Genomic DNA, 115,343 nt, shown 5'->3' with positions numbered 1-115,343 from the left:
TCGTTGTTTAGTTTCTAATAAAATATATTTCAACAACAACTTAAAATCCGAAGTTTTATAAGCCAGAATCATTTCAAAATGTATTCTTTTCAAAATCGCTTTATGTTCTTCTTTTGTTTGGTTTAACCGAATTGCTTTTTTGATAATCAAATAAGTAGAATAATTTATTTTTCTCGATCTTTCATCGTTTTTAAGAAAAAAATGAGTTCCTAAAGAAGTTGTTGAAATTCTTTTTTTAATCAAAATTTCATCAATAAAATCAAATTCATATTTGCGGGAAACGCGAATCCAAAGGTCTAAATCTTCATACGCCAGATTTTCGTCGTAACCATTCAAATCATCAAAAACCGATTTTTTAACCATCGAAGAAACGGAGCAAACACTGTTTCCGCCTGAAATTACGCTTAAATAAATATCTCCGGTTTTTCGATTTTCAATCACTTTTTTACTTGAATCAACCGGAAAATAATAAGAGTCAAATGCTCCGTTTTCAGTAATCAATTCGGCATTTCCATAAACTACGCCCAAGTTTTTAAATTTACTTTCTGCAAAAGCTTTTAGTTGTAATGAAACGCAATTTGGAAGTAAAATATCATCGCAGGCCAAATCAATTATAAAATCGCCTTTGGCTAATTTCAATGCTTTATTGAAGGATTTGGTACTTCCTAGATTTATTTCATTTTCAATAAACTGAATTTGAGGATAATCAACAAGGAAGTTTTTAATGACATCTCTGGAATTGTCCGTACTAAAATCATCAACAATAATTATTTCAATGGCAGAATAATCTTGATTTAGAGCAGACAATAAACTCTCTACAACAAATTTTTCGTGGTTGTAGCACAAGCAAATAATGGTCACTAATGAATTCTCCTTCATGTTTTTTCTTTTACCATTAAGATATTAAGGAAATTAAGTTAAACATAAGCTTAATTCTCTTTTCTCCGTTAAGAAAATTAAGCCAAAAGCTTTATGCAACTTAATGCCTTAATGGTTCTAAATCTTATTTTATTTTAAAGAGTTATATTTGATACGAAAATAAGAAAACACGAATGATATTGTCTCACAAAAAAAAGAAAATTGCTTTAATTGGCTACCGTCTGAGCGGAGGCGGAAGTGATAAAGTAATGGCAAATTTGTCTCTTTTTTTTGAAAAACAAGGATTTGAAGTTGATATAATTATTGTTTTAGACGAAGTTAGTTTTCCTTATTCGGGAAAATTGGTGAATCTCGGATTACTGAAAAATGAGAGTAACGGAATTTTTAATAAAGTCAAACGCTTAAAGGCTTTGAGAGCTTATTTGAACCAAAATAAATTTGATTTTATTATTGATTTTCGTTTCAGAACCAAGATTATTCAGGAACTTATACTCGCCCGATTTATTTATAATGCCAAAACTATTTTTACCGTTCATAGTTTTTTGATCGATCATTATATGCCCAATAATTCCTGGCTGACAAGATTAATGTATAATCATTGTTTTGCAAATGTGGCAATTACAAATGAAATGAAAACGCTGATTGAGAGCAAACATAAATTACAAAACATTGTAACGATTCATAATCCGGTAAACTTTGAAGAAATTAAAGAAAAGCAAAACGAAAAAATTGATTTGAAGTTTGACTTTATAATTGCTGTTGGACAATATGAAAACGAAATAAAACAGTTTGATAAATTGATTTCCAGTTACGCTAAATCTGATTTAAAAGAAAAACAAATCCATTTGGTGATTCTTGGAAACGGCGACGAATCAAAACTTCAAAAAACAATTTCAGATCATAAAATTCAGAATTTTGTTCATCTTTTAGGATATCAAAATAATCCGTTTAAATATCTGAGCAAGGCTAAATTTTTAGTTCTAAGTAGTAAAAATGAAGGTTTCCCGAATGTGATTTTAGAAGCTTTGGCATGCGAAATTCCGGTTGTTTCTTTTGATTGCGATTTTGGTCCAAGAGATATGATTACGACTTTTGAAAATGGTATTTTGGTCGAAAACCAGAATTGGGAAAAATTGACAGAAGCATTAAATCTTTTAATTTCAGATGAAGATTTGTATCAAAAAAGCAAACAAAATACACTGAAAAGCATCGAACCTTTTTTATTGGAAAAAATTGGAAATCAATGGTTAAATTTGTTGCAACGAGACTAAAAATATGACAACAATTCAAGATATAGATTTACTAAAAATTCCTGTAATTGAAAATTTAAGCGGAAATTTAGCCTTTATTCAAGATGGCGTTTTACCATTTGAATTCAAAAGAGTTTACTATCTTTTTGATGTGCCGAGTAGTGCTTTTCGAGGTGGTCATTCGCATATTGATCAGCATGAGGTTTTGATTGCTTTAAGCGGAAGTTTTGAAGTTACAGTAAATGATGGAAGTCAGAAAAAAAGCTATTTGCTGAACAAACCAAACGTTGGACTTCATCTGCCAAAAGGAATTTGGCGTGAGTTAGAAAACTTTTCATCAGGAGCAATTTGTTTGGTTTTGGCTTCCGATATTTTTGAAGAATCCGATTATATTCGGGATTATGAAACTTTTTTGAATTCCAAAAAATGAAACTTCTTTATATTGTTCCCAAAATAAAAAATGCCGGCGGAGTTGCGCGTGTCTTGTCTATTAAGGCAAATTATTTTGTAGAGCATTTTAATTATGAAGTTCATATTTTATCTCAAAATGAAGAAAATGATTTGCCTTTTTATGACTTCAATTCTGAGATTATTTTTCATAATATGATTTTAAACGGAAACGCTTTTCAGTTTTTAAAATCCTATCAAAAACAAATAAATCAAACCATTCAGGAGATCAAACCAGACGTAATTTTAGTTGCTGACAATGGTTTGAAAGCCTTTGCTTTTCCGTTTATTGTCAAAATAAAAAGTCCGATTGTTTTTGAAGTTCATGGTTCAAAATTTATTGAAGAAAAAGCTCAAAAAACAGATTTCATTTCAAAATCAATTCAGAAAATAAAATACAGGTTTAAAGATTTTAGTGTTCGAAAATTCACGAAAATTGTAGCACTTTCAGAAGAAAGCCAAAACGAATGGAAAGCGAAAAATGCAATCGTAATTCCGAATCCTTCTTGGATTAAAACAGAAAAAACTTCCGATTTAAAAAATAAAAAAGTAATCGCGATTGCCCGGAATTCATATGAAAAAGGCTTAGATCGATTAATAGTAATTTGGGAAAAAGTGAGCGAAAAACATCCTGATTGGATTCTGGATATTTATACAGATGAAATTGAATCTTTAGAAAAAAGACCCAATATAAATTATTTGCCTTTCGTCAAAAATATAGAAGAAAAATATTCAGAATCTTCTATTTACGTGATGACTTCAAGATCAGAAGGCTTTCCGATGGTTTTACTCGAAGCAATGGCTGTAGGCTTGCCTTGTATCGCTTTTGATTGTCCAATTGGGCCAAAAACAATTATTAAAAATGGCGAAAATGGTTTTTTAATTCCGGTTAATGATTTTAAAATGTACGCCGAAAAACTTTCTTTTTTGATTGAAAATGAAGAAGTACGATTAGAATTTGGAAGAAATACCAAACTAACTTCTGAAAATTATTCGGTTGAAAAGATTATGGCAAATTGGAAAGTATTTTTCGAAGAATTATCGATTGTTTAAAATACAAAAATGCCCTAATTTATAAAGATCGAATAAAAGTAAAGACGGTTTTTCAGAAAGCAAATTTCTTTCGATTTTAGTTTGATTCCTTTTGAAAATAGAAACCGCAAAACGAATCAATTTTATTTTTTTAAGAAGTTCAAAAGCTTTAATAATTTTACTTTCTTCTGAAGAAATTTTCTTCGAATTATAAAGAAAAACCAAATTTTCTAAAGCCGTTTTTGTTTTGGCTAAAAATAATTCTGAAGTTTCCAGATTTAAATGAAAAGTGGGATTTTCAATATGATTTACCTTAAAATTGTTTTTCTTCAAAACAGCGAAAAAAAGCAAATCTTCATAGCCATATTTTGTTATTGATTCATCAAATGGAAACTGAAGAAAAACATCTTTTTTGATTAATAAGTTTGAGCTTAAAACAGCTGAAGTTTCTCTTTTCCTACCATAAATCCAACGCAAAAGCTGTCCTTTTTCAGGTTTTTTATCTTCATAAATAATTCCGCCAAAATGAATGTTTTCAGAATCTGTAATTGTTGAAATATAGTTTTGAATAAAATTATTTTCTGCCGGAAAAGTGTCGCAGTCTAAAATTAAAAGCCAATTATATTTTGCTTTTTGGGCTAAAGAATTGATGTTTTTTCCTCTTCCTAAATTGGTTTCATTTATAAAAAAGGAACAATTCGGAAAAGAATTAATTTCTTGGTTTTGAATGTTTTCTGTTGAATTGGATGCGTCGTCCTGACAAAGAATTTCAAAAGTAATTCCGCACGAATTGCATTGTTTTACGAGTTCGTTAACGAGCGGTAAAACATTGTAATTAAAAATCGGAATTAAAATGGAAAGCATTACACGCTTCTTTGCACTACTTCGAAGATTCTTTCATCTTCGCATTTCAATGTTTTTGATGGGAATTTCATCAATAAAGCATAATCGTGCGTTGCCATGATAACGGTTTTACCATTAGCATTGATGTTTTTCAATACTTCTAAAACCTCAGAACTTGTTTGCGGATCAAGGTTTCCTGTTGGTTCATCGGCAAGAATAAACTCTGGATCGTTCAGCAAAGCTCTAGCAATCGCAACACGCTGTTGTTCACCTCCGGAAAGCTGGTGAGGCATTTTGTTTAAGAAGTCTTTCATTCCAACTTTATTCAAAACCTCGTCGATTTTGTGCTCCATTGCTTCTTTTTCTGTCCATCCGGTTGCTTTCAAAACAAAAATCATATTGTCTTTTACAGAACGGTCTGGAAGCAATTTGAAATCCTGAAACACAATCCCAATTTTACGTCTCAAATACGGAATGTCATTTTCTTTTAAAGTTGCCAAATCAAATTCTACAATGTGACCTTCACCTTCAGTTAAAGGCAAATCTGCATATAAAGTTTTTAAGAAACTACTTTTTCCAGAACCTGTTTTTCCAATGATGTAAATAAATTCACCATGCTGAACATCTAAATTAATATGAGATATAATTTTTCTTCCTTCTTGATATATAGTGACTTCTTTAAGAGATAGTACGGTTTGTGACATAATAAAATTGATTTGATTGGTAAAAGTAATAAGATAACGATTGGATTCAAAATAAATTTCAATCATTTCTTAAGAAAAATTCTAGAAAATGAAATGAAAATTTGCACCATATAAGAATTGTAAGTTCATTTTAGTTAATCTGCGAAAACATCCTAGTTTATAATTACTTATATTACTTATAGGATTAAAAATCGTTTTTTATTGTGTTCTAAAATATCCTCTGTTGAAGATTTTTTTATAATAAAAGCCGGAAACGTTTCGTTATAAACGGTATAAAATGATAAATTTGAATACTAAATAAAACTAAAATGCGTAGACTTTCCTGGTTCTTTTTACTCCAAATTATTCTTATTTCGACCACAGTTTCGGCACAAAAATCAGCTATATATACTTACGAATTAAAGGATTTTGATAAAGCAGTGGCTTTATACAATGACAAACAATATGCATCGGCACAACATATTTTTGAATATGTAAAAAATAATACGGCACCAACTGAAGAAGTAAAATCAGATTGCGCTTATTATATCGCAAACTGTGCTATCAGAACCAATCAGCCAAATGCGGATGCGTTAATGGAAAAATTTGTGGATGATTATCCAACTAGCACCAAACAAAATCAGGCGTATATTGAAGTAGCACAATATTTTTTCGAACAAGGAAATTATCCAAAAGCATTGCAATGGTTTGATAAAGTGGATGAAAGCTATATGAGCAAATCAGATTCTGATAAGTTTAATTTTCAGAAAGGTTACAGTTATTTCAATGCCAAAAAGAAAAAAGAAGCAACAACTTATTTCAATAAAGTAGTGAATTCTCCTGAATTTGGTTCTCAGGCAAAATATTATTTAGGATTTATGGCTTATGAAGGCGACGATTATAAAGAAGCAACCAAATATTTTGATGAAGTTTCGGGCGAAGAAAAGTACAAAGAAAAGCTTTCGTACTATCAGGCTGATATGAATTTCAAATTAGGAAATTTCCAAAAAGCAATCGATTTGGGCCAAAAAGCAATGGCTAAATCAAATGAAATGGAAAAATCAGAATTGAATAAAATCATTGGAGAAAGTTATTTCAATTTAAAACAATACGACAAAGCGATTCCATATTTAGAGCTTTACGCAGGAAAAAAAGGAAAATGGAATAATACCGATTTTTATCAATTAGGTTACGCATATTACGAAAAGAAAGACTACGAAAAAGCGATTTCTCAATTCAACAAAATTATTGAAGGAAAAGATTTCGTTGCGCAAAATGCATATTATCATTTAGGTTTGAGTTATTTGAATACAGGCAAAAAACAAGAAGCTTTAAATGCTTTCAAAAATGCCTCAGAAATGGAGTTTAATGCTCAAATTCAGGAAGATGCTGCGCTGAATTATGCGAAATTAAGTTATGATATCGGAAATGCTTATCAAACTGTTCCTGGAATTTTGCTTGATTTCTTAAAAAAATATCCAAACAATTCTAGTAGATCTGAAGTTGAAAAATTATTAGTTGACTCTTATATTTCTACAAAAAATTATAAAGAAGCTTTAACTTTATTAGAGAAAAACAGAACTTCAGAAAATAAAGCGGCTTATCAAAAAGTGTTGTTTTACAGAGGATTAGAATTGTACAATGAATCTAATTATGCTGAAGCTGGAAAAATGTTCAAAAGTGCCGTCAGCGAGCAAAAAACACCTGAATTTACAGCGCGTGCTACTTTCTGGAAAGCAGAAACGGAATATCTTGCAGATGATTTTCAGAACGCTTTGTTGACTTACAAACAGTTTGCCGGACAAGCTGCCGCAAAATCGACAGAAGAATACAAAAACATCAATTACAACATTGGCTACACTTATTTCAAACTGAAAGACTATGACCAGGCTGCAACTTCATTTCAGGCGCAGATTGATAATTCTCCTTCTGATAAATCACGTTTGAATGATTCGTATTTGCGTTTGGGAGATTCCCGTTTTGTGAATTCTAAATATTCGCAAGCAATGGAAGCTTACGGAAAAGCAATTGACGCAAAAGGAGTTGATGCGGATTATGCACAATTTCAAAAAGCATTATCGTATGGTTTTATGTCAAAAAACGATCAAAAAATCAACGAGCTGAACAACTTCTTAAAAATGTATAAAAAATCAGAATATCGCGATGATGTTTTGTTTGAATTAGGAAATACTTATGTAACTGACAAGAAAAATGATTTGGCCATTAAAACATATGATCAGTTGATTTCGGAATATAAAGATGGTTCGTTTACGTCAAAATCAATTTTGAAACAAGGTTTGATTTATTACAATTCTGACCGCGACGAATTGGCTTTGGCCAAATTCAAAAAAGTAACTGCAGAATTCCCAAAAACGCCTGAAGCTTTAGAAGCTGTTGCTACAGCAAGATTGATTTATGTTGATTCAGGAAAAGTGGATGAATACGCAACTTGGGTTAAAACATTAGATTTTGTTTCGGTTACAGATGCCGAATTGGATAATGACACATATGACGCTGCTTTTAAACAATATACTCAAAATAATAGCAAAGCGGCAGTTACAGGTTTTGCAGGTTATGTAAACAAATTCCCTTCAGGTTTACATGCTTTAGAAGCTAATTTTTACTTGGCGCAATTGTATTATGCTGATGGTTTAGAAATGAAATCAGTTGCAAATTATCAATATGTAATCGACCAGCCAAGAAATGAATTTACAGAACAGGCTTTGAATAGATTGGCTCAGATTTACCTAAAAGCTAAGGATTGTGATAAAGCAATTCCGGTTTTGGTACGTTTGGAAAATGGTGCTGATTATCCTCAGAATAAAAACTTCGCCCAAGCTAATTTGATGAAATGTTATTATGACAAAAAAGATTATGATAATTCAGTTGTTTCGGCTGAGAAAGTTTTAGAAAATCCAAAAGCTGATCCAGGTGTAAAAGCCGATGCGCAAATTATTGTTGCCCGCGCTGCAATGCAAACAGGAAATGAAGACAAGGCAAAAGTGGCGTATGGAAAACTTTTAACAACATCAAAAGGAGAATTAGCAGCTGAAGCATTGTATTATGATGCTTATTTTAAAACCAAAGAAGGAAAATTTGACGCATCAAATATTGCTGTTCAAAAACTGGCAAAAAGTTATTCGGCTTACAAATATTATGGTGCGAAAGGCTTGGTTTTAATGGCGAAAAATTTCTACGGATTAAAAGACAGCTATCAGGCAACTTACATTTTAGATAACGTAATCAATAATTTTACAGATTATCCGGATGTTGTTGAAGAAGCAAAAAGAGAATTGAGCGCGATTAAATTAGAAGAATCAAAAACGAATTCTTCAATTACTAAATAAGAATAGAAAAGAAGAAAGAGACAAGAAGCAAGATTGAAAAAGTCTTTTTTCTTTCCTCTTGATTCTATTTTCTAAAAGAAAAAAAGAAAGACATGAGTTTACCTTTTTATATAGTTGATGTTTTTGCTGATAAAAAATATGCCGGAAATCAATTGGCGGTTTTTTTAGATGCAGGAAATTTAAGTTCAGGAGAAATGCAACAAATGGCACGCGAAATCAATTTTGCCGAAAGCACATTTGTAACCAAATTAGACAGAGAAAATAATAAAGCTGAGATTAGAATATTTACTCCGGCTCATGAAATGCAGTTTGCGGGTCATCCAATAATTGGAACTTCTTGGGTTTTGATGAATAAGGTTTTTGATAGTTCGCCTGACGAAATTAAATTAGAAGTTCCAATTGGGCCAATTGCGATTCATAAATCAGATGAGTTGATTTGGTTGAAAGCAGCTCAGCCGAAATTCTGGGATATTTTTTCAAAAGAAGATTTAACGTCATTCAGCAATCTGCAAATAAGTGATTTCGAAAATCAATTTCCAATTCAGGAAGTGACAACCGGAAGTGCATTTGTAATGGTCGGATTAAGCAGTAAAAGAGCGCTTGAAAATTTGGTTTTAGATAAAGATAAAACCGATAAATGGCTTAAAAATAATTGCAAAACTGATCACAGAGGCTTGTATTTTTATTATTTAGAAGGCTCAAAATTATTCAGCAGAATGTTATGTGTCGAGCATAATCAATTGGTAGAAGATGCCGCTACAGGAAGTGCAAGTACTTGTCTTCAGGCTTTTCTGTTGAAATACCACAAACCTGAATTTGAGTTAATCAATTATCAGGGAGATTATATTGGACGTCCGTCTCAAATATATTTCAAAGGAAAGTTGACTGATGATCAGTTCGATATAAAAATTGGAGGAAAAGCGCAATTTGTTGCTAAAGGCGAGTGGGAAGCTTAGATTGAGAAAATAGAAAATAGAAAATAGAAAATAGAAAATAGAAGAAAGAGTAAAGAGCCAAGATATTAGAAATAAGAATAAAAAAGATAGAGAAAAAATAGAAATAGGGAAAAAAGTCTTTCTTCTTTATTCTAGATTCTTTTCTCTAAAAAAGAAAGAAATATGAAAATTAACTGCCGAAATAAAATTGTCGTTTTACTAGTGTTGCTTGTTTGCCAGCTTTCGTTTTCGCAGAAGAAAAATGAAAATATCGGATCTGAAACGGTTAATGTGGTAAAACCTTATTCACCAACTATATCTGATGCGTTCAAAGTAAAAGAAACGCCTTCGCTTGACGATACAGGAAATCAGCCGAAAGAAACTATAAAATATAGTATTCTTTCAGTTCCGGTTGCTTCGACTTTTACGCCTTCAAAAGGAAATGCGCAAGCTGTGGACAAATCTAAAAAAGAAAGATTGTTTAATAATTATGTAACTGCTGGAGTTGGAAATTACGGGACTTTAAATGCTGAATTGTTTGTTACCCAAGATTTGGGAAATAATGATTACGTGGCTGGAATGCTTCGTCATCATTCATCACAAGGCGGTATTAAAGATGTGAATCTGAATGATGAATTTTATGATACAGTCTTAAATGTTGGTTATGGAGTTATCAATCGTGATATGTCTTGGGGTGTTGATTTAGGATATCAAAATCAATTATACAACTGGTACGGACTTCCAACAGATTTCGGAATGACTTTGCCGCCACAAACACAGGAAGATTTGATTAGAGGAATTAACCCAAATCATTCCTATAATACAATTTCACTTGGCGGAAATGCTGAATTTACAAAAGGAATTTTCAGTAAAATCGCAACTCGATTTACACATTTTTCAGATAGTTTTTCTTCTTCAGAAAATCGTTTTTATCTAAAACCAACTTTCAAAGTTGATGTAATGGATCAGGCCATAACTACAAATGTTATTGTTGACCATGTTAGCGGTTCTTTCGAACATAATTATGCGGGAGATAATACGGAACCTTTAAAATACAGTTTGACTAATTTTGGAATTGAACCAAGTTTTGTAATTCATGAAAACGAATGGACTTTAGAATTAGGAGCTGGATTGTTTTATGGTTTAGATTCGGAAAACAGCGGAAACAAATTTTTTATCTATCCAAAAGTAAATGCTTCTTATAAATTGGTAGGTGATTTAATGATTTTCTATACCGGAGTAAACGGAAGTTTAAATCAAAACTCATATGCTGATTTTGTAACGGAAAATCCATTTTTGTCACCAACTTTAAATATGAGACCAACAAGTAATCAATATACAGTTTTTGCTGGTTTAAAAGGGAAATTGGCCAACAATGTTAGTTATAATTTGACAGGTTCATATTTGAATGAAAAAGACAAAGCGTTGTTTAAAAGCCAGGATTATACAGAAGATTTTTCAAACCAAAATTATGCTTTCGGAAACTCTTTTAATGTAGTTTATGATGATGTGAGAACTTTCCGTTTCTACGGAGAATTAAAAGCTGATTTTTCTAAAAACGTTTCTTTTGGAATCAACGGGACTTTCAATAGTTATAAAACTGACGGTTTAGAAGCTTGGAATTTGCCATCAATGAAAATTAGTTCGAATCTTGATGTTACTATTACCAAACAATGGTACGCAGGTTTGAATGTGTTTTTTGTTGGAGACCGAAAAGATATGCAAACGAATCTGGATTTTGGAGTTGATCCATCTGTAATAACTTTAAAAAGCTATTTTGATGCTAATGCTCATTTAGGATATAAATACAATGAACGTTTGACTTTCTTCTTAAAACTAAATAATATTGGAAATCAGGCTTATGAAAAATGGCTGAATTATCCTGTTCAGGGATTCCAGGTTTTAGTTGGAGGAAATTACAAATTTGATTTTTAGGAAGATTTTGCCGTAAAGGCACTTAGGCGCAAATCTACTTTAAAATTGCGTCTTTTTTAGCCATGATTTCATGAGTTTTTTGGAGTAAATTCGTGATTTCATGGCTAATTTTTTATATTTTTATTTTATGGAAATTAAGCTAAGACAAGAAAATAAAGATGATTTTGAAAGTGTTTTTCGATTAATAGAGAAAGCTTTTGAAAAGGAAGAATTTAGCGATCATAAAGAACAGTTTTTGGTAGAAAGATTAAGAAAATCGGATGCCTTTATTTCAGAATTGTCAATTGTTGCTGAAATTGAAAACAAAATTGTCGGGCATATTTTATTTACCAAATTAGAGGTAAAAAACGAATCTCAAATTTTTCATTCCTTAGCATTGGCTCCAGTTTCTATTTTGCCAGAATTTCAGGGAAAAGGAATTGGGGGTAAACTTATTTTGCACGGACATGAAACAGCGAAAAGTTTAGGATATAAATCGGTTATTTTATTGGGACATCAGGATTATTATCCAAGATTTGGATATGAACTTTGTGAAAAATACAATATCAAAATGCCATTTGATGTTCCGTCCGAAAACTGTATGGTCATTGCACTTGAAAAAGATGCACTAAAAGAGGTAAGTGGAGAAGTAGTTTATCCAAAAGCTTTTTTCGAATAAAAATTTAAATATAGAAAAAACCTTAGCATCTTTGCAACTTAGAATCTTAGTAGCTTAAAAAAATGACTTTTAAAGAAAAAATATATTCCCATTATCTGCAAATGGTTCAGGACCGAATTGATGTTTTTAAAGACATGATTTCGGGCTTGACCGAAGATTCAAAAAACGATGCCAAAGGTTCTGCTGGCGATAAGCATGAAACGGCTTTGTCGATGATGCACATCGAACAGGAAAAATTGACCAACAAACTGAAAGAAGCTATTGCTCAAAAAGCGATTTTAGATAAAATTGATTCTTCAAAAACTACAGAAAATATTATTTCGGGCAGTTTGGTAAAAGCAAACGGAATCTATTTATACGTAAGTGTGGCACTTCCAAAAATTGCAATTGACGGAATTAATGTTATTGCACTTTCTCCGCAATCTCCATTAGGTAATCATTTAATGGGAAATAAAGTTGGATTTCAGTTTGAGATTAATAAGACGCATTATACTATTGAGAGTGTTGAGTAATTGATATATAGTCCCTGTGGGGCAAATTAATTCATGCATTTATTTTTTTCTACCAATATTTAATCTCTCCGAGATATTCTCATTTGGTAGCTTGATGTTTACTTTTTCTACTAAACTATTTAATTTCTCCGAGATTTACTCCGCTAGGAGTTTGATCTTGGTAGAGAAAACATATTCATAAGTCAATTGTCCTGTAGGGACTAAATACCACAAAGTTTACCGTTCCTTAAAATGACAAACTGTATGTTAATATTCAATTAGATATTAAAAATAGAATAATTTCGGAACAGCTTTCTCTATTCTGTTTGTGAATTTCTTATTGATATTTAAATATCTTAAAATTAAATCCAAAGATTTCTCAAAAAACCTTAAATTTTACTTGTGTTTTGTCCTCAAAATTAAAATTTTCAAGTTCAAACCATTTTTTAGTGTTAAAATTTTACATTTTGTATGTAAAATTTAATTTTTGGTTTAAAATTATAACTGAAATAACTATTTGTGTTTTTCAATTATAACCATTACCGCATCTTTGCCTTATCAAATTAAAATTTACAAAATAAAAATATAGAATTATGTGCGGAATTGTATGTGCCTTTGATCTAAAACAAAAAGCCGAAACTTTAAGACCTCAAGTATTAGAAATGTCTAAAATCATTCGTCACCGTGGACCAGACTGGAGCGGAATTTACAGTAATGATAAAGCAATTCTTTCGCATGAGCGTTTGGCGATTGTAGATCCAGCTTCAGGAAAACAACCTTTATTTACAGAAGATAAAAAATTGGTTTTGGCTGCAAATGGTGAAATTTACAATCACAGAGATCTTCGTAAGCAATTTGAAGGAAAATACAACTTTCAAACAGAAAGCGATTGCGAAGTTATCTTAGCACTTTATAAAGAAAAAGGACCTCATTTTGTTGATGAAATGAACGGAATCTTCGGATTTGCAATTTATGATGTTGATAAAGACGAGTATTTTGTTGCTCGTGACCACATGGGAATTATTCCATTATATATTGGTTGGGATCAGCACGGAACTTTTTATGTTGCTTCAGAATTAAAAGCTTTAGAAGGATATTGTACAAAAATTGAATTGTTTCCTCCAGGACATTATTTATCAAGCAAAGACGGTGAATTTGTACAATGGTACAAAAGAGACTGGACAGAATATGATGCAGTAAAAGACAACGAAACAAGTATTCCTGAAATCAAAAAAGCGCTAGAAGCAGCGGTTCACAGACAATTAATGAGTGACGTTCCTTACGGAGTTTTACTTTCTGGAGGTTTAGATTCGTCTATTACTTCGGCTGTTGCCAAAAAATATGCAAAAAACAGAATCGAGTCTGATGATACAACAGAAGCTTGGTATCCGCAATTGCACTCGTTTTCAGTTGGATTGGAAGGTTCTCCTGATTTAGCTGCTGCAAGAAAAGTGGCAGATCACATTGGAACCATTCACCACGAAATTAAATTCACGATTCAAGAAGGTTTAGATGCTGTTCGAGATGTGATTTACAACCTTGAAACATACGATGTAACTACGGTTAGAGCTTCAACTCCAATGTGGTTAATGGCTAGAGTTATAAAGTCGATGGGAATTAAAATGGTTCTTTCTGGAGAAGGAGCAGATGAGTTATTCGGAGGATATTTATATTTCCATAAAGCACCAAACGCGAGAGAATTCCACGAAGAAAACGTTCGTAAATTGAGCAAACTTCACATGTACGACTGTTTACGTGCAAACAAAAGTTTGGCTGCATGGGGAATCGAAGGCCGTGTACCTTTCTTAGACAAAGAATTTATGGATGTTGCGATGCGCATCAACCCACAAGATAAAATGATTAACAAAGAACATCCAATGGAAAAATGGGTTGTTCGTAAAGCTTTTGAAGAAATGCTTCCGGAAAGTGTTGCATGGAGACAAAAAGAACAGTTTTCTGATGGAGTAGGATACAGCTGGATTGATACTTTGAAAGAAGTTGTAGGCAGAGAAGTTTCGGATGAGCAATTAGCAAATGCGAAATACAAATTTCCGTTGCAGACACCAACTTCAAAAGAAGAATATTACTATCGTTCAATTTTTACAGAACATTTTCCAAGCGATGCTGCTGCGTTATGTGTGCCTCAGGAAGCAAGCGTTGCGTGTAGTACAAAAATCGCTTTAGAGTGGGATGAAGCTTTCAAAAACATGAACGATCCTTCTGGAAGAGCTGTAGCAAGTGTTCATGACGACGCTTATGTTAAAGCATAAACAAGTATAATTTTAGAATTAGTATATATATTGCAGAAAAACGTTCTCTTAATTGAGGACGTTTTTCTTGTCTTAAGTTATTTAGATTGTATGTTTTCAGATAGTTAAAAATAATTTCGACAATAATTTGACTTTCTTTTTTATATTTGACATTCGTCGAAATAAAGTTAAATGCCTGATATTATAATAGGATTATAAAGGAAAAGCAGAAAATAATATTTAGTTTTGCTGCAGATTATAAAGTATAATCGTTTTTGCAGCTAATTGGCTTCATATAGTGAGTTTGAAGAAAATAATAAGTAAAAAAAATTAGAATATGTCTGGATTATTAGCCGTAATAGGCAAAGGAAAAGACCCAAAACTTGTACAAGAGCTTTCAGCAAGAATGTCTCATCGCGGACCAGATGAGAGTGATTTGCATATTATGGATAATGGAAGCGTGCTTTGTCACGAAAGTTTATCAATTGTTGACTTAAATACAGGCAAACAGCCTATTCAGGGAACAAATAGAGCCTGGATGATTCATGATGGTGAGATTTACAATTATCAAGAATTAAAAAACACGATTTTAAAAGATCATACTTTCAGAACCAATTCAGATTCAGAAGTTATTGTGCATTTGTATGAAGAATTTGGCTATAATTTCTGTAATAAATTGGATGGAGATTTTGCTTTCGTTATAATCGATGGAGATGATTATATCGCAGGTAGAGATCCAATCGGAGTAAAACCGTTGTATTATGGTTTGGATGAAAGAGGAAGAATTTATTTTTCTTCTGAAATGAAATCAATTGCAGATCAATGTAAATCGTTTTCAACTTTCCCCCCAGGACATTATTATACAGCAAAAACTGGTTTTGTAAAATATTACCAGCCAGATTGCGAGGATCATAAAAAAGCAATTGAAAGTTTAGATTTAGGCTTAATCCGTGAGAGTTTGATTGAGGCTACACGTAAACGTTTATTAAGCAATGTTCCTTTAGGAGCTGTCATGTCAGGAGGTTTGGATACTTCTTTGATTTCTTCAATAGCGTCACGATTATTAAAAGAAAATGGACAAAAATTGCATTCGTTTTCTATTGGTTTAAATGCTGATGCTCCTGATAATATCGCAGCTAGAAAAGCAGCTGAGTTTTTAGGAACAGAGCATCATGAAATTCATTTTTCGGTTGAAGAAGGCGTTAAAGTATTGGAACAAGTAATTTATCATATTGAAACGTATGATATTATTTCAGTAAGATCTGGAGTTCCAATGTACATTTTATCAAAAGCAATTGCTGATGCCGGAATAAAAGTTCTTCTTTCTGGTGAAGGTGCCGATGAAATTTTTGGTGGACATTTATATTTTAGAAATGCTCCTTCTACAGAAGCATTTCAGGATGAAACTATAGAAAGAGTTCAAAAGCTTTTTACCGCCGATTTATTACGTGTTGATAAAACTACAATGGCGCATGGTTTGGAGGCAAGAGTTCCATTCCTGGATACTGCATTTTTAGATGTTGCCATCCGAATAAAACCAGAAGAGAAACAGCCAAAAACATATGATGGCATTGAAAAATATATTTTAAGAAAAGCATTTGATACTCCAGAAGATCCTTATTTGCCGGCAGAAGTTTTATGGCGTCAGAAAGAGCAGTTTTCAGATGGAGTAGGTTATAAATGGGTTGATGAATTGATTGAATATTGTGCTTCACAAGTAACAGACGAGCAATTAGCCGGTGCAACTGCAGAATTCCCATACAATTCTCCAACAACAAAAGAAGCTTATTTATACAGAAGTATTTTTCATAAATACTATCCTCAGGTAAGCGCTGCACATACGGTTCGTAAATGGATTCCGAAATGGCAGGATAATCTTGATCCAAGTGGAAGAGCAAATGCTGCGCACGTAAAAGTGCCAGGTGTGGAGCTTTTGAAATCTTAAATTTCATTTTAAAAGAAAGTTTTTAAGAATTATAAATTATTTAAAACCGAAACTACATTTCAAATGTCGTTTCGGTTTTTTTTATTTTCAATTATACTATTTTACGGAATGCCGTAAAATATTAAAAGTAAGTTAATAAGGATTTTCTGTTTAAGAAAAATATTATATTTGATTACCAGGAATAATATAAATTCAAACCATTTAACAACCTATGAGAAACCTATTACTAAGCGGAATTCTATGCTGCTCATTAATTTCCTTGAGCTCAGTTTATGCACAAAAATCGGTGGCGACTAAAGAGACGCCAAAATTTATTACAAATGTCGAAGGTGTCAAAGAATATTCTTTAAAAAACGGATTAAAGGTTCTTTTGATTCCTGATGCTTCTCAAAGCAATATGGTGGTTAATATTGTTTACAATGTAGGTTCTAGAAATGAGGGTTATGGCGAGAAAGGAATGGCTCACTTGCTAGAACATATGCTTTTTAAAAGCACAAAAAATCTGGGAGATATAAAAAAAATGCTTTCAGACAAAGGAGGAAATGCCAACGGAACAACTTGGCTTGACCGAACAAATTATTATGAAGTTTTCCCATCAAATGATGAAAATCTGAAATGGAGTATTCAAATGGAAGCAGACAGGATGATTAATGCGACGATTCTGCAAACTGATCTTGATAAGGAATTTTCAGTTGTAAGAAACGAGTTTGAAATAGGTGAAAATAATCCGGATCGTGTTTTACAGGAAAGAATCGTTTCGACTGCTTATTTATGGCATAACTACGGAAATAGTACTATTGGAAGCAAAGAAGATATCGAACGTGTAAAAGCAAATACGCTTAGGGTTTTTTATGAGAAATACTATCAGCCGGATAATGCCACATTGATTGTTGCAGGTAAATTCGATGAGCAAAAAACATTACAATATGTAGGTCAGTATTTTGGAGCTGTTCCAAGACCTAAAAGAGTTTTAGATAAAACCTATACAATTGAACCTGCACAAGACGGTGAAAAATTTGTAGAGTTAAAAAGAGCGGGAGAAAGCAAAAATATGGGTGCGCTGTATCATACCGTTTCTTATGCTGATAAAGATTATGCTGCGCTAGATGCTTTGGGCGAAATCTTAACGGCAGATCCATCAGGATATTTATATAAATCATTGGTTGAAACTCAAAAAGTTTCCAGTTTGTATTTTTGGCAGCCAACAGTGAGAGATGCAAGTTATATGTATTTTGGATTTGCTATACCTAATGACAAAGACATTAAAGCAACACAGGATATTGTTAGGGCGGAGTTAGATAAAATCATCACTACAAAATACACAGATCAGGACGTGAGCAGAGCTCAAGCAAAAATCATTAAACAAATTGATGCAATAAAAAATAATACGATTTCATTTGCAATCAATTTGACAGAAATTATAGGTTCTGGAGATTATAGATTGGGGTATTTGTATCGCGATGCCGTTGAAAAACTAACGAAAGAGGATATTCAGCGTGTTGCTGAAAAGTATTTTAGAAGCAATAACAGAACAGTAGGTATTTTTATTCCTTCAAAAGATGAACAAAGATTAAAACCTGTAGAATATACAGACGACCAAATCGTTGCATTGACTAAAGATTATAAAGGAAAGGCTTTAGAAAAAGAAGTTGCAGCTTTTGAAGCGTCAATCAAAAATTTAAAACAAAATTTGACAGAAGGCAAACTGACAAATGGTGCAAAATACGGCTTGATTAAGAAAGAAATTAAAGGCGGAAAAGTTCAGGCTAATTTTAGTTTCCCTGTAAGTAATGAGAAAGATTTGAATGGGAAATCTGATGTTGGCGGTATTATGGCGCAACTATTGAAAACAGGAACAACTACGAGAAGTAAGGAACAAATTCAGGATCGTTTAGATCAATTGAAATCAAGTATTTATTTCAATTTTGATCATCAAACTTTGTCTGTTTATGTGAATACTTATAAAGAAAGTTTCAAAGAGGTTATGGGGATTTTAGAAGATTTGCTTCTTAATTCAACTTTTCCACAAAATGAATTAACTAAAACAATAGCAGAATATAATACTTATTTGGAAGGAAACTTAAATGATCCGCAGTCTATTGCTTTTACAGAGATTGCAAGACAAACGACAAAATATCCAAAAGGTAGTATTTTTTACACGTCGACTACACAGGAAGAAATAGATGCTTTTAAAAATATAAAACAATCTGAAATTGTAGATTTTTACAAAAACATCCTAGGTGGAAACAACGGTTTTGGAAGTGTAGTTGGAGATTTAGATGCAAAATCAACGGGAGAAATTCTAGAAAAAACATTCGGAAAATGGAATTCTAAATCGAAATATGAACGTGCTATTCCAACATATTTTGAAACACAAAAACTAGATAAAGATATTATTACTCCAGACAAAGAAAATGCAGTTGCTGTAGGAAGAGTTAGCTTTAAAATGGATAGAAAAAATGCAGATTATCCTGCATTTGTCATGGCAAATGAAATATTAGGAAGCGGCGGTTTTTTAAGTGCCAGAATCCCTATGAGATTAAGAGAAAAAGATGGTATAAGCTATGGAGCAGGCTCTTTTATTGATATTCCAGTTTCAAATGACGTAGCGTCATGGAGTTACTATGCCTTTTTAAATCCAACGAAAAAAAATGCAGTTGAATCAGCAGCGAAAGAAGAAATTGCAAAAGCATTAAAAGATGGATTTACGGCAGAAGAGTTAAAATCAAATTTGGTAAGCTGGCAGAATGAAAGAAAAACCAGTTTAGGTAATGATAATACATTGATGAGACTTGTAAATACCTATTTGCAGTACGGAATTCCACTTGAAGATTATGATGATTTAGAAAATAAAGTTAAAGGGCTTAAAGTTGAAGAAGTTAATACTGTTTTGAGAAAGTATTTGAGCTTAGATAAAATGACATCAATTTACGCTGGAGATTTCAATAAGAAATAAGAAATAAGAAAAAAAGGAAAATTTCAAATTCCAATTTAAGGAGTTTTAAAATTATAAAAACCGAAATGCATCTTACAAATGTATTTCGGTTTTTTTTATGTGTTGATAAAATTTGAAACTTGGATTTTTTACATTTTTGGCATTTCAAATTTATAATCACAATCTGAATTTTTATGCGATTATTATTTTTGGAATTTGGAATTTATGAATTTGGAATTTAAAATTGACTTTTTGGGCTGTTTTTTTGATTTTTTAGACAATAGTGTTAATAACTTAAGTGCTTTAAATGGGATTTTAACGGATATATAATTTGCGTTTTTATATATTTGCGTGTTAGACAATAATTACATTTTTTAGAATAAATTATATGAGCGAAGAAATCAAGAAGAACAATTATTCAGCAGATAGTATTCAGGCATTAGAGGGAATGGAGCACGTAAGAATGCGTCCGTCGATGTATATTGGAGATGTAGGGGTTCGAGGGCTGCATCATTTGGTTTATGAAGTTGTTGATAACTCTATTGATGAGGCGATGGGCGGACATTGTGATACTATTGGTGTTGCAATTAATGAAGACGGTTCTGTTACAGTTGAAGATAACGGACGTGGTATTCCAGTTGATTTACATAAAAAAGAAGGAGTTTCAGCACTTGAGGTTGTAATGACTAAAATTGGTGCCGGAGGTAAATTTGATAAAGATTCGTATAAAGTTTCCGGAGGACTTCACGGTGTTGGGGTTTCTGTAGTAAATGCGCTTTCTGTTCATATGAAATCTACGGTTTTCAGAGATGGAAAAATTTACGAACAAGAATACGAAAGAGGAAAGTCGTTATATCCGGTAAAACAAATCGGAGAAACAGATAAAAGAGGTACACGTCAGACTTTCTATCCTGACAATACAATCTTTACACAAACTACAGAGTTTTCTTATGATACTTTGTCTGCTCGTATGCGTGAGCTTTCTTTCTTGAATAAAGGAATCACAATTACATTTACAGATAAAAGAGAAGTTGATGATAAAGGAGAATTCAAAAGTGAAGTTTTCCATTCAGATGAAGGTCTTAAAGAATACATCCGTTATTTAGATGGAAACCGTGAGCCAATTATTTCTCACGTAATCAGTATGGATCACGAAAAAGGTGAAATTCCTGTTGAAGTTGCCTTGATTTATAACACGAGTTATACAGAGAATATTTTTTCTTATGTAAATAATATCAACACACACGAAGGAGGTACGCATTTACAAGGTTTTAGAAGTGGTTTGACAAGAACACTTAAAAAATATGCTGATGCTTCTGGAATGTTGGATAAATTGAAGTTTGAAATTTCCGGAGACGATTTCCGTGAAGGTTTGACTGCAATTATTTCTGTAAAAGTTGCTGAGCCTCAATTTGAAGGACAAACAAAAACTAAACTAGGAAACAGAGAGGTAGTTTCTCCGGTTTCTCAAGCGGTTGGAGAAATGCTTGAAAATTATTTGGAAGAAAATCCAAATGATGCAAAAATAATTATCCAGAAAGTAATTTTAGCAGCTCAGGCACGTCACGCGGCGAAAAAAGCGCGTGAAATGGTACAGCGTAAAACCGTTATGGGCGGTGGTGGATTACCAGGAAAATTATCTGATTGTTCAGAACAAGATCCTGCAAGATGTGAGGTTTACCTTGTCGAGGGAGATTCGGCTGGTGGAACAGCAAAACAAGGACGTGACCGTAACTTTCAAGCAATTTTACCTTTACGTGGTAAAATCTTGAACGTTGAAAAAGCAATGCACCACAAAGTATTTGAAAATGAAGAGATCAGAAATATCTTTACGGCTTTAGGAGTAACAGTTGGTACTGCAGAAGATAGTAAAGCATTAAATCTTGAAAAACTTAGATATCACAAGGTAATCATCATGTGTGATGCCGATGTCGATGGTAGCCACATTTCTACCTTAATATTAACATTCTTCTTCCGTTTCATGAAAGAGCTTATCGAAGAAGGACACGTTTACATTGCGGCTCCACCTTTATATTTAGTTAAGAAAGGAAATAAAAAAGAATATGCTTGGAATGATGTTCAGCGTGATCAGGCAAACGAAAGAATGGGTGGAAGTGCTAATATTCAACGTTATAAAGGTCTTGGAGAGATGAACGCGGAGCAATTATGGGAAACTACAATGGATCCGAATTTCAGAACTTTACGTCAGGTAAATATTGATAGTCTTGCTGAAGCTGATCAGGTTTTCTCTATGTTAATGGGTGACGAGGTACCGCCACGTCGAGAGTTTATCGAGAAAAATGCAGTTTATGCAAATATTGACGCATAAAATAAAAAATTAATAATTTCAATTCGTTTAATTGTTTAAATTTACTAGACAATTAAACGAATTGTCTTTTTAAGGAATAGACAAATAATTAATAACCGATAAAGTAAAAAATATGAAAGTTACCATTGTAGGAGCAGGAAATGTTGGAGCTACATGTGCAGATGTTATTTCTTATAGAGGAATTGCGAGCGAAGTAGTATTGTTGGATATTAAAGAAGGTTTTGCCGAAGGTAAAGCGTTGGATATTATGCAATGTGCTACAAACACAGGTTTTAATACCAAAGTTTCTGGTGTTACCAACGATTATTCTAAAACTGCTGGGAGTGATGTAGTCGTAATTACATCAGGAATTCCAAGAAAACCAGGAATGACAAGAGAAGAATTAATAGGAATTAATGCCGGAATTGTAAAAACAGTTGCTGAAAATGTATTAAAATATTCCCCTAACACTATAATTGTTGTTGTTTCTAATCCAATGGATACAATGACGTATTTGGCTTTAAAAGCTACAGGATTGCCAAAAAATAGAATAATTGGTATGGGGGGAGCTTTAGATAGTTCTCGTTTTAGAACTTATCTTTCTTTAGCTTTGGATAAACCTGCGAACGATATTTCAGCAATGGTAATTGGAGGACATGGTGATACTACTATGATTCCGTTAACGCGTTTGGCATCTTATAATGGAATACCGGTTTCTCAATTTCTTTCAGAAGAAGTACTTCAGAAAGTTGCAGCTGATACAATGGTGGGTGGTGCAACGCTGACAGGTTTGTTAGGAACCTCTGCCTGGTATGCTCCTGGAGCTTCTGTTGCCTATTTAGTAGATAGTATTTTAAATGATCAGAAAAAAATGATTGCTTGTTCTGTTTTTGTAGAAGGCGAGTATGGACAGAATGACATCTGTATTGGAGTGCCGTGTATAATTGGTAAAAACGGGATTGAGGAAATTGTAGATATTAATTTAAATGATCAGGAAAAGGCGTTATTTGCGAAAAGTGCAGATGCAGTTCGTAACATGAATGACGCTTTAAAGTCGATTTTAGTATAATAAAAACATTAAAAAAAAGAAAAGGCTGCACTTTTGCAGTCTTTTTTTTGAGATTAATTAATAAATAAATTGCTTAATCATTTCGAGAATTATATATTTGCTCGGTTTAAAAAAAATGTTGTAATTCGTGATCTCGATTTTTTAGTTTTAAAATCTCATGTCAGGGCTTATTTTTAGGGAATTTAGAACCAAAAACAAACAATAAAACATAATTAATTTTTAGTAATAATGCAGAATAAAGGACTTATTAAATTTTTCGCAATTCTATTTGCATTGGTAAGTATTTACCAACTTTCATTCACTTTTGTGGCAAATAATGTCAAAGGTGAGGCTAAAGCTTTTGCAGGAGATAATCCTGATAAAGAGCTAAAATATTTAGATTCTATTGGTAAAGAGAAGGTGTTTGATCTTGGTTTTACGGATTTTACTTACAATGAAGTGAAAAACAAGCAGCTAAATAAAGGTCTTGACTTAGAAGGAGGAATCAACGTGATTCTTCAGATTTCTATTAAAGACGTTTTAAAAGGTTTGTCAAACAACTCTAAAAACCCAGTTTTTAATAAATCATTAGCTGATGCAACTGCAAATTTAGAAGGAAATAAAACTTATTTAAGTAAATTCTTTGAAGCTTTTGAAGCAAATTCAAACGGAACAGTGAAATTGGCTTCGCCAGATATTTTTGCAAACAGAAGTTTACAAGGAGAAGGTGGAATTGATTTTCAAATGACCGATGCACAAGCTCAAAAAGTTATTAAAAGAAAAGTTGATGAGTCTGTAGAAAGTGCTTATAAAGTATTAAGAGAGCGTATCGACAAATTTGGTGTTACACAACCAAATATCCAAAAATTAGGAGAAACAGGAAGAATCTTAGTTGAGCTTCCAGGTGCTAAGGATGTTGATAGAATCAAAAAATTATTAGGAGGAAAAGCTCAGTTAGAGTTTTGGGAAACTTTCAAAATTGAAGAAATCGGTAACTTCTTAGTAGCTTCTAACGAGGCTTTGAAAAAAACTGAAATCAAAAAAACAGAAACTAAAGCTGTTGTTAAAGATTCATTGAATGCTTTATTAACTGATGCTAAAGATTCTGTTGATACTAAAAAAGGAAACAATCCATTATTTGACAAAATGATTGGTCAAGGTGGTGGTCCAGTTTTAGGATATTTTGCTCCAAAAGATACAGCTACAGTTAATGCTTACTTCAAAAGAGCAGATATCAGAGTTTTATTGGGTGCTGACCAACACAATGCAAAATTTGTTTGGAGTAAACCAACTACTTTAAAAGATGCTAAAGGAAAAGAAGTTGAAGCAGTTGAATTATATGCTTTAAAAGGTAACAGAGATAATGTTCCTGCAATGAGCGGTGGTGTTGTAACTGATGCTAAAGATACTTTTGATCAATTAGGGAAACCAGCTGTTTCTATGCAAATGAACAGCCAGGGTGCTAAAGTTTGGGAAGAATTGACTGGAAGAGCTTTCTCTCAAAAAGGTTATATCGCTATTGTTTTAGATGATATCGTTTATTCTGCTCCAGGAGTTACAAGCGGACCAATCGCTGGTGGAAGATCTGAAATTACAGGTTCTTTTGATGTTGCTGAAACTAAAGATTTAGCTAACGTATTAAACGCAGGTAAATTACCAGCTTCTGCAGATATTATTCAATCAACTGTTGTAGGACCATCTTTAGGTCAGGCTGCAATTGATGCTGGAACTATTTCATCTGTTGTTGGATTTTTATTAGTTTGTTTATGGATGGTATTCTATTATGGTAAAGCTGGATGGTACGCTAACCTTGCTTTATTATTAAACTTACTGTTCTTGTTCGGAATTATGGCAAGTTTTGGTTTTGTATTAACATTGCCAGGTATTGCAGGTATCGTGTTAACATTGGGTACGGCTGTAGATGCGAACATTATTATATTTGAAAGAGCAAAAGAGGAATTGCGTGAAGGTAAATCATTATCTGAGGCTGTTGTAACTTCTTACGGATGGCATGGTGCAATGCGTTCTATTATTGATGCAAACGTTACTCACGTTTTAACTGGAGCGATTTTATTTATCTTCGGAACTGGACCAATCAAAGGTTTCGCATTGACATTATTAATTGGTATCGTAACTTCATTGTTTACATCTATCTTTATTGCTAGAATTTTCATTGATAGAAATATTGCTGGAAAAGGTGATTTAACTTTCTCTACTAATATTACTAAAAACTGGTTCACTAATTTCCATTTTGACTTTATTAAAATCAAAAAATTCACTTATATCTTCTCTTCAATTGTAGTTGTTGTGAGTTTGATTTCTATCTTCTTCGTTAACGGATTAGATGAGGGTGTTGATTTTGTTGGAGGAAGAACTTTCCAAGTGAAATTTGAGAAACCAATCGATGCAACTGTAGTTTCAGATGAGTTATCTGCAGCTTTCGGAACGCCAGTTGAAGCTAAGGTTTTAGGTGATGATGATCAATTGAAAATCACTACTAAATATAAAATTAAAGAAGATGGTGTTGCTGTCGATGAGGAAGTAAACCAAAAATTATATCAGGCTTTACAGAAATATTACCCAAATACAACTTACGATAAATTCATCAACTCTTTTGATGGAAAAAGAGTAGGAGTATTGCAGGCTTCTAAAGTTGGAGCTTCTATTTCTGAGGATATTAAAACTAACTCTTACTGGGCGGTTCTTGGTGCAATGGCAGTTATTTTCTTATACTTAATGGTTTCTTTCCGTAAATGGCAATATTCATTAGGTGCGATTGCAGCTGTTGCGCATGACGTGATCTTTGTATTAGGAATCTACTCTTTATGTTATAAATTCATGCCTTTCCACATGGAAATGGACCAGCACTTTATTGCTGCGATTCTTACTGTAATTGGTTACTCTATGAATGATACTGTAATTGTATTTGATAGAATTAGAGAGTTTATCATCGGAAACCGTAAAGGAAGTTTTGAAGATATCGTAAATGCGTCTATTAACACTACATTGTCTAGAACGTTGAATACTTCATTAATGATGATCATTGTATTATTGACAATGTTTATCTTCGGAGGAGAGTCAATTAGAGGATTTATCTTCGCTATGTTGATTGGTATTGTTGTAGGAACTTACTCTTCATTATTTATTGCTACACCGGTATTGGTTGATACAATTTCTAGTGATGATAAGCACACAATTGAAGACAAACATAACAAGGCATAATTATAACCCTTGTTTTAAAATAGAAAAAGATCCAGTGAAAGCTGGATCTTTTTTTGTTCCTAATAATAGTTGTTTTTTAGTTTTGAATGAAACAAAGTTGAAGTGCGAACTTTTGTTTAAGCCGAAGTTTTAATGACAAATTTGAATTAGAATTATTATATCCGGTTAATGCTTAAGTGTAATTCGGGTAAAATCTTTTGAAAACAAAAACTTCTAATCTAGCCCCGATGGAAGCGGTATCCTTTTTCCTGCTTCTTTAGCAGGGAAAAGATATAGCGTACAGCGGGACAACTGATCTCTTGAACGATAAGTTTCTGCTTTAAATAATTAATAGTGACGAAAATCTAAAATGAATTTATATATTTAGATTCTAATTGTGCTGGGAAATTTTTGTTTCTAGAGCAAAAAAAATCCCAATAATATCATTATTGGGATTTTGTATTTTTTAAGATCTTCATTAAGATGTCGCTAATGGATTTCTTTGCGCTCTAATGACAAAGAAAAGACCAATTATGATAAAAGGTATGCTTAGCCATTGTCCTGTCGAGAAATAGCCTAATTCGCTTTCAAAACCGCCTTGGCTTTCTTTTACAAACTCAACGATAAAACGAACAACAAATAAAAGAACTAAAAACAATCCGAATAAGTATCCTGATTTAAGTCTTGCATTTGTTTTCCAGTATAAGAAATATAAAGCTGCAAATACAAAAATGTAACAGAAAGCTTCATATAATTGCGTTGGGTGTTTTGCAGGGACCTGAGCTAGTAAATCAGCAAATTTTGGATCATGTGCAATTGCATTATAAGCTTCTTTAGGATTGGCAATTTGAGTCGCGTTAACAGCTTCTGCCTTGCTGAATTTGTCATGTAAAAAGCGAATACCGAAAGCAGATGTTGTTTCGTGTCCGATAATTTCAGAATTGAAAAAGTTTCCTAAACGAACAAAAATCGCACCGCTGGCAACTGGAATAACAACACGGTCTAAAATCCATAATAATGGACGTTTTAGAATCATTTTGCTGTAAAAATACATGGCAACGATGATTGAAATCGCTGCTCCATGACTTGCTAGTCCTTGAAATCCTGTGAACTCAAATTTTGGTTCAAAACGGAATGGCAAAAAGATTTCAAGCAAATGGTTTCTAAAATATTCCCAGTCATAAAAGAAAACATGTCCTAGACGCGCGCCGGCTAAAGTGGCAAGAACAGTCCAAACAAATAAAGAATCCAGTTTGTCAAGTGATTCATTTTCGCGTTCGAAAATCTTTTTCATCAGGTACCATCCTAAACCAAAAGCAATTACGAACATCAAACTGTAATAACGAATCATAAAAAATCCTAAATCGATTCCTTCTGAAGGATTCCAAACCATATTTAAGGCGTGTGTCATGTAGTATTTTGTTTTTTATTAATTGTAAAAATAAATATTTAATGCAGAGTTCCTCTTTATAAAAAGTTAATGTTTATGTGAACATTTCTTTTCCGGGACTGGGTCATACCCGGTTCTTCCCCAGGGATGACAGCTTAAAATACGTTTCATTCCGAGATAACCGCCATAAAATAATCCATGTTTTTGAAGTGCTTCAATCATGTAACTTGAACATGTTGGTTCAAATCGGCATGACGCCGGTGTAAAGGGCGAAATGGCGGTTTGATAAAAGCGCACTAATAAAACAAATGGAGTGATTGCTTTCATGGGTTTATGAAATGACTTTTTTAGATCGAAAAGCTGGTTCCTTCTTTTCCGTCCTTCAACTGGATTCCTAAAGCGATAAGCTGATCACGAATTTGGTCAGAAAGAGCGAAATTTTTATCTGCTCTGGCTTGATTTCTCATTCCGATAAGCATATTTACAACGCCTTCTAATTTATCGTTATTGCTGTCAGAACCTTTTTCGTCGCTTAAGCCTAAAACGTCAAAAACAAAAGCATTGATTGCTGTTGAGAATGTTTTTAGATCTTCAGCAGAAATGGTTTCTTTTCCGTCTTTTAATAAATTAATGTAACGAACACCTTCAAACAATTGCGCGATTAAAATTGGCGTGTTGAAGTCGTCGTTCATTGCGTCGTAGCATAGCTGTTTCCATGCTCCAAAATCAATAGAACTTGAATTGCTTGCTGTAATAGTTGGCAAAGCGTCAATTGCTTCCATTAATCTTTTGTACCCTTTTTCAGCTGCAGTAATAGCATCATCAGAAAAATCTAAAATGCTTCTGTAATGCGCCTGTAACATGAAAAAACGAGTTACTGAAGCAGAAAATGCTTTACTCAGAATGGTATTATCTCCGCTTAAAATTTCTCCTGGTAAAATATTATTTCCAGTTGATTTTGCCATTTTCTTTCCGTTTAAGGTAAGCATATTGGCATGCATCCAGTAATTTACCGGAGATTGTCCTGTGCAGGCTTCATTTTGTGCGATTTCGCATTCGTGGTGAGGGAATTTTAAATCCATTCCGCCTCCATGAATATCAAAATGATTTCCTAAGTATTTTGTGCTCATTGCAGTACATTCAAGATGCCAGCCCGGAAAACCGTCGCTCCAAGGTGAAGGCCATCTCATGATATGTTCTGGTTCTGCTTTTTTCCAAAGTGCAAAATCCTGTGGGTTTCTTTTGTCAGATTGTCCATCAAGATCGCGGGTATTGGCAAGCATATCTTCAATATTGCGGCCACTTAAAATTCCGTAATTATTGGTTTCATTGTATTTTACAACATCAAAATAAACTGATCCATTGGCAACATAGCCAATTCCTTTATCGATAATTTTTTTGATGATTTCGATTTGCTCAATAATATGGCCAGTTGCAGTTGGCTCGATACTTGGCGGTAAAAAGTTGAAAGCTTTTAGAATATCATGAAAATCTACAGTGTATCGTTGTACAACCTCCATTGGTTCTAATTGTTCCAAACGAGCTTTTTTGGCAATTTTATCTTCACCTTCATCAACGTCATCCACAATATGTCCAACATCTGTAATATTACGCACATAACGTACTTTGTAATCCAGATGTAAAAAATACCTGAAAATCACGTCAAATGACATAAAAGTCCTTACGTTTCCTAAGTGAACATTACTATATACGGTAGGTCCACAAACATACATTCCAACACTTCCTTCATGGATTGGTTTGAAATCTTCTTTTTCACCCGAAAGTGAATTGTATATTTTTAGCGGTTGTGTTGTATATAATGGCATATTTTGCTGTTTTTTTAGGAGCTAATCCTGCTATCTGCTGTATCTTTTATCTCGTAATGACGAGACCATAAAAGGATGCCGCTACTATCAGGGCTAGACCATAAATATAATAGAAATTTCGAAAAAAATTAGAACTGAGTATCTAATTTGATATAGTCCAAAAATTCCCTTTTCGTTTGAGCGTCTTTGAATTTTCCACCGAATTCAGATGTTACTGTGCTGCTTTCAATGTCTTTAATTCCTCTAGAATTTACGCAAAGGTGTTTTGCGTCGATAACGCAGGCAACATCTTCTGTTCCAAGTGCTTTTTGTAATTCCTGAACAATCTGCATTGTTAAACGTTCCTGAACCTGAGGTCTTTTTGCATAATATTCAACAATACGGTTCATTTTAGAAAGTCCAATAACTCTTCCGCTTGAAATATAAGCAACGTGAGCGCGTCCAATAATTGGTAGTAAATGGTGCTCACAAGTAGAATAAACGGTAATGTTTTTCTCTACTAACATTTCACCGTATTTGTAATTATTGTCAAAAGTAGAAGCTTTTGGTTGTTTTGAAGGATTTAAACCACCAAAAATTTCTTTTACAAACATTTTAGCAACTCGGTTTGGAGTTCCTTTGATGCTGTCGTCTGTCAAATCCATTCCAAGTGTCTGTAGAATGCTTTCAACATCTTTTTTTATTTTTTCTATTTTTTCTTCATCAGTTATGTCAAAAGCGTCCGCTCTTAAAGGGTTTTTTGCATTACTGCTGAAGTGACTGTCACCAATTTCGTCTAAAAAATCTTCGTTATTTATCATTAAAAACTACTATTATAATGGGTATATCTTTTTAAGGCGGTAAAGATAATTAATAAAAAGCAAACCTTTTCTATCGTTTTTACTATTTAATCGATCCTTTTTGGATATAGTTTAAATTAAGACAACTCGATTCGAGTTTTGTTTGTTACTATTTATTACTTGAAAAAAAAGGAATAAGTCTGTATAAAATCAATTGAAAAATCGGCAAATGCTAATTTGTGGGTGTTAGTACTTTCTCCGGAAGGGAATTTTTTTGCAGATTGATATTTTGTTATTTCACTTTCTGGTTTTGTAAATCCGTAATTATATGCTGTTGCATAAAATCTAATTTTTTCCTCAGTGCTTTTAAAATTAATATTTTGATATTTATATTCGGCAACAAACCAGAAAACTTTTAGATATCGCAATTGCCATTGCAAATTTGCTAAACGATTTATTCTTTCTTTTCGGGCTTCTTTTTCATCTTTGTTTTGAATAAGAACCCATTGATAAGTTTTTAAATCTTCAGTATTAGCAACATAATTTTCTAAATTTTCTAAAAATGAAGGTTTCATCTGAAAATAACCTGTTGAAAAATCAGATGCTTCTTTTCCTTTATTGACATACAAAATTCTGTTTGAAGAAGTTTCTAAATAATCTGAATAAGAATCGTATCGTAGGATTTCCGGAAAGGCAATCGAAAGAATTTGTGCTTTTTCGGTGTTAAGAAGTTCTAAGTCTATGAATTTCTTTTTCTTTTTTAATAATGAAAAAGCGCGGTTAATTTCTTGCCGATAATATTCGATGTCTTGGTCTTTAAAATCATTCTTTACTTCTTTGCTCTTTTTATTTATAGCAGATGCCGATATCAGAAACAGAAATGATATTACAATTAACTTTTTCATGTTAAAAGTCTTTAAATCTATAGCTAAATTACTAAGAACTAAATAATATGAAGTTTGTTTTTGAGGTTATTTTCAGAAAAGAGGAAACAAAAAAAATCTGTTTCAACATTTAAGTTAAAACAGATTTTAGAATAATGTATTTAATTTTTATCTTTTGTTATAAACTAAAAGAGCTTCCTTTAATATGTTAACCGCTGTAATTAGATCTTTTTTATTTAAAACGTAAGCAATTCGAACTTGATTTAGTCCCATTCCCGGAGTTGAATAAAAACCTTTTGCAGGCGCAATCATTACAGTTTCACCATTTAAATCATAACTTTCTAAAAGCCATTGTGCAAAATCATCGGAATCTTCTATTGGTAATTGTGCAATACAATAAAAAGCTCCTTTTGGTTTTGTAACAATTACGCCTTCAATTTTGTTTAATTCGGAAATTAAAGTATCGCGGCGCTCTTTGTATTCTGCAATAACTTCATCAAAATAACTTTGAGGCGTATCTATAGCAGCTTCGCAAGCAATCTGCTCAATTGTAGGCGGACTTAAACGCGCCTGAGCAAATTTCATTACTGTTGCTAAAACATCTTTATTTTTTGTTACCAAACAGCCAATTCTTGCGCCACACATACTGTAGCGTTTAGAAACAGAATCAACCATGATGACATTTTGCTCGACATCTTCTAAATTCATTACAGAAAAATGAACATCATTTCCGTCATACAGAAACTCACGATAGACTTCATCTGCAATTAAATATAAGTCGTGCTTTTTTATCAAGCTCGCTAATTGTTTAATTTCTGCTTCAGAATATAAATAACCTGTTGGATTGCCAGGATTACAAATTAAAATGGCTTTTGTTCTGTTCGTAATTAATTTTTCAACTTCTTCAATGCTTGGCAAAGCAAATGCAGTTTCTATAGTTGAAACAAGTGGTACGACAGTAGCACTTGTTGAAGATGCAAACGCATGGTAATTAGCATAAAAAGGCTCAGGAATTATAATTTCATCTCCTGGATCAGTAATTGTGGCCAGCGCAAATAGTAAGGCTTCAGAACCACCAGTTGTTACAATGATGTCTTCTGTGTTAACGTTTACATTTTGGCGCTGGTAAAAATGAGCTAATTTTTTTCTATAGCTTTCATATCCGGCAGACGGACTATATTCTATAATACTCAAATCAATATTTTTTACCGCCTCGATGGCCACTTCCGGTGTCTTGATATCCGGTTGACCAATGTTTAAGTGATACACTTTGTGTCCTTTTTTCTTTGCTAAATCTGCAAAAGGAGCCAGCTTGCGTATCGGTGATTCAGGCATGTTTCTGCCTTTGTGAGAAATTGTTGGCATGAGTATAAATTATTGAAGTGCAAATTTGCATTTTTTTTTCGAATTTAACGTAAACATTATGAGGTGTTATGGAAATGTAACAATTATCAATATTTTTATTAATTTTATATTAAAATATTATCAATGAAAAAATATTTCATGTTGTTTTTTGGGCTTTTAACATCTTTAACTATGCAAGCTCAAGATGATTTTTTGATCCAGGGTCATAGCAGTAAGGTCACAATTCCATTTAAATTGATAAATAATCTCATCTTTATTCCAATAAAAGTAAATGGAGTAGAGCTGAATTTTCTATTGGATTCTGGTGTTGAAGAAACCATTATGTTTAGTATGGAAGAACAAAAAGAAATCAGTTTTAATAATGTTGTAAAAATCAAGCTTAGAGGATTAGGAAGCGAAGAAGAAATAGAAGGGTTGAAATCGACTAACAATGTATTGGAAACCCATAGCCTGAAATCTAGCACACACTTAGTCTATATTATTTTAGATCAAAATTTTAACTTATCGTCGCATATTGGAATTCCAGTAAATGGCATCATTGGATATAAGTTTTTTAAAAATAATTTGGTTGAAATTAATTACTCAAAGAAAAAACTTTACGTTTATCCAAATAAAGAATCCATTAAAGAGAAACTGGATAAGAAATTCAAATCAGTTCCGATTTCAATTGAAAGATCTAAGCCTTATATTACTACAACTGCAGTAGTTGACAGTGTTAAGATTTCGGCTAAATTATTGATTGATATTGGTAATAGTGATGCTTTTTGGATTTTTGAGAACAATAAAATCAAATTGCCTAAGAAAAACTTCCCAGACTTTTTAGGAAAAGGATTTAGCGGTGATATTGAAGGACATCGTGCAAAAATTGCTAAATTTTCAGTCGATGAATTTGATTTTAAAAATCCGATAGTTGCGTTTCCGGATTCAACTTCGATTAGAAATGTAAAAATGGTACCAGGCCGAATTGGTTCGATAGGAGGTGAGGTTTTAAAACGTTTTACTCTTGTTTTGGATTATGCTGATGAAAAGCTTTATCTGAAAAAAAACAGTAAATTTTCGGAGCCATTTACTTATAACAAGAGCGGAATAACAGTTCAGCATAATGGTTTGCAATGGGTACAGGAAACGCTTCATTTAGAAACAGTACAGGTTGCGAATTCTATGTCAGACGTAGGTTATGATGCTAAAAAAGATGATAATTTCAAATATAAATTTTCATTAAAACCCGTTTATGAAATTGTGAATATTAGAAAAAAATCTGCAGCCGAAAAATGTGGTTTAAAAAAAGGAGATATCATTGTAAGCATAAATAATGCAGTGCCTTATAAATATTCTTTGCAGCAGATAAACAGCCTTTTAAAGTCGGAAGACGATGTGTGGATCAATTTAGAAGTTGAACGCGACAGTTTAATTTTAAAATTCAGATTTAGACTTGAGGATGAACTTTAGGAAAAGACATTTTAGAAAGTTTTTTGGGTCATAATCAATAGAATGACTATTTTTGAAAAGTAAGTACACTTTTGTGATAAAATAATTGTTAAATTGTTTACATAGTGCTTCTAAATTATAATGTTTAGCCAAATATAATTTTATGGTCAAAAAATACATTAGTTTTCTCCGAATCATTCTTTTTTTTATTTTTTTATCTGTAATCCCTAATAAAATTTATGCGCAATGTGCGGGTGAAGATGGAACATTGACAGTTTGTGATATTCAGAATGCCAGCAGCAAAGTGATTGATTTAAATACTTATTTGACAGGTTCACCACTGAGCGGAGGAGTCTGGACAGATACTGATGGTTCCGGAGGATTAGACCCTGATACCGGAATTTTAGATGCACAGCAAATTCGAACTAGTAATACTTTTCGTTATACTTATACTGTTGACGGAATTGGGCTTTGTCCCGATAATACTGCTGTTGTTACGGTAACGATTGGAGGGTATGCTGGTGTTCCTTCTAATACAGTAATTTGTAGTTCATCTAAGTCATATAATCTTTTTCAGTCTTTTAATGGTCTTTTTTTGGGACCCCAGTCCAATGGGCAATGGCATGATGATACTACAAATCAGGATATTCCATCAGTTATTGATGTTACTCATCTTGAAGGAAATTATCCTTTTACCTATACAATGCCAGCAATAGGAAGTTGTGCAGCAGTTTCATCAACTGTGATTATTTCAGTTTTTAGAAACCCTGAGTCAGGATCCCCACTACCATTAAATATTTGTGCCGATGATGGATTCTCAAATTATACTAATGTTGATTTGAATGATTTGTTGTCTAAAGAAGATCCAAATGGTACCTGGACAGATTTAAGAAATACTGGCGAGTTGTCCTTTCCAGGAGATCACTTTGTTGATGTCCAAAAAATTTATAATAAATATGGATTAGGTACTTTTTCTTTTAAATATACGGTCTTATCAACAAAAAATCCTATTTGTAAAAATGCAGAAACTACAGTTAATATAGTTATTGAAAGGAGATTAGATTTTACTGGTGCAACATTGACTGTAAACTCTGATATTTGCGAAACTGATATTGCAACTGCAACTTACTCTGTCACTATAAGAAAAGAAACCGCCGCAATACCAGATGGGAATTATAATGTTAGATTCTCTGTTAGTGGAAGCAATGGAGGATCGGAGGTTGTGCAGGCAAGTTTTGTTAATGGGATTATGTCTTTTCCATTAAAATCTGATTATTTTCAGCAAGTTGGAGCTTATTTAGTCAATGTACGTAATATTTATGAAGCGACAAGCGTGCTTGCCTGTGAGAATATTATTGGGAACATAAGTGATTTTTTAAATGTTTACCCAATCCCAGATTTAATTGGAGCTAGAATTGAACCTGTTCAAGCATGTCAAAACACAGCTTCTTTAATTACTATTTCTGAAGCGACAAGAGTTGCAGATGGTACGTATGATATATCATATAATATTGCAGGTGTAAATACCATATCAGGCCAGACAGCAAGAGTGACTTTTGCCGGTGGGATTGCTTCATTCACATTGCCCGCTATTTTAAATTCTCAAAGTGGAAATTCAGTAATTACAATTACGAATATTAAACATATTGGGACCTCATGTTCTAATACAGCGAATTTAAGGGGAAACATTATCGTAAATCCTTTACCGAATGTTACAAATTTAAAAACACAAGCAACTACAGTTTGTTTTGGTTCAGCTGTAACAGCTTCAGTTACTGGACTAGGAACTTTGACAGATGTTACATTATCTTATACACTTTCTGGAGCAAATACAGCCACAGTCCAGACAATTGCTTTGTCTCCTATAAGTGGTAATGCTAGTTTTGTAATTCCTGCAACTTTGCTTGCTAATACAGGTTCAACTACGATTAAAATTGAAAATGTAAAAAACAATATTACAGGTTGTGATAGTCCGGTAAGTATTGTGTCTGCAGCTTTTTCAATAAATCCTATTCCAGTAGCTCCAGTTTCAAGAGATCAGTCGTTTTGCAAGTCTGAAGGAGCAATTATTGGCAATTTAGCACCTAGCGGACCACAATTTAAATGGTATAATTCACCAACATTGACTACGCCGCTCGCAAATACCTATCTTCTTAAAAATGAAACCTTATATGTGACCGAAACAACTTTGTCTTGTACTTCTGCAGCAACAATGATTAAAGTCACTTTAAGAGATACTCCAGCACCGGAATTAAATACTGACGGACAAAATTTCTGTGGTTTAGATGCCCCAACACTAGCAAGTTTATCAAATAATACAAATGTGCCTTCATCAGTAGTTTGGTATGATGCGCCAAAAGGTGGTACACTTTTGCCTGCATCAACAGCATTAGTAGACAAAGGGAAATATTATGGATTTGACTTTTCGTCAAGCGAAAATTGTCTTTCATATGACAGTCTAGAAGTTATTGTTTCATTAACGGATTGCGATACTGTTCCTCCTGATTTCTTCATTCCTGATGGATTTTCGCCAAATGGTGACGGCGTGAATGACACTTTCGTAATTCCTAATATTGATTTCTTGTTTCCTAACTATTATTTGCAAATTTTCAACAGATACGGGAATAGAATGTATGAAGGATTTAAAGACAAAGCAAGTTGGGACGGAACCAATTGGGAGACAGGCGGATTTGCTCATGGAATAGCGCCAAATGGAGTCTATTTTTATACACTCCAGTTTAATAAAGGCAATAAGCCTCCAATACAAGGACGCCTTTATTTAAACCGATAATTCCTTTTGCAATATTTAATATGATTCAAATGAAAAAAATAGTACTCTACATAACTTTTCTCTTTTGCTTAACGACTGTTTCAGCACAACAGGATCCAGAATACACACACTATATGTACAATATGAGTGTTGTAAATCCGGCTTATGCAACTGGAACTCCTTTAATGATGAATTTTGGAGGACTATACAGAACACAGTGGGTTGGGGCAGTAGGAGCGCCAAAAACCTTTACATTTTTTGGACATACAGCTTTATCAGAAAAAGTTGAAGTAGGTCTTTCATTTATTTCTGATGATATTGGCGATGGCGCAAAAAAGGAAAATAATATTTATGCTGATTTTGCTTATGTATTGGATTTAGGAGGAAAAAATAAACTTTCGCTGGGTCTGAAAGCCGGAGTATCATCAATGCAAACTAATTTTAACGGATTTAAATTTAGTGATCCCGCAACTGATATTGCTTTTTCAGAAAATATAAATGCCACAAAGCCCAATATTGGTGTTGGAGCTTATTATTTTAGAGATAATTTATATCTCGGATTTTCTGCTCCAAATTTGATAAAATCTAAATATATCGAAGAAAAGTCAGGAATTAATGCTTTTGGAGCTGAAGAAATCCATATGTTTTTTACCGGAGGGTACGTTTTTCAAATTAATGATGATTTAAAACTGAAGCCGGCATTTATGTCACGATTTGTAAAAGGTGCTCCAGTTTCTATTGATTTGACAGCAAATGTTTTGTATAACGAAAAGTTTGAATTTGGCGCAGCATACAGGATTGATGATTCGGTGAGCGCTTTGTTTAATTTTAATGTAACACCAACTTTGAGAGTTGGTTATGCTTACGACTATACACTTTCTAATTTAGGCCAGTTTAATTCAGGAACGCATGAAATAATGTTATTGTTTGATTTGGATTTATTAGGAAAAGGATATGATAAATCACCTAGATTCTTTTAAAATGAAAAATATGAAAAAGCTACTAGTTATTATATTCGTATTTTCAATACAATTTATAAACGCCCAAGATAAGGAATTGGCCAGAGCCAAGCGATTCTTTGATAAGACATATTATACTGAAGCCATTATTTTATATGAAAAATTAGCCGAAGAAAAACCTTCACAGGAAGTAATAAAAAACCTGGCTGATTCTTATTATTACACCAATAATTTAGTAAAAGCCCAGCGTTATTACCGACTGTTATTTCAAAACTATAATAAGGATTTAAATCGCGAATATTATTTCAGATATGCGCAAACCTTAAAAGCAACAAATAGTTCTGCCGATGCAAATGCAGCTTTGAAACAATATTATGCTTCATCTACCAATGGTAAAGATTCAATTTATTTTAAAAATGAACTGAAAGAACTTGAAAATGTTTCGGCTATCGGAAATCGATTTGAAATCAAAAATCTAGCGCTCAATACTCCAAATTCTGAGTTTGGAGCGGTTCCGTATAACGGAAATTTAGTTTTTGCTGCCGTAAAACTTAAACCAGGAATATTTGACAAAAGATTCAAATGGGATAATGAAACTTATTTAAATTTAGTTTCAGTTCCACTTAATGAAATTAATTCGGCTGAACCAAATATCAATTATTTTGCATCGGAATTAAAAACCGGAATGCACGAATCAAATGCTGTTTTTACAAAAGATGGCAAAACGGTTTATTTTACCCGAAATAATTCAAAAAATAAAACCCGAAAAACAAACGATCAGAAAGTCTCGAATCTTCAAATTTTCAAAGCCGAATTAGTTGACGGAAAATGGACAAATATTATGTCACTTCCGTTCAATAGCCCAAATTATTCGGTCGAACATCCTGCACTTAGCGTGGATGAAAAAGTGTTGTATTTCGCTTCAGATATGCCTGGATCTATCGGCTCTTTTGATATTTATTCGGTAAATATTAATAAAGGCGCATTTGATACACCAAAAAATTTAGGTCCAATTATTAATACCGATAAAAGAGAACAGTTTCCTTTTGTTTCGGCAGATAATAAACTTTATTTTTCTTCAGATGGACATTTGGGATATGGATCTTTAGACGTTTTTGTTTCGGAAATTAAAGGAAATGAATATTCTGAACCAGTAAATATAGGACTGCCATTAAATTCTAATTTGGATGATTTTTCTTTTACAATAAATTCGGATACAAAAGAAGGTTTTTTTGCATCAAATAGAGATGGCGGAAAAGGAAGTGACGATATTTACCAATTCAAAGAAACGAAAGATCTGATTGTTGAAGACTGCAAACAGTTTATCGCAGGAACAATCACAGATGTCGATACTAATTTGCCTCTTGAAAATGCCACTGTAATGCTTCAGGATGCTACTAAAAAGACTTTGAATACGATTACAGTTCCAGCCGATGGAAAATTCAGTTTTACCGTTGCTTGCGAAAGTTCGTATACAATTGTTGCTTTCAAAGAAAAGTATACCAATGAATCGAAATCACTGGAAATTGGAAAAACCAGAAATGCTACAAACGATGGTTCATTGGCATTGAAATCTTTAGATGCAATAAAATTAGAAGAAAAACAAAATGCTGAAAATAAAAGAAAACAGGAGCTTATTTTAGAAGAAGAAAATAAGAAAAAAGAAGCCTTGGCAATTATTGCATTAAATGAAGCAGCAAAAAAAGCAAAAGCGGATGAAATAAAAGCTGACGAAATCAAGAAAAAGGAGAAAGTAGCAGAGATTTTAAAACAGGAAAAAGATGTTGTAAAAGATGATAAAGACAGATTGGTTATCAAAACAGATCCTATTTATTTTGATTACAACATGTGGTATATCCGTAAAGAATCTAAAGTAGTTTTAGGAAGAGTAGTTGCTTTGATGAACAAATATCCAGGAATGGTTATCGAAATTGGTTCGCATACAGATTCGCGCGGAAATGATAAATTTAATGAAGCGCTTTCTCAAAAAAGAGCAAATTCTACCAGAGAATTTATAATTCAGTCCGGAATAAATGCAAGCCGAGTTTCTGCAAAAGGTTATGGAGAATCTGTTCCCATTATAAAATGCAAAACCGACGATGCCTGCTCAGAAGAAGAGCATGAATTAAACCGAAGATCTGAATTTGTAATCAAGAAGTTGTAAAGTTTGAAAAATAAACTTGTTTTTCTTTTGCATGAAATTCAAGTTTATTAAAAAAAATATTTTTAATCAAGAAGCCTTTTTTTTGGCTTCTTTTTTATTTATTTTTATATGAAATTTAAATATTCAATTATGAAAAAAATAGTGCTGTCATGTCTGCTTTTGTCTTTTGTTGGACTTCAAAGCTGTAAAAATGAGGAAAAACAAAAAGCCGAAGCCGCCGCTAAAGCTGAAGGTGAAAAAATTGTTGGTACAGAATGTTATAAAGCAATTTATGAAAAAGATACTTTAGACCTAAAATTGAATACACTGAAAAATGGAAAAATAAGTGGAGATATGACAATGAATGTTGCATCTTCGCCTTTAAAGAAAGGTGAAATTGCAGGAGAATTTCATGGCGATACGCTTTTTGTAGATTATACTTTTGTTGATGGAACAAATAATAATGCAAAGTTCAAAAATCCAATGGCATTATTGAAGCGTGACAAACAGCTTATTTTAGGAAACGGAACAATGCAGACGACAATGGGCGTAACTTATTTGGTTAAAGATAAACCAATTGATTTTGAGCGTGTAAAATATAAATTTGATTCAGCTCCCTGCAAATAAAAACAGATAAAAATAATAAAAGCCGTTTCTTGAATTAGAAACGGCTTTTTGTATTTTAAGATTTTAATTTATTTATAAAACTTCACCTTTAATTTTTAAGGCTACTCTTCCGTCAGGGTAATTGACAGCATTGGTTTCAACGGTAATTGTTTTACGAATCGGACCAGAAGCCATATTATATTTTACATCAATTTTTCCTTTTTTTCCAGGCTGAATTGCAGCAGCTGGTTTGGTAACTACAATAGAACTAACGGTTGATTCTGCGCCAATAATCATAAGTGGTGCATCACCAGTATTTGTGAACTCAAAGGAGCGTACTCCATTATCACTTTTCGAAATTTTTCCATAATCAATAGTATTGTCCTGGGCTGCAAATTCAATTTTTGGGCCGTTTTGCGAATAACCGATTGCACTAAACAATACGATTGCAATAAAAGAGGCAACATTTTTCATTTGAAATTATTTTAAATTGTAAGTAAATATACATTCTTTTAATTAACACACAAATTAATAATTCGCTTTTTATAGTGTCTTTAATTATTTACTTTTGCTGTCAATTATAATTACAAAAATTGAACCAAAGTTTTGTTTAAGTGTTTAATCGTTTATTTGTTTAATCGTAATGATTAATTTGTAAACGATGTTTTTAAAACAAAAAACAAATAAATAAGTTCATTTTGCATTCCAATGATCAAAGCCGATTAAACGGTTAAACAAATAAACGATTAAACATATATAAATGACAATTCCAGCACAATTTGACGCTAAGACGATTGAGAGTAAATGGTATGATTACTGGATGAAAAACAATTATTTTCATTCAGAACCAGATCATAGAACACCGTACACCATTGTAATCCCGCCGCCAAACGTCACTGGAGTCCTTCACATGGGACATATGTTGAATAATACGATTCAGGATGTTTTAATTCGTAGAGCTCGTCTTAAGGGATTCAACGCTTGTTGGGTTCCGGGAACGGATCACGCATCGATTGCTACAGAAGCAAAAGTTGTGGCGAAATTAAAAGCAGAAGGAATCAATAAAAATGATTTAACTCGCGAAGAATTTCTAAAACACGCTTGGGAATGGACAGATAAATACGGCGGAACAATCTTGGAGCAACTTAAAAAATTAGGTGCTTCTTGCGATTGGGAACGTACTAAATTTACAATGGATCCAGATATGTCTGCATCAGTAATTAAATCGTTTGTAGATCTATACAACAAAGGATTAATCTACAGAGGATACCGAATGGTAAACTGGGATCCGGAAGCAAAAACAACTTTATCTGACGAAGAAGTTATTTACGAAGAACAACAAGGAAAATTATTTTTCTTAAAATATAAAATCGAAGGTTCAGAAGATTTCCTGACAATTGCGACAACACGTCCGGAAACAATTTTTGGAGATACTGCAATCTGTATCAATCCGAATGATGAGCGTTTTACACATTTAAAAGGTAAAAAAGCAATCGTTCCTATTTGCGGAAGAGTAATTCCAATTATCGAGGATGAATATGTAGATGTTGAATTCGGAACAGGATGTTTGAAAGTAACGCCTGCGCACGATATGAACGATAAAACGTTAGGAGAAAAACACAATCTTGAAATTGTTGATATTTTTAATGAAGATGCTACATTAAACAGTTTCGGATTACATTATCAAGGAAAAGATCGTTTTGTAGTTCGTACTGAAATTGCTAAAGAACTAGAAGAAATTGGAGCTTTGGCGAAGACCGAAATCCACTTAAATAAAGTAGGAACATCTGAAAGAACCAAAGCAGTAATCGAACCAAGATTATCAGACCAATGGTTCTTGAAAATGGAAGATTTAGTAAAACCTGCAATTAAATCGGTTTTAGAAACAGGAGATATTAAATTACACCCAAAACGTTTTGAGAATACTTATGCGCATTGGTTAAACAATATTCGCGATTGGAATATCTCTCGTCAATTATGGTGGGGACAACAAATTCCGGCTTATTATTATGGAGACGGAAAAGAAGATTTCGTAGTGGCTGAAAACATCGAAGATGCATTAATTTTAGCAAAAGAAAGAACCAACAACCAACAACTAACAACCGACAACTTAAAACAAGATGTTGATGCTTTAGATACATGGTTTTCATCTTGGCTATGGCCAATGTCTGTTTTCGGAGGAATTATGGATCCGGAAAGTGCAGACTATAAATATTACTATCCAACAAACGACTTAGTAACTGGTCCGGATATTTTGTTTTTCTGGGTTGCCAGAATGATTATTGCAGGTTACGAATATGCAGGCGAAAAACCATTTACAAATGTATATTTGACTGGTTTAGTTCGTGATAAACAACGTCGTAAAATGTCTAAATCATTAGGAAATTCTCCTGATCCTTTAGATTTAATTGATGCTTTTGGTGCAGACGGTGTTCGTGTAGGATTGCTTTTAAGTGCTTCTGCAGGAAACGATATTATGTTTGATGAAGAACTGTGTAATCAAGGAAAAGCGTTCTCAAACAAGATTTGGAATGCCTTCAAATTGATTAAAGGTTGGGAAGTTTCTGAAACTATTCCACAACCAGAATCATCAAAAGTGGCAATCGAATGGTACGAAGCGAAGTTGCAACAAACCTTAGTTGACATTGAAGATAATTTTGAGAAATATAGAATTTCAGATGCTCTTATGGCAATTTATAAATTGGTTTGGGATGATTTCTGTTCTTGGTTTTTAGAAATGATAAAACCAGCTTACCAACAACCAATTGATAAAGCAACGTTTGATAAAGCGATCGAAATGTTAGAAAGTAACTTAAAATTACTTCACCCATTTATGCCTTTCTTAACGGAAGAAATTTGGCAGTTAATTGCTGAAAGAACTCCGGAAGAAGCTTTAATTGTTTCAACTTGGCCAGAATTAAAACCTTTTGACGCTAAAATAATTGCTGATTTTGAAAACTCAATTGAAGTAATTTCTGGAATCAGAACGATCAGAAAAGACAAAAATATTCCGTTTAAAGATGCAATCGAATTGAAAGGAATCAATAGCGAAAATGTTTCGACTTATTTTGATTCAGTTGTAACGAAATTAGGAAACGTTTCAGCTTTCGAATATGTTTCTGAAAAGGTTGACGGAGCATTATCTTTCCGTGTAAAATCAAATGAATATTTCATTCCGATTACAGGAAATATCGATGTTGAAGCTGAAATTAAAAAGCTGACAGAAGAATTGAATTACACAAAAGGATTCTTGAAATCTGTAGAGGCAAAACTTTCAAACGAGAAATTCGTAAACGGAGCTCCAGAGAAAGTTTTAAATATAGAAAAACAAAAACAAGCTGATGCTTTAGCAAAAATTGCTACAATCGAGCAGAGTTTGGCTGGTTTGAAATAAGAATCAAACTTAGTTTATAAAATAAAACCCGGCAAGTTTTGAAAACCTGTCGGGTTTTTATTTTTTCCGCCACGAATTCACGAATTTTATTTTTACAATTGTTGAGTAAAACAATAATTTACGAATTATCCACGAATAGATTTAAAAATAAAATTCGTGAATTAGTGGCTATCTTCTCTTCTTCAAAACCAAAAATAAAGGATAAGAAGCTATTGCAATACCAACAATAATAATAAAGCTTTTAGGATCGCTGTAGATAAATCCCGCAAGTAATGCAATCGAAAATATAATTGCTATTATGGTTGTCCAAGGATACCAAAAAGAACGATAAGGTCTTGGTAAATCAGGTTCTGTGGTTCTTAATTTCAAAAGTGAATAATACGCCAGTCCCCAAACGATTATGGAGATAAAAGCGGCAAAAGAAAACAATACTTCAAAAGAGCCAATGCAGATTAAAAATAAGCTGAAAAACGACGAAACTAAAAGCGCTACAATTGGTGTTCCGCCTTTATTGACCTGAGTTCCTTTTTTAATAAAAAATCCGTCACGGCTTAATCCGTACAAAATTCTTGGTGGAATCATCATAAAAGCATTCAAAATGCTGATTAAAGAGAAAATCGAAATCACCGTTACGATTTTGGCACCACTTTCTCCGAAAAGAACCTTGGCAACATCGGCAGCAGCCAAATTAGATTTTGCTAAAGTTTCAATTGGCAAAACATGAAAAAATGCGGCGTTTACCAAAACATAAATGGCGACAACAAGCAAAACTCCGCTGTATAATGATTTCGGAATATTTTTGCCAGGATCGTCATTTTCTTCAGCAAAAAAACAAACGGCATTCCAGCCATTATAAGTTCCGATAATAAGTTGTAATGATTTAAAAAATCCGAATAATAAACCAATTTGAAAGATAGAATTATCAGTTTCAATTTTAGGAACTTCAACTCCGGAATACATAAAACAAGCCACAACCAAGGCTACAAAACAAATCACTTTTAAAAAACTAGTAATTTGCTGAATTACGCTTCCATTTTTCACGCCACTCAAATGCAGCAACACAAAAGCGACCAATAAAGAAATCGAAATTACAGTCGAATAATTACTCAATTCAGGAAATAAAATAATAATGTATTCGCTAATTACAATGCAGTAAAATGCTGGCGGAATAGCATTAACGATATAATCATACCAACCAGATAAAAACCCCGCATATTCTCCTAAAGCTCTTTTGATATAATTATAAGATCCGCCGGCTTTTGGAAGCATTGTTGCTAATTCTGAATAAGAGTTGGCTCCTAATAAAACGTATATACCTCCAAAAATCCAAGAAGCAAGAATCAGCCAGTAATTATTTAATAATCCGGCAATAGATCCTGGTGTGCGCAAAATCCCGACTCCAATTGTTCCGCCAATTAATACTGCGATGTTAAAACTTAATCCGAGTGTTTTTTTTAATTGGTTTTGTTTGGAATCTGACATAGAATTTGGTTTTGTTTTTAGTGAATAATTTAAAACAAAAATAGAGATAATTAAGAGGACTTTCTTCTGTGAAAAAATAAAAACCTCATTTATTGCTAAATGAGGTTTTTAATGAAATTTAAACCAAAACTTTTGCTGTTTTTCAAAATATGAAGAGCAGAAAAAGTCTTAACAAATTAAAATCTAATTCAAAAATTTAGAATTTGTATCGTAAACTTGTCATAACTTGACGAGGTGCAATTGGATTTACACTATAATTTTCGTGAACTGTGTAATTAAGTTCGTTTGTAATATTTGATAATTTGCAAAGAATCGAGAATTTTTTCCAAGTATATCCTGCTGAAACATCGATTGTGGTATAGCCTTTTAGAGGAACTTCTCTATCCCAGATTCCTCCTGGTTTAGTAGGGTCATATTGATTGTTCCATCCACCAATTCTGTCGCCAATGTAGTTTGCAATTGCTCCAAGTGAAACATTTTTAAAGAAACCATCTTGTAATGTATAGAAGAAACTTAAATTCGCTGTGTTAACAGGAGTTCTTGCTACACGGTCGCCTTCAACAAAACTCCCTGTCAATCCAGATGTTTTAGTATAACGCATATCGTTGTAGCTGTAACCTGCAATAATGTTTAATCCTTCAACTGGATGTGCTGTTACATCAATTTCAACTCCTTTACTTTTAGTTTCTCCACTCAAAACTTTGATACTAGTATCTAAATTTTCTGTTCCATCGGCTTTGTATTGCGCCATTTGAGCCAAGTTGCTGTTTGTGATTTGGTAAACAGTAATGTTTGTTGTCAATAAACCTTTAAACCAGTCTGTTTTTACACCAGCTTCATATTGATCAATAATAGAAGGTTTTATTGGTTGTAAATCAACAGTTGTTCCTGTGTTTGGTGTAAAAGAATTTGAGTAACTACCAAATAATGAAATCTCTTTTGTTGGTTGATAAACTAATCCAGCTTTTGGAGAAAATGCATTATCTAAACGTTTTGGTGTAACAGTTGGTACAGCATCTTCTGGTGCTACCGTTTGTTTATTATTTGCGTAAGTTTCTTTGTAAGTTGAAACTTCAGCTTCCTGCCAAGACCAACGAACTCCTGCAAGTATTTTGAATTTTTCTGTAATTGAAATTAAATCTTGAAAATAAACTCCAAATCGATTTGTTTCTGTTTTTGCAATTTGAGTTGCTCTGTCTGTTGTAGGAACATCCATTCTTTGATTTGCCGGATTAAAGGTAAATAAGTTTATGGTGTCATAAAGTGTTGGCCCATAAACAGGCTGACCATTTTTTGTACCTGTTATTACATATTTCTCATTGAAAGTAAAAGTATATGCTGTTGCAAATGAGTTTTCCCAATCAGCACCGGTAAAAATCTGATGTTTTACAGATCCAGTATTAAAGTTTCCTTGTAAACTTAATTGATCTCCTAAAATTTGCTCTAAGTTTTTATTTTTAGTTAAACCTCTGTTCCAGTCACCTGGAGTTGCATAAGTTTCTAAACCTGATAATTGCGCTGTTGAGTAACTTCCTCTGTCATAAGTTTGAAAAGAAGAGTTGAAGTTTAACTTCCAGTTTTTATTAAAATCGTGATTTAATAATACAGAAGCACTTGAAGATTTAGTATTTCCGTTTGACCAAAGCGCTCCGTAAAAAGCATTTCGAGGTAAGTCTAAAATATCTTTATTAATAATTCCTGTTCCAAAATCCGGAGTCCAGTCTGCTGTTAGATAATCTCCTTGTACAGTAATTTGAGTTTTTGGATTGATGACAAAAAGCAAAGATGGATTAATATACAAACGCTCATTTTTTACAACATCTCTGAAGCTTTCTGAATTTTCATAAGAACCATTAATTCGAAAAGCAATAGATTTAGAAAGAGGGCCATAAAAATCAAAAGCTGGTTTGTAATAAGCATAACTTCCTATTTGCATAGAAACTTCTCCGCCACTTTTAAACTGAGGAGTTTTAGTAACCAAATTTAAAATACCTCCCGGAGCTACATTTCCAAATAATAAAGCAGCACCTCCTTTTAAGAATTCTACTTTATCTAAACCTGAAACATCTGGAATAGAACCTGCATTGTAACGGAATCCATTTTTAAACATATTGTTGGCAGACATATCATAACCTCTTGAGAAAAAAGACTCCTGAGCTCCACCACGCGCTGAGCTTACATAAACACCATTTGCATTTTTTAAAACTTCGCTTAATCTAATTGCTTGTTGCTGCTCGATAACTTCTGAACCAATTACTTGAACTGTTTGTGGGTTATCCATTGGTTTTAATCCTGAACGAACTGCAGTAACCGGTTTTGGTTCTTTAGATTTAGTAACTACAACTTCATTAAGAATTTCTCCTTTTTTATTTTTTACAGTATCACTTACAGTTGTGGTATTTTCTGCACTTGTGAATTCTTGGCTATAAGCTCCAAAACTTATTAAAGATAAAGCAAGTAGTAAACTATGTTTCATGTGACTTATTTAGATTTAATAAAAATAATTTTTGCAAATATAAGGTCGCAAATAGTGTTTAACAAAATTTATAGAGGTATTTTCTTTATTAAAGTTGTATTATTTTTGTCTTAAGATTTGCTTAAGATTTTGCTTTCTGAAGTTTAATTTCTTATTTAGATTGAATTAAAAGAAGCGATTGTATAACAAAAAAAGCCTTGCTCATAAAGAACAAGGCTTTTTACTAAGACTAATTTAAAAATGAAGGGGTATTATTATTTTACAGTAATTTGGTAAGTAGCCATTTTCCAAATTTCATCGTATTTTTTGCCATTGTGTTCTCCAGCAGATTTATCGGTGTGGGCATATTCGACCATATAATTTCCTGACCAGATAGGAGTAAATGAAAATTCACCTTTATCGTTTGTCCATAATTCCTTTTCCCAGCCGTTTGGAGCAATTACTTTGATTTTTGTTTCTTTTGCTATTGCGCCATCATAAGAAGCTAAGCCTGTTATTTTGTTATCTTTTTTTGCAACATCTCCATTTTCAGAGAAAACAGCAATCTTGTTGGTGTTAGATGTAATGTTGTTTCCCGCAGTTTTGTTTCCAACAACAACTGTTGCGCTTGAATTGTAATCTAATTTCATTGTTCCGTAAACATCTTTAACTGTGTGATGCATTACGATAGTATAAACTCCGTCTTCATCTGGCGTGAAAAATGCCTGATATTTATTGTCCAAAGCTTTTGAAGTAAGTTTTGTTTCTTTTTTTGATGGGCTGATAACTACTAAAGAAAAGTCTTTTAAATCTGAAAACCATTTGTCTGCTTTTGTAATATCGTTATCTGAAAATTCTCCAAAATAAATTGAAATTTCCTGTGCTTTTCCTTTTACGCCAGTAGCTTTTGTTTCAATCCAAAGAGCGTGGGCAAATAATTGCGGACTAGCAACTAACATTAAAAATAAAAATGCAATTGTTTTTAAAGTTTTCGATTTCATAATATTTAAGATTAAGATTAATAGTTTTTAGAAATTTCTTTGCAGTTTTTAAAGCCAAAGAAATTATTTAATGGCTGATTTTGCTTGGTAGCCGGAATTAAATGCAAATATAAAGTTTAAAATCAGTTTAACAATTTTTATTTAGAATAAATATTAATAATGTTTTTAAGCTTTATTTTTTCAAATCCCAATTTCTAATTTGTTGTTAGAAATCGGTTAATTCGAGCTTTTACAGGCGTTTTTTGCTTTTATTATTTTTTCCCCACCAAGGTATCTGGCCTGTAATTAAGAAATGATAAATATAATGGTCGCAGTTCCTAACAATTGAGTCGCTATTTCGCTTTTTAAGAAAAGTGTCTGGTGAAGCATTAGAACAAAAACAAAAAACTCAGAAAAGGGTAGAAGTTCGTTTTTAAAAGCCTTAATTTTGCAATCAGAAAATTGACTTCATGATTTTACCCTTCTTAAAAAAGTATCAAAATACACCTAAAGGCTATCGAATAGCTAACACGGTTTTTTTCTTTCTCTCCGGAATTGGATATTCTTCGTGGGTTTCTCGAATTCCGCATATACAAGCGCAATTGCATTTATCTGAGGCTCAGTTTGGAGCAGTTTTATTTGCTTTCCCGATAGGGTTGATGTTGACAATGCCATTTACAGGAAAATTATTGAACAAATACAGCAGTCGTTATATTATGCTTTTAGGAGCAATTATGTTTAATATAGTGCTTGCATTGCCGGGTTTAGTGGCTTTTGTGTGGCAGTTGGTTCTTGTGCTTTTGATTTTTGGGGCATCCCGAAATATTTTCAATTTGTCGATTAATGCACAATCGCTCGAAGTGCAGAAATTATATCCAAAATCGATTATAACACGTTTTCATGCCGTTTGGAGTATTGCCATTTTTACAGGTGCCGGATTAGGTTATGTAATGGTAACGCAGCATATTTCACCTGCACATCATTTGTTGGGTGTAAGCGTTTTTATGATGGCACTTACGGCTTGTTTTTATCCAATGAGTATTCATAATGAACCGGTTCCGGTTAAAAAGAAATTCTTTTCAATGCCTGAAAAAAACTTAGTCAAATTTGCTTTGATTTGTTTTGTTTCTATGGCCTGCGAAAACACCATGTACGACTGGAGTGGAATTTATTTCGAAAATATATTAAAAGCGTCTCCAAAATTAACCAGCGCGGCGTTTGTATTTTTTGCAACTGCCGTAACTTTAGGACGCATTTTTGGGGATTTTGGCGTAATGAAATTTGGAACTAAAAAAATCCTGCTTTATAGCGGAATCTTAATTACAGTAGGTTTTGGAATTTGTTTTATTCTGCCGTATGTATACCCAACAATTTTTGGTTATATGTTGATTGGATTTGGAGTTTCTTGTGTGGTTCCTTTGGTATTTAGCATTGCCGGAAGATCATCAAATTTAAGCAGTGGTTCTGCTTTGACTTCGATTTCTACAATTGGTTATCTCGGATTTTTATTAGTTCCGCCAATGGTTGGTTTTATTTCTGAATATCTGAGTATGAAATGGGCGTTTCTAGTAATGGCGCTTTTAGGGATTCTAATGATTTTTATGGTGAATAAAATCGGGGAGAATGAATGATTTTTTTAAGGGGCTAAGATGTTGAGGTTCTAAGGAGCTATGTTTTTTGGACTTCGCTAAATATACTTTGACGATTATCTTTGCGTAACTGGACTTAAGTCCAGCTCTACAAGATTTATTGAACCTTTGGTTCTTTTATTTCTCTTTTTCTATTTTGATGTTATTTAATTTTTTTGATTTGTAAAGTTTTTCTTTTTGAAAACATTTTACGTTTGTGTTTATTACAATTTCAAATGATTTTTCTTTTACATTTCCAATGTAGATTATTGGCGATTTTTTATTATTCTCGTTCTCTTCATATCCAACTAAAAGAAATTGGTTTTCATTAATCCAAATTACATCATCAAAATATTTGGAGTATTCGTTATACGCGATTCGGATCCAGGTTTTATTATTGATATCACAGAAATAAATTGCTTGACCAACATCGTTTATGGAATAATATTTTCCGTTTTTCTTCTCAAGATTGAGTTCATAACTGTAAATATCGATAAATTTATTTTTACTTCCTGAATAAGAAATAATGGGATTATAAATGTTTTGAAATTTCTTTAGACTTTTAAAATCTTCTTTAAATTGATTCTCAAAGTCTGCAGTACTATCCACTTTTATAAAATCGTTCCAATTAAAGTTTTGAAATGAAGCTGTCCACTCTGGAATATTTTTGGTTATGATGTTTCTTAAATCTTTAACAGCTAAACTTTGAGCTTGAATGGGATTAATCGCAAGGAGAAAAAAGACAATAATCAGATTTTTCATTTGATAATCTATAATTGAAGAAATTATTTCTTAGCAGTTTCAATCACTTTTGGTGCTGGATTTGAAGTTTCGCCAGTTGTTTTAAAAACCGTTTTGATTGTTGCCAAATCAGTACTTATTTTATAAACTTCACCAGATTCATCAGCAAAATAGATTGAATTTTCGATCAGTACCGGACTCGATTTTATTTTTTCTTTTGCTAAAAATTTCTTGATTAATTTTCCGGTAGTTTTATCTAAAACGTAAAGATTTTTATCATCGCTTCCGAAGAAAATTTTATTGCCAATTATAAGCGATTCAGTACGAATGCTTGCTGCGGCTTTAAACTTCCATTTTGTAGTCATGTTGGTTTTGTCAAGGCAATAGAAGAAGCCTCCGTCGTTACCAAAGAAAACAAAATTTCCATCTATTACAGAAGTTGACGAAATCCATTCATTTGTTGGGATTTTTGAAACTATTTTCTTTTCATCCAGATTGAATTTATAAAAATTCATATCATTACTACCAAAGAAAAGATTGTTTTGGTCTATTATTAATTTACTAAAAATTGCAGCTGAAGCACCTTGATAAGATTCAATCAACGCGCCTTCTAAACTCAATTTATATATTTTTCCTTTCGAATCAGCAATAAAAATCGAATTATCTTTATATGAAATTGGAGAGCTAATTGCCGCATCAGCATAGAATTTTCCTAGTGTTGAACCATCTCGAGGATCAAGGACAAACAAACTTGATGCAGATGCAACATACAGATTGTTATCTATAATAGTTGGCTTATTCGCGATTGCATTGTAAGTTCCAAGATTTATTTTCCAGATTTGTTTGCCGTCTGATCCAATACAATATACCATTGCGTTGCTATCGCCAATAAAAATCTTATTTTCTTTTATTTCTGCGGAACTATATATTGGGTTTTCCGAATTAAAAATCCAATTCGTAGTTTTTGTATCACTATTCAAGGAATATAAATTGTTATCTAAGCTCCCAAATATTAGATTTTTATTCTGAAAATTTATTTTAGCAATAATGCTTTGTGCTTGTGAACTTGTCAATGCGGCAAAAAAACTGATAAATAGTAGGATTTTAATTCTCATATTTTAGCTTAAGATAAAATGTTATTTCTTCGTCATCACAAACTTCTCAGAACTCGGTTTTCCATTTAAATTCCCGGAAATCTCAGCCGTTAAAGTATTGTTGGCGCCTTTTGTATATGTAATTTTTTGGGGATAGTCGTGTTTCGGATTTTCGAAAACTAATTTTTGATCTGTTTCGGAAGTCGAAGGGAAGAAAACAGGTTTATCTTCATTTTGTCCTTTTACAGTTGCTTTGTACGTTAATGTTTCGCCCAATTGAGCCAAAATAATAGTTTCAAAATGCAGCGTGTCTTTTCCTTTTATAAAATAAGAAGAAGCACTGAAAGTACTGTCATTAAGTTTTTGCCAGTTTTCAGATAGAACACCATCTGGAGAAGAATTTTCCCAGTTTCCAATTAGCCAATCTGCTTTTTTGATTTTGTCTTTTTCAACTGTTTCCTTTTTTTGACAAGAAACAAAAGCTATGATTAAGGCAATAAGAGTAATTTTTTGAAACATATTTATTTGATTTTGATAATACTAATGTATGAAAAAAAGTTTGTCACTAATTATACAAATTTTAACAAATTAATTTTTTTTTGAAGTTGAGACGTGTTTTGCCACAGATTTAAGCATAAAAATGATTTTGTCACACACAAAAATCTGTGAGTTTCTTCTTAAATCTTTTTAAATCTGAGTGAAAAAATATAAAAATATTAGTGTAGTTAGCGGTAAAAACTTAAACGCTTTCTTGTAAAATCGAATAAACCAATTCTTTAGTTGGTTTTTGATCTTTTAATTTAGTTCGGACTTCATCGAAAGTAACTTTAAAATCACAGCCCGATTTATATTCGCCACAACCATAAGCCGTTTTGCCTTTAAGAATGGTTCCTTTTTTACATTTAGGACAAGTCAAAGCATCAGAACTTTCCTTTGATTCGGCTTTTTTCTCGGTTTTCTTCGGCTCTAATTTCAATTTGTAATTTTCCTCAAATCGGATTAAACCTTCAACAGTTCCAGAATCGGTTTTAAAACCTTTTATGTTTGCGGTTGAACCTTTTTGTACCAATCTTAAATATTGGCTTTCGGTAATTTTTTTGTCATGAAAAACAAATGGCAACACAAAATCACAACCCGATTTATATTCACTGCATCCAAAAGCTGATTTTCCTTTAATCAGATTTCCTTTCTGACATTTCGGACAAGTTTCTGCTGCTATTCCGGAAGATTTCTTTTTTTCTTTTTCTGCTTTTACAACAGGTTTTTGGATTGTTGCTGCATGAGAAATATTAGCGTGTTTGGTTTCGCTTCGGACTTCATAAACCAAAGCTTCAACCATACGTTTCATGTTTCTGATAAACGCGGCGGCGGTGAAAGTACCTTTTTCGATATCTTTCAATTGTTTTTCCCAAGTTCCAGTAAGCTCAGCCGATTTTACCAATTCATTCTGAATCGTATCAATCAATTGAATTCCCGTTAAAGTGGGTAAAACCTGTTTTTTATTTCGAACAATATATTGACGTTTGAAAAGTGTTTCAATAATATTCGCACGCGTAGACGGACGCCCGATTCCGTTTTCTTTCATCAATTCACGTAAATCTTCGTCGTCAACCTGTTTTCCAGCGGTTTCCATGGCACGCAGTAAAGTTGCCTCTGTAAATTGATTTGGTGGTTTGGTTTCTTTTTGAAGAAATGAAGGCTCATGCGGACCTTTTTCGCCCACAACAAAACTTGGCAATAAATCGGGTTCTTTTTCCTTTGCATTTGGATCTTCAAAAACCACGCGAAAACCTTTTTTCAGAATTTCTTTTCCTGTTGCCTTAAACATTACTTCGGCTGCTTTTCCTATTACTGTCGTGTTGGCAACCAGACAATCATCATAAAAAACAGCAATAAAACGTTTTGTGATTATATCATAAACCTGCTGCTGATTGTACGGCAGATTATTTTGAATTCCAGTTGGAATAATTGCATGGTGATCGGTTACTTTTTTATCGTTGAAAACCTTTGGTGATTTTTTGATTTTTTTCTCTAAAATGGGCTGCGTTAATTCGGCATAATTGGTTAATTTTTGTAGAATTCCCGGCACTTTCGGATAAATATCTCCAGGTAAAAAAGTCGTATCAACTCTGGGATATGTGATAACTTTTTGCTCATACAAAGTCTGTGCAATTTTCAGCGTTTCTTCTGCCGAAAATCCAAATTTTTGATTGCAATACACTTGTAATCCCGTTAAATCAAAAAGTTTTGGCGCGTATTCGTTTCCGTTTTTTTTGTCAACAGAAACAATTTCGAAATCACTTTCTTTTACTTTTTCGGCCAGAATTTCTCCGTCCTCTTTGTTTAAAAAACGTCCTTCTTCGTAACTAAAAAGTGTTTCTCTGTACAAAGTCTGCAATTCCCAATACGGTTGTGGTTTGAAGTTTTCAATTTCTCTAAAACGATCTACAACCATTGCCAGTGTTGGCGTCTGCACACGTCCGATAGACAAAACTTGTTTGTAACCGCCATGTTTTACGGTATATAACCGCGTTGCATTCATTCCTAAAAGCCAATCGCCAATGGCTCTAGAAAATCCGGCGTAAAATAAATTATCGTAATTTGTTGAGGGTTTTAAGTTTTCAAAACCTTCTTTTATAGCTTCTGTTGTTAAGGACGAAATCCATAAGCGCTGAACTTCGCCTTTATAATGCGCTTCATTCATGACCCAACGCTGAATCAGTTCTCCTTCCTGTCCAGCATCCCCGCAGTTTATGACCACTTCGGCTTTGTCGAAAAGACTTTTAATGATTTTAAATTGTTTTTGGATTCCCGAATTCTGAACGACTTTGGTCTCAAACTTCTCAGGAAGCATTGGCAGATTGTTCAAATCCCAGCTTTTCCAGTGCGGTTTGTAATCGTTGGGTTCCTTCAAGGTACATAAATGCCCAAAAGTGTAAGTCACGGCATAACCATTGCCTTCGTAATAGCCGTCGTGCTTGGTATTGGCACCCAAAACGGATGCGATTTCACGTGCTACACTCGGTTTCTCAGCAATACAGACCTTCATTTTTTCATTTCTTGTTGGAGGGCGAAATTAGGGAATTTTTTTGGAAAGAGGCAAAGGTTCTATCCCGATAGTTATCGGGACTACGTTTTTTTGTTTGATGCAGATTTGAAAGTTATTTGAACAAATTCAATATAATTTACTGATAAACTTATAGGCATGAATAAAACATAAAAACCACAAACAGAAGTTTGTGGTTTTTGTATCAATAAATAAAAGCAGGACTGTTTATTTTTTGGTTTTTAATTTTAGACGTAAATTAAATTGTTTAACAATTTCGTTAACATGTTCGTCTTTGATTTGTGTTCTGTTTAATCCTTGTAGACTTCCTACGTATCCTGTAAATACATGGCTTATAAAAAGTGGAGAAATATTTTTCTTATGAGATGTATTGTGGCATGAAAAGCAATTAACAAGATCAGATACAGAATTTGCGTGTATAGATTTAGGACCAAAACCTACCTGAACATAAGTTTCCATAGTAATATTGTAAGCTGCAGTAGAACCTCTGGTTAAGTCACCTGGCTCAGAATTTGAAAGGTTAAAACTTAATGAATCTAATAAAGCCGCTTGTGCCGGAGTGCCATTGTATCCTTCTGTATTGATCCAAAGTGAACCATTGTAAAAATAATTGTTCCAAACACCTGTCAACTGTTTCTTAACGCTTGCATTAATAGTACGAATATTGTTGAAGTTTTGTGAACCATTTTGGCTTGTCTTCATATAAAGTTGAACATTATGAGAACCTTTCATTGCTTTTTCTACAGGAACACCATATTTGTAAACAGAAAAAACATCTGTATAAATTCCGTTTCCAGAGGTTATATTGGTAACTGTTGCTGTGCTGTTTTTATTAAAGAAAGGATAATCCACAGTGCTTGTTACCGGCGCATCAGTTGTTGGAGTAGCTTTAGACCAATCGTAAGCAGGAGCGAGGTTTTCATGCTCAAAAGTAGCCCATACAAATTCAGGATGGTTTTCTACAATACCAACTACGTGCATTCCTAAAAGTGCCACTTTTGTTTTTACTCCATTAATTGTTCCCTGAGTAACAAAATAATTAGAAGTATCTTTAAGAACACTAGCATCAATCCAGGAAGTTTTAAGTTCTAATGAGCCTACAGGAAAAGCTATGCCTTTTACCTGAGTAGGGTCATTTTTGGCTATAGGACCGTATTTTAGCATAGTTCCGTACATAAGTTTGTCCATAAATATAGAATAATAAACCGTAGTAGATTTAGGAACTCCTGATGGATAAACAGGTGTTTTTAAAATATCAGATTTACTACTTGCCTGAGCAGTATCTGTTAAAACAATTCCATTGTTTGGATCTAATTTCTGACCCGCAGCATTCACCTGAATCATGTTATTGATAAAGAATGGCACTCCATTGGTCTCATTAGTAAGCCAAAGAAATTTTTGCCAGGACCATTGGTGAAAATCACAATTTGTTACTGTTGCATTGTTGGCAAATACGCTTGTAGGTCCTTCATTTGGTGGAGGAGTCTGGCGTGTGTTGTTTACGATTGTAAACCAGCTTGCAGGAGCTAAACACTCAGAATCGGCAGTGCCTTTGTTTATTGTAGTGTAATTGTCCTTTTCTCCTTTTGATTCCTTTTTACAAGCGCATAAGGAAATTAGCACGATAAAAAGTAATACCATTTTTTTAGTTTTCATAGCATGAGGCTTTAGTTAATTTTTGATTTATCTCTTTTTGATTGACTGAAAGTAGATAATTAAGAAAGTGGCTTTTAAGAAAATGTCATAAGTCCTCTATATTTAGGTATGAAAGCAATAAAAACGGGTATTAGTTAAAATAGTATAAATCTTATAATTCTACTTAAATGACTTTTTGGAACAAGAATTATAAAGATTCTAAAACTCGATGTTATTTTTGCTAATCGTTATTCAGCATTTACTTTTGGGCATGAATGCACATATCAATCTCGATTTGGGAATTACAGCCGCTTAGGTTATTACCGCTGAAGATATTGCAGACCTGAAAGCCGACTGCGCCGAAAGCAGAAGTTAAAACCACTCGTTTTACATTGGCATCTCTTGAAGCTCTCAGAACTCTTAAAACACCATCTTTGGCAGGATTAATTAATTCGTCTTCATGAGTAAATTGAATCGCCGGAGTAGGAGAGGCCACATGGAGTACAAACTCGCAACCTTTAACTGCTTCATCCCAATTTTTGTCATTAGAAAGATCTGCTTCAATAAACGAAAGATTTTCAAACGTATTGATGCCGCCAACCCTAAGCATTTCTTTTACTTCATCTTGCCTGTTTAATGAACGAAAGGTTGTTTTTACTGAATAACCTTCTTTAAGTAATTTAAAATACAATGAACGGCTATAAAACCTGAACCGCCTGTAACCAAAACTGTTTTGCCTTTTTCTGAATTTGTCATTTTTTTTAATTTTAATATTGCAAAGTTCAGTGTGAAAGTGATAAGCTTGTTTTGTTATAAAGTCCAAAGTTTATGTGTTTAAAAGTCCAGTTTTTAAATTATCTCTTATTAGAAAATGTTTTATCTGTTTTTTGTATTTAATTATCGTTTTGTTTGAAAATTTAAAAAGCTGCAGAAAATATTTCTCTGCAGCTTTTATATACAATTTTATAACTTATTTTAAAACAGGTGTTTATTTCTTTTGCTTTAAATGTTTGTCTAGGAATTTTTCCATAGCGCCATAAAAATCAAAACGATTATTTTGGTTTCTAAAACCGTGTCCTTCATCATTTTTGACCATATATTCTACAACAACACCGCGTTTTTTTAATGCTTCTACCATTTGATCACTTTCGGCTTTGTTTACTCTTGGATCATTTGCGCCTTGTGCAATGAATAAAGGCGTTTTTATTTTGTCAGCATGCAAAGCGGGAGATGCTGAGGCAAGCAATAAACTGTCTTTTTTAGGATCACCTACCATTTCATGAATTTGCTGTAAGTATGGTTTCCAATAAGGCGGAATTGTATTCATAAATGTAAACAAGTTACTCACACCTACATAATCAACGGCTGCGGCGTATAAATCTGGAGTGTACGTGATTCCGGCAAGTGTTGCATAACCGCCGTAGCTTCCTCCGTAAATGGCAATTCGGTTTTCATCGGCGATGCCTTCTTTTTTTAGCCATTCAACACCATCGGTAATGTCGTCTTGCATTGTTTTTCCCCATTGTTTGAAACTGGCTTCCCAAAATTTCTTTCCGTAACCTGTGCTTCCTCTGTAATTCATTTGCAAAACAGCATATCCACGATTCGCCAAAAACTGAACCTCCGGATTGAAATACCAGCCGTCTCTTGCCCAAGGTCCGCCATGCGGATTAATGATAACTGGCAGATTTTTTGGCTCAATTCCCAATGGAAGCGTCAAGTAACCGTGAATTTCTAAACCATCTCTTGATTTATATGTAACAGGTTTGATGTGACTCATTTGATTTTCCTTAATCCAAGGATAAGGATCGGCAACTTCTTTTACATTTGAAGTTTTGAAATCATACAAATAAAATTTCCCTGGAGTTCGGTCATTTCCTGCCCAAACAATGGCTTTTGTTCTGGCATCATCGTAGCTTACAATTTCGGTTTCATAGCCTTCAATTTGTTTCTTCAGATTGTTCTGGATTGCTTCCCAATCTTTATCAAAGAAATGTTTTTCCTGTTTTTCGGCTTCCCAGTCAACAGAAGTCAAAGCTTGTTTTTTTCGGTCGTAGTTAATGGCGTCTAAATCATATTTGCTGTCTGAAAAAAGTTCTTTTACATTTTTTTTGGCAACAGGATCGTATTCAACCAAAGCCACTTTATCTTTTCCGATATTGCTTAGCGCGTAAATATTTTTATTGTCTTTATCAAAAGATGCTGGCGTAAAAATATCTTTGAAAGTTGTTGTAATCAAAGGAGTAAAAGGTTCTTTTTCAGAGTTTCTGTAATTCCACGTAATGTTTACACCATCTGTTTTTGAAGCCAGACGAATAATTCCGTTATTATCTGTAACCCAGCCATCAAAATTTTCTTTGTTGTTGTAAAGCAGTGTCAAAGTTCCGGTTTCAACATTTAAAATATAAGGATCAAAGTATTCTTTTACTCTTTTATTAATCTGTACAATCAGTTCTTTTTCTTTTCCTGGAATATCAATCAAAGCATCTGTAATATCGCTTCTGATGCCTGGAAAAGGCGTTAGAGCTTTTAAGTCAGTTCCATCTGCTTTTACTGAAAAAAGCTGAAAATTTTCGTCTCCGCCCACGTCCTGCGCATAAACAATTCGGTCGCCTTTCCAGAAATAATTGAAAATGCTTCGTAAAGTATCGTTTGTTACACGAACAGCTTTAGTGTCGTTTACTTTTTGAACAAAAATGTTGGTTTTTCCTTTATAATCGGCACGATAGCTGAAATAATTTCCGTCTGGCGAAATTCGGAAAGAGCTTTTTTCTCCATTTTTGAAGAAAGTTTTTACGTCAATTAATGGGGCAGGTGTTTCTTTTGGCTCCTGTTTGCAGGAATTTAAAACCAATAGTAAAACAACTAAAACAGATAAAATGGATTTTTTAATCATATTTTGCTTTTTTTGAGGTTTTGGAATTATAAGCTATTCTTGAAAATACAACATTGTATAATGTTGAAAATGTGGTTTGTATATTTTCAAAAGTAAGAAAAAGTTTCTAACTCTGAAGATGAAGAATAAAATATTTTGCAAAAGCTGAATAAAGTTAGCTCTATACAAATTGTTACTTACTTGTCTCTTTTTTGTAAGAAAAAAGCGTATATTGCAGAAAGATTAGAATTTAAAATAATGGTCACTGCAAATTTTTATTTAGTAAATAGCTGTCTAATGTGCTTGATGTGCACATTATTGTATTTGCATGATGACACTTTTTTAAAAAGCTCAAAAGAGTTTATTCCTTTCGCCCTGTCAAAACTCTAGACAGGGATCCTTCCATTTATATTGCTCATTTATTAATCTTCAATTTTCATTCGGGATGAGATATCACTGAATTAGACCGAGCTGAAAAATATTCAGTGAAGAGTTGCGTATCATTATTTGAAAAAATGAAGCAAACAAGAAAATTATGTCACAAAATATTATTTTAACAACAGGAACATACGATTTAATTAAAGATCACGTACGAAGAAAAAAGGTAACACCAAGAGAAGAAGAATTGTTATTGGGCGAATTAAAACATGCCACTCAGGTATTAAGAAAAAACCTGCCTGAAGATATTGTTTCGATAGATCGAAAAGTTACCTACAAAGATCATATCAATAACGTAGAAAAAACAATCCTTTTAGTTGGTCCGGAAAAAGCAAAAGTTAGCAAAAATAAAATTTCTGTACTTTCTGATGAAGGAATTGCAATGGTTGGCTACAAAGAAGGCGATATTGTTGAATGGCCAGCTAAGAAAGGAAATCTTAAATTGGAGATTTTGAAAGTAGAAGAGTAGATTTAGTATCGTTTCGCTTTAAGTTTAGTAACAATCCCAAAAGAGATTTCTTTTGGGATTTGTTTTTCTAAAATAACGAATAATAATAAGATAATTACTTCAAAAAAACTTCATCAGACGATAAAAATAATTAAATTCGTTCTTCTCAATTTAACCGCAACCAATTCTGAATGAGTATGAAACAAGCTAATACTATAGATGAAGTAATTTTTTTATTAGATGAAATAATAGAAAAATCAAAAATAGATCAAAGCAATTTAGGTTTATTTGCTATTCTATATCGCGAAGTTACAGTAAGAATAAAAGAAGGCATTTTGGTTGGTTCATTTCAAAATGGCGAGCGAATGGAAAAATTGGATGTTATTTTCGCTAATCGGTATTTGAAAGCGTATTATCAGTATCAAGCGAAAGAAAAACCATCTGAATGCTGGGCATTTGCTTTTGAACAAGCCGAAAAATTTTGGCCTATAGTTTTGCAGCATTTATTGCTCGGAATTAACGCTCATATTAACCTCGATTTAGGAATTGCTTCGGCAGAAGTCAGTACAGTTGAAGACATTGAAGATTTAAAAGCTGATTTTGATAAGATAAACTTCATTCTCAGCAATTTGGTTGGCAGTGTCGAAAAATGCCTGATCAAAATTTGGCCAACACTTACGTGGATATTAAAATTTACGGGCAAAGTAGATAATTTCTTTATTGATTTTAGCATGGAAACCGCTAGAAATGGGGCATGGAAATTTGCCACCGAATTTGTAGCAGTTCCAGAAAATGAAAAAGAAGCTTGCACACAATTAAGAGACAAAAGAATAACAGAAATCGCCCGATTGGTTTCAAATCCTGGGTATTTTGCTAGCGCCGTTTTTAAATTCATTCGTTTATTTGAAAGAGGAACTGTTGCTCAAAAAATAATCGATATGAAGATCATGGAAGAAAAAAATATGGAATGTGTTGTGGCGTGATTTTGAAACACAAATTATTTTATATAAAATCTCTGTTTCAGCATTGTAAAAAGTATATTCCATTTTTAATTATTAATCATCGGATCCAAATTCTCATCCTTATTTCGCAAATCCAATCCACCTTCATAAACCGATTTAAGATTGGTCAGATAAAAATGCCAGCCGTTGGAACAGCCCAGTCTAATGAATTTTTTCGAATTATCATCTGTCGGAATATTGTGCTGATGAAGTTCGACGATTGTATAACCATTGGTTTCGCTCAATTTTATATCAACAAGACAATTGCCTTCAAATGTAAATTGCAAATAATCTTCTCCATTCGCAGATGTAATTTTTCCATTCATTCCATCTTTGTATAAATGCCAAAGCCATTCATAAGTATTGCCTTCGGAAACATTTTTGCCTTTGCTGATTGGTTCCTGATTCGCATCAAAAAAAGAAACTTTTTCGAGAAACCATTTATCTAGTTCATTAGCTATTGTCCAGGCGTTATAAATGTCGCTGCGATTCGCTTTAATTGCTATTTTCTTTGTAAAGGATGTCCAGTCGAAGTCTTCCATGATTACACTTTTAGATTTTTTTTTAAGCTTATTCCGCAATTTTTACATTTAGTTTTAGCTCTTTTATTGTTGCTTTTTGATTTCTGCTTATAAGAGTAATCCCATCAGAAAGCAAATCAGGATTTATAGCTTTCATTTCATTTGTATAGACGTTTTCTATAATTCGTTCATCAAGAACGGCATATTCTGCACCTTTTTTTTCAATTAACCCCATTCCTGTAATACCATAAGTATAAAATATTGATTTTCCATCTGTAAGGTAGTTGGAGTTTTCAATTTGTCTTAAATTTTTCAAATCCAATTTTGAAGCTTCTACAGGACGATCATCAAAATATAGTACATTTTTGTATTGAAGAAATTGATTCTTAAAGATTTTCAGATATTTTTCATCAAAATCCCCATTGGTCTTGGTTTCAGAATGATAAAATAACATTTTGCCTGTTTTTATCTTCTTTTGTTTTGACAAAATATAATTCTCGTTATTAATTACCACGGCTAATTCTATCGAATTAAAAGAGCGTCCCTTATTAAAAACAATCGAATTGTTTTCGTTCGCAAAAGGCAACGATTGTGGATATATTTTTTGCAGATTACTTCCAGAAAATAGAGAAGGGAATAAAAAACCATAAGTACCTTTTTCGTTTCGGCGGTCGTCATAACCGTAATTTGAATTGCTATATACATTTTTTCCGTCCGTAATTAAGGATTGCCTATCCCAGAAATAAACTTCAAATAGCTTTTTAGTATTAAGATCCAGCTTCTTTATTTCATCGTCATCTATTGCAAAAACCTGATTGCCAAAAGTTAAATAGTATTTTGAAATGAAAGGCACAACGTTTTTTGCATCAATTATCTTTTCTGATTTCTCGATATAATCTCTTTGATTGTTTTGTATATTTTTTTTATAATGTGCACCAAAAAAATACAAACCGTTCTTGTCCGAATAATAATTTCCGGCTAAATGTTTAATCGAATTTTCATCGACATTTATTTTTACAGGATTAAGTTTGTATTTTTCTGCATCCAGAAAAAAAAGTGCTCCATCTTTTGATTTATAAACAAAATCATTTATTGGTTTGTAGCCTGCAATATGAATTTGTGTTGGTTTTATACGATCAGAAACGTAATAAATATAATTGTCGTCTCTGCAGATAGTTATGAATTCATTGCTGGAAATCAGTTTTAGTTTATCTAAGTTAAACGGAAAAGGAAAATACTCTTTAAATAAAATGCTGTTTCCAAGTATCAATAAAGTAGTTTTTTCGTAATCGATTTTTGGGTCTTTACTATACCTATGACCATCCCAAGTTTCACCGCCAACCATTTCATAAGTTCTTACTTCCTTCAATTTTGGAACAAGCATATGATCGCCAATAATGAAACGCTTTATTGTATCTTCAGGATTGTTTTTTACAATGTCATCTTGTTTTTCATGTCCCTTGCAAGAGGTGAAAAAGAGTAAAAAAGCAAGAAATGGTGCGAGTTTGTTTGGGTTCATTGGTTAGGTTGTGTAGTTTCTGAGATTAGATTTTAGCTGTTTTTCATGATAAAATTGATTTTATTATCTGTTGCGATCGTCTAAGTTTCTTTTTAAATCTTTAATTCGATCTTCCGTAGATTCGGCAAGACATGTATAATAAATTAAGGGCTGAATACTTCCACCATCATATTGCTGTTTTTCAAAATCACATTTTGAATCTCTAAATTTAATCCAGTTTTTCTGGGCTGTAATCAATAAACTTTTTTCTTTTTCATCTAATTTTTTCACTAGATTTTTATAAACCTGATTGAGTTTATCATCTGCTTTTTTAAAATTATTAATAGCCGTCTGATTCATTTCAAGTTGTGTCTGTGCCATTAGATTGTTGCTAAAGCTGAATAGAAATAATGTTGCGGAATATAGAAGGAAGTTTTTCATTTAATTTGAATTTTGCTGCTTTTTGGAATTATCGAAAGGCGTTCTTCATGTAAATATAAAAAAGCTGTAGGATTATATATAGCTTTTGTTTTGATAATTTGTATTGTATCAAAATTGAAACCAAATATTGATACAATTACGCTTTTCCGTAAAAATAGGAAACACAGGATGCTTATATTTGATTTAACCGAAAACAACCTAATCTTATGAAAAACAGTCTAATTCTATTTACTGCACTATGTTTTATTGTAACAATCCAAGCTCAAAAAAGAGAATTTAAATGTCAGGACATTTATAAAGCAGCCAAATTAATAGACGAAGGAAAATACGATGAAAGTATTGCAATCTTAAAAGAATGCGAAAAAACAGATCCTACAGATTATGCGTATCCGTATGAAATTGCATTAGCATATACACATAAAGAAGAATATCAAAAAGCGATTGATCAGCTGGAAAAAATCAAAAATTATGCTGGAATAGAAGCCGATTTTTATCAGTTGCTAGGAAACAATTACGATTATGTAAAAAATCCCAAAAAAGCCATTGCAACTTATGAGGAAGGATTAATAAAATTCCCAAATGCCGGAAGATTGTATCTTGAAAAAGGCGTTGTTTATGAATCGCAAGATAACTATGTAGAAGCTATTTTGAGTTACCAAAAAGGAATGGAAGTGGATCCAATGTATCCTTCAAACTATTACAGAGCGACTTTATTATATTTAAACTCACGTAACAAACTTGCAGGTTTAATGTATGGTGAAATTTTTGTGAATTTAGAAAGAACAACCAAACGAACTCAAAAAATAAGCGAATTACTCTACAACACGTATAAAAACAGTATTCAATTTAAAGACAACGAAATTAAAATTGATTTCTGCGACATTTTAATTGATGGAAATGTAGATGTTAAAAATTTGAAACTCCCATTTTGCGCTGTTTATGGAAAAAATCTTTCGTTGAGTGTACTCGGACAAAAAGAAATTACTTTAAAATCACTTTCAGAAATCAGAACGGCATTTATTAAAAACTACTTTAAAGATGATTTCAAACAATACCCAAATGTGGTTTTAGAATATCAGAAAACCTTATTCGATGCTGGTTTGCTTGATACGTACAACGAATATCTTTTTCAGATGGGCGCGCAGGATGAATTTAGCGAATGGCACACAGCTAACAAAGATAAAATGGATCAATTTGTAGCTTGGTATACGACTCCTGAAAATACTTTGAAAATTACTAAAGCGAATGTTTACTTACCAAATTAAAAAGACCTATTTGATGTTGTGCGGTCCCGAAAGTTTTCGGGACTGACTTTTCTGTTTCTAAAACGAACTCTTTCCTTTGTTGAGGAGTTTATTATAAACCAAGTTTTTTTTCGATATCAATATCTGGAAAATTGAGTTGAACGTATTTTACAAAGTCAGAATTCGTGCCTTTGCCGTTTAACGACCCAATTCTTGTGGGACACGCATTTATTATTAATTCCAAAATTCCTTCGTTAGTTGCAAGTTTAGAAACCCAAGGAACAATTTTGTCATCAATAAATTTTACAATAGCGTCAAACTTTTCTTTGTCAATTCCGTAAATGTTGCAGTAGTGGTTTTCAATTATATTTGATTCATTACTGTATTCATCAATACGTTCCAATTCATCTCCAAATATTTGCTTTACCAGTATTTGTTTTGGGTTGTCAGTGTATTTATAGTAAAAAAGACCTGTATGTCCAAATAGAATCCCGTTTATATTGCTCGTTTTAGCCAACTGTTTAGAGTAAAAACTGGGTAAAATTTCAAACGAAACCGATTTGCCTGGCGTATTGCTCTTGGTTGACCAAAATGAAATTTCCAGTTTTATATCGTCTTTTTCGAGCGTTAATTTTTTTTGAGACCGAGAATATTTAAAGCCTTTTGCCTGGTAATGTTTGCCAAGTTCATCACATACAGCCTGAAATATCTCTTTGCAAGGTGTGCGTTTTGAATATTCTAATAATGTCTTATTATCGGTCCAATCCATATTATTTGCTTTTTATAATAAGTTTCAAAAAAAGTATCGTTTATTATCTATTTGTTTTAAGATCTGGATTTCATCGCTTTAATTAATTTTTCATTGCGTTTATCAGCTCTTGAATTTTGCAAAGAAATAACAGCCCAAATCGCTGCAGGAATCCAGCCAATTAAAGTGATTTGCAAAATCAGACAAATTATAGAAGTTAATATTCTTCCTCTCAAAAAGAAAGAAGCAAACGGAAAGAAAATTGCAATTAGTGTCATATATTTTGGTTTGTTTCTTGTAAATATAAAAAAAGCCACATGATTTTTGTAGCTTTTGTATTTGATGATTTTTATTGTGTATTAAGAATTGCAAATCTGCATTACTATTTCCAGTTTAAAATAAAATCAAGTAAATTCTCGACAATTATTTTGAGCCAGTTTTTCTCTTTTTTCATATTTATTTGAACTAAAATGCCCTTTTGCAATCATTTGTCAATGCGATTACCAATGCAATACCACAGAAAAGCAAGCATATAAGTGCACGAATAATTTCGTTTCCGCCGCCAACTGATGGGTTTGCGATTGCGTCAGGAATATGAAAGAATAGAAAAAACAGCAAAAGCGTAAAGGCCAAAAGAAGCCCAATTGGTTTTATTACTATTTTGAAAATAATGGCTATTCCAGCAATGACAAGCGCAGCACCAAAAAAATAAGTCCAAAACATTGGCGCTGGCAACCATTTTGGTACAAGTGTCGCAATAAAGCCGGCAAAAAAGAAATGACTTAATCCAAATACAATCATTAAAATGGAATAAAAAACGCGCCCACACGGAATAAGTTTTTCTAATAATAAGGTAAAATTCTTTTTATTTCCGGTCGAAATGTTTTCTGTAAATGAGCCAGCCATTACAAACGCTCCACCACTATAAGTTAAGGCTTCGAGAAGATTTATCCAAACCTGAAAATCTGGAGTTTTAGTTGCGCTAAGCATTATAATATACGGTAAATGAGAAGCGATGACCGAAACAAGAAAACCAAAACCCAAATAAAGACATACTTTTTTGGGGTCAATAAATTTGATTTTAAATACTCCTGAAATAATAATTCCGGCAACTATCAAAGCGATTCCGACAAGAATGGGGAAGATGCTATTATGATGCACCCAGGCAGGAAATGGAGCTAAAATTTCGGAACGAAAATCTTTGATTATAAGTTGATGAATCCCTAAAGCAACAACGCCGATACCAAAAAAGATACGGCCAATTTTAATAAGTTCTTTCATTAGTGGTTTTGTTAGAAAAAATTATTAATGATTTTGGTGATTATCAAATATATAAATTAATTTTAAGATGTTGATTTACTGTGTGTTTTGTTTTTGTGGTGAAAAATAATCTCATTAGAATGTTAGTGTGGATTTGCAAATCCGCACTAACGGGTTTTATTTTACTGCTTTTTTATATTATAAATGTAAACTTGAAAATTATCATTTGTAGATTCTCTTATAAGAATAATTTCTTCTATTGTTTTCATATTTTTATAAGTAACATTGTAGAGATATGCAATTGAATTTTTATCATCAGATGTTTTAGTTTTAACTAAAGTTTTTTCGACAAATTCACCACAACTCTTATTTTTTTGCTTTAAAATTTCATTCAATTTATAGTATGGGGTTTTTTGATAAAATCTAAAACTTATTAAAGGATCAAGTGCTTTAATATCATCTTGATTTTTATAAAACATTTCAATGGTTTTTTCAGGAGATCTGTTTGTCGATTTTTTTACTGTAGTTTTAGAAATTACTTTTCCATTAGGAGCAACAGTAACTTCTTCAAGTTTAGTTTGTCCGATGGAGATGCTCGTTATAAAAAGCATTAAAATTAGTATTGTCTTTTTCATTTTTTTAATTAATTACTGAAGTAGGGAGACTTTGCACAGCGATCATCTAATTTTAGAAGAACACTTTGTCGAGCTAGTTTTGCAGCGTTTATTTTTCTTCTTCTAGTTCATCATCCATTTCAAATGAGTTTCTTTCATTTTCTGATTCTTTAGATTTAACAAAAACTAAATTATCTTTCTTGAAAACAAATGTATCTTCTTCTTTATAGCTCCAAGATTGTTCAGTGCGCATATTTACGCCATTTGCTGCAAAAGATATTTTAATAGTGTCGCCTTTAGTTGTAACATCTATGTAATCAAATGTTGACTGAACACTTGCTGTATAGGGAACTGCAGAGCAATCTTTTAAACGTTCTAACGCTTTTTTGTCATTTTTAAACCACTTTCTTAAAAAACCTAAATGCTCATCTGAACATTGATGACCGAGATTAAGCGCTGTGTTAATTTTACAACTTAAATTATCATATTTTACATTTGGTGCTCCATCCCAATCGCACTCACTTCCAATAAAGCTGGCAACAAATCCAAGAGCCGCTTTTTCAGGTTCAGAAATGTTTTTTGAATATTCCTGATTTATAAAAATTGTATTGACCGTGTCCTGTAGTTCCTTGTCATATTCATCTGCTCTCCATAAAAATTTTACAGATTTGTCTGTTAATTTTAATGGAGTTTTAGCTTTTAAAGTTTCAACTCCTGTATTTAAATTTTCGGATTCATTTTTCTTTGCACAAGAAATTAAAAAAATCAAAAGGGTTAAGCTTAAATATTTCATTGTAGGTTATGTTTTTCGATAGTGGGGATTTATAATTCGGATCTGCAAAAATTGGTTTGTACTTTGTAAATATAAAACAAAAGCTACATGATATTTTAGCTTTTGTTTTTACTGATTTGTTTGCGTTTTACTAGTTGCGGGCACGGATTACAAATCCGCGCTAATGGAATTACTTTTCAGAATCCAATTGGGCTTTTAGAAGTTTTAATAACGTATCAACTTTAGTTACATATTGGTTTTCAGCCATCATTGGAATTTTTACACTATTTTCATCATGATATTTATTTAATTCATTAAGATTTTTAAGAGCTTTTGGAAATGGCTGGATTTGAATTGTTCCAGCTCCAAATAATTGATTTATAGCTAATTCTATTTCGGAATCTATTATATAGCAAGTTTGAATTAAACCAATTGTTTCAAATATTTCTTTTTGATAAATAGAAGTATCTCTCATCAAGTTAGCTGCTCTATCAAATTCTTTATTAGATTGCTCTAAATCTTTTTCGTCGGAAAGTAAATTAAATTTCGCATAGAAATACTCTGCTGAAAATCGTGTTCCTAGATGAAAAATTATTGATTGAGTCCAAATATACTTGTAAGCTAGCAAACGCGAATACGTAATACGCCGATTATCATATTTTTTTTGATTTTTAAAAAGTTTAAAAGAATTGTGATATGAGAGTATACCTCCAATAATAACTGCCAATAATGTAAATAATGAGGTAAATACGACTTTCAGTATATCGGTGTTAAATTCCATATTATTTTTTCTTTAAAGAATTGTTCATTTCTTGGAACTTGGTGAAAGATTAAATTACAAATCCTTAATTAATTCGCTTGGATGAATTTTTAAAGCTTGTGCAATTTTGAACAAAGTTCCAATTTTCATTTCTTGTGAACCTTTAATGTATTTTCTTAAATTTTCTACATCCATTTCAGCATCATGAGCAACCTCTCTGGGTTTTAATTCATTGCTCTTAATCACATCATTTATCTTGATTCCCAGTTCTTTTACAACTTCTGGAATTTCACTTTTTCTTTCTCTTTTCATAGAAATGAAATTACAAGTAATAGATTGTTTTGATATGATTGTTAAAAATCGATTGTTTTCAACCGATATTTTATACATTTGTTTTAAAATGTAAAACAAATCTTATATAAAATAGAGATGCAAAATAAAGTAAGAGCCGAAGAATTGCTAGAAACTATAGATAAAGGAAAATACTTCACTACGCTAAAACCAGTGCCAAAGGAAACCAATTCGTTTAGTATACAGCTAAAAGTATCTTCGTATAACGAATTAAATTTAATGGTTTCAGATTTGCTAAAAGCAAGCATTATTTTGCTTAATCCTGACGCTCAAAGTTTGTCGAGTTTTACAAAAGATAATAATGTCAATGTAATGACTTTGCTTGAAATTGCCTTGCAGTTATTGCCAGAAGAAGAAATGGAATTGTTAGATGATGTGCGTAAACTTTATTACAAGGAATAATCGAAGCTGTGCGAAGTCTCCCGACTTCGTACACGGTCCTAATATTCCGACACAATTTTAAAATTCAATATTCATTATATCGCGTGAAATTTTTCAAGTTTAATGTATCAACAATAAGAATGTCGGCTTTTTCGATTTTTAATATTCCTGTATCAGAAACATAGTTACTAGCGCTGGAATAGATGTAATGTGACGCTTTTTCGACAATACCAGCGCGAACAGGATTTAAATGAATATAATCGAGTTTTGACCACATAAATTTGTTACTATAAATTTCTTCTGGATGATTACCATACTGCCAAAACTGATAGTTTTTGTTTCTGGAATGACTTTCGGTTGATTGTTTAAAACGTTCCAACATCCATTCTCTCCGGCTTTCTGGATCAGATTTTATTTTTTCTATGATCTTTGAAGCAGTGAATTTTTTAAAATCTCTCAATAAATCCGATAGTTCTCCCTTTTCTGATTGTACAATCATGTGTATATGATTGCTCATAATTACATAACCATATAAAATCATAGATTTGTTTCTAGTGCAGAAATCTAAACAATCTACCACGATATCTCTATAGCTTTTTCGCGTAAAAATATCAACCCAATCAACAACTGTTGCTGTTATAAAATGAGGTAAATTTTGATTTCTTATTTTGTATCCGTCTTGCATTTTTTTTATTCAAATATAATTATTTTTCTTACAAATAAATATTTGATAATCTTTACTGCTTATCAGAATGAGTGCGAAGTCGGGAGACTTCGCACAGCAGTTTCGACTTATAAGAAAACTTTGTAGATAAGGATATTGGCTGTTTTATAAAAAATATATTTTTAAGTTTTATAAATCCTAAAGGCGCTGTGCGAAGTCTCCCGACTTCGTACCCGTTGCTATATTTCGTCTGGAACAGTTTTATTTTTCTTTATGGATAATTGGAGTGGGTACGAAGTCGGGAGACTTCGCACAGCGATCATTGAATTTTAGAAAAGAACACTTCGTAGAGCTGGCGTAAAGTCGGGAGTCTTCGCACAGCTATCATTGAATTTTATTAAAGAACACTTCGTAGAGCTGGGTAAGGGTATTGAATGTTTTATACAAAACTTATTTGTAAGTCCTTCAAATCCTAAAGACCCTGTGAAGACGCTGTGCGAAGTCTCCCGACTTCGCACCCGTTGCTATATTCCGTCTGGAATAGTTTTATTTTTCTTTGTGGATAATTGGAGTGGGTACGAAGTCGGGAGACTTCGCACAGCGATTATCGAATTTAGAAGAACACTTCGTAGAGCTGGGAAATTCTATATAGTTTGTATTCTTGATTCATAATGGAATAATTTTTAATACTGGTCTTAGTAAAACTAAGTTTTTTAGTGCAAGAATTTTATGGAAATCCGTAAACACTATTAATAAAACTTAAATAACTAGTCCGACAGGGCGGATATGCAATTCGTGCCTGTAAAGATTAGTTTGTACTTTATATATAAAAAGCTACATGATTTTTTTTGTAGCTTTTGTATTTGATGATTTGTATTGTGGCTTATTGTTGCTGGTACGGATTACAAATCCGCGCTATCGGGTTATTCGTAATACTTTTTAATCAATGCATAAGCTTTTGTGATTGAAAAAATTGTCAATCCTAAAAGTCCGATTTCGATAAAAATAAATATGGTATTAAGCTCATCAAAGTCCCATAATACAAAATCACTTGTGGTTACTAGATGAATTGCTTTTGGTAAAAGAGAATAAAAAGTAACTAAAAAAATTAATGTTACTGGAAACGTTTTTAACCAAAGTATTCGAAGCGTGTCGTTGTTAAATTGTTTTCTCGCGTCAGTTTGTGCTTCCGTTGGTTTTCTTTGGGCAACTTTTTCAGTCACATCTTTTTCAATACCATTAAGTAAAAAAGTCAAGAAAACAAGTAATACGCTAATTGCTGAAAGTAAATCTGCCATAGTTATACTAATTGATCTTGAAGTAATGCATAAGTATCTACAGCACAAGAATACTTACTTGCAAGTCCTCTAATTTTTTCGATTGGTTTTAACTCTGGGCCTTTTTGACTTACAATTAAATTCAGTTCTTCGACTGTCGTAGGAGAAGTACAAATAAACTCATAGTCGCTGCCTGGGTTTGGCTGAATAGCAGAGGCAAGCGTTTCAAGTAGAGTGTTTTTTATGAATGTGTTGATTTTTGTTCTGTAACGAGATTTGGTGTTTCGTAAGAGAGTTTTACTTTGAGACGGTGTTAGCTGAAAGATTGAAGAAATTTCATTCTCGCTTGGAAGTCGATTCTCAAAAAAATAATTGAGTAAAAAGTAAAGTCGTTCTTGTTGAACTTCATCTGCCCTTGTTGGAAGACCTTTCTCTTTAAACATTTTAACATACTCCATAAAAGCAGTTTTCGCCAGCTTTGTTAGAGCTGCTGTAACTTGAGCAGGCGTAAGTCCTAAACACTGTTGAATAAGTGTTTTATCTGCTGCAGAAAGTTCTGCAGTTGTAACTGTGATTGTTAAGTTCATTAGCTTTTAATTTTATGTTGTATTACTATTATTATCTGTCAGTTAATTGATGCAATGTTGTTGTTTAAAGTTATCGCAAACTTGTTTATAATTCTTGAAAAATCAAACTTAGATACCTAATTTAGAATAGAGTAATTTGATAGATTCAGGATTTATTTCGAGCTAATGTATAAATTGCCCAAAAGATTTGGGTGTTTTTCCTACTCACGTAAAGTATATATTGGTTGTTTTTATGAATGTTATAAATTATATTGGTTTGTAAAAAAATCGCTCTAGCTAATAAGTGAGCAATATTCTTTTTAGGTAAACTAAAATCAAGATAAATAACAAACATCGCATTTAATTTAAATCTACCACTACGTAAAAACACCTGATTTTATTTGAAGTAGTTTTTGCTAAAGAAAAATTCTTTTAAATGCAAAACCTTACGGAAAACCGTAAAACATTCTTTTGAAAACGAGTGCCCTAGCCCTGATAGCAGCGGCATCCTTTTTAGGCAAACGAAAACATCTACATTGAAACCGTAAACTTTCTGCCTAAAAAGATACAGCGAATAGCAGGAAACAGCTCCTAAAAACCATCCTAATTTCACTAAATTTTCTCCTCAAATTTCCCAAAAAATAACCACTAGAATAATCCACAAAAATTTCGTAATTTTGCCGTCCAAATAAAAGGAATTAGAAAATGTTAGATAGACTTCAATATGTAAAGCAGCGTTTTGATGAGATTTCGGATTTGATTATTCAGCCGGATGTTATTGCTGATCAAAAGCGTTATGTGCAGCTTAACCAGGAATATAAAAGCATAAAAGCACTGGTTGAAAAGAGAGAAGAATACATTCTTGTTTTAGCAAATATTGACGAAGCAAACGAAATTATTGCAGACGGTAGCGATGCAGATATGGTTGAAATGGCCAAAATGCAACTTGACGAAGCAAAAGAACGCTTGCCTCAACTAGAGGAGGAAATCAAATTTATGTTGATTCCTAAAGATCCTGAAGATGCTAAAAATGTTATGGTGGAAATCCGTGCCGGAACGGGTGGGGACGAAGCGAGTATTTTTGCAGGGGATTTATTCAGAATGTATACTAAATACTGTGAGTCACAAGGATGGAGAACATCTGTGGTGGATATGAACGAAGGTACTTCAGGAGGTTTCAAAGAGGTTATTTTTGAAGTTTCTGGAGAGGATGTTTACGGAACTTTGAAGTTTGAAGCGGGTGTTCACCGTGTACAACGTGTTCCTCAGACTGAAACGCAAGGTCGTGTGCATACATCGGCGGCTACTGTTATGGTTTTACCAGAAGCAGAAGAGTTTGATGTTCAAATTGATATGAATGATGTTCGTGTAGATTTCTTCTGTTCGTCAGGACCTGGAGGACAATCGGTAAATACTACGAAATCGGCGGTACGTTTAACGCACATTCCAACAGGTTTGGTGGCGCAATGTCAGGATCAGAAATCGCAACATAAAAATAAAGATAAAGCATTAATCGTTCTACGTTCTCGTTTGTACGAAATGGAATTAGCGAAAAAACAAGAGGAAGATGCTACAAAACGTAGTTCTCAAGTAAGCTCTGGTGACCGTTCGGCTAAGATTCGTACGTACAACTATGCGCAAGGTCGTGTAACGGATCATAGAGTTGGTTTGACTCTTTACGATTTAGGAAACATCATGAATGGTGATATTCAGAAAATCGTTGCCGAGCTTCAATTGGTAAACAATATGGAGAAATTGAAAGAAGCTTCAGAAGTTTACTAATCTGAGTTGCTAAGATTCTAAGCTACTAAGGGACTAAGTTTTTCTCTTTGAACATAAATTTTTAAGCCGAACTTTTGTTCGGCTTTTTTATGCTTAAAAATGACGACAAGAAGAAACTTAGTAACTTAGAACCTTAGCACCTTTTAAAAAAAGACAAAGAGAAGAAAACTTAGAATCTTAGCATCTTAGAACCTTAGCATCTTTATAAAAATTGCAAGAACCTTCTTAGATTTTTGATTTTTTGAATTTTTTCTTCGATAAGTTGTTAAATTTATGAGATTAAATTGTTAATAAGTCTTTAGAGAATTTTCTTAACTGTTCATTTTAAATCAAGGCAATTACTACAATGTGTTTTAGTGTAGTAGGATTAATATTATTTTTCGTTAAAACTTAGTCACTTAGAAACTTAGCGTCTTAGAATCTCAAAAAAAAACTTGCCAATCGTCAAGATTGGCAAGTTTTTTTTTGCCCTTTTTTTGTTAATATTTGTCTGCTTTTTTCAAAGAAAAACAAAACCAAATCAACCAGTTTAAAAATAATCTATGAAGAGAACTTTACTTTTATTTTGCTTCTTTGGAAGCTTTTTTTATGCGCGATCGCAATCGTATTTTGGATTCAGGGATGATAATTATGCCGGAATTCAGGGCGTTTTGTTTAATCCATCAGCTATTGTGGATTCGAAATACAGATCGGATGTTACGATTTTCTCGGCAAGTGCAACGGGACAAAATGATTTGTACGGATTTAATTTTGCTGAAGTTTTAGACGGAAATTACGATATTCAGAAGGATGCCAGCAAAAACATCAAAACAAACAACCGCGGGAATTTGAATGTCGATATTATGGGACCATCGTTTACGCTGAATATTACGCCAGTTCATAGTATTGCGCTTTATACTCGCGTACGAAGCATTACAAGCCTTGTTGATGTAAATGGTAAACTGATTGATGAGGTGAGCAAAGATCTTGATGTTTCGAATAGTTTCCTGATTCAGGGCGGAAATCCAAATGGCGTGAGTAATTCCTGGGCAGAAATTGGTGCCAGTTACGGAACAGTTTTAATGGATCATGACGATCATTTCATTAAAGGTGGTTTGACGGTTAAATATTTAATGGCTGGCGTTAACGGTTACATCAACGGAAATGATTTAAGCGTAGCTTTCAATAAAAACAATGCCAACCCAGAGCAGAGCCAATATTTGTCAACAGGAACTTTAAAAACTGCTGCAAGTTATGATTATCTAAACGGAAATGATCCTAAATTTAGCGGCGCTTCGGCTGGCGTGGGACTTGATTTGGGTTTTACGTATGAATACCGCACGAATTGCCATACTTGTATTGGAAACCGATATAAATTTAAAGTCGCAGCTTCGGTAACGGATATCGGAAAAATCAATTATAAAAACATTGTCGAAAATACCTACAATCTTGCGGGAAGAGTATCTCAAGCTGATATTGATAATGCAGAAAATATTTTCGAATTCTTTGATACTCATTATACAAAAGTTTCTTCAAGAACAGGCGTAAAAGCAAATTTACCAACAGCTGTACACACGAATTTTGACTGGAATATCGACAATAAATTCTACCTGAATTTAAGTACTGATTTTAGTTTAGTTGATGCCAAAACAGTAAACGGAACTGCAATTCCAAATTCGGTTACATTTACGCCAAGATATGAAACCAGAATATTCAGTTTTTACGTTCCGGTAATGTACATGGAATACAGCGGTACACAAGTCGGAACTGGTTTTAGAGCTGGTCCGTTGTTTGTTGGTTCAGGTTCGTTGATTTCAAATTTGTTTTCAAATACTTCAAAAGCATGTAATTTGTATGTCGGCTTAAAATTGCCGATTTATCAAAATTACAACTAAAGGGTCTAAGGTGCTGAGGGACTAAGATTCTAAGTTTTTTAAAAGAAAAAGTGGCTGTTTTCACATTGTGAAACAGCCACTTTTTGGTTAAGAAAAAGCGTTAGCTTTGACAAAACCTTAGTCCCTTAGAATCTTAGTCCCTCAGAACCTTAAAATATAGTGTGTATTAACCATTTAACCGTTTGTTGTGAAGAAACGTATAAACAAGTTAGATACCTAGAAATACTCTTGTGTATTCAAAACATTTATATAGATTCGAGTACATGTAAACTCCATTTTTTATTACGATATGGCTTAATTTTTCCATGATATAAAATTTAAGTTAGACAAATTACTCTTTAGATGGTTCGTGTTGTGATGAGGCTTCTTGTGAAGTTTCATCTGATTCGTGATGTGGTTTTGAAACCAAATTGGTTACGACCAGCTGCACGATTGATCCTAAAATTCCTTTAAACATAGAATCGCCTTTTCCGACAATAAATCGTTTTGCCAGATAGCCAATTCCGATACTGATGGCCGATTGTGCGATATGACTTTTAAAACCAACAGTTTCGTTGATTTCTTCAACCGTATTTCGGATCAGGTTTATAGGCTTTAGATTATCTTTGATATCGTCGATTTCATCTTTAATAGAACACCACTCGGCGTCCTGACGATTTTCTAAAAACTTTATTCTCTGATTTAATTCATCAATAGTGAAAATAGGCTCCATAACAGTCTTTTTTAGTTATTAATAGTTTTAAATCAGTTTTGTTTTTCTTTTAAAATACTTGAAATAATGGTATTCCCAATCGGGGTTTTTATCAATGAGTGATGCGTTTTGTGAATCACAATGGCAACAATCAAATAGAAAAGTGCCATGATAAAAAAGCCGTAATAATACTCTCCAAGTTCTTTTCCCACCCATAAACTAATCCCGATATTAAGAAACAAGGTAAAAAATGCAACAACAACGCCAACTGCGATCTTTGATGTTAAGGTTGAAACCACATCGGCGACTGAACATACTGTTTTGAGTTTCAGTAATTCCAAACTCGTTTTAGTATAATTTTCCGCTTTTTCATAAAGATTTAAATTCTCGTTTGTTGTTGCATTTGTTTCCATGATATCAGGTATTTATGGTTTAAAAATCTCACTTAGTTATTAAAATACTAGTAGTTTGATTTTACGGTTTTTGCCTCGTCTTTAATTGAATTGTAGTCGTCTTTAACCTGGTTGAATTTAGATTTTCCTTCGTCTACTAATTCTTTTCCGTTTGATTTGATTGTATCTACAATTCCGTCAAATTTTGATTTTAAATTATCTCCGTAATCTTTCGATTTATCTTTGATTTTTTTGCGAGTTTCTGACCCTTTATCTGGTGCGAATAAAACTCCTAATAATGCTCCTGCAGCTGCAGCGCCAACAATTCCTAAAATGGTGTTACTTGCTTTCATAATATTTGATTTTAATGATTAATATATAATTGTTAATATGATTTGTTTTAAATTTCCCTGCCTTTGATTAGTCTAAGCAATACAGCAATAATGGCAATCACTAATAAGATGTGAATAATGCTTCCGAAGCTGTAAACAAAGAAACCAAGAGCCCAAAGAATAACTAATATTACTGCGATTGTATATAATAAATTTGACATGGTTTTTATATTTAGAGGTTAATTAAAATGTTTTTCTAGTTTAGTTTATACGACAGGTATAAAGACAAATTGCTGTTTTTTGCATCTGGAACTGTATAAGTTGTACCTGCAACAGTTCTTTCTTTTCCAATCGTTGTTAATCCGTAATTGTATCGTAAACCAATACTGATTGGACTAAAATCTACTCCGATACCAGCTGATAAACCAGCATCAAATCGGTTTAAATCATCTGCGTTAATTTCTTCGTCAAAGTTGAAATCACCATCGCCAGAAACTTTAGAACTTACCAGATACGATGCGTATCCACCGGCATGAATATTAAAATTTTTGGTAACATTCACTCGCACTAACAAAGGAACTTCGATATAATTCAGTTTGAATTTTCCGGTTCCGCTTACAAAAGCATTGTTGTATTCTAATTCGGCACCTTTTGTAGTGAACAAGATTTCAGGTTGAATTGCAATAAAATCTGAAATTGGTAATGTTGCATAAACCCCGGCATTAAAACCGTATAAAATATTTTCGTCGTCAGCATTATTGTTGTATAAATTTGACATGTTGAATCCTCCTTTTACACCAAACTCGGTGGTTACATTTTCATCGTTTTGAGCTTGAAGCATTCCAAACGAAGCTGAGAAAAATAAGGCTAAGGCGCATAAAAAATTAGTGTGCATTTTCATAATAAATTAATTTAGTTAATAATAGATTTTAAGGCGTTTAAATAAATTCTGTTTTTAATCTTTCGGTTTCTCTTAAAAGTTGATACTGGTCTGGCAAATATTGAAGCACTAATTTTAAAATCGTTTCATCATCTGTTTCGGTCGAAATTTTCTCAAACAGTTTAATCTGTTCGGTCAACGACTCTGAAATTGAATTTAGATACGTTTGGTTAAAAGTATTTTCATCAGTATCAATCAATTCATATAAATCTCTTTTATGAGTCACATTTATATCCGTAATGACAACAAGTTTTTTATTGGCCATTTCTGCTATTTGCTGCAACAATTGATTTTGATGTTCTTCAATTTTTTTGCTTAAATCCTGTATCGGATTTTCCGAACGTTTTTGTGCAAATTGACTTTTTGAAATAAGAACATTACTCACATTTGCCGCTGCAATAAAAAACGAAGTTTCAATTTGATCCTTATCGATTTGCAGTTTGTTGTTTTGGCTAAAAGTTTCATTTTTAAAGAAGTTTGCTTTTTGACGTTCTTTCTTTCCGCATGCTGAAAAAGATAAAATAATCAATAAGAAAAAGACTTTTAAAATAGCTGCTTTTATTAGGGGCATTGCTTTCATTTTTACTTCATAAAGTATTACATTACAAAGTTGCTAACGAATAGCTTATTTTACTTTACAGCATAAAAAAGAAACGTTATATAATTCCCATAATCGGCTTATATAAAGGTTTTAAGAAGATTTGATAATAAAAAAAAGAGCGTTTTAAGCTTCAAATAATTGATTTGCTGAAAACGCTCTTTGTAAGAATTTGTATATTTTTAATCCGGAAGAAACACAGTGAAAACAGAACCTTTTCCAGGAATACTATCTGCCAGAATATGTCCTTTATGATTTTCGACAATCTTTTTGCAGATTGCCAATCCAATTCCGGTTCCCGGATAATCCGTTTTTGAATGCAGACGCTGAAAAAGAACAAAAATGGTTTCTTTAAACTGAGGATCAAACCCCATTCCGTTATCTGAAAAAGTGATTTTATGAAACTTTTTTGTTGTTTGTTCCAATAAATCAGGATAAGCGGCTGAAAGTACTTTTTCGCTTTCAACAATAATTTCAGGGATTCGGCCCGGCTGACTGTATTTTAATGAATTTCCAATCAAGTTGATGAAAAGCTGTTCAATCTGATACGGAATCACATCTAATTTTGGAAGTTTCGTAGCCGTAATAACTGCTTTTTTCTCATGAATAATTTCAGTTAATTCCGATTCAGCATTTTCTAAAAGTTCATTTAAATTCGATTTTAGAAACTCTTTTTTAGTTGTATTGGTTCTTGAAAAAAGCAATAAATCATCAATTAAAACGCGCATTCTTTTTGCCGAACTTTCAATTTTAGAAAGATATTCGCGTGCACTGTCCGACATAACAGCTTTGTCAGCATCAGAAACTCTGGAAATAAAAGTCTGTATTTTTCGGAGTGGTTCCTGTAAATCGTGACTCGCAACGTGATTGAAAGAAGCCAGTTCTTTATTGCTTTTTTCCAATTCACGGTTTCGTTCCTGAAGCTCAATATTTAAAAGATGCTCATCTGTAATATCAAAATTGATTCCCAATAAAATTTTGCTTCCTTGCTGATCTGTCAATAATTTTCCAGTCGATTTAAAATGCCTGATTTCGTGATCTGGACGAGCAATTTTATAATAAATAAATGGCAGATTCTTTTTTTCGATAATTCCCTGCATTGATGCGGCAACGGCATCTTTGTCGTCTGGATGTACAAAATCAAGAAAGGTTTCCTTTTCAGGAACAAAAGAATTAGGTTCAACGCCTAAAATTCGGAACTGATTATCGGAATAGTCGATTTTATTTGAATCCAAATCCCATTGCCAGGTACTGAATTTTCCAATAATTTCAGATTCAGCCATCAAACCACTTGAAATTAAAAGCTTTTTATTAAAGACTTTCAAACGTTCAAAATCACGGCTGATTTGTCGATATGCTAATAAAATAAAAGTAAGTGCTGTTAAAAAAAGAGAAATTGAAAAAATCGGACTTAATGAAATTTCCTGATCGTAAATTTTAAGTCGGTTTTCCAGATATTTTTTCTCAATATCATTCATTTTATCGACTTGAAACCGAATGTTTTCCATCAAAATTCGGCCTCCAAACATATAATTGTCGAGTTTTCTTTTATCGTATGTTTTAGGATCGCTGTATTTGAGGCAATTTTCAAAAGAGACAAATCGCTGAATGATGAGTTTGAATAAGTTTTCGAGATTTCGCTGCTGAATAGGATTGTCAGCAGTCAGTTTTTTTAGTGTAATAAAAGAAGCATTTACTTTATCACGCGAATAAAGATACGGAGCTAAAAAACGGCCATTTCGTGTTATAATATAGCCACGCTGGCCTGTCTCTGCATCTTTAATTGCCGACATTAAACGCTCTAACTGAATGTTTATTTCATAAGTATGCATAACCAGTTTACTTGATTCATTCAAGTCCTGGTTATGTTTGTAAGCGATTGAAGAAAGAAATAACAGGATGAAAACTGCGATTACAAAAATAACTCTCAAAGAGTTTGAAGAATTAAAATTTGGTATCCACTTCATTTGGCAATCTTATTCTATTTTAGTCGGAGAAGGAAATTATCACGGTTTAACCCAGAGGTATGGTAATGCCAATTTACGGTCACGACTTCATTAATTATTTTTTTAAGCGTATTAAAATCGCTTGGTTTCTTGATGTAAATATTGGCGCCCTGAATAAACGTATCTTCAATATCCTCTTCAGATGACGAAGTAGAGTAGATCGCAATGATAATATTTTTAAGGCGTTCTGTTTTTTTGATTTCAATCAAACATTCTTTTCCTGTTTTCTTTGGCATGTTCAAATCCAGAAACAAAATGTCTGGAAGTTTGTTTTCAGGATCGTTCAAATGATCCATTAACTGCATTCCGTCATGAACAAAATCTACATTGGTCTGAATTTTAATTTCTTCAAATGCGTCTTTAAAAAATAAACGATCATCTTCATCATCATCAGCCAATAAAATATATAATGCGTTTTTTTGCATTTTAGTATGGTATTTGAGTTTTTATTTTAAATTTTCTCTACGTTTCTTGATTATTCTCTGAAATGCCGATGGCGTAATTCCGGTTGTATTTTTAAACTGTGTACTTAAATGCGCAACACTTGAATAGTTGAGTAAAAAAGCAATTTCAGTCAGGCTCATTTCATTAATGATAATCAATTGTTTTGCTCTTTCAATTTTTTGTAAAATGATGAAATTTTCGATAGAAGAATAAGTTACTTCCGAAAAAACATTTGATAAATAACCGTAACTGTGATTCAATTTTTCGGCCAAAAAAACAGAACTTTTATAATTGTTGCTGTCTTCCATAAAAACCAGTTCAATTATGGCGTCTTTTATTTTTTGAACCAAAACGCTTTTTTGATTTTCGACAATCTCAAAACCGCACGGACTTAAATTATTTTTTAAAGTTTCGAGTGCATCAGCATCAAGGTTGTCAGCAATCTCAATCTCACCAAAACCCAAACTTGTAAAATTAATATTCTGTTGGTCAAGGTTGTGTTTAAGATAAAGAGAACAAATGGTATTAATGTCGAACTTTATAAATAGTTTCATTTTATAAAAATTTGGTTAAAGATACTTAATTTATTTTTGGCGTTAATGTTTAGTCTTTGATAGAAATGTTGAAACAGATTAAAAATAAATAAAATTTTCAAAAAAATACCGTCTAGTACAAGTAGTAGACGGTATTTCCTGATTTGAGTTAAAGGTTACAAATCTGAAAGCATCTGATGAAATTCTTCTTTGGTTTTACCCAGTTTTTGCTGTAGTTTTCCGTACATCTCGTCTTCTTTTCCTTCAGCAAACATCAAATCATCATCTGTCAGTTCTGCGTATTTTTGTTTTAATTTTCCTTTTAACTCATTCCAGTTTCCTTTTATTTCGGTAGTATTCATAACTTTCTGTTTAGTGTTAATTACATTGTAAAGTTCCGATTTTAAAAGCAGGCAACTGTTACATGAATTTCGTGAATCGTTGCATAATTTGCATTTTTGCTTTTATTTTAAGCCTTGTAACGTCGAAGTACCCAAGCCATTTTTTCGTGTTCTTGAAGCAATCCAGTTACAAAATCGGCTGAGCCGGCATCTTTTGTTTCGTTTTCAAAAACCGGAATATAATCTCTTAATTCATTTACTATTTGTTCATGATTTTCAAGAAGTTCTTCCAGCATATGTTTTTGTGAAGCATATTCTTTTGGCGATTCTTTCAAAGTTGAATTTTCAATAAATTCCTTCATAGTTCCGATTGTTTTTTCGCCAAGCTGACTAATGCGTTCTGCAACTTCGTCGATTTGTGCTTCTAAAATGCGGTATTGCTCTTCAAACAATTTATGTAATTCCATAAAACTGTTTCCGGAGATATTCCAATGAAATTTTCTTGTTTTTACATAAAGTGTCATTTCATTTGATAAAATGGTGGCTAATATACTTGTGCTCTTTTTTAAATGTGCTGCTGAAATTCCAATATTTGGGCTCATAATGGGCTGATTTAAGGTTCAGTATCAAAATTAGAGAACACGACCTTGTTTTTTCTTACACAATTTTCAGGAGTTGTTACAGGAATTCAATGTTAATTAGATAATTAGGCAATTAGATAATGGAAGCTTGAAACTTGAAACCTCAAACTTGAAACCAAAATAATTATTTGTAATTTTGCGCAACTATTAAAACACACTATGACAACACAACAGCTTCACGAACAAATCCTTCAAAAAAAATCATTTCTATGCGTTGGCCTGGATCCTGATTTAACGAAAATGCCATCTCATTTATTAGAAACTGAAGATCCAATTTTTGAGTTTAATAAAGCAATAATTGATGCAACGCATGATTTGACTGTTGGTTACAAACCAAATACCGCTTTTTTTGAAGCCTACGGAATTAAAGGCTGGATGTCGCTGCAAAAAACAATTAATTACATCAACGAAAATTATCCTGAAATTTTTACGATTGCAGATGCAAAACGTGGCGATATCGGGAACACTTCAAGCATGTATGCAAAAGCTTTTTTTGAAGATTTGAATTTTGACAGCATTACCGTTGCTCCTTATATGGGAAAAGATTCGGTTGAGCCTTTTTTGGCTTTCGAAAATAAACATACTATTATGCTAGCGTTGACTTCAAACGAGGGCGCTTTTGATTTTCAGACTTTGAATACAAACGGTAAAGAGCTTTATAAACAAGTTTTAGAAACGTCTAAAACATGGAAAAACAGCGAAAACTTAATGTATGTTGTTGGTGCCACTAAAGCCGAATATTTTACCGAAATCAGAAAAATTGTTCCGGATAGTTTTTTATTAGTTCCGGGAATTGGCGCTCAGGGCGGAAGTTTGTCTGAAGTATGTAAATACGGAATGAATGATAAAGTTGGACTTTTGGTGAATTCGGCAAGAGCCATTATATACGCTTCAAAAGGAGCTGATTTTGCTGAAAAAGCCAGAGAAGAAGCTTTGAAAGTACAACAGGAAATGGAAGAAATTATTCGTTTAAAGTTTCAGGTTTAAAGTTTCAAGTTTGCTTTGAACATAATTTAACCGCAAAGTTCGCAAAGAGTTACGCTATGAACGCAAAGCTTTGCGAACTTTGCGTAAAGAAACCTTGCGAACTTTGCGGTTAAAAAATACATTCCAAATAACCTGAAACAAAAAAGACTTGAAACATGAAACAAATGACCGATCAATTAGGAACTTTACATTCTTTTGAAAATGCTCCAAAACGTATTATCTCACTTGTTCCTTCGCAAACCGAATTATTACATGATTTAGGTTTAGAAGAAAAAATAATCGGGATTACGAAGTTTTGCGTTCATCCGTTTCATTTTAAATCCACTAAAAAGATTGTTGGGGGAACCAAGAAAATTCATTTCGAAAAAATAAAGCTTTTACAACCCGATATTATAATTTGTAATAAAGAGGAAAACACAGAAGAAATTGTAAACCAATTACAGGAAATCTGTCCGGTTTGGGTAACGAATATTGTTTCTATTGAAGATAATTTTCAGATGATTTCCGATTTTGGACAATTATTCAATTGCAGAACCGAAGCGCAAAAGTGGAACGACAAATTGGCTTTCGCCTTGAGCGATTTCAAAAAATACATTCAGGATATCGAAGAAAAGAAAGTGGCTTATTTTATTTGGAAGAACCCTTATATGGTGGCGGGAAATGATACGTATATAAATGAACTTTTAAAACTGAATCATTTTAAAAATATTTATGAAGATAAAGGAAGATATCCGGAAATAGAACTCAAAAAAATGCGACTGGAAGGCGATCCTGATATCGTTTTTCTTTCATCAGAGCCGTATCCTTTTAAAGAAGAAGATGCTTTTGAAATAGGAAGATTCACGCATCATGCCAAAACGATTTTCGTAGACGGCGAAATGTTCTCCTGGCATGGAAGCCGATTATTAAAGGCTTTCGCTTATTTTAAATTGCTTCATGAAAGATTGAAGAATTAGTTTTTTTGTTTCAAGTTTTAAGTTGTCGGAAACTTAACCGCAAAGAGCGCTAAGAATTACGCAAAGTTCGCAAAGTTTTTTACATAAAGCTTTGCGAACTTTGCGTTTTATATAAGTTTCAATAATTAAAAACCTTTGCGTCTTTGCGGTTAAATTATACGTAAAGCAACGAAACCTGTAACAAAAAAGAATGCCGACATCTCAAAGACGCCGGCATTATTTAACTAACCAAAACCAAAATAATAAATAACCAGTTTATTACAGTACAAATATCCGACATATATCAATCTTATGCTGTTAAGGTCTTGTTATTACTTTGTTGGAAATAAGTTAATGTCAAAGTTTTGTATTTTTTGCGGTTCAATTATGTTCAGTTTAAAGCAATCTGAAACCTGAAACTTGAAACAAAATAGACCAACTTATATAAAAAAAGAATGCCGGCATCTCGAAGACGCCGGCATCATTTAACTAACCAAAACCAAAATAATAAATAACCAGTTTATTACATTACAAATGTCCGACATATCTCAATCTTTTGCTGTTAAGGTTTTGTTATTACTTTGTTGACCATAAGTTAAGATTTATAAAAACGTGTTTCTGAGCTTTCTGCAACGTTAAATAATTTTTGGTTATTAAAATATAATAACAATCAATTTTGTTTATGAATATGCTAAACATACTTTCGTATATTTGATAATGTGTTAAATATCAGCAATATGTGCTTTTTGAAAAAATTAGCATTTTAATAGAAATAACTAAAAAAAACAAAAGAGATGAGCGAATCAATTGAAAGTAAATGTCCATATCATAATGGACAAATGAAACAAACATCAGCAGGAACCTCTAATAAAGATTGGTGGCCAAATCGGTTGAATCTAAACATCCTGCGTCAACATTCTAGTTTATCAGATCCTATGGAAAAAGGGTTTGATTATGCAGCAGCCTTTAAAACTTTGGATTTAAATGAAGTTAAAAAAGATCTTTATGCATTAATGACTGATTCTCAGGATTGGTGGCCAGCTGATTATGGTCATTACGGTCCTTTGTTTATTCGTATGGCTTGGCATAGTGCAGGAACGTATCGTATCTCTGATGGACGTGGAGGCGCCAGTTCAGGAAATCAACGTTTTGCTCCTCTTAACAGTTGGCCGGATAATGGTAATTTAGATAAAGCTCGTTTTTTGCTTTGGCCTATTAAACAAAAATATGGGAATAAAATTTCATGGGCAGATTTGATGATTTTGACAGGGAACTGCGCATTAGAATCTATGGGATTTAAGACTTTTGGATTTGCGGGAGGAAGAGAAGATGTTTGGGAACCAGAACAAGATGTTAATTGGGGTAATGAAAAAGAATGGCTAGCGACTAGTGACAAACCTAATAGTAGGTATTCTGGTGATAGAGATTTGGAGAACCCTCTTGCTGCCGTGCAAATGGGATTAATATATGTAAACCCAGAAGGTCCAGATGGAAATCCTGATCCGCTAGGTTCTGGTAGAGACATTAGAGAAACGTTTGCCCGTATGGCAATGAATGATGAAGAAACGGTGGCTTTAACGGCTGGTGGACATACTTTTGGTAAAGCGCACGGAGCTGGAGATGCATCATTAGTAGGAGCAGAACCAGAAGGTGCGAGCATTGAACAAATGGGACTTGGCTGGAAAAGTTCATATGGTACAGGAGTAGGTGGTGATGCTATTACAAGTGGTATTGAAGGTGCATGGAAACCAAATCCGACAACTTGGGATAATGGTTATTTTGAAACCTTATTCAAATATGACTGGAAATTAACTAAAAGCCCTGCAGGAGCACATCAATGGACGCCAACGGATGAGAGTGCTGCAACAACTGTAGAAGATGCACATGATCCAACAAAAAGACATGCGCCAATGATGACAACGGCAGATATGGCTATGAAAATGGATCCTGCTTATGAAAAAATTTCCAGAGACTACATGCAAAATTTTGACAAATTTGCTGATGCTTTTGCAAGAGCGTGGTTCAAATTAACGCACAGAGATATGGGGCCTATTAGCCGTTATTTAGGTCCGGAAGTTCCTTCTGAAGAGTTGATTTGGCAAGACCCGATTCCTGCTGCTAAAAGCGAATTAAATCATAGCGATATTGCTCTTTTAAAAGATAAAATTAAAGCGAGTGGTCTTTCAATTTCTCAATTGGTATCGACTGCTTGGGCTTCGGCTTCGACTTTCCGTGGTTCTGATAAACGTGGAGGAGCAAATGGTGCACGTATTCGTTTTGAACCGCAAATTAGTTGGGAAGTGAATTCGCCAACTCAATTGAAAAATGTATTAGCAACTTATGAAACAATTCAAAATGAATTTACAAGTTCTGGAAAAGTAGTTTCGATTGCAGATTTGATTGTTTTGGGTGGATCTGTAGGAATTGAAAAAGCAGCGGCAAATGCAGGAATAAACATTGATGCTCCTTTTACTCCGGGAAGAGGTGATGCAACTTTAGAGCAAACAGATGTTCATTCTTTCAACGCGCTAGAACCAAAAGCTGACGGATTCAGAAACTATAAAAGCGCTAATTGTAATTCAGTTACAGAAGAGCTTTTAGTAGATAGAGCACAATTGCTAGGCTTAACAGCACCTGAAATGACAATTTTACTTGGTGGTTTAAGAGTATTAAATACCAATTATGATGGTTCTAAACATGGTGTATTGACAAAAAATACAGAAACATTGAACAATGATTTCTTCATCAATTTACTAGATTTAGGTACGGTATGGAAGGCAACTAACGAAACTGGCGAAACTTTTGAAGGACATAATCGTAAAACGGGTGAATTGAAATGGACAGCAACGCGTGCCGATCTTATTTTTGGCTCAAATTCAGAATTGCGTGCTATTGCAGAAGTTTACGCATCCAACGATGCAAAAGAAAGATTCGTTAAAGATTTTGTTGCTGTATGGACTAAAGTAATGAACGCTGACCGATATGATTTGGTTAAGTAAGGTTCAAAGGGACAAAGTAACAAAGTAACAAAGGTTAAAACAAAACTTACTTCCAAATAGAAACCCGACAAATTTTTAAAAATTTGTCGGGTTTCTTTATTTAAACTGGACTGAAGTCCAGCTCTACAATATTGGTCATTCCTTCGGAACTCTAGGAGAGCCTTTGGCTCGGTTCATTTTGTAGGGCCGGACTTCAGTCCGGTTTTATGCGTAAATATGGAAAATAACAAACCCGACAGATTATAAATCTGTCGGGTTTGTTATATAAGTTCAAAGGTAAAAACTTAGAAGCTTAGTGCCTTAGAATCTTAGCACCTTTTAAGAAAAAACCACCGTTTTATTGCTGTAAACCATTGTTTTTCTTTCAGCATGGAGTTTTATTGCTCTTGCTAAAACAATTCTTTCTAAGTCTCTTCCTTTCATGATAAAATCTTCAACCGAATGAATATGCGAAACTCTTGCAATATCTTGTTCGATAATCGGACCTTCATCTAATTCCTCGGTAACATAATGGCTTGTTGCACCAATAATTTTCACACCACGCTTAAAAGCCGAATGATAAGGTTTTGCACCCGGAAAAGCCGGCAAAAAGGAATGATGAATATTAATGATTTTATTCTCGTAAAGGCTGATTAAATTTGGCGTGATAATTTGCATATAGCGCGCCAAAACAATAAAGTTGATTTCGTATCGCTGTAAAAGCTCAATTTGTTTCGCTTCGCCTTCTTCCTTATTGTCTTTTGTAAAAGGAACACAATGAAACGGAATATTAAATCGTTCCGCAACGCTTCTTAAATCATTGTGATTGCTTATAATAACCGGAATTTCGACATTCAATTCGTCAGCGCTGTAACGTCCTAAAATGTCAAAAAGACAATGATCATATTTAGAAACAAACAAAGCCATTTTAGGTTTTTGCTCCTGATTGTACAAATCCCATGACATGTTAAAATCGGTTGCGAGTGTTTTATCGAATTCTTCTTTCAGACTTTCAATTGTAATTTTAGGATTGGTAAATTCACATTCCAATCGCATAAAAAAAACATTTTGTTCTACATCAACATGCTGATCGATGTAAGTGATATTTCCTTCTACTTTCGCAATAAAAGTAGTCACTGCGGCAATAATTCCTTTTTGGTCTTTACAGTGAATGAGAATGGTAATCTTTTGCATTTCGGTTTTTTGGTTTTTGGTTAGTGACAAAGTTGCAAAGGTTCAAAGTAACAAAGGCTTCTTTGTACCTTTGTTACTTTGTCGCTTTGCACCTTCGAAAAAATTATTTTCCATCCTGCATTGCAAAAACACTTTTCAATAAAGGAGTTGTTCTTGCACTAATATTATTTCGGATTTCTTTTTCTTCTACAGCAATCATTTTAAAAACACCTGCCAAGGCTTGATTTGTTGTATAATCAGTCAAATCTGGGTTTACTTTTTTCACTAACGGAATAGTATTGTATTTCGTGATGATTTTAGTCCAAACTGCATCAGCACCTACTTTTGCGAATGAATTTTTAATCACAGGATTAAATTTTCCGTATAAAGCTGTTGTTGTACTTCCTTGCAAATAAGTCGTTGCAGCGCTGTCATTTCCTAACAAAATATTTTTAGCATCTGTAAACGACATATTTTTAACCGCCGATACAAATATTGGTGTTGCTTCTTTCACAGCATCTTCTGCAGCGCGGTTTAGCATTTTGATTCCGTCATCGGCCAGCGAGCCTAAACCAACTTTTCTTAAAGTAGCATCTACTTTTTGTAATTCTTCAGGCAATAAAATTTTTACAGCTTCATTTTTATAAAAACCATCGACAGCGGTTAATTTGCTCACTTGTTGTGTAATTCCTTTATTCAAAGCTTCTTTCAATCCAGCTGAAATATCGACACCACCAACCGGAATTTGTGATGATATTTGCGGAAACTGATTTAAAGTTTGCTGCATTTCTGCGCATGAAACAAGTGAAAATGTAAGGGCGAATAATAAAATCTTTTTCATTTGGGGGTTTTGTTTAAGTTTCAAAAATACTACTTATTCAAAAACAAAGCCATAATTTTATTTGAGGAGCAGAAAGATTTTGTTTCATAATTAACACTCGTCCCGCTATTCGTTTCAATCTTTTGCTTTTTGGCAGCAAAAAACAAAAGGATTTCCACTGCTATCGGGGCTATAATAGAAATTTTTCGTTTTTTAAGAACAAGAAATTTATCATTATTTGAAAATTTGTTTATCTCCTTTTATGCCATTCGTGCAATAAATCTTCAAAGAAAGATTTAATTTCTTGCTTGTCACCATCAACGCTGACTTTAAAACTGCTCCCATCATTTTTAGTAATTAATGCATAAGGACAGTAGGTTAATCCGGCATTATACACAGTGTCAATTTTCGATATAGAGGAATAAAACGCAAAATCAATCGTGTTTTTTTCCGAATTTCGTTTGTCAATCCAGTAGGTTGCGACTCTTTTATCAGTGAAAAAGTTGCCTGCAAATTCTTTTTTAAATTCGCTGTAAAACTTGAGGATGACTTCGTTTTTGTCTAAAATCTTTAGACTTTGGATATACTTAATATCTTCCTGATTTAAACTTTTATTGTTTTCAATCTTATTACAAGAAAAAAAGAAGACCAAAAACATAGTGAAAATATATTTTTGCATACGTGTTATTCTTTCTTCAGCAAATCAATTTTCTCATCTGTCTTTTCAATGTAAACAGACATTTCACTGTATTTCCATTTTCCTCTTTTTTCGCCAACGACAAACAAAGTTGCTTTGCCTTTTGGACCTTTTAGGGGAACTTGTACATCACATTTTCTAACATCGTTTACAGCACTTACAGTTCCAGAAACCATTCCATCGGTTTCTATAGGCGATCCAAGTTTTTCAATTAGTATTTTATTGTGCTGAACAAGTTCCATCGATTCGATATAAGCATCAGAATCTTTGATAATCGAAGTTACTTCAAAGAAAACCCCAACTAAAAATAAAGCAAATAATACAATAAGAGTCAAACAACCTGTAGGAACAAACCATTTCCAGTTTCGATTCCACCAGTTTCTTTTATCTACAATTAGTTCGTTTGAATCTTCCATATTTTAATCTGCTTTAATTAATTGAATATCAAAGCTAAAATATGGAATTTCGTAATAAGATTCAATTAAATTTTTGGGCGTAAAAAAATCGGAAACTCAACTGAATGAATCCCCGATTTTATATTTTTTTATCGTTAACTGTTAATTTGAAGTAAGAGATAATTGGTTACTTAATTCATTGTCTCTTTCATAAACATCCTGAAAGAATCCAATTTCACCATTTTCATTTACTAATGAAGTCAAATAAGTAATATAAATTGGAACTTTTTTAGACAATTTAAAACTGTTTTCTACTTTTCCAGCCATAGCTTGGTCAATTTTTTCTGGCGTCCATTCGGGATAATCTGTAAGCATTGCAGCAGCTAATTCTTTTGCCATTTTTACATTAATACATCCGTGGCTGAAAGTTCTTTTTTCAAAATCGAATAACGTTTTTGCTGGCGTATCGTGCATATAAATATCATCTGGATTCGGAAACATAAATTTTACCAATCCTAAAGAATTATCAGGTCCTGGTTTTTGTCTTACCTGTCCGTTAATCATTTCCATGTTATGATCGGCAAGATAATTTGGATCGGCAGCGATTTTAGATTTCAATTCGTTTTGCACAATGCTTTGAGGAACTGTCCAATAAGGACTGAAAACGATTCGGTCAATTTCACCATTAAAAATGGTTGTTTTTGTTAAAGGCGCACCAACAAATACATTAGATTTCAACACCACTTTTCCGTTTTTAACGTAAACCAATTCATAAGAAGGAACATTAACCAAAACATATTCGTCATTACCAGCCATTTGAGCCGAAATTTCGCGGCATCTTTCCATATTCAATTCTAAAGTTTTTACTTTGTCAGAAAGCGGTACGTTCATTTCTTTAATATGTTCTTCTGCAAGAATATAATTAGGTTTAAATCCGTTTCTTACTTTGTATTTCATCACGGCATCCATCAATTCACGGTCATAGACATCACTTTTAGAATCTTGTTTTAAATCGCCTAATAAATATAAACGAGTTCTAACTTGGGCAATTGTGTTTGAAACAGCATCAGGACGTAAGTCTTTATATGGAGTTTCCGCGGGAACGATTGGTTTCCATTTATTTGATCGTTCAATTTTTTTGTATTGTTTTAAAATACCTTGAAGTTTATAATATTGATCAAAAGTCACTTTATTGTCTACTGGCGCAGCAGTTGTTTCTTCAATTGTGCTATAATTCATAAAATCTTTCAACATAGTATCATACGATATATTTTTATCAGCACTACTTTTTTTAGCATACACAATATATAAGGTACTCAAAAGCATATCTGCATCAGTTTTTGAAAGATTTGTTGTAGCTGAAGAATCAAAAAGCTGATCAATTTTTTTTTGATAAGGAATTACCAAATCATTTGTTTTTTTTGCTTTTTGGTACAAAGCAGAAGCAAATTCATTTATTTGATCTTCATCATACCAAATAGTTCCTAAAGATCTGTTTTTGTACAATGACATCACATCAGATTTATATTTTTTCAAATCAGAGTATCTTTTAAAGAAGTCGTTTGAAATTTCATTTTGGTCATCATTTGGGGTTGTATTAATGATGGCAGCGTTTGGAGTTTTTGTATATAAAAAATTTGTGTTTTCAATTTTACTATAAGACGATACAAAAAAACTCAAACCTAAAATTACGGTGAATGAATATAGTGTTTTCATTTTTTTAAATTTTTACGTTATTACTTTTTATTTTGCTAAGTTTTTGGTAAAAATTTGGGGCTTTTCTACACTGCTAAATTACTATGAGAGAGCTTGAAACACGTTTTTAGATTTTGTTTAAATGTTGCGAAATTGCCATGTCTTTAAGCTTTCTTTAACTTATATCAATTCATCTTCGAAATTGTTACCCCAGAAATCAAAAAAACATTTTTCTTTTTTTTGTTAACATAAAGCTATTCTAGTAATCAAATATTAAAATAATTTGTACATTGGTCGCTTAAAATTATCATATTCATAAAATGGAACCACAAATACCATATATTCCTAAAAATAAAGTAAGAATTGTCACAGCAGCTTCGCTTTTTGACGGACATGATGCCGCGATCAATATTATGCGCCGTATTATTCAGTCAACTGGAGTTGAAGTAATACATTTAGGTCATGACCGAAGTGTAGAAGAAGTTGTAAATACCGCAATCCAAGAAGATGCCAATGCGATTGCAATGACATCGTACCAAGGAGGTCACAATGAATACTTTAAATATATGTATGATTTGCTTCATGAAAAAGGAGCAGGGCATATCAAGATTTTTGGAGGCGGAGGCGGTGTAATTCTGCCAAGCGAAATTTCAGAATTGCATGAATATGGAATTACCCGAATTTATTCTCCAGACGACGGACGTTCTTTAGGACTTCAAGGAATGATTAATGATTTGGTGCAACGTGCCGACTTTCCTATCGGAGATAAATTAAACGGAGAAATTGATCATATCGAAAATAAGGTTCCAACCGCAATTGCGCGTTTGATTTCGGCAGCCGAGAATTTTCCAGAAATTGCAAAACCAGTTTTTGATAAAATTCACGAAAGTAATGCCACTTCTAAAATTCCAGTTTTGGGAATTACGGGAACTGGTGGTGCCGGAAAATCTTCTTTGGTAGACGAATTGGTTCGCCGATTTTTAATTGATTTTCCAGAGAAAACAATCGGATTAATTTCGGTCGATCCTTCGAAGAGAAAAACCGGAGGAGCACTTTTAGGAGACAGAATCCGTATGAATGCGATTAATAATCCTCGTGTATATATGCGTTCGCTGGCGACACGTCAGTCGAATTTGGCTTTGTCGAAATATGTAGCCGAAGCAATTCAGGTTTTAAAAGCAGCAAAATACGATTTGATTATTTTGGAAACTTCTGGAATTGGTCAATCTGATACAGAGATTATGGATCATTCTGATGTATCCTTATATGTAATGACACCAGAGTTTGGAGCGGCAACGCAATTGGAAAAAATCGACATGCTTGATTTTGCTGATTTAGTAGCTTTAAATAAGTTTGATAAACGTGGAGCTTTAGACGCTTTACGCGATGTAAAAAAACAATATCAAAGAAACCATAATCTTTGGGATAAAAATCCTGATGAAATGCCAGTTTTTGGAACAATTGCTTCGCAGTTTAATGATCCGGGAATGAACACGCTTTACAAAGCGATTATGGATAAAGTGGTTGAAAAAACGGCTTCAGATTTGAAATCGACTTTTACCATCACTAAAGAAATGAGCGAGAAAATCTTCGTGATTCCGCCACACAGAACGCGTTATTTATCTGAAATTGCAGAAAATAACAGAAGTTATGATGAAACAGCGCTTTCACAACAAAAGGTAGCGCAGAAATTATACGGAATTTTCAAAACGATTGAATCGGTTTCAGGAAAAGTTCCTCAAATCAATAAAGCGGGAATTGATGATGGAACTGTTTTGCCAAGCGGAATTCAGGAACACGATGAAAACAGAATCTTTTTAAATCTTTTACTGAATCAGTTTGATAAAGTAAAAATGGATTTAGATCCGTACAATTGGGAAATTATTCTGAATTGGGATGAAAAAGTAGCCAAATACAAAAATCCAGTTTACTCCTTTAAAGTTCGTGATAAAGAAATCAAGATTGCAACGCATTCTGAAAGTTTATCACATTTACAAATTCCGAAAATTGCTTTGCCTAAATATGAAGGTTGGGGCGATATTTTACGTTGGAATTTACAGGAAAATGTTCCTGGAGAATTTCCGTTTGCTTCGGGATTATATCCGTTTAAACGTGAGGGCGAAGATCCGTCAAGAATGTTTGCGGGCGAAGGCGGACCAGAAAGAACCAACAAACGTTTTCATTATGTAAGTGCCGGAATGCCTGCAAAACGTCTTTCGACTGCTTTTGACAGTGTAACTTTATACGGAAACGATCCAGATTTGCGTCCAGATATTTACGGAAAAATTGGAAATGCGGGAGTTTCAATTTGCTGTTTAGATGATGCCAAAAAACTATATTCAGGTTTCGATTTGGTTCATGCTTTGACTTCGGTAAGTATGACAATTAATGGGCCTGCGCCAATGTTGTTAGGTTTCTTTATGAATGCCGCAATCGATCAGCAATGTGAGATTTACATCAAAGCAAATGATTTAGAAAAAGAAGTTGAGGCAAAAATCAACAAATTATATAAAGAAAAAGGAATCGAAAGACCAAGATACCAAGGCGATTTGCCAGAAGGAAATAACGGTTTAGGCCTAATGCTTTTAGGTGTTACCGGAGATGAGGTTTTACCTTTAGAAGTTTATAATGAAATAAAAGTCAAAACATTATCACAAGTTCGTGGAACGGTTCAGGCCGATATTTTAAAAGAAGATCAGGCGCAGAATACGTGTATTTTTTCAACTGAATTTGCTTTGCGATTAATGGGCGACGTTCAGGAATATTTTATTACTAAAAACGTTCGTAATTTCTATTCGGTTTCGATTTCAGGATATCATATTGCTGAGGCAGGAGCAAACCCAATTACGCAATTGGCGTTTACGCTTTCAAATGGTTTCACTTACGTGGAATATTATTTGAGTCGCGGAATGAACATCAACGATTTTGGACCAAATTTATCATTCTTCTTCTCCAATGGAGTTGATCCGGAGTATTCAGTTATTGGTCGTGTGGCGCGTAAAATTTGGGCGAAAGCCATGAAAAACAAATACGGAGCCAACGAAAGAGCACAAATGCTGAAATATCATATTCAGACTTCAGGACGTTCGTTACACGCACAGGAAATTGATTTCAATGATATTAGAACAACTTTACAGGCTTTATACGCGATTTATGACAACTGTAATTCATTGCACACAAACGCTTACGACGAAGCGATTACAACGCCAACAGAAGAATCGGTACGTCGTGCAATGGCGATTCAGTTGATTATCAATAAAGAATTAGGTTTAGCGAAAAACGAAAACCCAATTCAAGGTTCGTTCATCATCGAAGAATTAACCGATTTAGTTGAAGCAGCCGTTCTTCAAGAATTCGACAGAATTACGGAAAGAGGCGGAGTTCTAGGCGCAATGGAAACAATGTACCAAAGATCTAAAATTCAGGAAGAAAGTTTGTATTACGAAACTTTAAAACACAATGGCGATTTCCCAATTGTGGGTGTAAATACGTTCCTGAGTTCAAAAGGTTCGCCAACGGTAATTCCGGCTGAGGTTATTCGCGCAACCGAAGAAGAAAAACAATATCAGATTACGATGTTGGATAACTTGCATAATTTCCACGAAGAAAAAGTGAACGAACATTTAAATACATTACAGCAAGCCGCTATTAAAAACGAAAACTTATTCGACCATTTAATGGAAGCTACAAAGGTTTGTTCTTTAGGCCAGATTACCTCGGCTTTGTTTGAAGTTGGTGGGCAGTATAGAAGGAATATGTAGGATTTATTTTTTATTTATATGGAAAAACCTCTCGGGATAACTGGGAGGTTTTTTTATACTAAGGTGTTTTTATAGGAATTTAAATTTGTAAATAATTTACGATTAAAAAAAATCTTATTTTAATGTTTTTTGGGCTTTTAGAGTCAAGCATTTGATTTTTGGAGTCATAATTTGGTTTTTATTAACTATTAAACCCTTAAATTATGAGCCAAAAAATTAAAACTTTAAAGAGAATTGCATTTTTCTTGTGTATTATGATCCTTTCTGCTAATTGTACAAATGATGAAAACGTAGAAAAGCAAAACGGAAATTCAACCGCTAAATTAAAAGAAGCACAAAAGTGGTTTGGCAAATATGAATCCGAAGGAGAAAATTATTTTTTGTTAGATAGTCTGCATTATAAATGGGATGAAGCAAAAGTCACAGATTCAGAAGATGGAACGGAAACAACAATTGTACCGATAATCGAAAAGAAAAAAGACAATAGGGAATTTTGGGAGCAAAGATTGTACATTTACAAGACAGGCGAGAAAGATTACAAGGCGTTAGTTTATGAAATTGTTACGAATAAATATGTTCCACTAAAAAAACATTCTATAGATGGTGGTGATTTTACAGGTTTTATTAGTGTCTGGAATTTAAAGACTGGTTTTGTCAGAGCAGCCAGATTTGAGAATAATAAAGTTATAGAAACTGGTGTTGTTGAAATTATAGATTACACTAAAAGAAACTCAACAAACAAAGCTCCAATTGAAGCTCCTTGTATTTATGCTGATTTTGGTGATGGTGGATGTGGTAGCAAAAGCAACGGAGGCACCGAAACAACATTCAATGGTGGTGCATTAAGAGAAGTTCCTGTTATTGCTCCAAGTAAAGGAAGTCCGGTTGAATATTACGGACCACGTGGACCTGTAATTGGTGGCGGTGATGCGGGAGGTTATACTTCGCCAAGCGGTGGTGGAGCGAGTAGTGGTGGAAGTGGGTCTGTAAATGGTTTGATTATGCCACCTCCTCCAGATATTCCAATTAAAGATATAAAAAAATTCTTAGATTGTTTTATAACATCTGGTGGAGCAAATCTTACAGTTTACGCTGAAAAAATGGGAATTAATGGAGGTGTAGGTCATGCATTTATAAGTATATCACAAGGCGGTAATATTTCTGTTTATGGCTACTACCCTAAAGACAGGTATCTTAGTGCACTAACAGGACCTGGTATTATGGGAGAAAATGGTGGGCATTTATATGATGTTTCAGCTAGTATGAGTATTACTGGCACACAACTGCAACAAATAATAAATTTATCTCAGACATACCAAAATGCAACATATGATTTAAGTTTTAATAATTGTTCTGATTTTGCTAATGATGTATTGAATATAGCAGGTATTTCAACTTCAGGATATATCGACACTCCAAATACTGTGGCAAATATCTTAAACACTCTTCCAAATCATACTTCAGGATCCAATTACGCACCTAAATCAAAAAAATTATGTCCTTAAATATCTCATTTTTAAAATTCATTTCAATATTATCTTTTTTATTGATCAACGGTGTCCAAGAAAATGGAGTGCCAAACTTCGCTATCTTGTTAATTTATCTATTTCAATTTTTTAGTGATGTATTTAATAACACATCTACAATCTTTTGGGAAGGTTTGATAACAATTCCAATATTTGGGCTCCTAATTCTATTTTTAAGAAGTAAAAATTATAGAGTTTTATTAATCTGTTTTTTGAGTTTGCTTATTGTACTTGTTTATATTACAGGAGTTTTAAGTAATTACTATAGAATAGATCTTACATTTAGTATTCCGTTATTAATATTTCTTATATCATCTATTTATGTGATATTACTAGCAAAGAAAATATCAATGCGGGTTTAGGAATCCCTTTCTAGAAGGAGTGAGACGCTCGCGCCAGCAAATAAATTTTAGTATTAAGAAAACCTCTCAAAAACGAAAGGTTTTTTTAACTTTAGTCTCATGAAAAACACTATCTATTATATTCTCTTTCTTTTTGTTACGATTTTTGGCTATTCCCAAGAAAAGCAATTATTAAAAACAGGAGTTATTATCGATTCGGTGAAAATTGCAACAGCTCCAACAGAATCGTACGCCATATATTTTCCTAAAAAATATGATGCTAAAACCCCAATGGCATTGGTTTTTATCTTTGATCCGGCTGCGAGAGGCAAAAAAGGAATTGAACCCTTTATTCTGGCCGCAGAAACCTATAATTATATTTTGGTTTGTTCTAATACCTTAAAAAATGGATTAGTCCAAAATAATATTACCATTGCCAATAGATTATTTGACGATGTATTGCAAACCTATGCTATTGATGCTTCACAACTTTACATATCAGGTTTTTCTGGAGGTGCACGATTAGCCAGTCTTTTTGGGATATCTACAGGAGCTTTTCAGGGCGTTATTGCTTGTGGCGCTTCTTTTAATGGCATGGACAAGTTTATAACTCCGTCAAATAATTTCTCCTATGTTGGTATGGTTGGAGATCGGGATATGAATTATCAGGAAATGATTGAAAATAGAGAATGGCTCGATAAAACTAAGATTGTAAATACACTTTTTGTTGCTCATGTGGGGCACGCTTGGCCTAAACCATCTGAAATGCTTCGCGCATTTGACTGGTTGGAAATTCAGGCGTATAGAAAAAATATAAGACCAAAGAACGATTCGATTATTAAAAGAATTTATGATGCCAATTTGCGAATAGCCGATAGTTTAAAGGCGAATAAAGAAATGTTACTTTCTGTAAATGCCTATGAAAAAGGGATTACTTCTTTTAATACCAATGAAGATAATATTCTAAGAGCCAAGATTACCGAAATCAAAAAATCCAAAGAGTATAAAGATGAAATAGCCAAAATGAAAGAGATAAAAGTTTTGGAAAACAAAATAATGGGTAAACTTTCGCTTCGCTTTGACCAAGAATTAAAATGGGCTAAAAGTACTTCTAATTTAAAGTTTTGGAAATCTGAAATTGAGGATTTGAGTATTATGAAATCAGATGACAAAAATCTTTTAGCGAAGAATATGGCGTTTAGAATATTAAATTGGTTTCAGATTATGGTTTATGAAACGGGGCAGGAATATAAAAGAAACCAAGAAAATGACAAGTTTGCCTATTGTCAGGAATTGTATAAAATTATTAAGGATACAAAATAAAGAAAAAGAGTTAGCGCTAGTAAGACGATAAAATTTCCATAAAGTTTGTCATTTCGACGAAGGAGAAATCACACGCGAAGCTCGACATAGATTGGAGAATTACTTTATGGAATTTCTATTGTGATTTCTCCTTCGTCGAAATGACAATATTGTGGTTAATCTTTATAATAATAAAAATCTCTCATTGCTGAGAGGTTTTTTATGTTTCTGAAAATCGTGATAATATCTAAACTTTCTTCTTGATTGTTCCTTTAGATTTTCGCTTCAGTTTTTCAATAATAGCATCGGCTTTTTCATTTTGACAAATAAATCTTAGTGATTCTGCGTAGCGATAATAATAAACAGGTTCTAAGTCGGAGGTCATGGCAAATAATTTATCATACCAATCGGCGGCTTTTTCTAGTTTATCGTGTTGATAGGAGGAATCTCCCAATTTCTGGAATAAGTCTACAGATTTGTAGCCCTTTGCAGCGATTTTTTCATAGGTTTTTATAATATCGACATAAGCATATTTGTCGCTTACTTTGTCGGTTATATATACGGCTTCATTTTGAGCAGTGGCACGAAATGAAAAAACAATCAATACTACTAAAACAATAAGTTTTTTTTGCATAAGTATTAGTTTAAAAGATTGGTTTTGGTGGTCATTTTCATCAGCAATATTTTCATTTGTGTATTCTCAATTCGTTTTGCAAATATATCTAAATCAGTAATATAGCTTGTAATTGAGCTGATTTTTTTTCCCTTTTGTCGATTTTTTAAGACGTAAGTAAGAAATAATTGATGTTTTTGACTCAGGAATTTTTATACGCCATGAACATTTAGATAATTAATTTTAAGTTTATCCAAAATATATCGACTAACTTTATGATTATCAATTGATAATTATGATGACAATTCAGCAATATTTGGATAAAATAGATCTTTTGCAGAAAGAGGAAAACAAAGTAGCGCTTTTTGAGAAAGATAATCTGGAAAATATTGTTTTAATAATGTCCTTAAATAGTACTGAAAACTATTTTACAATTGATTCTCTTTTTCAAAAATCAGTTTCTAAATCAATTGCAATAAACGGGGAAATTGTAATTCAGTTTTCACATCATTCCGGCTTGCTTTTTTCAAATGAAACTGAAACAGGAAATGTTTGTTTCGCAGAAAGTAACGAATTACGATCAGAATATAGGCTGAGTTTTAAATTGAGCGATTTATTAGATTATGTATATGCATTTGCACATTCTTCTATTTATAAAGAAACTCAAAAAATCATTCTGCCGCCCGATGCAGATTCCTTTTGGAATTTGGTAAAAATAGGGAAGAGGATTAGAAAAACATAAGAATAAAAAAGCAGCTCCTGGAACGAGCTGCTTTAAATTTTGTTGGGGACAAAAAGGGGTTAGCGACGGAAAGAAGGACTTTGATTCACAGTTTCGTCTAACTTTACGGCCTTCACTTTTTTGGCTACAACTTTAATTTCGTGTTTTGCAATTTTGCCATTTTCAGTTACTTCTAGCACATAAGTTCCGGCTGGATGACCTTCTAAACTTATTGTTTTTGAAACTTCTAATTTGTTTGTAGCAGATTCACCTGTGTAAACTAAATTGTGGTTTTCATCATAAATAGAAAAAGAAGAATTTTCAACGGTGTCTAAAGTAAAGCTTACTACTTTTCCGTTTCCGGTAACTATATTCAAAATATAGTCTCCTTTTCCATTAAATGCGTAGGTAAAAATCGAGGTAAATAAAAAGGCGGCGATTAAGCCCATTCTGGTAAATTTTGTCATGTTTTTTAAATTACTTTTTTAAAGATTAATACTAAATAGTGGCGTAGCAAAACTACAAAAGAAATTTAATTTTATGCAAAAAATAGCCGTTTTCAAACGGTTAAGTTGCTGAATTAAAGATGTTTCTATAATTTTCCTACAGTATATACGAAAAAATGCCTTTTTTGGATTTTTTTTGATGAATTTTTTTAAAAGTGTAGAAATCAGACTTTTAAAATTATTAGGAATTGCTTTCCTAAATCGGAAAAATTATAAAATTCAGTTCAGTTTAAAGCAAAAAAAAACAGCTCAATAACCACAAAGAGCTGTTTGTAAAACAATCACGTTTTTACTAACTATCTAACCTTATACTCTTATGAGAAGTATAACTTTTTTAGCGTACTGCTACGCTAGTATTTTGAGCAGCATAACCTGCTTTATAAACTGACGAAACTGCTTTTGTAGATAAAACCGAAGCTTCATCAGTAATTGTAATTTCGTGTCTTACTTTTTTTGTATTGTCTTCAACTTCTAAATAGTAAATTCCTTCTGGAAACTCTTCTAAGCTAAAAGTTCTCAAGATTCCGTCTTTGCCTGAAGCAGTTTCAGAATAAATCAATTCTCCATTTTTGTCGTAAATAGCCAGATTAGCTTTTTTTACCTGATTTAGAGCAAACGTGATCAGTTTTCCATTTCCTTTTAAAACGTGAACATTCAAATTGTCATTCCCGTCAATTGCAAAAGCATTACTTGTTGCGAAAAGCACTGCACATACTAAACTTAATTTTAAAATCTTTTTCATAATCTTAGTTATTAAATTAATAGTTCTAATTCTCTGATGTAAAATTACTTTCTCAATGGTTAATCCAGCACAACTCTATTTGCCAATTTCTATGCTATATTCTCATTTACGAAACCGTTATAGGTTAAAATTTGAATTATATTTACTGTTTTTGCCAAATCGCCTACTATTTTTCAATGTTTTTCTTAATCTTAAAATAACGATTTCTTAATTAAAAGAGATAATTTTAATGAAAACAGAATTGTTTGATTCAGAATATAATAGCATAAAAAAAGCAGCCCAATTTTATATAGAGCCGCTTTCATTTAGCTAAATTTTAGCCTGATATTATTCCCAATTTTTTTATACCTATATATATGTATAGGTTTAGCGTACCGCTACGCTAGAATCTTTAGCAAATCCTGCTTTGTAAACAGATGAAACTGCTTTTCTTGATAAAACTGATGCGTCGTCAGTGATAATGATTTCGTGTCTCACTTTTTTCACATTGTCTTCCACTTCCAAATAGTAAGTTCCTTCTGGGAATTCTTCTAAATTAAAAGTTCTTAAAATTCCTTCTTTACCTGAAGCGTATTCAGAATAAATAAGTGATCCATCCTTGTCATAAATTGAAACATTTGCTTTTTTCACTTGATTAAGTGCAAACGTGATCAATTTACCATTTGTTTTTAATACATGAAGATTAAAATCTTCATTCCCGCCAATTGCAAAAGCGCTAAATCCTGTGAAAAGCACTGCACCTACTAAACTTAATTTTAAATTTTTCATAGCATTAGTTTTTTAAATTAATAGATCTAATTCTCTGATGCTAAATTACTTACGTTATAATGATTTGTACACAACTCTATTTGCTGATTTATGTGTTATATTCTCATTTACGAAACCGTTATAGGTTAAATTTTGAATTTAATTTAATGATTTTGTTAATTGGGTAATTATTTTTTAAAGTTTTCGTGATTTTGGCTTTACGATTTATTTACAAAAAGGATGTTCAATTTAACCGCAAAGAGCGCAAAGAAAAAACGCAAAGTTCGCGAAGCTTTAAAATAAAACCTTGCGAACTTTGCGTAAAACCTTTGCGAACTTTGCGGTTAAGAAAAATCTGTGGTTAAGTAAAGAGCAAAAAAAAACAGCTCAATAACCACAAAGAGCTGTTTCTAAAACCTGACGGTTTTTAAACTTTACTAACTATCTAACCTCATTTTTATACTGTATTCGAGTATAACTTTTTTAGCGTACTGCTACGCTAGTATTTTTTGCAGCATCTTTATAAACAGATGAAATTGCTTTTGATGATAAAACTGTAGCATCATCAGTAATTGTAATTTCGTGTCTTACTTTTTTAGTGCTGTCTTCAACTTCTAAATAATAAGTTCCAGCTGGAAATTCTTCTAAACTGAAAGTTCTTAAAATACCATCTTTTCCAGATGCGTTTTCAGAATATAATAAAGAACCTTCTTTATCATATATTGACAAGTTTGCTTTTTTAGTTTGGTTTAAAGCAAACGTGATAAGCTTTCCATTTCCTTTTAATACGTGAAGACCAAATTCTCCATCACCATCAATTGCATAAGTATTGAATCCTGATAATAATACTGCAATTACTAAACTTAATTTTAAAATCGTTTTCATATTTCTGTATGTTTAAATTTTTAGTTCATTTTTCTGATGTAAAATTAGTTCAGTAGTTGCTTTTTTAGTACAACTCTATTTTCCAATTTATATGCTATATTCTCATTTACGAAACCGATATAGGTTAAAATTTAAATTATTTTAAGTGTTTTTGTTAATTCGGCTATTATTTTTTAATGTTTTGCAAAAAACGGAGTTTGTTAAAAAGTTCTGGTTTTCTTACAGAAATAACATATTTGTATAAAAAGATGGTTTTAAATATGATATCTAAAAAAAATCTGCAATAAAAAAACGAGACTCTAAAAAAACGACCATTTTGATATAAAATCAACAGCATTGTTTGGTGGTTTTTTATGAAAAATTCTCATTTACGAAACCGTTATAGGTTAAAATTTAAATTATTTTAGGTGTTTTTGTTAAATTTGCTATTATTTTTTAAAGATATATATCATGAAAACAGTCGCCCCAGCTCTTGAAGTGATATCAAACTCATACGGAAGTTCTTTTACCTACACCAAACATGCCGAAAAGACCAACAGTAAAGCCCATTTGTGGCATTATCATCCAGAAATTGAGTTGGTTTATATTAATGGAGGTGCGGGAAAAAGACAAATAGGAAGCCATGTTTCCTATTACACCAATGGAGATTTGATATTAATAGGTGCCAATTTGCCACATTGTGGTTTTACAAATGAACAAACGGGAAACAAAAAAGAAACCGTTATTCATATTAAACCGGAATTTTTAGCGAATGATTTTTTTGTCGCTCCCGAAATGAGAAGAGTGCAAAATATTATCAATCAGTCAAAAGCCGGAATTGCCTTTAATGGCGAAACCAAAAAACAAATAGGCAAAAAAATCGAAATGATGGAGCACCAGCTTCCTTTTGAACGCTTGTTGACACTTTTGAGTATTTTAGATGAGTTAGAATCATCAGATGAATATACGGTTTTAAATGCTGACGGATTTTCGTTGGAATTGCAGAATCAAGACAATGACCGAATGAATTTGATTTTTAATTTCGTAAAAGATCATTTTCAGGAATCAATTGCTATTGACGAGGTTTCTAATCTGGTGAGTATGACGACGCCTTCATTTTGTCGTTATTTCAAAAAGATTTCGAATAAAACATTTACTGAATTTGTAAATGAATATCGTTTGGTACACGCTTCTAAACTTTTGGCCGAAAAACAAATCAGTATTAATGAAGTTTGTTACGAAAGTGGTTTTAATAATTTCAGCCATTTCAGCAAATCGTTCAAACAATACACAGGAAAAAGTGCCTCGCAGTATCGTTTGGAACATAAAATTATAATTAGTTAATGCTTTTTTGCCACTGATTTTGCAGATTGAAATGATTAATCTTAAAAATCATTTAATCTTTGGTTGAAAAAATGCAATTACAATATTTCTCAAATCCGATTGGCAAAAGCTGGTCGGATTTTTCATATAATTTATTTTGAAAAAGGTATATTTACATTCCCTAATCAGAAAAAAATATATCAGAATGAAGAAATTTAAAATGCTGCTGTCTTTGTTTTTGCTTTGCTTGACTACAATGACATATGCGGCAAAAGTAGACACTTTGCAAGTTGCCAGTGCCGCTATGGGAAAAACCTATAAAGCTGCGGTAGTTTTACCAAACTCTTATGCCAAAAGCAAATCGACTTTTCCGGTTATGTATCTTTTGCATGGCGCTTACGGACATTTTAGCGACTGGCTGAAAAATACACCAAACAAAAAATTAGTTCAGACTTTATCAGATCAATACAATATGATTATTGTGATGCCTGAAGGTGAGGTTTTTAGTTTTTATCTGGATAGCCCAGTAAACAAAGAAAGCCAGTTTGAAACCTTTATAACTCAGGAAGTCATTCAGAAAGTAGATAAAACCTACCGAACTATCAGTAATAAAAGCGGAAGAGTAATTACCGGACTTTCAATGGGAGGTCACGGTGCTTTGTATCTTTCGGCAAAACATCCCGATTTATTTTGCGCAGCCGGAAGCATGAGCGGAGCTGTAGATATGAGTACGATGCTTAATAGAGATTCGGCAGCTCAGGTTGTGAAATTAATGCAGCCTGTTTTTGGCGATAAAAGCGGAAGTACCGAAATGTATGAGCAATATGCTGTTATGAATATGCTCGATAAAATAAAAACAAACAAACTACCGTTGATTATAGATTGCGGTGTTGATGATTTTTTAATTGAACCAAACAGAGAATTGCACCGAAGATTAGTTTACAACAAAGTTGACCACGATTACACCGAGCGTCCTGGCGCACATACTTGGGATTATTGGGAAAATTCACTGCCATATCATGCATTGTTTTTCAATAAAATATTCCTTAAAAATCAAACTGTTGCAAAAAAATAATTAGAAATTTTATTCCGAAACCCGTTTAACAAAATTTTTGGTTTGGTTTTTGGAATACCTTTATAAACTTTAAAATATATATATTATGAAAAAGATACTTACCTTATTTGCCCTTGTTGGATTAATTGTGTTTTCTAGCTGTGAAGGACCAGAAGGGCCTCCGGGACAAGATGCTTTGATGCCCCAGGCTTTTGAAATTAAAAATGTTAATTTGACAAAAGTAACAAGCAACCATTATCAATATGCAAGGGATTTTAATCCATTTATAGGCGGTGATTTATATCCTGATGAAGTAGTTTTGGTTTATAGACTGACTGATGTAACGAATTCTGGTGCGCCGGTTTGGCAATTGATACCAAAAACAACGAATTATGATAATGGTGATGTAGCGGACTATTTTTTTGATTTTAGTGTAAAAGATTTCATAATTACAGTTATTGCTTCTTTTGATCTAGCTACTCAAACTGATTTAATAAATGGACAAACTTTCAGAATCGTGATTATTCCATCTGATTTAGCGGCATCAGTTAATAAAAATAGTTACTTAGATGTGATGAAGGCTGCAAATTTAAAAGAAAGTCAAATTAAGGATGCTAGTTTTTAATTCTTAATTTTATCCATAAAAAAAGGAAATCGTAAGATTTCCTTTTTTTATGTTTTTTTTTAATTTTAATGTTTATTACTAACGTCGACCTGGTGGTATTGGAACTAAAATTGAAGTATCAAAAGGTTTTTCTGTAATTGTAACCGATGGCAGTAACATTGTATACGAGTTTGTTGGTATTTGTGCATCAATACCGCTTTCAGCTGTTTTTGGGTTTATGGCGATAATTAATGCTTTCTTTTCTTCAGTTGGAGAGAATTTGAATAATATGGTCTTGTATGTTTGAATATTATTGTCAAGGACATAAGTTTTTAGATAGTTAGGATTAGGCTCAACAAAACGAATAATATGATCTTTGTCACACGCATCTATTCCTTCGACAATTGTTCCTGTGTCTTTTAACTGTGCGTATACCATTGGAAAACCATTACTAGGAACTTTATCTGGATATAGTAAGCCATTGTCGTTGAAATAGGTGTATAAAGAAATTTCATATGTAACATTTGCTTTAAAGGGATATTCGATTGAAATTGCTGAGGCTGTACTTATATTTCCGTTAAAAATTTTACCACTTCGTGTGTCAATAAATTGATAGCCTCTATTGCTTGCGGATAAGACTAATGAATTATAATAAAAGTTATGATGAGGTTGACCAGCTCCTCGGACAAGGTATCCGTTTTCTTGTGCTATAGGGTTTGGACCATATACATTTTGTTCGGTTATATAGTATTGACCACTTTGGCTGTTGTATACTTTTAAGGTACAGCCGCTTCCGTTATGCGGTGAGATTCCGTAATTGAAATTTATTTTCACAGAACCTTCGGTAGGTTTTGAAGAGATTTTATTGGAAATAGTTTTTTTTATTTCATTATAAATTAATTTTGGCTTCTTGGGTTTTGAACCATCAGTAATATTGGAAATGTATTCAATATCTCCATTAATAATATAAGTTTGAGTTGGGTTGTTAATGCTTGATTGTTTTTTTATTGATAATTCTTTTGTATTATCACAACTTATAATAATAAAAATTAATGATAAAGTAGCATAAAGTTTTTTCATAATAAAAAATATTTAGTTAATACTGAGATAAATATATAAATAAAATAGTATTTTACCTATGTAGAAATGTTAAAAAGTAAGATTATTTGTATTTTTATTGTTTTGTAGCATAAAAAAAGGAAATCGCAAGATTTCCTTTTTTTATGACTATATGTTTTATAAAATTATTTCTCAGTTAAATCTGAATCAGTCAATAATTTTTCTTTTCCGAATTTAAGAGAAACCAAAATTCCAACTAAAAGTGACAAAGCGATAAATCCTAAAGAAGCCCATTCTGGAACGTGAATCCAATCGTGAAGAAGCATTTTTAATCCTACGAAAGCTAAAATGGCAACCAAACTGTATTCCAAATAACTGAATTTTGCCAGCATATTCGCCAGGAAGAAATACATAGAACGCAATCCAAGAATAGCAAAAATATTGGAACTGAATACTAAAAACGGATCTGATGTAATCGCTAAAATCGCAGGAACGCTATCTACGGCAAACAAAACGTCCATCACTTCAATTACAATCAAAGCAACAAATAATGGAGTAGCAGCTTTTTTTCCTTTTTCGGTTAAAATGAAAAATTTCTCATGATCCATGTGAGAAGTTATCGGAATAACTTTTCCTAATGCTTTATAGATGAACGAATCTTTTGGATGAAAATCTTCATCTTCTCCTGAAAACAGCATTTTTATAGCTGTAAAAATCAGGAATGCACCAAATAAATAAGTTGTCCAGGTAAATTGGTTAATCAGCATAACGCCAAAGAAAATCATCAATCCGCGGAAAACAATCGCTCCTAATATTCCCCAAAACAATACACGATGCTGGTATTTTTGCGGAATTTTGAATGAAGCAAAGATTATCGCAATCACAAAAATATTATCGACGCTTAAGGAAAGTTCAATTAGATAACCTGTAATAAATTTCATTGAAGCTACTGCAGGCTGTAATTTGTCAGGGTTTGCAATATAATCGGTTGTGTAAAGCCAATAGATTACTCCTGAAAACAAAAAAGAAAGTGTTACCCAAATCAAGGTCCATTTGCTGGCTTCTTTGGTACTGATAATATGGGGAGTTTTGTTGAAGACACCAAGGTCTAAAGCAAGAATAAAAACTACAGCAAGTAAAAAGAGAGACCAGACTATCATAACAATTTTTTTAAATGATTTACAAAGATAAGTTTTGAAGTTTAAATTAAAAATTAATTATAAGAAAGGTATTCTTAAAAGTTATGAATTTTAAGTTATGAATTTTAAGTTATGAATTTTAAGTTATGAGTTATGAGTGGACTAGTTAATGATTTTGAAACTTTGTCAAAGTTTTAAACTTTGACAAAGATTAACACAATCTTGTCATTCCGAGGAACGAGGAATCTCCGCAAGAAACTCCATCCTGAAAATCGTCAATCTTTGTAGAGCTACTTGTGGAGATTCCTCGTTCCTCGGAATGACAAACTGCATTTTACATCAGAAATGACAAATAAAATAAAAAAAGTGCCAACAATTAAGTTGGCACTTTTTAGAATTTATTTTAAGCTTTGAATTATAGCGCTGATTTAACAGTTTTGATAATTCTAGCAGCAATTTTGTATGGATCTCCGTTTGAAGCTGGTCTTCTGTCTTCCAACCATCCTTTCCATCCTTTTTGAACAGTCATCAAAGGAATTCTGATAGAACATCCTCTGTCTGAAACTCCATAAGAGAAATCGTGGATAGAAGCAGTTTCGTGCTTACCAGTTAAACGTTGGTCATTGTAAGCTCCGTAAACTGCGATGTGCTCAGCAGTAACAGGACGGAAAGCCTCACAAATTCTTTCGTAAGTAGCTTGATCTCCGCAAGTTCTCAATACATTGTTAGAGAAGTTAGCGTGCATTCCAGAACCATTCCAGTCAGTATCTCCTAGAGGTTTTGGGTGATATTCAATATAGTAACCATATTTCTCAGTCAAACGATCTAATAAGTAACGAGCAACCCAGATTTCATCTCCAGCTTTTTTAGCTCCTTTAGCGAATAATTGGAATTCCCATTGTCCGCAAGCAACCTCTTGGTTGATTCCTTCAAAGTTGATTCCAGCAGCGATACATAAATCAGCATGCTCTTCAACTAATTTTCTTCCGTGTGTGTTTTTTCCACCTACTGAACAGTAGTACATCCCTTGTGGAGCAGGGTATCCTCCAACTGGGAAACCAAGTGGAAGTTGAGTTTTAGTATCCATGATGAAATACTCTTGTTCGAATCCAAACCAAAAATCATCATCTTCATCATCAATTGTAGCTCTTCCGTTAGATGGGTGTGGAGTTCCGTCTGCATACATAACTTCAGACATTACTAACCATCCATTGATACGAGTTGGATCTGGATAAATTGCAACTGGAACTAAAAGACAGTCAGAAGAACCACCTTCAGCTTGTTTAGTTGATGAACCATCAAATGACCAATTTCCAAGTTCTTCTAATGTTCCTTTGAAATTTTCATGCTCTTCAACTTTAGTTTTACTTCTAAGATTTTGAGTTGGCTCGTATCCATCTAACCAAATGTACTCTAACTTAATTTTAGCCATAATAATATAAATTTATTTTTTTTGTTTTTTCGCTGGGTCAAATATAGATTTATTTTTTTACTCCTAAAAATTAGGGGGCTATTTTGTTTTGCGGAGTATAATTTTTTAGAGAAGCGTAATTTTCGTAGGGGTATATTTTTAAAAAAGCAATTTTTAACCACTATAAAAAATAAATTCGTAATAATTAAGGACTATTTTTGATTTTTAGGGTTAAGAAATTATGAAAAAATGTTTATTTAATGGGGATTCTTGCTGTTTTTTGTTACATTTCTTGATTGTCTTTGTTTATTCTCTGAAAAAAGCACGATCTGTTGAGAAATTGTAGTTCAAAAATCTAAAACTTATATTCTAAACAGGGACTTTTATTGTTTATATTTGTTCCTCATTTTTTTAATGAAAATTAGTACGAATTAAAACTTACATACCATGTCAACATTACGTTTCCAAGCTTTACAAGAAGCTTCCAACAGAAAGCCGGTGCACTTTGAAGAAATTGATCGAAAATCAAATCTTTTCGGATCGAATGTGTTTAATGAAAAAGCGATGAAGCAATATTTGACTTCGGATGCATTTAAAGGAGTAAGAGATGCCATTCAGCATGGAACTAAAATAGAAAGAAAATTGGCCGATTATATCGCCATGGGAATGAAGGAATGGGCGTTGGCAAAAGGTGTTACACATTATACACACTGGTTTCAGCCATTAACAGGAACAACTGCCGAAAAACACGATGCATTTTTTGAAACTTCATACGATGGAAGTGACCCTGTAGAAAAATTTGGAGGAGCGCAATTGGTACAACAAGAGCCAGACGCGTCAAGTTTCCCAAATGGCGGAATCAGAAATACTTTTGAAGCGAGAGGTTACACAGCCTGGGATCCAACTTCTCCGGCATTTATATATGGTACGACTTTATGTATTCCAACAGTTTTTATTGCATACACAGGTGAGGCTTTAGATAATAAGATACCTTTATTAAGAGCATTATCAGCAATTGACGAAGCGGCGACTGAAGTTTGTAAATATTTTGACAAAAACGTAAAAAAGGTAACAGCAACTTTAGGTTGGGAACAAGAATATTTCTTGATTGACAAATCTTTGGCAAATTCTCGTCCTGATTTGGTGATGACCGGAAGAACATTATTAGGACATACTTCTGCAAAAGGTCAGCAGTTAGATGATCATTATTTTGGATCTATCCCAACTCGTGCTCTTACATATATGAGAGATTTGGAGCAGGAATGTATGTTATTGGGAATTCCGGTAAAAACACGTCATAACGAGGTTGCGCCAAATCAATTTGAGTTGGCTCCAATTTTTGAAGAAACGAATTTAGCAGTTGATCACAACTCTTTATTAATGGATGTGATGCAGAGAGTGGCAGAACGTCATGATTTTAAAGTATTATTTCACGAAAAACCATTTAAAGGTGTAAACGGTTCTGGAAAACACAATAACTGGTCTTTGGCTACAGATACCGGAGTTAATTTATTGAGTCCAAGCAAAACACCAATGAGTAATTTGCAATTCCTTACTTTCTTTATAAATACGATTAAAGCTGTAAATGATTATGAAACTTTATTAAGAGCTTCAATTGCAACAGCAAGTAATGATCACAGGCTAGGAGCTAATGAAGCGCCACCGGCTATTATTTCGGTTTTTATCGGAGCACAATTGTCAAAAGTTTTATTAGAATTAGAAAGTGTAACAACCGGAAAACTTTCGCCTGAAGAAAAAACAGATTTAAAATTAAATGTTGTTGGTAAAATCCCAGACGTATTATTAGATAATACAGACAGAAACAGAACTTCACCTTTTGCCTTTACAGGAAATAAATTTGAATTTAGAGCTGTTGGTTCAAATTCAAACTGTTCAAATGCAATGACAACTTTAAATGCAATTGTTGCTAAACAGTTAATCGACTTTAAAAATGAAGTTGAAAACCTGATTGAAAATAAAGACATGAAAAAAGACGATGCAATCTTTAATGTCTTAAGAGAATACATCAAACAATCTAAAAAAATTCTTTTTGAAGGAGACGGTTATAGCGATGCCTGGGAAAAAGAAGCAGCAAAAAGAGGTTTGAGTAATTTCAAAACTACACCGGAAGCGATTAAAGCTAAGGTTTCAAAACAAGCTTTGGACTTATTTGAAGAATTAGGAATCTTTAATCATGTTGAGGCTGAAGCGCGTTATGAAATTGAATTGGAAGAATACACTAAGAAAATCCAGATTGAAGGAAGAGTTTTAGGAGATATTTCAAGAAATCACGTAATTCCAACTGCTATTCGTTACCAAAATACATTAATTGAAAATGTAAAAGGCTTAAAAGAAATCTTTGGAAAAGAATTTGAGACGATTGCAAAAGAACAAATTACTTTAATTAAAGAAATTTCAGGTCATATCGAAGGAATTAATTCTAAAGTATTGGCTATGACGAATGAAAGAAAGAAAGCCAATCAATTAACTGATGCTCAAAAAATGGCAGAAGCGTATTGCAATAAGGTAAAACCATATTTTGAAGATATTCGTAACCATTGCGATAAATTAGAATTATTAGTAGATGATGAGAGCTGGACTTTGACCAAGTACAGAGAATTGCTGTTTACTAAGTAACGTTTTCTAAACATTTAGTTAAAGCCCATCTTAAAAAAGATGGGCTTTTTTTGTGAATATGTTAAAATAAGTGGTTTTATAACTTTTTTTTAACGACTGTTTAGGTATAAATGTAAAGAAATTACAAGAAATAGGTTTTTTCTTACTAAGTAAAAAAACAAAAATGGCAGTTCGTCGAGATAGTTTCACAGTTCATCGAAAACAAGTTAAGTTCTTGTAAAATACGTATTTATACCTGATTTGATTATCGAGAAGTTTTCTAATTTTGAAAAAGAAATCGAGAAATAACCCCCAATTTTCGTTTGAGATTTCATTAAAATTGCCCAAATTTTTTTCCCCCAAATTACAACCTGCATAATAATTTGTATTAATAACCAATTAAATATATTTATTATGAAAAAAGTAATTTTAAGCATCTCCGCGATGCTGTTTGTAGGTGTTGCCGTGGCACAAAACACTAGTAATGTTGATCAAACTGGTTTATTAAATGGAGCATTAGTTGTTCAAGTTGGATCAAATGATTCAGATGTTCAACAAGATGGTATTTTTAATTCTGCAACTGTTCTTCAAATAGGTGTTGATAACTCATCAACTATTGATCAATTAGGTATTGCAAACTCTGCTTCAGTTACACAAATTGGATGGGGAAATACTTCTGATATTGACCAAGGTCCACTATTAGGAAACAGCGCTACAGTTTTCCAATTTGGAATTGACAATAATGCTGATCTAACACAAATCGGATTCTTTAATAGTTCGAGTGCAGTTCAAGTAGGTTGGGGTAACGATGCTTCTGCTTATCAATTTGGCTTCGGCAACGAATCTGACACTTATCAAGAAGGATTATTCAATTCAGCTTCAACAATTCAACTTGGAATTGGAAACTCTTCTAGTATCGATCAATATGGAGTTGCTAACTATGCTTTGACAGCACAATTAGGATGGGGAAATGTTAGTACTGTTACTCAAGCTGGGTTCTTAAATGGCAGCGTAGTGCTACAGGCAAACTAAAAAACCAAGAAAAGGAAGGACTTGATATAATCAGTTCTTCCTTTTTTTATTATTTCAAAAATTATGAAAGCTATTGTAATCTTATTTTTTCTTTTTACAGGAATTATATTCTCACAATCAATTGATGGGAATATAAGTGATTATGTTATAGCCATGAATGAATCAAACAATCGCAATCAAAATCAGAATACAAATCAATATGTTATCAATCATAACATAGTCAAAATTGCACAAATTGGCAACTATAATCAGGCCAATTTAACTATTATCAGCAACAATGCTTATGTAACTGCACAGCAAACTGGTAATAACAACTACATGAATGTCTACAAAAAAGCAGACGAAATAAATCAATCCTATATACAGTCAGGTAATAATAATTATATAAGTGATATTTCATCATCATCATACTCCCGAGGAGTCGAATCGATGAAAGTCAATCAGGAAGGCAATAATTTAACGATTTTCAGTACAGGATCAAATTCGATATCCAAGGATATGATCATTAATCAGTCTGGAAATTCAGGTACAATTTACGTATTCAATCGCTAGAATCATGAAAAAGTATCTTCACATAATTGTGGCATCTTTTTTTATTTTTTTTTCTGAAAACGGATTTTCGCAAACCGAGTACAACAAAGAAGTAAAAGCGAAAATTGAAGTTAAGGAAATTGAGAATTTATTATTTATAACCGGAACTGCAGAAAATTTAAAATCAGAGTTCAAGAATATTTCATATAAACTAAGTGTATTCAAAAAAAACAAATCGAATTCAAATAAATCAACTAATGCGCAAGATGGAAGAGTAACACTGGAGCCGAATCAAAGGGTAGAATTGTCTAAAACGCAAATCAATTATACCAAACAGGACGAAGTGATTGTAATGTTGCTCATTTATGATGAAAAAAATGCCATAATTGGCAAAGATCGAATTGTTTTTAATGAAGAAACAGAATCAGACGCAGGAAAATCTGTCCCTGTTGACGGTATCGAAATGGTGGGAATTGTAGCCAATGATACTAAAACAAAATTGGGAAATGATTATTATGATATGTTT

At 32.9% G+C, this 115,343-nt stretch carries 98 protein-coding genes and 1 pseudogene (2 of these 99 cut by a window edge); 42 read left to right on the top strand and 57 right to left on the bottom strand.

Annotation, left to right across the window (positions count from 1 at the left end; genetic code table 11):
* Positions 1 to 879, bottom strand: partial view of a glycosyltransferase family 2 protein gene (locus GQ47_RS12920; protein ID WP_035649067.1) — the 5' portion only. It extends 21 nt beyond the left edge of the window; only the first 879 of its 900 coding nucleotides appear in the window; it begins with the start codon at positions 877 to 879; its stop codon lies off the left edge, out of view.
* A gap of 173 nt (positions 880 to 1,052) precedes the next feature.
* On the opposite strand from GQ47_RS12920, the gene GQ47_RS12915 reads away from it, so the two are divergent.
* From GQ47_RS12915 to GQ47_RS12905, 3 genes are read left to right on the top strand one after another with little or no spacing between them, the layout of a single operon-like run.
* Positions 1,053 to 2,150 (top strand): glycosyltransferase, encoded by a 1,098-nt coding sequence (locus GQ47_RS12915; RefSeq protein ID WP_035649065.1) that lies wholly within the window; start codon positions 1,053 to 1,055, stop codon positions 2,148 to 2,150.
* A 4-nt stretch (positions 2,151 to 2,154) separates the two neighbouring features.
* Complete coding sequence (locus GQ47_RS12910; protein ID WP_035649064.1) at positions 2,155 to 2,559, top strand: sugar 3,4-ketoisomerase; 405 nt, start codon at positions 2,155 to 2,157, stop codon at positions 2,557 to 2,559.
* A complete protein-coding gene (locus GQ47_RS12905) occupies positions 2,556 to 3,629 on the top strand; it encodes a glycosyltransferase family 4 protein (RefSeq protein WP_035649062.1) in 1,074 nt (357 codons plus the stop codon). The genes GQ47_RS12910 and GQ47_RS12905 overlap by 4 nt, the downstream gene beginning before the upstream one ends.
* On the opposite strand, the gene GQ47_RS12900 is transcribed toward GQ47_RS12905, so the two are convergent.
* Both GQ47_RS12900 and GQ47_RS12895 read right to left on the bottom strand, forming a co-directional pair.
* Complete coding sequence (locus GQ47_RS12900) at positions 3,615 to 4,472, bottom strand: glycosyltransferase family 2 protein (protein ID WP_035649060.1); 858 nt, start codon at positions 4,470 to 4,472, stop codon at positions 3,615 to 3,617. The two genes, GQ47_RS12905 and GQ47_RS12900, sit on opposite strands and share 15 nt — an antisense overlap.
* Positions 4,472 to 5,155 carry a cell division ATP-binding protein FtsE gene (locus GQ47_RS12895; RefSeq protein WP_035649442.1) on the bottom strand — a complete coding sequence of 228 codons (684 nt, stop codon included), beginning with the start codon at positions 5,153 to 5,155 and terminating at the stop codon, positions 4,472 to 4,474. Before GQ47_RS12895 ends, GQ47_RS12900 begins: the two co-directional genes overlap by 1 nt.
* Positions 5,156 to 5,463: 308 nt before the next feature.
* Here GQ47_RS12895 and GQ47_RS12890 point away from each other — a divergent pair, with 308 nt between their 5' ends.
* From GQ47_RS12890 to secDF, 11 genes are all read left to right on the top strand, one after another.
* Positions 5,464 to 8,481, top strand: a complete 3,018-nt coding sequence (locus GQ47_RS12890; RefSeq protein WP_035649058.1) for a tetratricopeptide repeat protein — start codon at positions 5,464 to 5,466, stop codon at positions 8,479 to 8,481.
* A gap of 92 nt (positions 8,482 to 8,573) precedes the next feature.
* Entirely contained in the window at positions 8,574 to 9,437 is an 864-nt protein-coding gene (locus GQ47_RS12885) for a PhzF family phenazine biosynthesis protein (protein WP_035649057.1), read from the top strand.
* 162 nt (positions 9,438 to 9,599) lie between these two features.
* On the top strand, positions 9,600 to 11,351 hold the full coding sequence (locus tag GQ47_RS12880; RefSeq protein WP_035649055.1) for a TonB-dependent receptor: 1,752 nt from the start codon (positions 9,600 to 9,602) through the stop codon (positions 11,349 to 11,351).
* Positions 11,352 to 11,478: 127 nt separating this feature from the next.
* Positions 11,479 to 12,009 carry a GNAT family N-acetyltransferase gene (locus tag GQ47_RS12875; protein WP_035649439.1) on the top strand — a complete coding sequence of 177 codons (531 nt, stop codon included), beginning with the start codon at positions 11,479 to 11,481 and terminating at the stop codon, positions 12,007 to 12,009.
* Between the two features lie 62 nt (positions 12,010 to 12,071).
* On the top strand, positions 12,072 to 12,521 hold the full coding sequence (locus GQ47_RS12870) for a hypothetical protein (RefSeq protein ID WP_035649053.1): 450 nt from the start codon (positions 12,072 to 12,074) through the stop codon (positions 12,519 to 12,521).
* 572 nt (positions 12,522 to 13,093) lie between these two features.
* Entirely contained in the window at positions 13,094 to 14,770 is a 1,677-nt protein-coding gene (gene asnB, locus GQ47_RS12865) for an asparagine synthase B (protein WP_035649051.1), read from the top strand.
* Between the two features lie 316 nt (positions 14,771 to 15,086).
* Entirely contained in the window at positions 15,087 to 16,694 is a 1,608-nt protein-coding gene (gene asnB / locus GQ47_RS12860) for an asparagine synthase B (RefSeq protein ID WP_035649050.1), read from the top strand.
* 211 nt (positions 16,695 to 16,905) lie between these two features.
* Entirely contained in the window at positions 16,906 to 19,650 is a 2,745-nt protein-coding gene (locus GQ47_RS12855) for a M16 family metallopeptidase (protein WP_035649048.1), read from the top strand.
* Positions 19,651 to 20,017: 367 nt separating this feature from the next.
* Positions 20,018 to 21,958: a DNA topoisomerase (ATP-hydrolyzing) subunit B gene (gene gyrB / locus GQ47_RS12850; RefSeq protein WP_035649046.1), complete on the top strand. Its 1,941-nt coding sequence runs from the start codon at positions 20,018 to 20,020 to the stop codon at positions 21,956 to 21,958.
* A 112-nt stretch (positions 21,959 to 22,070) separates the two neighbouring features.
* Positions 22,071 to 23,006: a malate dehydrogenase gene (mdh, locus tag GQ47_RS12845; RefSeq protein ID WP_035649045.1), complete on the top strand. Its 936-nt coding sequence runs from the start codon at positions 22,071 to 22,073 to the stop codon at positions 23,004 to 23,006.
* A gap of 228 nt (positions 23,007 to 23,234) precedes the next feature.
* Positions 23,235 to 26,207 carry a protein translocase subunit SecDF gene (gene secDF / locus GQ47_RS12840; RefSeq protein ID WP_035649043.1) on the top strand — a complete coding sequence of 991 codons (2,973 nt, stop codon included), beginning with the start codon at positions 23,235 to 23,237 and terminating at the stop codon, positions 26,205 to 26,207.
* A gap of 457 nt (positions 26,208 to 26,664) precedes the next feature.
* On the opposite strand, the gene lgt is transcribed toward secDF, so the two are convergent.
* From lgt to GQ47_RS12810, 6 genes are all read right to left on the bottom strand, one after another.
* Positions 26,665 to 27,597, bottom strand: coding sequence for a prolipoprotein diacylglyceryl transferase (lgt, locus tag GQ47_RS12835; protein WP_035649042.1), 933 nt, complete (start codon positions 27,595 to 27,597; stop codon positions 26,665 to 26,667).
* Positions 27,598 to 27,663: 66 nt separating this feature from the next.
* Positions 27,664 to 27,903 (bottom strand): membrane protein insertion efficiency factor YidD, encoded by a 240-nt coding sequence (gene yidD / locus GQ47_RS12830; protein ID WP_035649040.1) that lies wholly within the window; start codon positions 27,901 to 27,903, stop codon positions 27,664 to 27,666.
* Positions 27,904 to 27,923: 20 nt separating this feature from the next.
* Positions 27,924 to 29,402, bottom strand: a complete 1,479-nt coding sequence (gene cysS / locus GQ47_RS12825) for a cysteine--tRNA ligase (RefSeq protein ID WP_035649038.1) — start codon at positions 29,400 to 29,402, stop codon at positions 27,924 to 27,926.
* A 128-nt stretch (positions 29,403 to 29,530) separates the two neighbouring features.
* Positions 29,531 to 30,202 carry a GTP cyclohydrolase I FolE gene (folE, locus tag GQ47_RS12820; RefSeq protein WP_035649036.1) on the bottom strand — a complete coding sequence of 224 codons (672 nt, stop codon included), beginning with the start codon at positions 30,200 to 30,202 and terminating at the stop codon, positions 29,531 to 29,533.
* Positions 30,203 to 30,357: 155 nt separating this feature from the next.
* A complete protein-coding gene (locus tag GQ47_RS12815; protein WP_035649034.1) occupies positions 30,358 to 31,086 on the bottom strand; it encodes a hypothetical protein in 729 nt (242 codons plus the stop codon).
* 147 nt (positions 31,087 to 31,233) lie between these two features.
* Complete coding sequence (locus GQ47_RS12810; protein ID WP_035649032.1) at positions 31,234 to 32,430, bottom strand: pyridoxal phosphate-dependent aminotransferase; 1,197 nt, start codon at positions 32,428 to 32,430, stop codon at positions 31,234 to 31,236.
* A gap of 123 nt (positions 32,431 to 32,553) precedes the next feature.
* On the opposite strand from GQ47_RS12810, the gene GQ47_RS12805 reads away from it, so the two are divergent.
* From GQ47_RS12805 to GQ47_RS12785, 5 genes are all read left to right on the top strand, one after another.
* On the top strand, positions 32,554 to 33,879 hold the full coding sequence (locus GQ47_RS12805; protein WP_035649031.1) for a PDZ domain-containing protein: 1,326 nt from the start codon (positions 32,554 to 32,556) through the stop codon (positions 33,877 to 33,879).
* Between the two features lie 142 nt (positions 33,880 to 34,021).
* Positions 34,022 to 36,649: a gliding motility-associated C-terminal domain-containing protein gene (locus tag GQ47_RS12800; RefSeq protein WP_035649029.1), complete on the top strand. Its 2,628-nt coding sequence runs from the start codon at positions 34,022 to 34,024 to the stop codon at positions 36,647 to 36,649.
* 29 nt (positions 36,650 to 36,678) lie between these two features.
* The gene (locus GQ47_RS12795; RefSeq protein WP_035649028.1) at positions 36,679 to 37,608 is read left to right on the top strand and encodes a PorP/SprF family type IX secretion system membrane protein; all 930 of its coding nucleotides are present in this window, start codon (positions 36,679 to 36,681) and stop codon (positions 37,606 to 37,608) included.
* A gap of 10 nt (positions 37,609 to 37,618) precedes the next feature.
* Positions 37,619 to 39,751 carry an OmpA family protein gene (locus tag GQ47_RS12790; protein ID WP_051951537.1) on the top strand — a complete coding sequence of 711 codons (2,133 nt, stop codon included), beginning with the start codon at positions 37,619 to 37,621 and terminating at the stop codon, positions 39,749 to 39,751.
* Positions 39,752 to 39,880: 129 nt separating this feature from the next.
* On the top strand, positions 39,881 to 40,357 hold the full coding sequence (locus GQ47_RS12785) for a hypothetical protein (RefSeq protein WP_035649433.1): 477 nt from the start codon (positions 39,881 to 39,883) through the stop codon (positions 40,355 to 40,357).
* A 72-nt stretch (positions 40,358 to 40,429) separates the two neighbouring features.
* Here the strand turns inward: GQ47_RS12785 and GQ47_RS12780 are convergent, their stop codons facing one another.
* A complete protein-coding gene (locus GQ47_RS12780) occupies positions 40,430 to 40,810 on the bottom strand; it encodes a DUF1573 domain-containing protein (protein WP_035649027.1) in 381 nt (126 codons plus the stop codon).
* A gap of 286 nt (positions 40,811 to 41,096) precedes the next feature.
* Here GQ47_RS12780 and GQ47_RS12775 point away from each other — a divergent pair, with 286 nt between their 5' ends.
* On the top strand, positions 41,097 to 43,730 hold the full coding sequence (locus GQ47_RS12775; protein ID WP_035649026.1) for a valine--tRNA ligase: 2,634 nt from the start codon (positions 41,097 to 41,099) through the stop codon (positions 43,728 to 43,730).
* 168 nt (positions 43,731 to 43,898) lie between these two features.
* Here GQ47_RS12775 and GQ47_RS12770 read toward each other — a convergent pair whose 3' ends face one another.
* The 3 genes from GQ47_RS12770 to GQ47_RS12760 all read right to left on the bottom strand — a co-directional run bounded on the left by GQ47_RS12770 (position 43,899) and on the right by GQ47_RS12760 (position 48,668).
* Positions 43,899 to 45,212: an APC family permease gene (locus GQ47_RS12770; protein WP_035649025.1), complete on the bottom strand. Its 1,314-nt coding sequence runs from the start codon at positions 45,210 to 45,212 to the stop codon at positions 43,899 to 43,901.
* A gap of 196 nt (positions 45,213 to 45,408) precedes the next feature.
* Positions 45,409 to 47,688, bottom strand: coding sequence for a TonB-dependent siderophore receptor (locus GQ47_RS12765; protein WP_035649024.1), 2,280 nt, complete (start codon positions 47,686 to 47,688; stop codon positions 45,409 to 45,411).
* A gap of 254 nt (positions 47,689 to 47,942) precedes the next feature.
* Positions 47,943 to 48,668, bottom strand: coding sequence for a DUF4198 domain-containing protein (locus GQ47_RS12760; RefSeq protein WP_035649023.1), 726 nt, complete (start codon positions 48,666 to 48,668; stop codon positions 47,943 to 47,945).
* 449 nt (positions 48,669 to 49,117) lie between these two features.
* Here GQ47_RS12760 and GQ47_RS12755 point away from each other — a divergent pair, with 449 nt between their 5' ends.
* The gene (locus GQ47_RS12755) at positions 49,118 to 50,278 is read left to right on the top strand and encodes an MFS transporter (protein ID WP_035649022.1); all 1,161 of its coding nucleotides are present in this window, start codon (positions 49,118 to 49,120) and stop codon (positions 50,276 to 50,278) included.
* Positions 50,279 to 50,413: 135 nt separating this feature from the next.
* Here the strand turns inward: GQ47_RS12755 and GQ47_RS12750 are convergent, their stop codons facing one another.
* The 5 genes from GQ47_RS12750 to GQ47_RS12730 form a co-directional block, all read right to left on the bottom strand.
* Positions 50,414 to 51,037 (bottom strand): hypothetical protein, encoded by a 624-nt coding sequence (locus tag GQ47_RS12750; protein WP_035649021.1) that lies wholly within the window; start codon positions 51,035 to 51,037, stop codon positions 50,414 to 50,416.
* Positions 51,038 to 51,060: 23 nt separating this feature from the next.
* A complete protein-coding gene (locus GQ47_RS12745; protein WP_035649020.1) occupies positions 51,061 to 52,131 on the bottom strand; it encodes an outer membrane protein assembly factor BamB family protein in 1,071 nt (356 codons plus the stop codon).
* A 21-nt stretch (positions 52,132 to 52,152) separates the two neighbouring features.
* The gene (locus tag GQ47_RS12740; RefSeq protein WP_035649019.1) at positions 52,153 to 52,629 is read right to left on the bottom strand and encodes a DUF6265 family protein; all 477 of its coding nucleotides are present in this window, start codon (positions 52,627 to 52,629) and stop codon (positions 52,153 to 52,155) included.
* A gap of 220 nt (positions 52,630 to 52,849) precedes the next feature.
* Positions 52,850 to 55,159 carry a type IA DNA topoisomerase gene (locus tag GQ47_RS12735; protein WP_035649018.1) on the bottom strand — a complete coding sequence of 770 codons (2,310 nt, stop codon included), beginning with the start codon at positions 55,157 to 55,159 and terminating at the stop codon, positions 52,850 to 52,852.
* 225 nt (positions 55,160 to 55,384) lie between these two features.
* Positions 55,385 to 56,833 carry a hypothetical protein gene (locus GQ47_RS12730; protein ID WP_035649017.1) on the bottom strand — a complete coding sequence of 483 codons (1,449 nt, stop codon included), beginning with the start codon at positions 56,831 to 56,833 and terminating at the stop codon, positions 55,385 to 55,387.
* Between the two features lie 208 nt (positions 56,834 to 57,041).
* Between GQ47_RS12730 and GQ47_RS23860 the strand changes: the two are divergent.
* Positions 57,042 to 57,092: pseudogene (locus GQ47_RS23860) on the top strand (hypothetical protein); the annotation flags it as partial.
* Here the strand turns inward: GQ47_RS23860 and GQ47_RS23770 are convergent.
* On the bottom strand, positions 57,072 to 57,503 hold the full coding sequence (locus tag GQ47_RS23770) for an NAD(P)H-binding protein (protein ID WP_051951520.1): 432 nt from the start codon (positions 57,501 to 57,503) through the stop codon (positions 57,072 to 57,074). The pseudogene GQ47_RS23860 and the gene GQ47_RS23770 overlap by 21 nt on opposite strands.
* Before the next feature lie 297 nt (positions 57,504 to 57,800).
* Positions 57,801 to 59,708 (bottom strand): S9 family peptidase, encoded by a 1,908-nt coding sequence (locus tag GQ47_RS12720; RefSeq protein WP_035649016.1) that lies wholly within the window; start codon positions 59,706 to 59,708, stop codon positions 57,801 to 57,803.
* A 514-nt stretch (positions 59,709 to 60,222) separates the two neighbouring features.
* Between GQ47_RS12720 and GQ47_RS12715 the strand changes: the two genes are divergently transcribed.
* Together GQ47_RS12715 and GQ47_RS12710 are read left to right on the top strand one after the other, a co-directional pair.
* On the top strand, positions 60,223 to 60,594 hold the full coding sequence (locus GQ47_RS12715) for a GreA/GreB family elongation factor (RefSeq protein ID WP_035649015.1): 372 nt from the start codon (positions 60,223 to 60,225) through the stop codon (positions 60,592 to 60,594).
* A 176-nt stretch (positions 60,595 to 60,770) separates the two neighbouring features.
* The gene (locus tag GQ47_RS12710) at positions 60,771 to 61,556 is read left to right on the top strand and encodes a DUF5995 family protein (RefSeq protein ID WP_238567980.1); all 786 of its coding nucleotides are present in this window, start codon (positions 60,771 to 60,773) and stop codon (positions 61,554 to 61,556) included.
* A 65-nt stretch (positions 61,557 to 61,621) separates the two neighbouring features.
* On the opposite strand, the gene GQ47_RS12705 is transcribed toward GQ47_RS12710, so the two are convergent.
* From GQ47_RS12705 to GQ47_RS12695, 3 genes are all read right to left on the bottom strand, one after another.
* Positions 61,622 to 62,116, bottom strand: a complete 495-nt coding sequence (locus GQ47_RS12705; protein ID WP_035649013.1) for an SRPBCC family protein — start codon at positions 62,114 to 62,116, stop codon at positions 61,622 to 61,624.
* A gap of 28 nt (positions 62,117 to 62,144) precedes the next feature.
* Entirely contained in the window at positions 62,145 to 63,614 is a 1,470-nt protein-coding gene (locus GQ47_RS12700) for a hypothetical protein (RefSeq protein WP_035649012.1), read from the bottom strand.
* Between the two features lie 63 nt (positions 63,615 to 63,677).
* Positions 63,678 to 64,034, bottom strand: a complete 357-nt coding sequence (locus tag GQ47_RS12695; protein WP_081909349.1) for a lysozyme inhibitor LprI family protein — start codon at positions 64,032 to 64,034, stop codon at positions 63,678 to 63,680.
* A 206-nt stretch (positions 64,035 to 64,240) separates the two neighbouring features.
* Between GQ47_RS12695 and GQ47_RS12690 the strand changes: the two genes are divergently transcribed.
* Positions 64,241 to 65,299: a tetratricopeptide repeat protein gene (locus tag GQ47_RS12690; RefSeq protein WP_035649011.1), complete on the top strand. Its 1,059-nt coding sequence runs from the start codon at positions 64,241 to 64,243 to the stop codon at positions 65,297 to 65,299.
* Positions 65,300 to 65,390: 91 nt separating this feature from the next.
* Here GQ47_RS12690 and GQ47_RS12685 read toward each other — a convergent pair whose 3' ends face one another.
* The 7 genes from GQ47_RS12685 to GQ47_RS12655 form a co-directional block, all read right to left on the bottom strand.
* Entirely contained in the window at positions 65,391 to 66,047 is a 657-nt protein-coding gene (locus tag GQ47_RS12685) for a hypothetical protein (RefSeq protein WP_035649010.1), read from the bottom strand.
* A gap of 56 nt (positions 66,048 to 66,103) precedes the next feature.
* Positions 66,104 to 66,304, bottom strand: coding sequence for a YqaE/Pmp3 family membrane protein (locus tag GQ47_RS12680; RefSeq protein ID WP_035649009.1), 201 nt, complete (start codon positions 66,302 to 66,304; stop codon positions 66,104 to 66,106).
* 187 nt (positions 66,305 to 66,491) lie between these two features.
* Positions 66,492 to 67,307 carry a DoxX family membrane protein gene (locus tag GQ47_RS22895; RefSeq protein ID WP_051951516.1) on the bottom strand — a complete coding sequence of 272 codons (816 nt, stop codon included), beginning with the start codon at positions 67,305 to 67,307 and terminating at the stop codon, positions 66,492 to 66,494.
* Between the two features lie 161 nt (positions 67,308 to 67,468).
* Positions 67,469 to 67,921 carry a hypothetical protein gene (locus GQ47_RS12670; RefSeq protein WP_152561030.1) on the bottom strand — a complete coding sequence of 151 codons (453 nt, stop codon included), beginning with the start codon at positions 67,919 to 67,921 and terminating at the stop codon, positions 67,469 to 67,471.
* An 88-nt stretch (positions 67,922 to 68,009) separates the two neighbouring features.
* Positions 68,010 to 68,693 (bottom strand): hypothetical protein, encoded by a 684-nt coding sequence (locus tag GQ47_RS12665; RefSeq protein ID WP_035649007.1) that lies wholly within the window; start codon positions 68,691 to 68,693, stop codon positions 68,010 to 68,012.
* Between the two features lie 169 nt (positions 68,694 to 68,862).
* Positions 68,863 to 69,453 (bottom strand): hypothetical protein, encoded by a 591-nt coding sequence (locus GQ47_RS12660; protein ID WP_035649006.1) that lies wholly within the window; start codon positions 69,451 to 69,453, stop codon positions 68,863 to 68,865.
* Between the two features lie 54 nt (positions 69,454 to 69,507).
* Complete coding sequence (locus tag GQ47_RS12655) at positions 69,508 to 69,744, bottom strand: helix-turn-helix domain-containing protein (protein ID WP_193745224.1); 237 nt, start codon at positions 69,742 to 69,744, stop codon at positions 69,508 to 69,510.
* Between the two features lie 117 nt (positions 69,745 to 69,861).
* Here GQ47_RS12655 and GQ47_RS12650 point away from each other — a divergent pair, with 117 nt between their 5' ends.
* Entirely contained in the window at positions 69,862 to 70,185 is a 324-nt protein-coding gene (locus GQ47_RS12650; RefSeq protein WP_035649002.1) for a hypothetical protein, read from the top strand.
* A gap of 64 nt (positions 70,186 to 70,249) precedes the next feature.
* Here GQ47_RS12650 and GQ47_RS12645 read toward each other — a convergent pair whose 3' ends face one another.
* The 3 genes from GQ47_RS12645 to GQ47_RS12635 form a co-directional block, all read right to left on the bottom strand.
* Complete coding sequence (locus GQ47_RS12645; protein ID WP_035649000.1) at positions 70,250 to 70,849, bottom strand: REP-associated tyrosine transposase; 600 nt, start codon at positions 70,847 to 70,849, stop codon at positions 70,250 to 70,252.
* A 902-nt stretch (positions 70,850 to 71,751) separates the two neighbouring features.
* A complete protein-coding gene (locus GQ47_RS12640; protein WP_035648998.1) occupies positions 71,752 to 72,126 on the bottom strand; it encodes a hypothetical protein in 375 nt (124 codons plus the stop codon).
* 2 nt (positions 72,127 to 72,128) lie between these two features.
* Positions 72,129 to 72,692 (bottom strand): hypothetical protein, encoded by a 564-nt coding sequence (locus tag GQ47_RS12635; RefSeq protein ID WP_035648996.1) that lies wholly within the window; start codon positions 72,690 to 72,692, stop codon positions 72,129 to 72,131.
* Positions 72,693 to 73,376: 684 nt separating this feature from the next.
* On the opposite strand from GQ47_RS12635, the gene prfA reads away from it, so the two are divergent.
* Both prfA and GQ47_RS12625 read left to right on the top strand, forming a co-directional pair.
* Entirely contained in the window at positions 73,377 to 74,453 is a 1,077-nt protein-coding gene (prfA, locus tag GQ47_RS12630; protein WP_035648994.1) for a peptide chain release factor 1, read from the top strand.
* Between the two features lie 542 nt (positions 74,454 to 74,995).
* The gene (locus GQ47_RS12625) at positions 74,996 to 76,327 is read left to right on the top strand and encodes a DUF5723 family protein (protein WP_035648993.1); all 1,332 of its coding nucleotides are present in this window, start codon (positions 74,996 to 74,998) and stop codon (positions 76,325 to 76,327) included.
* A 331-nt stretch (positions 76,328 to 76,658) separates the two neighbouring features.
* Here the strand turns inward: GQ47_RS12625 and GQ47_RS12620 are convergent, their stop codons facing one another.
* The 11 genes from GQ47_RS12620 to GQ47_RS12575 all read right to left on the bottom strand — a co-directional run bounded on the left by GQ47_RS12620 (position 76,659) and on the right by GQ47_RS12575 (position 83,206).
* Entirely contained in the window at positions 76,659 to 77,039 is a 381-nt protein-coding gene (locus GQ47_RS12620) for a hypothetical protein (protein WP_035648992.1), read from the bottom strand.
* 32 nt (positions 77,040 to 77,071) lie between these two features.
* Positions 77,072 to 77,431 carry a hypothetical protein gene (locus GQ47_RS12615; protein WP_035648991.1) on the bottom strand — a complete coding sequence of 120 codons (360 nt, stop codon included), beginning with the start codon at positions 77,429 to 77,431 and terminating at the stop codon, positions 77,072 to 77,074.
* A 47-nt stretch (positions 77,432 to 77,478) separates the two neighbouring features.
* Positions 77,479 to 77,763, bottom strand: a complete 285-nt coding sequence (locus GQ47_RS12610; RefSeq protein ID WP_035648990.1) for a YtxH domain-containing protein — start codon at positions 77,761 to 77,763, stop codon at positions 77,479 to 77,481.
* 47 nt (positions 77,764 to 77,810) lie between these two features.
* Positions 77,811 to 77,963 carry a lmo0937 family membrane protein gene (locus GQ47_RS23455; protein ID WP_109192514.1) on the bottom strand — a complete coding sequence of 51 codons (153 nt, stop codon included), beginning with the start codon at positions 77,961 to 77,963 and terminating at the stop codon, positions 77,811 to 77,813.
* Positions 77,964 to 77,998: 35 nt separating this feature from the next.
* Positions 77,999 to 78,643, bottom strand: coding sequence for a porin family protein (locus GQ47_RS12605; protein ID WP_035648988.1), 645 nt, complete (start codon positions 78,641 to 78,643; stop codon positions 77,999 to 78,001).
* 37 nt (positions 78,644 to 78,680) lie between these two features.
* A complete protein-coding gene (locus GQ47_RS12600) occupies positions 78,681 to 79,262 on the bottom strand; it encodes a DUF4142 domain-containing protein (RefSeq protein ID WP_035648986.1) in 582 nt (193 codons plus the stop codon).
* A gap of 200 nt (positions 79,263 to 79,462) precedes the next feature.
* Positions 79,463 to 81,247, bottom strand: a complete 1,785-nt coding sequence (locus GQ47_RS12595; protein WP_035648985.1) for a sensor histidine kinase — start codon at positions 81,245 to 81,247, stop codon at positions 79,463 to 79,465.
* A gap of 14 nt (positions 81,248 to 81,261) precedes the next feature.
* Positions 81,262 to 81,711 carry a response regulator gene (locus tag GQ47_RS12590; protein ID WP_035648984.1) on the bottom strand — a complete coding sequence of 150 codons (450 nt, stop codon included), beginning with the start codon at positions 81,709 to 81,711 and terminating at the stop codon, positions 81,262 to 81,264.
* A gap of 21 nt (positions 81,712 to 81,732) precedes the next feature.
* On the bottom strand, positions 81,733 to 82,284 hold the full coding sequence (locus GQ47_RS12585) for a helix-turn-helix domain-containing protein (protein WP_035648983.1): 552 nt from the start codon (positions 82,282 to 82,284) through the stop codon (positions 81,733 to 81,735).
* A gap of 155 nt (positions 82,285 to 82,439) precedes the next feature.
* On the bottom strand, positions 82,440 to 82,625 hold the full coding sequence (locus GQ47_RS12580; protein WP_035648981.1) for a CsbD family protein: 186 nt from the start codon (positions 82,623 to 82,625) through the stop codon (positions 82,440 to 82,442).
* A 107-nt stretch (positions 82,626 to 82,732) separates the two neighbouring features.
* Positions 82,733 to 83,206 carry a Dps family protein gene (locus GQ47_RS12575; RefSeq protein ID WP_035648979.1) on the bottom strand — a complete coding sequence of 158 codons (474 nt, stop codon included), beginning with the start codon at positions 83,204 to 83,206 and terminating at the stop codon, positions 82,733 to 82,735.
* 198 nt (positions 83,207 to 83,404) lie between these two features.
* On the opposite strand from GQ47_RS12575, the gene pyrF reads away from it, so the two are divergent.
* The 3 genes from pyrF (at position 83,405) to katG (ending at position 88,166) form a co-directional block, all read left to right on the top strand.
* Positions 83,405 to 84,232, top strand: a complete 828-nt coding sequence (gene pyrF / locus GQ47_RS12570) for an orotidine-5'-phosphate decarboxylase (protein WP_035648977.1) — start codon at positions 83,405 to 83,407, stop codon at positions 84,230 to 84,232.
* A gap of 155 nt (positions 84,233 to 84,387) precedes the next feature.
* The gene (locus tag GQ47_RS12565; RefSeq protein WP_035648976.1) at positions 84,388 to 85,188 is read left to right on the top strand and encodes an ABC transporter substrate-binding protein; all 801 of its coding nucleotides are present in this window, start codon (positions 84,388 to 84,390) and stop codon (positions 85,186 to 85,188) included.
* 773 nt (positions 85,189 to 85,961) lie between these two features.
* A complete protein-coding gene (gene katG / locus GQ47_RS12560) occupies positions 85,962 to 88,166 on the top strand; it encodes a catalase/peroxidase HPI (protein WP_035648974.1) in 2,205 nt (734 codons plus the stop codon).
* 318 nt (positions 88,167 to 88,484) lie between these two features.
* On the opposite strand, the gene purU is transcribed toward katG, so the two are convergent.
* The 5 genes from purU to GQ47_RS12535 form a co-directional block, all read right to left on the bottom strand.
* Complete coding sequence (gene purU / locus GQ47_RS12555; protein ID WP_035648972.1) at positions 88,485 to 89,339, bottom strand: formyltetrahydrofolate deformylase; 855 nt, start codon at positions 89,337 to 89,339, stop codon at positions 88,485 to 88,487.
* 103 nt (positions 89,340 to 89,442) lie between these two features.
* Positions 89,443 to 90,159, bottom strand: a complete 717-nt coding sequence (locus tag GQ47_RS12550; RefSeq protein ID WP_035648970.1) for a DUF4197 domain-containing protein — start codon at positions 90,157 to 90,159, stop codon at positions 89,443 to 89,445.
* 229 nt (positions 90,160 to 90,388) lie between these two features.
* Positions 90,389 to 90,817, bottom strand: coding sequence for a hypothetical protein (locus GQ47_RS12545; protein WP_035648969.1), 429 nt, complete (start codon positions 90,815 to 90,817; stop codon positions 90,389 to 90,391).
* Positions 90,818 to 90,822: 5 nt separating this feature from the next.
* On the bottom strand, positions 90,823 to 91,251 hold the full coding sequence (locus GQ47_RS12540; protein WP_035648968.1) for a cytochrome c oxidase assembly factor Coa1 family protein: 429 nt from the start codon (positions 91,249 to 91,251) through the stop codon (positions 90,823 to 90,825).
* A 141-nt stretch (positions 91,252 to 91,392) separates the two neighbouring features.
* A complete protein-coding gene (locus GQ47_RS12535; protein ID WP_035648967.1) occupies positions 91,393 to 92,946 on the bottom strand; it encodes a L,D-transpeptidase family protein in 1,554 nt (517 codons plus the stop codon).
* Positions 92,947 to 93,245: 299 nt separating this feature from the next.
* On the opposite strand from GQ47_RS12535, the gene GQ47_RS12530 reads away from it, so the two are divergent.
* The 3 genes from GQ47_RS12530 (at position 93,246) to GQ47_RS12520 (ending at position 99,876) form a co-directional block, all read left to right on the top strand.
* A complete protein-coding gene (locus tag GQ47_RS12530; RefSeq protein ID WP_035648965.1) occupies positions 93,246 to 96,686 on the top strand; it encodes a methylmalonyl-CoA mutase family protein in 3,441 nt (1,146 codons plus the stop codon).
* Between the two features lie 203 nt (positions 96,687 to 96,889).
* A complete protein-coding gene (locus GQ47_RS12525; protein WP_035648963.1) occupies positions 96,890 to 98,191 on the top strand; it encodes a hypothetical protein in 1,302 nt (433 codons plus the stop codon).
* A 482-nt stretch (positions 98,192 to 98,673) separates the two neighbouring features.
* On the top strand, positions 98,674 to 99,876 hold the full coding sequence (locus GQ47_RS12520) for an alpha/beta hydrolase family protein (RefSeq protein WP_035648961.1): 1,203 nt from the start codon (positions 98,674 to 98,676) through the stop codon (positions 99,874 to 99,876).
* Positions 99,877 to 100,102: 226 nt separating this feature from the next.
* On the opposite strand, the gene GQ47_RS12515 is transcribed toward GQ47_RS12520, so the two are convergent.
* Positions 100,103 to 100,489, bottom strand: a complete 387-nt coding sequence (locus GQ47_RS12515) for a hypothetical protein (RefSeq protein WP_035648960.1) — start codon at positions 100,487 to 100,489, stop codon at positions 100,103 to 100,105.
* 274 nt (positions 100,490 to 100,763) lie between these two features.
* Between GQ47_RS12515 and GQ47_RS12510 the strand changes: the two genes are divergently transcribed.
* Complete coding sequence (locus tag GQ47_RS12510; RefSeq protein ID WP_152561028.1) at positions 100,764 to 101,210, top strand: type ISP restriction/modification enzyme; 447 nt, start codon at positions 100,764 to 100,766, stop codon at positions 101,208 to 101,210.
* A gap of 59 nt (positions 101,211 to 101,269) precedes the next feature.
* Here GQ47_RS12510 and GQ47_RS12505 read toward each other — a convergent pair whose 3' ends face one another.
* The 4 genes from GQ47_RS12505 to GQ47_RS12490 form a co-directional block, all read right to left on the bottom strand.
* Positions 101,270 to 101,656 carry a hypothetical protein gene (locus GQ47_RS12505; RefSeq protein ID WP_035648958.1) on the bottom strand — a complete coding sequence of 129 codons (387 nt, stop codon included), beginning with the start codon at positions 101,654 to 101,656 and terminating at the stop codon, positions 101,270 to 101,272.
* A gap of 373 nt (positions 101,657 to 102,029) precedes the next feature.
* Positions 102,030 to 102,437, bottom strand: coding sequence for a T9SS type A sorting domain-containing protein (locus GQ47_RS12500; RefSeq protein ID WP_035648957.1), 408 nt, complete (start codon positions 102,435 to 102,437; stop codon positions 102,030 to 102,032).
* 366 nt (positions 102,438 to 102,803) lie between these two features.
* Positions 102,804 to 103,205 (bottom strand): T9SS type A sorting domain-containing protein, encoded by a 402-nt coding sequence (locus tag GQ47_RS12495; protein ID WP_035648955.1) that lies wholly within the window; start codon positions 103,203 to 103,205, stop codon positions 102,804 to 102,806.
* A gap of 462 nt (positions 103,206 to 103,667) precedes the next feature.
* Positions 103,668 to 104,069 (bottom strand): T9SS type A sorting domain-containing protein, encoded by a 402-nt coding sequence (locus tag GQ47_RS12490; protein ID WP_035648954.1) that lies wholly within the window; start codon positions 104,067 to 104,069, stop codon positions 103,668 to 103,670.
* Between the two features lie 450 nt (positions 104,070 to 104,519).
* Between GQ47_RS12490 and GQ47_RS12485 the strand changes: the two genes are divergently transcribed.
* The 3 genes from GQ47_RS12485 (at position 104,520) to GQ47_RS12475 (ending at position 107,050) form a co-directional block, all read left to right on the top strand.
* Positions 104,520 to 105,392 (top strand): AraC family transcriptional regulator, encoded by an 873-nt coding sequence (locus tag GQ47_RS12485; RefSeq protein ID WP_035648953.1) that lies wholly within the window; start codon positions 104,520 to 104,522, stop codon positions 105,390 to 105,392.
* Between the two features lie 184 nt (positions 105,393 to 105,576).
* Entirely contained in the window at positions 105,577 to 106,446 is an 870-nt protein-coding gene (locus tag GQ47_RS12480) for an alpha/beta hydrolase (protein ID WP_035648952.1), read from the top strand.
* Positions 106,447 to 106,531: 85 nt separating this feature from the next.
* Positions 106,532 to 107,050: a hypothetical protein gene (locus GQ47_RS12475; RefSeq protein ID WP_035648951.1), complete on the top strand. Its 519-nt coding sequence runs from the start codon at positions 106,532 to 106,534 to the stop codon at positions 107,048 to 107,050.
* Positions 107,051 to 107,128: 78 nt separating this feature from the next.
* On the opposite strand, the gene GQ47_RS12470 is transcribed toward GQ47_RS12475, so the two are convergent.
* From GQ47_RS12470 to GQ47_RS12460, 3 genes are all read right to left on the bottom strand, one after another.
* Positions 107,129 to 108,109 carry a hypothetical protein gene (locus GQ47_RS12470; protein ID WP_035648949.1) on the bottom strand — a complete coding sequence of 327 codons (981 nt, stop codon included), beginning with the start codon at positions 108,107 to 108,109 and terminating at the stop codon, positions 107,129 to 107,131.
* 164 nt (positions 108,110 to 108,273) lie between these two features.
* Positions 108,274 to 109,248 carry a TerC family protein gene (locus tag GQ47_RS12465; protein WP_035648947.1) on the bottom strand — a complete coding sequence of 325 codons (975 nt, stop codon included), beginning with the start codon at positions 109,246 to 109,248 and terminating at the stop codon, positions 108,274 to 108,276.
* A gap of 394 nt (positions 109,249 to 109,642) precedes the next feature.
* The gene (locus tag GQ47_RS12460) at positions 109,643 to 110,659 is read right to left on the bottom strand and encodes a glutamine synthetase beta-grasp domain-containing protein (RefSeq protein ID WP_035648945.1); all 1,017 of its coding nucleotides are present in this window, start codon (positions 110,657 to 110,659) and stop codon (positions 109,643 to 109,645) included.
* A 426-nt stretch (positions 110,660 to 111,085) separates the two neighbouring features.
* Here GQ47_RS12460 and GQ47_RS12455 point away from each other — a divergent pair, with 426 nt between their 5' ends.
* The 4 genes from GQ47_RS12455 to GQ47_RS23185 form a co-directional block, all read left to right on the top strand.
* Positions 111,086 to 113,275, top strand: coding sequence for a glutamine synthetase III family protein (locus tag GQ47_RS12455; protein ID WP_035648943.1), 2,190 nt, complete (start codon positions 111,086 to 111,088; stop codon positions 113,273 to 113,275).
* A gap of 393 nt (positions 113,276 to 113,668) precedes the next feature.
* A complete protein-coding gene (locus GQ47_RS22890; RefSeq protein WP_051951513.1) occupies positions 113,669 to 114,286 on the top strand; it encodes a hypothetical protein in 618 nt (205 codons plus the stop codon).
* A gap of 63 nt (positions 114,287 to 114,349) precedes the next feature.
* Positions 114,350 to 114,838, top strand: coding sequence for a hypothetical protein (locus GQ47_RS12440; protein WP_035648939.1), 489 nt, complete (start codon positions 114,350 to 114,352; stop codon positions 114,836 to 114,838).
* A 4-nt stretch (positions 114,839 to 114,842) separates the two neighbouring features.
* Positions 114,843 to 115,343 carry the 5' portion of a CsgE family curli-type amyloid fiber assembly protein gene (locus tag GQ47_RS23185; RefSeq protein ID WP_081909348.1) on the top strand. Its footprint extends 237 nt past the window's final position, so the window shows 501 of its 738 coding nt (coding positions 1-501); it begins with the start codon at positions 114,843 to 114,845; its stop codon lies beyond the right edge, outside the window.

This window comes from Flavobacterium sp. ASV13, assembly GCF_000745775.1.
Lineage (GTDB): Bacteria > Bacteroidota > Bacteroidia > Flavobacteriales > Flavobacteriaceae > Flavobacterium.
The sequence above is the reverse complement of the archived record's forward strand: the minus strand, read 5'-3'. Positions and strand labels throughout refer to the sequence as shown.

What these genes read in the sequence shown, in the direction of transcription:
- GQ47_RS12915 (WP_035649065.1), top strand. Translation starts at nt 1,053, where the DNA reads ATGATATTGTCTCACAAAAAAAAGAAAATTGCTTTAATTGGCTACCGT.
- GQ47_RS12910 (WP_035649064.1), top strand. Translation starts at nt 2,155, where the DNA reads ATGACAACAATTCAAGATATAGATTTACTAAAAATTCCTGTAATTGAA.
- GQ47_RS12905 (WP_035649062.1), top strand. Translation starts at nt 2,556, where the DNA reads ATGAAACTTCTTTATATTGTTCCCAAAATAAAAAATGCCGGCGGAGTT.
- GQ47_RS12900 (WP_035649060.1), bottom strand. Translation starts at nt 4,472, where the DNA reads ATGCTTTCCATTTTAATTCCGATTTTTAATTACAATGTTTTACCGCTC.
- GQ47_RS12895 (WP_035649442.1), bottom strand. Translation starts at nt 5,155, where the DNA reads ATGTCACAAACCGTACTATCTCTTAAAGAAGTCACTATATATCAAGAA.
- GQ47_RS12890 (WP_035649058.1), top strand. Translation starts at nt 5,464, where the DNA reads ATGCGTAGACTTTCCTGGTTCTTTTTACTCCAAATTATTCTTATTTCG.
- GQ47_RS12885 (WP_035649057.1), top strand. Translation starts at nt 8,574, where the DNA reads ATGAGTTTACCTTTTTATATAGTTGATGTTTTTGCTGATAAAAAATAT.
- GQ47_RS12880 (WP_035649055.1), top strand. Translation starts at nt 9,600, where the DNA reads ATGAAAATTAACTGCCGAAATAAAATTGTCGTTTTACTAGTGTTGCTT.
- GQ47_RS12875 (WP_035649439.1), top strand. Translation starts at nt 11,479, where the DNA reads ATGGAAATTAAGCTAAGACAAGAAAATAAAGATGATTTTGAAAGTGTT.
- GQ47_RS12870 (WP_035649053.1), top strand. Translation starts at nt 12,072, where the DNA reads ATGACTTTTAAAGAAAAAATATATTCCCATTATCTGCAAATGGTTCAG.
- asnB (WP_035649051.1), top strand. Translation starts at nt 13,094, where the DNA reads ATGTGCGGAATTGTATGTGCCTTTGATCTAAAACAAAAAGCCGAAACT.
- asnB (WP_035649050.1), top strand. Translation starts at nt 15,087, where the DNA reads ATGTCTGGATTATTAGCCGTAATAGGCAAAGGAAAAGACCCAAAACTT.
- GQ47_RS12855 (WP_035649048.1), top strand. Translation starts at nt 16,906, where the DNA reads ATGAGAAACCTATTACTAAGCGGAATTCTATGCTGCTCATTAATTTCC.
- gyrB (WP_035649046.1), top strand. Translation starts at nt 20,018, where the DNA reads ATGAGCGAAGAAATCAAGAAGAACAATTATTCAGCAGATAGTATTCAG.
- mdh (WP_035649045.1), top strand. Translation starts at nt 22,071, where the DNA reads ATGAAAGTTACCATTGTAGGAGCAGGAAATGTTGGAGCTACATGTGCA.
- secDF (WP_035649043.1), top strand. Translation starts at nt 23,235, where the DNA reads ATGCAGAATAAAGGACTTATTAAATTTTTCGCAATTCTATTTGCATTG.
- lgt (WP_035649042.1), bottom strand. Translation starts at nt 27,597, where the DNA reads ATGACACACGCCTTAAATATGGTTTGGAATCCTTCAGAAGGAATCGAT.
- yidD (WP_035649040.1), bottom strand. Translation starts at nt 27,903, where the DNA reads ATGAAAGCAATCACTCCATTTGTTTTATTAGTGCGCTTTTATCAAACC.
- cysS (WP_035649038.1), bottom strand. Translation starts at nt 29,402, where the DNA reads ATGCCATTATATACAACACAACCGCTAAAAATATACAATTCACTTTCG.
- folE (WP_035649036.1), bottom strand. Translation starts at nt 30,202, where the DNA reads ATGATAAATAACGAAGATTTTTTAGACGAAATTGGTGACAGTCACTTC.
- GQ47_RS12815 (WP_035649034.1), bottom strand. Translation starts at nt 31,086, where the DNA reads ATGAAAAAGTTAATTGTAATATCATTTCTGTTTCTGATATCGGCATCT.
- GQ47_RS12810 (WP_035649032.1), bottom strand. Translation starts at nt 32,430, where the DNA reads ATGCCAACAATTTCTCACAAAGGCAGAAACATGCCTGAATCACCGATA.
- GQ47_RS12805 (WP_035649031.1), top strand. Translation starts at nt 32,554, where the DNA reads ATGAAAAAATATTTCATGTTGTTTTTTGGGCTTTTAACATCTTTAACT.
- GQ47_RS12800 (WP_035649029.1), top strand. Translation starts at nt 34,022, where the DNA reads ATGGTCAAAAAATACATTAGTTTTCTCCGAATCATTCTTTTTTTTATT.
- GQ47_RS12795 (WP_035649028.1), top strand. Translation starts at nt 36,679, where the DNA reads ATGAAAAAAATAGTACTCTACATAACTTTTCTCTTTTGCTTAACGACT.
- GQ47_RS12790 (WP_051951537.1), top strand. Translation starts at nt 37,619, where the DNA reads ATGAAAAAGCTACTAGTTATTATATTCGTATTTTCAATACAATTTATA.
- GQ47_RS12785 (WP_035649433.1), top strand. Translation starts at nt 39,881, where the DNA reads ATGAAAAAAATAGTGCTGTCATGTCTGCTTTTGTCTTTTGTTGGACTT.
- GQ47_RS12780 (WP_035649027.1), bottom strand. Translation starts at nt 40,810, where the DNA reads ATGAAAAATGTTGCCTCTTTTATTGCAATCGTATTGTTTAGTGCAATC.
- GQ47_RS12775 (WP_035649026.1), top strand. Translation starts at nt 41,097, where the DNA reads ATGACAATTCCAGCACAATTTGACGCTAAGACGATTGAGAGTAAATGG.
- GQ47_RS12770 (WP_035649025.1), bottom strand. Translation starts at nt 45,212, where the DNA reads ATGTCAGATTCCAAACAAAACCAATTAAAAAAAACACTCGGATTAAGT.
- GQ47_RS12765 (WP_035649024.1), bottom strand. Translation starts at nt 47,688, where the DNA reads ATGAAACATAGTTTACTACTTGCTTTATCTTTAATAAGTTTTGGAGCT.
- GQ47_RS12760 (WP_035649023.1), bottom strand. Translation starts at nt 48,668, where the DNA reads ATGAAATCGAAAACTTTAAAAACAATTGCATTTTTATTTTTAATGTTA.
- GQ47_RS12755 (WP_035649022.1), top strand. Translation starts at nt 49,118, where the DNA reads ATGATTTTACCCTTCTTAAAAAAGTATCAAAATACACCTAAAGGCTAT.
- GQ47_RS12750 (WP_035649021.1), bottom strand. Translation starts at nt 51,037, where the DNA reads ATGAAAAATCTGATTATTGTCTTTTTTCTCCTTGCGATTAATCCCATT.
- GQ47_RS12745 (WP_035649020.1), bottom strand. Translation starts at nt 52,131, where the DNA reads ATGAGAATTAAAATCCTACTATTTATCAGTTTTTTTGCCGCATTGACA.
- GQ47_RS12740 (WP_035649019.1), bottom strand. Translation starts at nt 52,629, where the DNA reads ATGTTTCAAAAAATTACTCTTATTGCCTTAATCATAGCTTTTGTTTCT.
- GQ47_RS12735 (WP_035649018.1), bottom strand. Translation starts at nt 55,159, where the DNA reads ATGAAGGTCTGTATTGCTGAGAAACCGAGTGTAGCACGTGAAATCGCA.
- GQ47_RS12730 (WP_035649017.1), bottom strand. Translation starts at nt 56,833, where the DNA reads ATGAAAACTAAAAAAATGGTATTACTTTTTATCGTGCTAATTTCCTTA.
- GQ47_RS12720 (WP_035649016.1), bottom strand. Translation starts at nt 59,708, where the DNA reads ATGATTAAAAAATCCATTTTATCTGTTTTAGTTGTTTTACTATTGGTT.
- GQ47_RS12715 (WP_035649015.1), top strand. Translation starts at nt 60,223, where the DNA reads ATGTCACAAAATATTATTTTAACAACAGGAACATACGATTTAATTAAA.
- GQ47_RS12710 (WP_238567980.1), top strand. Translation starts at nt 60,771, where the DNA reads ATGAAACAAGCTAATACTATAGATGAAGTAATTTTTTTATTAGATGAA.
- GQ47_RS12705 (WP_035649013.1), bottom strand. Translation starts at nt 62,116, where the DNA reads ATGGAAGACTTCGACTGGACATCCTTTACAAAGAAAATAGCAATTAAA.
- GQ47_RS12700 (WP_035649012.1), bottom strand. Translation starts at nt 63,614, where the DNA reads ATGAACCCAAACAAACTCGCACCATTTCTTGCTTTTTTACTCTTTTTC.
- GQ47_RS12695 (WP_081909349.1), bottom strand. Translation starts at nt 64,034, where the DNA reads ATGAAAAACTTCCTTCTATATTCCGCAACATTATTTCTATTCAGCTTT.
- GQ47_RS12690 (WP_035649011.1), top strand. Translation starts at nt 64,241, where the DNA reads ATGAAAAACAGTCTAATTCTATTTACTGCACTATGTTTTATTGTAACA.
- GQ47_RS12685 (WP_035649010.1), bottom strand. Translation starts at nt 66,047, where the DNA reads ATGGATTGGACCGATAATAAGACATTATTAGAATATTCAAAACGCACA.
- GQ47_RS12680 (WP_035649009.1), bottom strand. Translation starts at nt 66,304, where the DNA reads ATGACACTAATTGCAATTTTCTTTCCGTTTGCTTCTTTCTTTTTGAGA.
- GQ47_RS22895 (WP_051951516.1), bottom strand. Translation starts at nt 67,307, where the DNA reads ATGAAAGAACTTATTAAAATTGGCCGTATCTTTTTTGGTATCGGCGTT.
- GQ47_RS12670 (WP_152561030.1), bottom strand. Translation starts at nt 67,921, where the DNA reads ATGAAAAAGACAATACTAATTTTAATGCTTTTTATAACGAGCATCTCC.
- GQ47_RS12665 (WP_035649007.1), bottom strand. Translation starts at nt 68,693, where the DNA reads ATGAAATATTTAAGCTTAACCCTTTTGATTTTTTTAATTTCTTGTGCA.
- GQ47_RS12660 (WP_035649006.1), bottom strand. Translation starts at nt 69,453, where the DNA reads ATGGAATTTAACACCGATATACTGAAAGTCGTATTTACCTCATTATTT.
- GQ47_RS12655 (WP_193745224.1), bottom strand. Translation starts at nt 69,744, where the DNA reads ATGAAAAGAGAAAGAAAAAGTGAAATTCCAGAAGTTGTAAAAGAACTG.
- GQ47_RS12650 (WP_035649002.1), top strand. Translation starts at nt 69,862, where the DNA reads ATGCAAAATAAAGTAAGAGCCGAAGAATTGCTAGAAACTATAGATAAA.
- GQ47_RS12645 (WP_035649000.1), bottom strand. Translation starts at nt 70,849, where the DNA reads ATGCAAGACGGATACAAAATAAGAAATCAAAATTTACCTCATTTTATA.
- GQ47_RS12640 (WP_035648998.1), bottom strand. Translation starts at nt 72,126, where the DNA reads ATGGCAGATTTACTTTCAGCAATTAGCGTATTACTTGTTTTCTTGACT.
- GQ47_RS12635 (WP_035648996.1), bottom strand. Translation starts at nt 72,692, where the DNA reads ATGAACTTAACAATCACAGTTACAACTGCAGAACTTTCTGCAGCAGAT.
- prfA (WP_035648994.1), top strand. Translation starts at nt 73,377, where the DNA reads ATGTTAGATAGACTTCAATATGTAAAGCAGCGTTTTGATGAGATTTCG.
- GQ47_RS12625 (WP_035648993.1), top strand. Translation starts at nt 74,996, where the DNA reads ATGAAGAGAACTTTACTTTTATTTTGCTTCTTTGGAAGCTTTTTTTAT.
- GQ47_RS12620 (WP_035648992.1), bottom strand. Translation starts at nt 77,039, where the DNA reads ATGGAGCCTATTTTCACTATTGATGAATTAAATCAGAGAATAAAGTTT.
- GQ47_RS12615 (WP_035648991.1), bottom strand. Translation starts at nt 77,431, where the DNA reads ATGGAAACAAATGCAACAACAAACGAGAATTTAAATCTTTATGAAAAA.
- GQ47_RS12610 (WP_035648990.1), bottom strand. Translation starts at nt 77,763, where the DNA reads ATGAAAGCAAGTAACACCATTTTAGGAATTGTTGGCGCTGCAGCTGCA.
- GQ47_RS23455 (WP_109192514.1), bottom strand. Translation starts at nt 77,963, where the DNA reads ATGTCAAATTTATTATATACAATCGCAGTAATATTAGTTATTCTTTGG.
- GQ47_RS12605 (WP_035648988.1), bottom strand. Translation starts at nt 78,643, where the DNA reads ATGAAAATGCACACTAATTTTTTATGCGCCTTAGCCTTATTTTTCTCA.
- GQ47_RS12600 (WP_035648986.1), bottom strand. Translation starts at nt 79,262, where the DNA reads ATGAAAGCAATGCCCCTAATAAAAGCAGCTATTTTAAAAGTCTTTTTC.
- GQ47_RS12595 (WP_035648985.1), bottom strand. Translation starts at nt 81,247, where the DNA reads ATGAAGTGGATACCAAATTTTAATTCTTCAAACTCTTTGAGAGTTATT.
- GQ47_RS12590 (WP_035648984.1), bottom strand. Translation starts at nt 81,711, where the DNA reads ATGCAAAAAAACGCATTATATATTTTATTGGCTGATGATGATGAAGAT.
- GQ47_RS12585 (WP_035648983.1), bottom strand. Translation starts at nt 82,284, where the DNA reads ATGAAACTATTTATAAAGTTCGACATTAATACCATTTGTTCTCTTTAT.
- GQ47_RS12580 (WP_035648981.1), bottom strand. Translation starts at nt 82,625, where the DNA reads ATGAATACTACCGAAATAAAAGGAAACTGGAATGAGTTAAAAGGAAAA.
- GQ47_RS12575 (WP_035648979.1), bottom strand. Translation starts at nt 83,206, where the DNA reads ATGAGCCCAAATATTGGAATTTCAGCAGCACATTTAAAAAAGAGCACA.
- pyrF (WP_035648977.1), top strand. Translation starts at nt 83,405, where the DNA reads ATGACAACACAACAGCTTCACGAACAAATCCTTCAAAAAAAATCATTT.
- GQ47_RS12565 (WP_035648976.1), top strand. Translation starts at nt 84,388, where the DNA reads ATGAAACAAATGACCGATCAATTAGGAACTTTACATTCTTTTGAAAAT.
- katG (WP_035648974.1), top strand. Translation starts at nt 85,962, where the DNA reads ATGAGCGAATCAATTGAAAGTAAATGTCCATATCATAATGGACAAATG.
- purU (WP_035648972.1), bottom strand. Translation starts at nt 89,339, where the DNA reads ATGCAAAAGATTACCATTCTCATTCACTGTAAAGACCAAAAAGGAATT.
- GQ47_RS12550 (WP_035648970.1), bottom strand. Translation starts at nt 90,159, where the DNA reads ATGAAAAAGATTTTATTATTCGCCCTTACATTTTCACTTGTTTCATGC.
- GQ47_RS12545 (WP_035648969.1), bottom strand. Translation starts at nt 90,817, where the DNA reads ATGCAAAAATATATTTTCACTATGTTTTTGGTCTTCTTTTTTTCTTGT.
- GQ47_RS12540 (WP_035648968.1), bottom strand. Translation starts at nt 91,251, where the DNA reads ATGGAAGATTCAAACGAACTAATTGTAGATAAAAGAAACTGGTGGAAT.
- GQ47_RS12535 (WP_035648967.1), bottom strand. Translation starts at nt 92,946, where the DNA reads ATGAAAACACTATATTCATTCACCGTAATTTTAGGTTTGAGTTTTTTT.
- GQ47_RS12530 (WP_035648965.1), top strand. Translation starts at nt 93,246, where the DNA reads ATGGAACCACAAATACCATATATTCCTAAAAATAAAGTAAGAATTGTC.
- GQ47_RS12525 (WP_035648963.1), top strand. Translation starts at nt 96,890, where the DNA reads ATGAGCCAAAAAATTAAAACTTTAAAGAGAATTGCATTTTTCTTGTGT.
- GQ47_RS12520 (WP_035648961.1), top strand. Translation starts at nt 98,674, where the DNA reads ATGAAAAACACTATCTATTATATTCTCTTTCTTTTTGTTACGATTTTT.
- GQ47_RS12515 (WP_035648960.1), bottom strand. Translation starts at nt 100,489, where the DNA reads ATGCAAAAAAAACTTATTGTTTTAGTAGTATTGATTGTTTTTTCATTT.
- GQ47_RS12510 (WP_152561028.1), top strand. Translation starts at nt 100,764, where the DNA reads ATGATGACAATTCAGCAATATTTGGATAAAATAGATCTTTTGCAGAAA.
- GQ47_RS12505 (WP_035648958.1), bottom strand. Translation starts at nt 101,656, where the DNA reads ATGACAAAATTTACCAGAATGGGCTTAATCGCCGCCTTTTTATTTACC.
- GQ47_RS12500 (WP_035648957.1), bottom strand. Translation starts at nt 102,437, where the DNA reads ATGAAAAAGATTTTAAAATTAAGTTTAGTATGTGCAGTGCTTTTCGCA.
- GQ47_RS12495 (WP_035648955.1), bottom strand. Translation starts at nt 103,205, where the DNA reads ATGAAAAATTTAAAATTAAGTTTAGTAGGTGCAGTGCTTTTCACAGGA.
- GQ47_RS12490 (WP_035648954.1), bottom strand. Translation starts at nt 104,069, where the DNA reads ATGAAAACGATTTTAAAATTAAGTTTAGTAATTGCAGTATTATTATCA.
- GQ47_RS12485 (WP_035648953.1), top strand. Translation starts at nt 104,520, where the DNA reads ATGAAAACAGTCGCCCCAGCTCTTGAAGTGATATCAAACTCATACGGA.
- GQ47_RS12480 (WP_035648952.1), top strand. Translation starts at nt 105,577, where the DNA reads ATGAAGAAATTTAAAATGCTGCTGTCTTTGTTTTTGCTTTGCTTGACT.
- GQ47_RS12475 (WP_035648951.1), top strand. Translation starts at nt 106,532, where the DNA reads ATGAAAAAGATACTTACCTTATTTGCCCTTGTTGGATTAATTGTGTTT.
- GQ47_RS12470 (WP_035648949.1), bottom strand. Translation starts at nt 108,109, where the DNA reads ATGAAAAAACTTTATGCTACTTTATCATTAATTTTTATTATTATAAGT.
- GQ47_RS12465 (WP_035648947.1), bottom strand. Translation starts at nt 109,248, where the DNA reads ATGATAGTCTGGTCTCTCTTTTTACTTGCTGTAGTTTTTATTCTTGCT.
- GQ47_RS12460 (WP_035648945.1), bottom strand. Translation starts at nt 110,659, where the DNA reads ATGGCTAAAATTAAGTTAGAGTACATTTGGTTAGATGGATACGAGCCA.
- GQ47_RS12455 (WP_035648943.1), top strand. Translation starts at nt 111,086, where the DNA reads ATGTCAACATTACGTTTCCAAGCTTTACAAGAAGCTTCCAACAGAAAG.
- GQ47_RS22890 (WP_051951513.1), top strand. Translation starts at nt 113,669, where the DNA reads ATGAAAAAAGTAATTTTAAGCATCTCCGCGATGCTGTTTGTAGGTGTT.
- GQ47_RS12440 (WP_035648939.1), top strand. Translation starts at nt 114,350, where the DNA reads ATGAAAGCTATTGTAATCTTATTTTTTCTTTTTACAGGAATTATATTC.